At 69.1% G+C, this 89,841-nt stretch carries 69 protein-coding genes (1 of these 69 cut by a window edge); 33 read left to right on the forward strand and 36 right to left on the reverse strand.

Annotated features, from left to right (window positions below; genetic code table 11):
• Positions 1-294, forward strand: the 3' portion of a protein-coding gene (locus ACSVDD_RS24325; protein ID WP_448192000.1) for an SH3 domain-containing protein. 297 nt of this gene lie to the left of the window's left edge; only the last 294 of its 591 coding nucleotides appear in the window; its start codon lies beyond the left edge, outside the window; its stop codon occupies positions 292-294.
• 131 nt (positions 295-425) lie between these two features.
• Here ACSVDD_RS24325 and ACSVDD_RS24330 read toward each other — a convergent pair whose 3' ends face one another.
• The 4 genes from ACSVDD_RS24330 to ACSVDD_RS24345 form a co-directional block, all read right to left on the reverse strand.
• A complete protein-coding gene (locus ACSVDD_RS24330; protein ID WP_448192001.1) occupies positions 426-851 on the reverse strand; it encodes a PAS domain-containing protein in 426 nt (141 codons plus the stop codon).
• Positions 852-938: 87 nt separating this feature from the next.
• The gene (locus tag ACSVDD_RS24335) at positions 939-6,602 is read right to left on the reverse strand and encodes a beta strand repeat-containing protein (protein ID WP_448192002.1); all 5,664 of its coding nucleotides are present in this window, start codon (positions 6,600-6,602) and stop codon (positions 939-941) included.
• Positions 6,599-6,817 (reverse strand): hypothetical protein, encoded by a 219-nt coding sequence (locus tag ACSVDD_RS24340; protein WP_448192003.1) that lies wholly within the window; start codon positions 6,815-6,817, stop codon positions 6,599-6,601. Before ACSVDD_RS24340 ends, ACSVDD_RS24335 begins: the two co-directional genes overlap by 4 nt.
• 166 nt (positions 6,818-6,983) lie before the next feature.
• Positions 6,984-7,736, reverse strand: a complete 753-nt coding sequence (locus tag ACSVDD_RS24345) for a TSUP family transporter (protein ID WP_448192004.1) — start codon at positions 7,734-7,736, stop codon at positions 6,984-6,986.
• 121 nt (positions 7,737-7,857) lie between these two features.
• On the opposite strand from ACSVDD_RS24345, the gene ACSVDD_RS24350 reads away from it, so the two are divergent.
• A complete protein-coding gene (locus ACSVDD_RS24350; RefSeq protein WP_448192005.1) occupies positions 7,858-8,751 on the forward strand; it encodes a LysR substrate-binding domain-containing protein in 894 nt (297 codons plus the stop codon).
• On the opposite strand, the gene ACSVDD_RS24355 is transcribed toward ACSVDD_RS24350, so the two are convergent.
• The 5 genes from ACSVDD_RS24355 to ftsE all read right to left on the reverse strand — a co-directional run bounded on the left by ACSVDD_RS24355 (position 8,748) and on the right by ftsE (position 15,517).
• Complete coding sequence (locus ACSVDD_RS24355) at positions 8,748-12,212, reverse strand: ribonucleotide reductase barrel domain-containing protein (RefSeq protein WP_448192006.1); 3,465 nt, start codon at positions 12,210-12,212, stop codon at positions 8,748-8,750. The genes ACSVDD_RS24350 and ACSVDD_RS24355 overlap by 4 nt on opposite strands.
• A 245-nt stretch (positions 12,213-12,457) precedes the next feature.
• Positions 12,458-13,186 carry a lysophospholipid acyltransferase family protein gene (locus ACSVDD_RS24360; RefSeq protein WP_448192007.1) on the reverse strand — a complete coding sequence of 243 codons (729 nt, stop codon included), beginning with the start codon at positions 13,184-13,186 and terminating at the stop codon, positions 12,458-12,460.
• Positions 13,187-13,255: 69 nt separating this feature from the next.
• Positions 13,256-13,897 (reverse strand): YdcF family protein, encoded by a 642-nt coding sequence (locus ACSVDD_RS24365; protein ID WP_448192008.1) that lies wholly within the window; start codon positions 13,895-13,897, stop codon positions 13,256-13,258.
• Positions 13,894-14,829 carry a cell division protein FtsX gene (locus tag ACSVDD_RS24370; RefSeq protein ID WP_448192009.1) on the reverse strand — a complete coding sequence of 312 codons (936 nt, stop codon included), beginning with the start codon at positions 14,827-14,829 and terminating at the stop codon, positions 13,894-13,896. The genes ACSVDD_RS24365 and ACSVDD_RS24370 overlap by 4 nt, the downstream gene beginning before the upstream one ends.
• Positions 14,830-14,836: 7 nt before the next feature.
• Positions 14,837-15,517, reverse strand: a complete 681-nt coding sequence (gene ftsE, locus ACSVDD_RS24375) for a cell division ATP-binding protein FtsE (RefSeq protein ID WP_448192010.1) — start codon at positions 15,515-15,517, stop codon at positions 14,837-14,839.
• 153 nt (positions 15,518-15,670) lie between these two features.
• Here ftsE and ACSVDD_RS24380 point away from each other — a divergent pair, with 153 nt between their 5' ends.
• Complete coding sequence (locus ACSVDD_RS24380) at positions 15,671-16,327, forward strand: zinc-ribbon domain-containing protein (protein ID WP_448192011.1); 657 nt, start codon at positions 15,671-15,673, stop codon at positions 16,325-16,327.
• A gap of 201 nt (positions 16,328-16,528) precedes the next feature.
• On the opposite strand, the gene ACSVDD_RS24385 is transcribed toward ACSVDD_RS24380, so the two are convergent.
• From ACSVDD_RS24385 to ACSVDD_RS24395, 3 genes are all read right to left on the reverse strand, one after another.
• Entirely contained in the window at positions 16,529-17,629 is a 1,101-nt protein-coding gene (locus ACSVDD_RS24385) for a pyridoxal phosphate-dependent aminotransferase (protein ID WP_448192067.1), read from the reverse strand.
• Positions 17,630-17,882: 253 nt separating this feature from the next.
• On the reverse strand, positions 17,883-18,623 hold the full coding sequence (locus tag ACSVDD_RS24390) for a beta-ketoacyl-ACP reductase (protein WP_448192012.1): 741 nt from the start codon (positions 18,621-18,623) through the stop codon (positions 17,883-17,885).
• Positions 18,624-19,072: 449 nt separating this feature from the next.
• Positions 19,073-20,350: a gamma-glutamyltransferase gene (locus ACSVDD_RS24395; RefSeq protein ID WP_448192013.1), complete on the reverse strand. Its 1,278-nt coding sequence runs from the start codon at positions 20,348-20,350 to the stop codon at positions 19,073-19,075.
• Between the two features lie 91 nt (positions 20,351-20,441).
• Between ACSVDD_RS24395 and ACSVDD_RS24400 the strand changes: the two genes are divergently transcribed.
• The 4 genes from ACSVDD_RS24400 to ACSVDD_RS24415 all read left to right on the forward strand — a co-directional run bounded on the left by ACSVDD_RS24400 (position 20,442) and on the right by ACSVDD_RS24415 (position 23,434).
• Complete coding sequence (locus ACSVDD_RS24400; RefSeq protein ID WP_448192014.1) at positions 20,442-21,806, forward strand: M48 family metalloprotease; 1,365 nt, start codon at positions 20,442-20,444, stop codon at positions 21,804-21,806.
• Positions 21,807-21,812: 6 nt separating this feature from the next.
• A complete protein-coding gene (locus tag ACSVDD_RS24405; protein WP_448192015.1) occupies positions 21,813-21,995 on the forward strand; it encodes a hypothetical protein in 183 nt (60 codons plus the stop codon).
• Between the two features lie 90 nt (positions 21,996-22,085).
• Positions 22,086-22,829: a DsbA family protein gene (locus tag ACSVDD_RS24410; protein WP_448192016.1), complete on the forward strand. Its 744-nt coding sequence runs from the start codon at positions 22,086-22,088 to the stop codon at positions 22,827-22,829.
• Positions 22,826-23,434: an HAD family hydrolase gene (locus ACSVDD_RS24415; protein ID WP_448192017.1), complete on the forward strand. Its 609-nt coding sequence runs from the start codon at positions 22,826-22,828 to the stop codon at positions 23,432-23,434. Before ACSVDD_RS24410 ends, ACSVDD_RS24415 begins: the two co-directional genes overlap by 4 nt.
• Positions 23,435-23,507: 73 nt before the next feature.
• On the opposite strand, the gene ACSVDD_RS24420 is transcribed toward ACSVDD_RS24415, so the two are convergent.
• Positions 23,508-26,561, reverse strand: a complete 3,054-nt coding sequence (locus ACSVDD_RS24420) for an Rne/Rng family ribonuclease (protein ID WP_448192018.1) — start codon at positions 26,559-26,561, stop codon at positions 23,508-23,510.
• A 553-nt stretch (positions 26,562-27,114) separates the two neighbouring features.
• On the opposite strand from ACSVDD_RS24420, the gene ACSVDD_RS24425 reads away from it, so the two are divergent.
• From ACSVDD_RS24425 to cysE, 3 genes are all read left to right on the forward strand, one after another.
• Positions 27,115-28,458, forward strand: coding sequence for an N-acetylmuramoyl-L-alanine amidase (locus tag ACSVDD_RS24425; protein WP_448192019.1), 1,344 nt, complete (start codon positions 27,115-27,117; stop codon positions 28,456-28,458).
• Between the two features lie 185 nt (positions 28,459-28,643).
• A complete protein-coding gene (locus ACSVDD_RS24430; RefSeq protein ID WP_448192020.1) occupies positions 28,644-31,136 on the forward strand; it encodes a penicillin-binding protein 1A in 2,493 nt (830 codons plus the stop codon).
• A gap of 53 nt (positions 31,137-31,189) precedes the next feature.
• Positions 31,190-32,023, forward strand: coding sequence for a serine O-acetyltransferase (cysE, locus tag ACSVDD_RS24435; protein WP_448192021.1), 834 nt, complete (start codon positions 31,190-31,192; stop codon positions 32,021-32,023).
• Between the two features lie 6 nt (positions 32,024-32,029).
• Here cysE and ACSVDD_RS24440 read toward each other — a convergent pair whose 3' ends face one another.
• Positions 32,030-32,821 (reverse strand): crotonase/enoyl-CoA hydratase family protein, encoded by a 792-nt coding sequence (locus tag ACSVDD_RS24440; protein ID WP_448192022.1) that lies wholly within the window; start codon positions 32,819-32,821, stop codon positions 32,030-32,032.
• 216 nt (positions 32,822-33,037) lie between these two features.
• On the opposite strand from ACSVDD_RS24440, the gene ACSVDD_RS24445 reads away from it, so the two are divergent.
• From ACSVDD_RS24445 to ACSVDD_RS24460, 4 genes are all read left to right on the forward strand, one after another.
• The gene (locus ACSVDD_RS24445) at positions 33,038-34,135 is read left to right on the forward strand and encodes an ABC transporter substrate-binding protein (protein WP_448192023.1); all 1,098 of its coding nucleotides are present in this window, start codon (positions 33,038-33,040) and stop codon (positions 34,133-34,135) included.
• 16 nt (positions 34,136-34,151) lie between these two features.
• Positions 34,152-35,834 carry an ABC transporter permease gene (locus tag ACSVDD_RS24450; protein ID WP_448192024.1) on the forward strand — a complete coding sequence of 561 codons (1,683 nt, stop codon included), beginning with the start codon at positions 34,152-34,154 and terminating at the stop codon, positions 35,832-35,834.
• A complete protein-coding gene (locus ACSVDD_RS24455) occupies positions 35,827-36,900 on the forward strand; it encodes an ABC transporter ATP-binding protein (protein ID WP_448192025.1) in 1,074 nt (357 codons plus the stop codon). Before ACSVDD_RS24450 ends, ACSVDD_RS24455 begins: the two co-directional genes overlap by 8 nt.
• Positions 36,901-37,219: 319 nt before the next feature.
• Positions 37,220-38,215, forward strand: a complete 996-nt coding sequence (locus ACSVDD_RS24460) for a C-terminal binding protein (RefSeq protein WP_448192026.1) — start codon at positions 37,220-37,222, stop codon at positions 38,213-38,215.
• A gap of 39 nt (positions 38,216-38,254) precedes the next feature.
• On the opposite strand, the gene ACSVDD_RS24465 is transcribed toward ACSVDD_RS24460, so the two are convergent.
• The 11 genes from ACSVDD_RS24465 to ACSVDD_RS24515 all read right to left on the reverse strand — a co-directional run bounded on the left by ACSVDD_RS24465 (position 38,255) and on the right by ACSVDD_RS24515 (position 47,815).
• Complete coding sequence (locus tag ACSVDD_RS24465; protein ID WP_448192027.1) at positions 38,255-39,520, reverse strand: threonine synthase; 1,266 nt, start codon at positions 39,518-39,520, stop codon at positions 38,255-38,257.
• Positions 39,521-40,180, reverse strand: a complete 660-nt coding sequence (locus tag ACSVDD_RS24470; protein WP_448192028.1) for a fumarate hydratase C-terminal domain-containing protein — start codon at positions 40,178-40,180, stop codon at positions 39,521-39,523.
• Positions 40,177-41,109 carry a fumarate hydratase gene (locus ACSVDD_RS24475; RefSeq protein ID WP_448192029.1) on the reverse strand — a complete coding sequence of 311 codons (933 nt, stop codon included), beginning with the start codon at positions 41,107-41,109 and terminating at the stop codon, positions 40,177-40,179. Before ACSVDD_RS24475 ends, ACSVDD_RS24470 begins: the two co-directional genes overlap by 4 nt.
• A gap of 6 nt (positions 41,110-41,115) precedes the next feature.
• Positions 41,116-42,837: an L-aspartate oxidase gene (locus ACSVDD_RS24480; RefSeq protein ID WP_448192030.1), complete on the reverse strand. Its 1,722-nt coding sequence runs from the start codon at positions 42,835-42,837 to the stop codon at positions 41,116-41,118.
• On the reverse strand, positions 42,834-43,178 hold the full coding sequence (locus tag ACSVDD_RS24485; RefSeq protein ID WP_448192031.1) for a succinate dehydrogenase/fumarate reductase transmembrane subunit: 345 nt from the start codon (positions 43,176-43,178) through the stop codon (positions 42,834-42,836). Before ACSVDD_RS24485 ends, ACSVDD_RS24480 begins: the two co-directional genes overlap by 4 nt.
• On the reverse strand, positions 43,175-43,663 hold the full coding sequence (locus ACSVDD_RS24490) for a succinate dehydrogenase, hydrophobic membrane anchor protein (protein WP_448192032.1): 489 nt from the start codon (positions 43,661-43,663) through the stop codon (positions 43,175-43,177). Before ACSVDD_RS24490 ends, ACSVDD_RS24485 begins: the two co-directional genes overlap by 4 nt.
• A complete protein-coding gene (locus ACSVDD_RS24495; protein ID WP_448192033.1) occupies positions 43,663-44,367 on the reverse strand; it encodes a succinate dehydrogenase/fumarate reductase iron-sulfur subunit in 705 nt (234 codons plus the stop codon). Before ACSVDD_RS24495 ends, ACSVDD_RS24490 begins: the two co-directional genes overlap by 1 nt.
• Entirely contained in the window at positions 44,367-45,251 is an 885-nt protein-coding gene (locus ACSVDD_RS24500) for an ABC transporter permease (protein ID WP_448192034.1), read from the reverse strand. The genes ACSVDD_RS24495 and ACSVDD_RS24500 overlap by 1 nt, the downstream gene beginning before the upstream one ends.
• Positions 45,244-46,101, reverse strand: coding sequence for an ABC transporter ATP-binding protein (locus ACSVDD_RS24505; protein WP_448192035.1), 858 nt, complete (start codon positions 46,099-46,101; stop codon positions 45,244-45,246). Before ACSVDD_RS24505 ends, ACSVDD_RS24500 begins: the two co-directional genes overlap by 8 nt.
• 4 nt (positions 46,102-46,105) lie before the next feature.
• Complete coding sequence (locus ACSVDD_RS24510; RefSeq protein WP_448192036.1) at positions 46,106-47,119, reverse strand: ABC transporter substrate-binding protein; 1,014 nt, start codon at positions 47,117-47,119, stop codon at positions 46,106-46,108.
• A gap of 75 nt (positions 47,120-47,194) precedes the next feature.
• Positions 47,195-47,815, reverse strand: a complete 621-nt coding sequence (locus ACSVDD_RS24515) for a helix-turn-helix domain-containing protein (RefSeq protein ID WP_448192037.1) — start codon at positions 47,813-47,815, stop codon at positions 47,195-47,197.
• A 178-nt stretch (positions 47,816-47,993) separates the two neighbouring features.
• On the opposite strand from ACSVDD_RS24515, the gene ACSVDD_RS24520 reads away from it, so the two are divergent.
• The 3 genes from ACSVDD_RS24520 to ACSVDD_RS24530 are packed head-to-tail and all read left to right on the forward strand — an operon-like array spanning position 47,994 to position 52,474.
• Positions 47,994-50,807, forward strand: coding sequence for a molybdopterin oxidoreductase family protein (locus tag ACSVDD_RS24520; RefSeq protein ID WP_448192038.1), 2,814 nt, complete (start codon positions 47,994-47,996; stop codon positions 50,805-50,807).
• On the forward strand, positions 50,804-51,529 hold the full coding sequence (locus tag ACSVDD_RS24525; RefSeq protein WP_448192039.1) for a 4Fe-4S dicluster domain-containing protein: 726 nt from the start codon (positions 50,804-50,806) through the stop codon (positions 51,527-51,529). Before ACSVDD_RS24520 ends, ACSVDD_RS24525 begins: the two co-directional genes overlap by 4 nt.
• A gap of 3 nt (positions 51,530-51,532) precedes the next feature.
• Positions 51,533-52,474, forward strand: a complete 942-nt coding sequence (locus ACSVDD_RS24530) for a dimethyl sulfoxide reductase anchor subunit family protein (RefSeq protein WP_448192040.1) — start codon at positions 51,533-51,535, stop codon at positions 52,472-52,474.
• On the opposite strand, the gene egtB is transcribed toward ACSVDD_RS24530, so the two are convergent.
• The 3 genes from egtB to ACSVDD_RS24545 form a co-directional block, all read right to left on the reverse strand.
• A complete protein-coding gene (gene egtB, locus ACSVDD_RS24535) occupies positions 52,471-53,814 on the reverse strand; it encodes an ergothioneine biosynthesis protein EgtB (RefSeq protein ID WP_448192041.1) in 1,344 nt (447 codons plus the stop codon). The two genes, ACSVDD_RS24530 and egtB, sit on opposite strands and share 4 nt — an antisense overlap.
• A gap of 173 nt (positions 53,815-53,987) precedes the next feature.
• Positions 53,988-54,557, reverse strand: a complete 570-nt coding sequence (locus tag ACSVDD_RS24540) for a hypothetical protein (RefSeq protein WP_448192042.1) — start codon at positions 54,555-54,557, stop codon at positions 53,988-53,990.
• Between the two features lie 234 nt (positions 54,558-54,791).
• Positions 54,792-57,389, reverse strand: coding sequence for a glycosyltransferase (locus ACSVDD_RS24545; RefSeq protein ID WP_448192043.1), 2,598 nt, complete (start codon positions 57,387-57,389; stop codon positions 54,792-54,794).
• A gap of 349 nt (positions 57,390-57,738) precedes the next feature.
• Here ACSVDD_RS24545 and ACSVDD_RS24550 point away from each other — a divergent pair, with 349 nt between their 5' ends.
• Entirely contained in the window at positions 57,739-57,909 is a 171-nt protein-coding gene (locus ACSVDD_RS24550; RefSeq protein WP_448192044.1) for a hypothetical protein, read from the forward strand.
• A gap of 337 nt (positions 57,910-58,246) precedes the next feature.
• The gene (locus tag ACSVDD_RS24555; protein ID WP_448192045.1) at positions 58,247-58,660 is read left to right on the forward strand and encodes a hemerythrin domain-containing protein; all 414 of its coding nucleotides are present in this window, start codon (positions 58,247-58,249) and stop codon (positions 58,658-58,660) included.
• Between the two features lie 48 nt (positions 58,661-58,708).
• Here the strand turns inward: ACSVDD_RS24555 and typA are convergent, their stop codons facing one another.
• On the reverse strand, positions 58,709-60,541 hold the full coding sequence (gene typA / locus ACSVDD_RS24560) for a translational GTPase TypA (RefSeq protein ID WP_448192046.1): 1,833 nt from the start codon (positions 60,539-60,541) through the stop codon (positions 58,709-58,711).
• A gap of 284 nt (positions 60,542-60,825) precedes the next feature.
• On the opposite strand from typA, the gene ACSVDD_RS24565 reads away from it, so the two are divergent.
• Together ACSVDD_RS24565 and ACSVDD_RS24570 are read left to right on the forward strand one after the other, a co-directional pair.
• A complete protein-coding gene (locus ACSVDD_RS24565; RefSeq protein ID WP_448192047.1) occupies positions 60,826-62,670 on the forward strand; it encodes an autotransporter assembly complex protein TamA in 1,845 nt (614 codons plus the stop codon).
• A gap of 91 nt (positions 62,671-62,761) precedes the next feature.
• Entirely contained in the window at positions 62,762-67,183 is a 4,422-nt protein-coding gene (locus tag ACSVDD_RS24570) for a translocation/assembly module TamB domain-containing protein (RefSeq protein ID WP_448192048.1), read from the forward strand.
• Positions 67,184-67,394: 211 nt separating this feature from the next.
• On the opposite strand, the gene ACSVDD_RS24575 is transcribed toward ACSVDD_RS24570, so the two are convergent.
• From ACSVDD_RS24575 to ACSVDD_RS24585, 3 genes are all read right to left on the reverse strand, one after another.
• Positions 67,395-68,246, reverse strand: coding sequence for a class I SAM-dependent methyltransferase (locus tag ACSVDD_RS24575; RefSeq protein ID WP_448192049.1), 852 nt, complete (start codon positions 68,244-68,246; stop codon positions 67,395-67,397).
• A 2-nt stretch (positions 68,247-68,248) separates the two neighbouring features.
• Positions 68,249-68,560, reverse strand: a complete 312-nt coding sequence (locus ACSVDD_RS24580) for a hypothetical protein (RefSeq protein ID WP_448192050.1) — start codon at positions 68,558-68,560, stop codon at positions 68,249-68,251.
• A 184-nt stretch (positions 68,561-68,744) separates the two neighbouring features.
• Positions 68,745-69,080: a hypothetical protein gene (locus tag ACSVDD_RS24585; RefSeq protein WP_448192051.1), complete on the reverse strand. Its 336-nt coding sequence runs from the start codon at positions 69,078-69,080 to the stop codon at positions 68,745-68,747.
• A 386-nt stretch (positions 69,081-69,466) separates the two neighbouring features.
• On the opposite strand from ACSVDD_RS24585, the gene ACSVDD_RS24590 reads away from it, so the two are divergent.
• A complete protein-coding gene (locus tag ACSVDD_RS24590) occupies positions 69,467-70,315 on the forward strand; it encodes a protein phosphatase CheZ (RefSeq protein ID WP_448192052.1) in 849 nt (282 codons plus the stop codon).
• On the opposite strand, the gene ACSVDD_RS24595 is transcribed toward ACSVDD_RS24590, so the two are convergent.
• Complete coding sequence (locus tag ACSVDD_RS24595) at positions 70,285-71,253, reverse strand: lytic transglycosylase domain-containing protein (protein WP_448192053.1); 969 nt, start codon at positions 71,251-71,253, stop codon at positions 70,285-70,287. The genes ACSVDD_RS24590 and ACSVDD_RS24595 overlap by 31 nt on opposite strands.
• Before the next feature lie 632 nt (positions 71,254-71,885).
• Between ACSVDD_RS24595 and ACSVDD_RS24600 the strand changes: the two genes are divergently transcribed.
• Positions 71,886-72,575: an RNA polymerase sigma factor gene (locus ACSVDD_RS24600; protein WP_448192054.1), complete on the forward strand. Its 690-nt coding sequence runs from the start codon at positions 71,886-71,888 to the stop codon at positions 72,573-72,575.
• A 240-nt stretch (positions 72,576-72,815) separates the two neighbouring features.
• On the opposite strand, the gene ACSVDD_RS24605 is transcribed toward ACSVDD_RS24600, so the two are convergent.
• Positions 72,816-72,980, reverse strand: coding sequence for a DUF1328 domain-containing protein (locus ACSVDD_RS24605; protein ID WP_448192055.1), 165 nt, complete (start codon positions 72,978-72,980; stop codon positions 72,816-72,818).
• A gap of 268 nt (positions 72,981-73,248) precedes the next feature.
• Between ACSVDD_RS24605 and ACSVDD_RS24610 the strand changes: the two genes are divergently transcribed.
• Positions 73,249-73,857: a hypothetical protein gene (locus tag ACSVDD_RS24610; protein WP_448192056.1), complete on the forward strand. Its 609-nt coding sequence runs from the start codon at positions 73,249-73,251 to the stop codon at positions 73,855-73,857.
• A 10-nt stretch (positions 73,858-73,867) separates the two neighbouring features.
• Here ACSVDD_RS24610 and ACSVDD_RS24615 read toward each other — a convergent pair whose 3' ends face one another.
• A complete protein-coding gene (locus tag ACSVDD_RS24615; protein ID WP_448192057.1) occupies positions 73,868-75,937 on the reverse strand; it encodes a YjbH domain-containing protein in 2,070 nt (689 codons plus the stop codon).
• 78 nt (positions 75,938-76,015) lie between these two features.
• Positions 76,016-77,242, reverse strand: coding sequence for a pentapeptide repeat-containing protein (locus tag ACSVDD_RS24620; RefSeq protein ID WP_448192068.1), 1,227 nt, complete (start codon positions 77,240-77,242; stop codon positions 76,016-76,018).
• Positions 77,243-77,509: 267 nt separating this feature from the next.
• Between ACSVDD_RS24620 and ACSVDD_RS24625 the strand changes: the two genes are divergently transcribed.
• The 9 genes from ACSVDD_RS24625 to ACSVDD_RS24665 all read left to right on the forward strand — a co-directional run bounded on the left by ACSVDD_RS24625 (position 77,510) and on the right by ACSVDD_RS24665 (position 89,810).
• A complete protein-coding gene (locus tag ACSVDD_RS24625; RefSeq protein WP_448192058.1) occupies positions 77,510-79,198 on the forward strand; it encodes a L,D-transpeptidase family protein in 1,689 nt (562 codons plus the stop codon).
• A gap of 259 nt (positions 79,199-79,457) precedes the next feature.
• Positions 79,458-80,036 carry a peptidoglycan L,D-endopeptidase MepK gene (mepK, locus tag ACSVDD_RS24630; RefSeq protein ID WP_448192059.1) on the forward strand — a complete coding sequence of 193 codons (579 nt, stop codon included), beginning with the start codon at positions 79,458-79,460 and terminating at the stop codon, positions 80,034-80,036.
• A 412-nt stretch (positions 80,037-80,448) separates the two neighbouring features.
• The gene (locus ACSVDD_RS24635; RefSeq protein ID WP_448192060.1) at positions 80,449-81,597 is read left to right on the forward strand and encodes a tyrosine-type recombinase/integrase; all 1,149 of its coding nucleotides are present in this window, start codon (positions 80,449-80,451) and stop codon (positions 81,595-81,597) included.
• Positions 81,598-82,049: 452 nt separating this feature from the next.
• Positions 82,050-83,450 carry a (5-formylfuran-3-yl)methyl phosphate synthase gene (locus ACSVDD_RS24640; protein ID WP_448192061.1) on the forward strand — a complete coding sequence of 467 codons (1,401 nt, stop codon included), beginning with the start codon at positions 82,050-82,052 and terminating at the stop codon, positions 83,448-83,450.
• Positions 83,451-83,466: 16 nt separating this feature from the next.
• On the forward strand, positions 83,467-85,452 hold the full coding sequence (locus ACSVDD_RS24645; protein WP_448192062.1) for a carboxymuconolactone decarboxylase family protein: 1,986 nt from the start codon (positions 83,467-83,469) through the stop codon (positions 85,450-85,452).
• A gap of 58 nt (positions 85,453-85,510) precedes the next feature.
• Positions 85,511-86,917 (forward strand): YybH family protein, encoded by a 1,407-nt coding sequence (locus tag ACSVDD_RS24650; RefSeq protein ID WP_448192063.1) that lies wholly within the window; start codon positions 85,511-85,513, stop codon positions 86,915-86,917.
• Between the two features lie 78 nt (positions 86,918-86,995).
• Entirely contained in the window at positions 86,996-88,894 is a 1,899-nt protein-coding gene (locus ACSVDD_RS24655; protein ID WP_448192064.1) for a phospholipase D-like domain-containing protein, read from the forward strand.
• 34 nt (positions 88,895-88,928) lie between these two features.
• Entirely contained in the window at positions 88,929-89,288 is a 360-nt protein-coding gene (locus ACSVDD_RS24660; RefSeq protein ID WP_448192065.1) for a hypothetical protein, read from the forward strand.
• Positions 89,289-89,303: 15 nt separating this feature from the next.
• Positions 89,304-89,810 carry a hypothetical protein gene (locus ACSVDD_RS24665; protein ID WP_448192066.1) on the forward strand — a complete coding sequence of 169 codons (507 nt, stop codon included), beginning with the start codon at positions 89,304-89,306 and terminating at the stop codon, positions 89,808-89,810.
• Positions 89,811-89,841: the final 31 nt, after the last annotated feature.

Below are 89,841 nucleotides of genomic sequence, written 5' to 3' on the forward strand. Positions count from 1 at the left end.
GACCGGCTGGTCGGCCGCGTCAACGACGAGCTGGGCTACAAGTTCGCCGACCGCATCGAGCAGGGCGAGAACGGCCTGCTGCGGGTGACGCCGACCCAGGAGTGGCTGTTCAACACCAGCCGCGAGGCCAAGATCTACGCGGCCATGGCGCTGTACGAGATGTGGAAGAACCACAACAACGGCCGGCCGGTGAGCTTGGCGCTGGGGGCGCGGGGCCAGAACCCGATCTCCATCGAGGACGGATCCGACGGCCCGATCATGGACCTGCCGGCGTTGGTGGGCGGGTCGCGGTAGAGTAAGCCCTCTCCCGTCCCGGGAGAGGGTGGCGCCGTGAGGCACCGGGTGAGGGTGAGGATGCTTGGATTTACCCTCACCCTCCCGCTTCGCGGGCCCCTCCCTCTCCCGGGGCGGGAGAGGGAAATTAATCACAACCCCGCCACTTGGCGCCGCAGGGACTTCAGCTCGTCGAAGCGCTTGGTGACGTCGCGCAGGATGGCGGCCATGCCGAGCATGGCGCCGGCCTCGTCCTTCAGCGGCACGATGGTGAACTCCACCGAGATGCGCCGGCCGTCCTTGGTCAGCGCCGGCACCGACAGCAGGTCGCCGCTGCCGTAGCGGCTTTGCCCGCTCGCCATCACCGCGTCGTAGCCCTTCCAGTGCACGGCGCGCTGCTTTTCCGGGATGATCAGGTCCAGCGACTGACCGAGCGCTTCGGCCGCCGTAAAGCCGAAGACCCGCTCGGCCCCGGCGTTCCACAGGCGGATCGCCCCGTCGCGGTCGGAAAAGATGACCGCTTCGGCCTCACCCTCCAGCACCGCGAGGCCAAGGCGTTGCAGAATTTCAGGGTCCATGGTGCTCACCCGCGTTGTTTGCCGTGGGCAGCGATATGTCGCCCCTGAGGATCACCGTCAATTCAGACCTTTGGCCGCTGATCGCCGTTATGGCTGCTGCAAGGCGGTGGACCACGCGGTGATCTGGGCCGCCGACATCACCTGCACCTGCGATGCGGTGATGGCGTTAGCCTGGGATTTCGACATGGAGAGGATGTTCGTGGTCGTCAGGCCGGTGATCTGGTTGTTCGTCAGGCTGCCGATCTGCGACGTGGACAGCACGGTGACCTGGGTCGTCGTCAAGCCGGCGATGACGTCGCGGCTCAGCGCCGCCACCTGGGTGGTGCTCATCATCGCGATCTCGCCGTAGGGCAAGCCCGAGAACTGTGTCGACGTCAGCGCCCCGAGCTGAGCCCCGGACAGGGTCCCGAGCTGCGTCGTCGTCAGCGCGCCGATGTCGTCGGCGGTCAGTCCGGTCATGGCGCTGGTGGTCAGCGCTCCGATCTGGGTGGTCGCCAGCGAGGCGATCTGGGTGGTGGTCAGCGTGCCCACCTGGGTGGCGGTCAGACCGGAAATCTGGGCGGCCGACAGCGAGAGGGTGCCGCTGGCGCCGATCGATTCCACCTGCGTCATCGTCATCGCGCCGATCTGCGACGCCGACAGGGCGTCGGTCTGCGTGGTCGTCAGCGAGCTGATGTCGGTGGTGCTCAGCCCCGCCACGGCGGTGGCGCTCAAGGCGCCGACCTGGGTGGCCGACAGTTCGCCGATGTCGGTGGTGCTCAGCCCGGTCAACTGGGTGGAGGTCAGGCCGGCGACCTGCGTTGCGGACAGCGCGGCCACCTGGGTCGACGACAGGTTCGAAACGTTGGTGGCGGTCAGCCCGGACAAGGCGGCGGCGCTCAAGGCGCCGACCTGGGGGACGGACAGCGTGGCGACCTGCGTGGTCGCCAGCGCCCCGAGCTGGGTGGCCGTCAGGCCGGAGACCTGGGTGGTCGACAGCTGGCCGAGGTCGGTGGTGTCCAGCACCCCCACTTGCGTCGCCGTCAGCCCGCCGAGCTGGGCCGCCGTCAGGGCGCCGATCTGCGTGCTCGTCAGGGTGTCGATGTTGGCGGTGCTCAAGCCCGCCACGGCGCTGGCGCTCAGGGCGCCGACCTGGGTGGCCGACAGCTCGCCGATGTCGGTGGTGCTCAGCCCGGTCAGCTGGCTGGAGGTCAGGCCGGCGACCTGCGTCGTGGACAGCGCGGCGACCTGGGTCGACGACAGCTTCGAAACGGCCGCGGAGCCCAGCGCGCCGAGCTGGGACGAACTCAACGTGCCGAGCTGGGTGGATGACAGGACCGCGATCTGGGGCGCCGTCAGGGCGCCGGCCTGGGTCGTCGTCAGGCCGGTGATCTGGGTGGTCGTCAGACTGGAGATCTGCGTGGTGTTGAGCGCCCCCACCTGGGTGGCGGCCAGCGCCGAGACGTTGGTCGACGACAGCCCGCCGAGCTGTGTCGTGCTCAGCACCGCGATCTGCGTGGTGTTCAGCGCGCCGAGGCCCGTCGTCGACAGCGTCCCGATCTGGGTGGCGCTCAGCACCGACACCTGGGAGGTGCCCAGCTCGCCGACGTCGGTGGCGGTCAGCGCACCCAACTGGGTGGTGCCCACGCCGGCAAACTGCGTGGTGGTCAGCGCGCCGACTTGAGTGGCGTTCAGGGCCGAGAAGCCCGTCGTCGACAGCCCCCCGATCTGGGTGGAGGTCAGCACCGACAACTGCGTGGTGGTCAGCTCCCCGGCCTGGGTGGCGGTCAGCGCACCGACCTGGGTGGTCGTCAGACCGGCGATCTGCGTCGTCGACAAGGCATCGACCTGGGCGGTCGACAGCGCCGCCACCTGATTTGCGTCCAGGCCTTTGATCTGGGTGGTCGACAGCGTCTTGATGTCGGTGGTGTCCAGCACGCCGACCTGGGTCGTGGTCAGGGCGCCGACTTGGACGGCGGTCAAGCTGGTGAACTGGGTGGTCGACAGCGCGTCGATGCTGGTGGTGGTGAGCGCGCCCACCTGTGTCGTGGTCAGGGCGCCGACCTGGGTGGCCGACAGCTCGCCGATGTCGGTGGTGGTGAGCGCGCCGAGTTGTGTGGTGCTGAACCCCTTGACCTGGGCCGCCGACAGCACGGAAACCTGGGTGCTGGTCAGCCCGGACAGGTTGGTGGTGCTCAGCGCCCCGAGCTGGGTGGCGCTCAACGCGCCGAGCTGGGTGGTGGTCACGCCGCCGAACTGGGTGGTGGTCAGCGCTGCCACCTGGGTGGTGGTCAGGCCCTTGGCCTGGGTGGCCGACAGCCCGCCGATGTCGGTGGCGTTCAGCAGGCCCACCTGGGTGGTGGTGAGCGCGCCGATCTGCATCGCCGACAGGGCGGTCAACTGCGTCGTCGACAGGGTGTCCACCTGGGCGGTCGACAGCGCCGTCACCTGGGTGGTGGTCAGGCCCTTGAGCTGCGTCGTCGTCAGGCCGGTGACGTCGGTGGTGTCCAGCACGCCGACCTGGGTGGTGGTGAGCGCGCCGATCTGGGCGGCGGTCAAGCCGGCGAGCTGGGTGGCCGACAGCGAGTCGATGTCGGTGGTGGTGAGCGCGCCCAACTGAGTGGCGGTCAGCGCGCCGACCTGGGTGGCCGACAGCTCGCCGAGATCGGAGGTGCTCAGCGCGCTGATCTGGGTGGTGCTGAGCCCCTTGACCTGCGTCGCCGACAGCACGGAAACCTGGGTGGAGGTCAGTGCGAACAGGTTGGTGGTGCTCAGCGCCCCGAGCTGGGTGGCGCTGAGCGCGCCGAGCTGGGTGGTGGTCAGGCCGCCGAACTGCGTGGTGGTCAGTGCTCCCACCTGGGTGGTGGTCAGGCCCTTGGCCTGGGTGGCGGTCAACGCACCGATGTCGGTGGCGTCCAGCACGTCCAGTTGGGTCGTGGTCAGCGCGCCGATCTCGGCAGAGGTCAGGCCGGCCAACTGCGTTGTCGACAGGGTATCGACCTGGGCGGTCGACAGCGCCGCCACCTGGGTGGTGGTCAGGCCCTTGAGCTGTGTCGTCGTCAGGCCGGTGATGTCGGTGGTGTCCAGCACGCCGACCTGGGTGGTGGTGAGCGCGCCGATCTGGGCGGCGGTCAAGCCGGCAAGCTGGGTGGCCGACAGCGCGTCGATGCTGGTGGTGGTGAGCGCGCCCACCTGGGTGGCGGTCAGCGCGCCGACCTGGGTGGCCGACAGCTCGCCGAGATCGGAGGTGCTCAGCGCGCTGATCTGGGTGGTGCTGAGCCCCTTGACCTGCGTCGTCGACAGCACGGAAACCTGGGTGGAGGTCAGTGCGAACAGGTTGGTGGTGCTCAGCGCGCCGAACTGGGTGGCGCTCAGCGCGCCGAGCTGGGTGGTGGTCAGGCCGCCGAACTGCGTGGTGGTCAGCGCTCCCACCTGGGTGGTGGTCAGGCCCTTGGTCTGGGTGGCGGTCAACGCACCGATGTCGGTGGCGTCCAGCACATCCAGTTGGGTGGTGGTCAGCGCGCCGACCTGGGTCGAGGTCAGGCCGGCCAACTGCGTTGTCGACAGGGTGTCGATTTGGGCGGTCGACAGCGCCGCCACCCGGCTCGTACTCAAGCCCTGGAGTTGGGTGGTGGTCAGCGCGCCGATGTCGGTGGCGTCCAGCACGCCCAACTGGGTCGTGGTCAGCGCGCCGATCTGGGCGGCAGTCAAGCCGGTGAGCTGTGTGGTCGACAGCGCGTCGATGTCGGTGGTGGTGAGCGCGCCGACCTGGGTGGCGGTCAGCGCGCCGACCTGGGTGGCCGACAGTTCGCCGAGATCGGAGGTGCTCAGCGCGCTGATCTGGGTGGTGCTGAGCCCCTTGACCTGCGTCGCCGACAGCACGGAAACCTGGGTGGAGGTCAGCCCGGACAGGTTGGTGGTGCTCAGCGCGCCGAGTTGGGTGGCGCCCAGCGCGCCGAGCTGGGTGGTGGTCAGGCCGCCGAACTGGGTGGTGGTCAGCACTCCCACCTGGGTGGTGGTCAGGCCCTTGGTCTGGGTGGCGGTCAGCGCGCCGATGTCGGTGGCGTCCAGCACGTCCAGTTGGGTTGTGGTCAGCGCGCCGACCTGGGTCGAGGTCAGGCCGGCCAACTGCGTCGTCGACAGGCTGTCGATCTGAGCGGTCGACAGCGCCGCCACCCGGCTCGTGCCCAAGCCCTGGAGTTGGGTGGTGGTCAGCGCGCCGATGTCGGTGGCGTCCAGCACGCCCAACTGGGTGGTCGTCAGCGCGCCGATCTGCGCGCTTGACAGGGCGGTCAACTGCGTCGTGGACAGGGCATCGACCTGTGTGGTCGACAGCGCCGCCAGCTGCGTCGCTGCCAGGGCCTTGGTCTGGGTGGTGCTCAGCGCGCCGATGTCGGTGGCGTCCAGCACGCTCAATTGGGTGGTCGTCAGCGTGGTGACTTGGGCGGCGGTCAGGCCGGCGATCTGGGTGTTGGACAGCGCATCGACGCTGGTGGTGGTGAGCGCGCGGAGTTGGGTGGCGTACAGCGCGCCGAGTTGGGTGCTGGTCACGCCCTCCAGTTGGACCGTGGTCAGCGCTCCCACCTGGGTGGTGGTCAGGCCCCTGGCCTGGGTGGTGGTCAGCGCGCCGATGTCGGTGGCGTCCAGCACGCTCAATTGGGTGGTGGTCAGCGCGCCGATCTCGGTCGAGGTCAGGCCGGCCAACTGCGATGTCGACAGGGTGTCGATCTGGGTGGTCGACAGCGCCGCCACCCGGCTCGTGGTCAGGCCCTGGAGCTGGGTGGCGGTCAGCGCGCCGATGTCGGTGGCGTCCAGCACGCCCAACTGGGTGGTGGTCAGCGCGCCGATCTGCGCGCTCGACAGGGCGGTCAACTGCGTCGTGGACAGGGCATCGACCTGCGTGGTCGACAGCGCCGCCGTCAGGGTCGCCGTCAGGGCCTTGAGCTGGGTCGTCGTCAGCGCACCGATGTCGGTGGTGTCCAGCGCGCTCAACAGCGTCGTCGACATTCCGCTGATCTGGGTGGCGCTCAAGCCCGCCACCAGGGTGTCGGACAGCGAGTCCACGCTGGTGGTGCTGAGCGCGCTAAGCTGGCTGGCGCTCAGCGCGCTGAGCTGCGTGGTGGTTAGGCCGCTGAACTGGGTGGTGGTCAGCGCCGCCAGCTGGGTCGTCGTCAGGGCCCTGGTCTGGGTCGTTGTCAGCGCGCCGATGTCGGTGGCGTCCAGCACATCCAGTTGGGTGGTGGTCAGTGCGCCGATCTGCGTGGTCGTCAGGCCGGTGATCTGCGTCGTGGACAGCGCATCGAGCTGGGCGGTCGACAGCGCCGCTATCAGGGTTTTGCTCAGGCCCTTGAGCTGGGTGGTCGTGAACCCCGCCATGTCGGTGGTGTCCAGCACGTCCAGCTGGGTGGTCGTCAGCAAGCCGAGCTGGGTGGCCGTCAGGCCAGCCAGCTGCGTGGCGGAAAAGGCGTTGAGATCGGTCGTGCTGAAAGCCTGGAGCTGCGCTCCGTTCAGCACCGAGATCTGCGACGGGCTGAAGGTGATCTGAGTGTAGTCCAGGGCCTGGATCTGGGTCGACGTAAACCCTGTCATCTGGGTTTTCGTCAGCGCTCCGAGCTGCGCCGTCGACAGCACGCTGAGCTGTACCGTGGTGAGCCCGCTGATCCCCGCCGCCGTCAGGGACGCCATGTTCGTCGTCGACAGTGCCTGGATCGCCGTCGTCGAGAGCGCCGAAACTTGCAGCCGGGACAGGTACGAGATGGAATTGACTGTCATGGCGGCGTGACCCGGCTGGTGGCTGACGGCATCGCTGCCGCCTGGAGATCCCGGCGTGTCTGACCCACGATGCGCTCAGGCTTGTCGAGGTACCTCGTGCGGTATTTCACCACCTTGGCGACGACAATGCCAGCCTTCAGCTTGGCGGTGGCAACGATGTCGCGCATCCCGGAGGGACCGACCGCCCCAGGGGTTGAGGAACTGATCGTCGCCACGGCGGCTCTCCCTCGCCATTCTTCACGTGCACGATAGAAGTTGAATGGTTTAGGTTGTGTTAATTCGCTGGTGGCGGCGGCTTGGCGGCTGAATTCCGAAGCGTCCGAAACGTTTGGTGGTGAACGGTCGCGCCCGTGCATCTCGGGCGCTGGGGCCGTGATGGCGTTACTGCGCGATCAGCAGGAATACCCCCCGGCCGAGATACACGGACCCGGTCAGCACGACCAACCGTTGGCTCCAGGTGCGGAACTGGGCGTCGGTCATGCTGTCGAGCAGGCGGCGCGACAGGTTCGTGCCCAGGACCGCCATGGCGATGCACAGCAGCGTCGCCGGGATCTCCGCCGCTTCCGATGCCGATCCGGCAACCAGTGAGCCGAAATACACCGCTTTGAACAGGTGGCCGAAGACCTGCACGATGGCCTTGGTGGCGACGATGCTCTGGCGGGGCAGGCCGGACTTCACGAAGAACACGTCCAGCAGCGGCCCGGAGATGCCGGCGATCAGTTGCACTCCCATGCACAAGGCACCCGCCGCCACGCTGTGACCGCGCCGCGTCACGTTCGGCGACCAGTGGGCCGGGACCGCCAGCGCCATGTACGGCGACAGGCCCAGCACGATCAGCGACACCGCGTTGTCGGGCACGTAGCGGACCAGGGCAAAGACGGCGACCGCCACGGCTCCGCCAAGGAGATACTGAGCCACGATGCCCCACACCACGTGCCGGCGCCACAGCCACGCCCGCCAGCCGTTGGAGGTCATCTGCGTGATGCCGTGCAGCAGCATCGCCGAGGTCACCGGCAGCATCGTCAGCAGAATGCCCATCAGCACCATGCCGCCCGCCATGCTGAACAGGCCGGACAGGAACGAGGTCAGCAACACGGCCAAGCCCAGGCCCGCGGTCAGGGGTAACGTCAGCATCGCTCACCACTCAACTTTTCTTGAGGCTGTGCACCGACGGTGGCACGGCCGAGCTTGCGCGACAAACGGCATTGTCTGATGCTTAGCCTCAGGAAATGTTGGGCTTGGGGGAGCCGGCCGGATGCGGCGCCTGCCTTCACTGAATGCCCTGCGCGCGTTCGAAGCCGCGGCGCGGCATGGCAGCTTCACCGGGGCGGCCGGGGAACTGAACGTTTCCCAGGCCGCCATCAGCCGCATGGTCCGTCTTCTGGAGGAGCGGCTGGGCTTTCCCCTGTTCGAGCGCCGGGCCAACGCCTTGGCGCTGACCGACCGGGGGCGCGCGCTGCAACCGGGCCTGACCGGCGCGTTCGATGCGATGGCGCTCAGCATCGAGCAGGCCATCGCCCTGCGCGCCGGCCCGGTGCTGACCGTCGGCGTCGGCTCCACCTTCGCCGTACGGTGGCTCATTCCGCGGCTGTCGGGGTTCCACGCCGGCCATCCGGATGTGGAGGTCCGCATCGCCACCGGCGGGGCCGGCATGCCGATCCGCGAGGACTGGACCTGCGCGGTGCTGTTGGGGGACGGGCATTGGCCGGGTTATGAGGCGGAGCCGCTGTTCACCGCCGGCATGCTGCCGGTCTGCGCGCCCGCCCTGGCGCGGACGCTGCGCCGGCCGGAGGATCTGCTCACGGCGACGCTGCTGTCCGTCTCGCTCTGGTCGGACGACTGGCCGCACTGGTTCGCCGCGGCCGGATTGTCGCCGCCCGCGGCCAAGGGGCCGTCGTTCGGCAGCTACGCCATGGCCTTGCAGGCGGCGCTCGACGGGGTGGGGGTGACGCTGGGGGTGCAGCCCTACATCGTCGACGATGTGGCGGCGGGCCGGCTGGTCACGCCCTTCCCGTTCGCCGTGCCCATGGGGCGGGCGTGGTATCTGGTGTCACGCCCGGCCCGGCACGGCGATCCGGGCTTCGCCGCCTTCCGCACCTGGCTGCGCACGATCGCGGCGGCGGAATCGGACGCACACGGGAGCGGCTAGCCAGAGCATTTCGAATAGCCGCATTCCGTGCAGAGGTCGCAGCCCTCCTGCCGGATCAGGCTTGGCTGGCCGCATTTCGGGCACTGCGCGGCGCGCGGTGCGGCCGGTCCGTCAGGCAGCGGGTCGGGTTGCGGGCTGCCGGCCACCTTGCGCCGTGCGCCGGCGTCCATACCCTCGCGCTCTTCGGGCAGGAAGCCGGTCGCTTTCATGTGCTTCTCGATGACGTCGCCGATGGCCGCCAGCAGCGACGGCACGTAGCGCCCCTGCATCCAGGCGCCGCCGCGCGGGTCGAACACCGCCTTCAGTTCGTCCACCACGAAGCTGATGTCGCCGCCGCGCCGGAACACCGCCGAGATCATCCGGGTCAGCGCCACCGTCCAGGCGTAGTGCTCCATGTTCTTGGAGTTGATGAACACCTCGAACGGCCGGCGCCGGCCGCCCTCGATGATGTCGTTGATGGTGATGTACATGGCGTGGTCGCTGTCCGGCCAACGCACCTTGTAGGTCTCGCCGGGCAGCGATTCCGGCCGGTCCAGCGGCTTGGTCATGTAATGGACAACGGCACCGGCCTCGGCGCGTTCCGGGGTGGGCTCGGCCGGGGATTCGGGCGAGGGCAGGGCGGGGGCGGGCTTCGCCTCCTCCTTTCTCACCGCCAGCACGGCGCCGGTCACCGCGTTCGGGCGGTAGGTGGTGCAGGCCTTGCAACCCAGCGCGTAGGCCTGCCGGTAGACGTCCTTGAACGCTTCGAAGGGCAGATCCTCCGGGCAGTTGATCGTCTTGGAGATGGAACTGTCCACATGGCGCTGCGCCGCCGCCTGCATGACCACGTGTTCGCTCGGCGTCAGCGACTGCGCGTTCACGAACCAGTCCGGCAGCGGGGCGTCGTCGCCGAAGCGGGCGCGGAACAGCCGGTAGGCGTGGTCGCTGACCTCCTCCGTGCGCCGCGTGCCGTCGGGCATCAGCACCGAGCGCTCGTAGGTGTAGGAGAACACCGGCTCGATGCCCGAGGAGATGTTGTCGGCGAACAGCGAGATGGTGCCGGTCGGCGCGATGGAGGTGAGCAGCGCGTTGCGGATGCCGTTCTTTTCGATGAGGTCGCGCACGTCCGGATCGAGCGCCTGGACCATCGGCGCCGCGAGGTACCGGTCGCGGTCGTAGAGCGGGAAGGCACCTTTCTCCAGGGCCAGTTCGGCGGACGCCCGGTAGGCTTCGTTCTGCACCACCGACAGCCAGTGCTCGGTCAGTGCCACCGCCTGCTGGCCGCCGTAGCGCACCTTGCAGAGGATCAGCGCGTCGGCCAGCCCGGTGACGCCCAGGCCGATGCGGCGCTTGGCCTGCGCCTCGTGCTGCTGCGCGGGCAGCGGGAAGCGCGAGGCGTCCACCACGTTGTCCATCATGCGCACGGCGGTGTGCACCAGGGCTTTCAGCCGCGCGAGGTCGAGGTGCGCCGCGTCGCCGAACGGATCGCGCACAAGGCTCGCCAGGTTGATGGAGCCGAGCAGGCAGGCGCCGTAGGGGGGGAGGGGTTGTTCGCCGCAGTTGTGGACGTACAGCCCGTTGGCGTCGAACGCGTTAGCGCCGGGGATCTGCACGTCGTAGACCGGCTCGACGCCGTCCTCGACGATGTCCACGACCTCGGCCAGGAACCGCTCGCGGTTCAGCCGGCGCCGGTAACCGGACAGCGCGGCGTCCAGCCGCTGCCGTTTGTCGGTATCGGCGAAGCCGATGCGCGCGGCGAAGCGGGCGACGTTCGCGTTGGCGATGACCAGTTCATGGTCGGCGGAGCACGCGTACTCCCGGCTGCCGCCACGGCCATCGGGAAGCAGGCGCACGCCGGCCGGCCGGCGCTCGGCGTAGATACGGCTGACGATGCCCAGGCGCAGCAGCATGCGCTGGACCGCCTGCAGGCGGTCCAGGTCGCTCTGCGACAGGCGGACGCTGATGCCCTTCTCCTGGCTGCCCTGCACCGAGCCGTCGGCATCGAACAGGCCACGCAGGAATCCGCGGTAGAACGCCGAGGATGCCGTCTCGATGGCGTCCGTGACCGGCTTGGCGCCCGGCGACAGGCCGACATCGGCGGCGATCCGCTTCAGGGCGCCGAGCGCCCTCCGCTGCTCGCCGCGGCCGGCGATCTCGATCCAGCCAGCGAAGTCGGAGCGGTGCGGCAGGGTATGGGCCGCCTCCAGCGCCGCCTGCATGACTCCCGTCACGCCGGGGCGTTCGGGGCCGCCGTTGGCGACCATGGTGCCGGGCCAGACGGACAGCACGGCCTTGTCGGCCTTCAGCGTGCCGTCGCCGATCAGCAAGCCGATCAGGTAGCCCTCCGCCTCGCCATAGGCACCGGGCCATTCCGTGGCTGCCCCGTGGTCGTGCAGCAGGATGAGGTCGCCGGGCTTGAGGTCGACTGCCTTGGTCCACGCAGGGTCGATCTTATAACGCGTCTTGCTGGCGGCGGTGCGCACGGGGTGGTCGGCGGTGGTGCGCAGACTCAGGCCGTCCTTGGTGATGATGCGCAGCACCGGCCTGGTCCCGGTCGGGAAGAAGCCTTGCGCGCCCGAGGCGAAAGGCTTTCCGTTCACCAGCGCGGTGAACGGCCGCCCGACCAGATAGGCCACGCGGCGCGGTCCCTCCGTCGTGTGCACCCAGGTGTCGGCGGTGACGCAGGGATTGGTTGCGGAAATCTCCTCGACGTACTTCAGGTTGTTCAGCGCGTTGATGCGGTCGATGAAGATGACGCCCGGCTCGGCGTAGGCGTAGGTCGCCTGCATGATGCGGTCCCACAAATCGCGGGCGCGCACCTCGCGGTACACTGTGCCGCCGAAGACCAGCGGCCAGGGGCGGTCGGCGTCCACCGCCTCCATGAAGGCGTCGGTCACCAGAACCGACAGGTTGAACATGCGCAGACGGCCGGGCTCGCGCTTGGCCTCGATGAATGCCTCGATGTCCGGGTGGTCGCAACGCAGCGTCGCCATCATGGCACCGCGCCGGGTGCCGGCCGACATGATCGTGCGGCACATGGAGTCCCACACGTCCATGAACGACAGCGGGCCGGAGGCGTCGGCGCCGACACCGTGCACCGGGGCGCCCTTGGGGCGCAGCGTCGAGAAGTCGTAGCCGATGCCGCCGCCCTGCTGCATGGTCAGCGCCGCCTCGCGCAGATGCGCGAAGATGGCGCTCAGATCGTCGTCGATCGTGCCCATGACGAAGCAGTTGAACAGCGTCACCGAGCGGCCCGTGCCGGCCCCGGCGACGATGCGGCCGGCGGGCAGGAACTGGAAGCCGGACAGCGCTTCAGTGAACGCCGGCTCCCAGTGCGCCGGGTCCGATTCGCCGGCCGCCAACGCCTTGGCGATGCGTGCCCAGGTGTCCTCGATGGTTTTGTCCACAGCGTCGCCGGCCGGCGTCTTGAACCGGTACTTCATGTCCCAGATCTGCTGGGAAATGGCGGCGATGCCCGACATGGAACCCCCCGATGCAGTCGGGACTCCGCCCGACCGGCTGGGCGGTCAAGGGGAATTCCGAGGAATTCCAACCGCTTGAGCCAGCCTCAAGGAAGTGTAGGGGCGCCGGACCGTTCGGGCAAGCCACAGTCTGCCGTCATCCCGAACCGCCTATGGTGCTTCGGCAACGGACATCGGCGCTGCTGTCGCAGATCCATCTGTCCCCTTGACGGACAGCTTACCCACAATTTTATCCACAGAGTTACTCAGGACGAGGTGGAGGGCATGGCGTCCATGGATTCCGGGGGTCCCGGCCGCGGGCGCACGGTCGGCGGGCCGCCGGCAGCGGTCACGAGTCGGTCGGTGGCTTCCTCCAGCCGGCGCTCCAGCTCCTGCATGACCTGGGCGCGGGTCAGGCCGGGCGGGATGGCGGGCAGGATCTCCACCACGATGGTGCCCGGTCGCTTGATGAAGCTGCGCCGCGGCCAGTACAGCCCGGAATCGAGCGCCATCGGCACGATGGGCAGGTTCAGGTTCTCGTACAGCACGCCGACGCCGACGCGGTAGCTGCTGTAGGCGCCCGGCGCCACGCGCGTGCCCTGCGGGAAGATGACGATGGGCCGGCCCTCGTCGCGCACCGGCTTGGAGTTCTCGATCATCGAGGTGAGGGCGCGGCCGCGGGCGCCGCGGTCCACCGCGATCATGCGCGACTTCCTGGCGTACCAGCCCCAGGTGGGAATCCAGGTCAGCTCGCGCTTCAGGACCACCGCCGGATCGCCCACGAGGGCGTGCAGCTTCATGGTTTCCCACGCCGACTGGTGCTTGGCGGCGAGGATGTAGGAGCCCGAGGCCGGCAAATTCTCCCGGCCCCGCACCTCATAGTGCAGGTCCAGGATGGTGCGCTCCAGCCAGGCGACGGTGCGCAGGTACCAGCGCACCACGGCCATCATCTGGTTGCGCGGCAGCAGCAGCATCCACATCAGGCCCACGCTCATAAAAGCGGTCCAGACGATGAAGGCGACGTTGAAGAGGAGCGAGCGGAGGAAAATCATCGGGCGAAACTGTCAGGAATCGAGGGCTTTCTCAAGCTGGTAGCGCAGCAGCGCCACGAGATATTTGTCGTACTCGTTGACCAGCAGGTTGGCGGTGCCCGGCCACAGCCACCAGTCGGCGAGGTGGACGTTGGCCGGTGCCACCGCGTGCGGCACCACGGCGATGTCCGGCGCCGCGATGGCGAATTCCAGCAGGCTGCGCCGCATGTGGTAGTTGGCGGTGACCAGACGCAGCGAGCGATAGCCCTGCTCCTCCATCCAGTCGGCCGTCTCGAAGGCGTTGCCCACCGTGTCGGCGGCGGCGTAGCCCAGCACGACGCAGCACTCCACCCGGTCCGGCGACAGCTGCGACAGGCGCAACAGCTCCTTCACGTCGACGCTCTCGTAGACGCCGGAGACGAACAGCTTTTTCGCGACGCCGGCCTTCAGCAGCTCCAGCCCGGCGGACAGCCGGCCGCTGCCGCCGGTCAGCACGACGATGGCGTCGGTGGGCTGGAGCGCCTCCAGATTCCCGGCGGCCGGCGGCTCGCGCGGGATGCTGCGGATGAACCACACCAGCCCGCCCGCCCAAACGGCGCCGAGCAGAAGCGCCAGCAGCGCCAGACGCTTGAACGCCCGCGCGACGCCGCTCTGCTGCCGGAAAGCCCGATTCACGGCATGGTCTCCAGCGTGCGCAGCACGGTCCAGCGCGCGGTCAGCATCGCCAGTGCGCACGCCGTCAGCGGCACCAGCGCCAGCGCCGCCCACTGCCAGGGCGACAGCGAGGCGTCGGGCAGCAGGCTGGCCCGCAGGGACCCGGCGGCGCGGCTCACCCCGAACAAGGTGAGCGCCGCCAGCCCCAGCCCGCAGGCGCCGCCGCGCAGGCACAGGCCCAGCACGTGCGACTCGAACTGCCGCGCGACGTAGCGGTCGGGGGCGCCCATCAGGTGCAGCAACTCCACCACGTTGCGGTGGATGGCGAGGCCGGCGCGCACGGCGAACACCACCGACATCACCGCGGCGGCGCTGATCAGCAGGACGATGCCGATGGCGGCCATCTCCACCGACCCGGCGAAGGCGCGCAGGTCGGCCAGCCACGCGGCGTGATCGTCGATGGTGACGCCCGGCACGGTGCTGAGGTGCGCGGTCAGCCCGGCCACGTCCACCGGCCCGCCGGTCGTCACGTCGACCAGCGTCGGCACCGGCAGCAGCGGGTCCTTGGCGCCCTCGCGGCCGAGCCAGGGCTCCAGCAGGTGCGCGACCTGATCGGCGGAGAGCGCCGTGGCGCTGCGGATGCCCGGCGTGCCGCGCAGGACCGCCAGCACCTTCTCCAGCCGTTCGGCCACCGGCACGGCGCCGGGGCCGGACAGCGGAACGATCTGGACGGTGAGCCCGCCGGCCAGCCCGCTGTCCCAGCGCCGCGCCATGTCGGAAACCACCAGCGCGCCGGCCAGCGCCAGCGCCGCCAGATAGACCATGACCGCGGTGATCAGCAGCAGGAAGCGCGCCGTCGGATCGTGGGCGAGCGGCAGGTCGAAATGCCTGCGCTGCACGATGCGGGACAGGAAACGGGGCAGGGCGAGGGGAAGAGCGCGGGGCAGGGCCATTGCGTCCTCAGGCCCAGGTCGAGGCGGGCTGCTGGAGCACGTGCAGGCGCCCGTTCTCCAGGTGCAGCCGCGGGTGCTCGAAGCGGCGGATCAGCGCCTCGTTGTGGGTGGCGATGACGACGGTGGCACCCAGCTTGTGCATTTCCTCGAACAGATAGAGCAGGCGCATGCCGATGCCGTCGTCGACGTTGCCGGTGGGCTCGTCGGCCAGCAGCAGGCGCGGCCGGTTGATGACGGCGCGGGCGATGGCGACGCGCTGCTGCTGCCCGCCGGACAGCGTGGACGGCAGGGCGTCGAGGTGGTTGCCCAGACCGACCCACTTCAGAAGCTCGGTGCAGTGCTCCACCACCTCGCCCTCGGCGGCCCCGCCCATGCGCAGCGGCAGCGCCACGTTGTCCAGCGCCGAGAGGTGGTCGAGCAGAGCGAAATCCTGGAACACCACGCCGATCTGCCGGCGCAGCTCGGGCAGGTCCTCGCGCTTCAGGCGCGCGATGTCGCGGCCGAACACCGTGGTCAGACCGCGCGACGGGCGGTGCGCCAGGTACATCAGCTTGAGCAGCGACGACTTGCCGGCGCCGCTCGCCCCCGTCAGGAAGTGAAAGGAGCCGGGCGGCAACGTGAAGGAGATGTCGCGCAGCACCTCCGGACCGGTGCCGTAGCGCAGGCCGACGTTCTCGAAGCGAATCACGGTCCCATACCAAGCGGTTGCTCGCACCCGTCAGCGCGCACGATGCACCGGCGACAAGCCGGCGTCCAGCGCCGCGCCGAGGGGGCTTCCTTGCTTCATACCGCATGAGTCCATATAAGACTCCTGCTTTTTCCGTGACCGCGGCGCCCTCGAATGCTGATCCCCTGCCCGAACTGTTCCACGCGGTACACCGTCGCCGATTCGGCGATGCCGCCGCAGGGGCGCAAGGTGCGTTGCAGCAGTTGCGGGCACGTCTGGTACCAGCGCCCGGTTCCACCGGAAGATGGCGGCGACCTGGAGCGCACGCTGCTCACCAACGACCTGCCGCTGGCCAACCTTCGCCCGGCGCCGGAGCCGCGTCCGGCCAAGACGAAGCGCCCGCGCGGCTCGGCCAAGGCGTGGGCGGCGTTCGCGGTGGTGCTGGTGGCGATCCTCGCCGGGGGGTATTTCGCACGCACCCAGGTCGTGCGGCTGTGGCCGCCGGCGGCGCTGTTCTACGAGACGGTCGGCTTGGCCGTGGAGCCGCCGGGGGCGGGCTTGCAGTTGCAGAACGTCCGCTCCGAGCAGCGTCCCGACAACGGCGCCACCCTGCTGGTGGTCGAGGGGCAGATCATCAACGTTTCCGACGCGGTGCGGACGGTGCCCAAGGTGCGCGCGGTGTCGCTGGGCTTCGACCGCAAGCCGGTGCAGACCTGGACCATCGACCCGTCGTCCGGCCAGTTGCTGCCGGGCGAAATCGCCACCTTCCGCTCCACCCAGCGCGATCCCGGCGCGGTGGCGGAGGTGATGGTGACGTTCGAGGGTGGGTGAGGTTCTGTGATTCGTGTGGGGCGAGAGGTTACAGTGCGGGGGCAAGAATTTACACGGATTGCACGGATTTTCTTTTCTCCGTGCGCAGCAACGGCCTTCGGGATGGCTCGCGGTTTTGCGAGCATTAAAAAATCCGTGTAATCCTTGTTCAAATCCCCAAAATCCGTGTGAATTCTTGCCTTAGCACCATCAACTGAGGCTTCACCGCTTCCACGCGATCAGCCGCCGCGCCGCCTCGGCCATGGTTTCCTCCGCACCGGCAAAGCTGAAGCGCACGAAGCGCCGGCCGCGGGCCGGGTCGAAGTCAATGCCGGGCGTGGCGGCGACACCGGTCTCGGCCAGCATGCGCTTGCAGAACGCCTCGGAATCGTCGGTCATCGCCGACACGTCGGCGTAGACGTAGAACGCACCATCCGCCGGGGCCAGCTTGTCGAAACCAGCCTTCGGCAGCTCGCGCAGCAGCAGTTCGCGGTTGCGGGCGTAGCGGGCGACGTGGGCGTCCAGTTCCCCGGTGCAGTCGAAGGCGGCCACCGCGGCCAACTGCGACAAAGTCGGCGCCGAGATGAATAGGTTCTGCGCCAGACACTCCACCGAGCGCACCAGCGCCTCCGGCAGGACCATCCAGCCCAGGCGCCAGCCGGTCATCGAGAAGTACTTGGAGAAGCTGTTGACCACCAGCGCGTCGGGGCTGATGGCTGCGGCGGTCACCGCCTCCGTGCCGTAGGTCAGGCCGTGGTAGATCTCGTCCGACACCAGCCGCACGCCGTTGCGGCCGCACCAGCCCGCAAGCTCGGTCAGCTCCTGCCGGGTCAGCATGGTGCCGGTGGGGTTGGCGGGGCTGGCGACGATCAGGCCCTGCACCGGCTTGTCGAGCTTTTCCAGCATGGCGACGGTGGGCTGGAATCCGGTCTCCGGCCCGGCCTCGATCTCCACCGGCTCGACACCGATGGCGGTCAGCGCGTGGCGGTAGGCGGGGTAGCTGGGCGAGGCCATGGCGACCCGGTCGCCCGGATCGAACGCCGCCAGGAAGCCGAGCTGAAACGCCCCCGACGAGCCGACGGTGACGGCGATGCGCCCCGCCGGCACGTCCACGCCGTAGCGGTCGCGGTACCAGCGCGCGATGGCGGCGCGCAGCGGCGGGATGCCCAGCGCGTCGGTGTAGCCGAGCTTGTCGGCGGTCAGCGCCCGCTGCGCCGCCTCGATCACGCCTTTCGGAGCGCCGGTGGACGGCTGGCCCACTTCAAGGTGCAGCACGTCGAGCCCGGCACGCTCGCGCTCGAAGGCGGCGCGCATGACCTCCATGACGAAGAACGGCGGGATCTGGCCTCGTTTCGAGATTCCAACCACTGAACGTCACTCCCTGTGCGCCGGGAAGCCCTTGGGACGTAGGCGCGTCCGGCGCGTGCCTATGGATACCGCACCCACACCGCCGATTCCAGCGCCCGCGCCCGCCGGGTGGCTCGGAACGCCGCGACAACGAAAACGCCCGCCCCGCCGGCCGCATGGCTGCGGCGGCGGAACGGGCGTTCTTTACCCTTATCAACAGCGCAGCGGCTTATTGATAGTACAGGCCGCCGTTGACGTTCAGCGTCGTGCCGGTGATGTAGCCCGCCAGATCGGAGGCGAGGTACGACACGGCGGCGCCGATTTCTTCCGGCTTGCCCAGACGCTTCATCGGGACGGAGTCGACGATGCCCTGGCGGATGTCGTCGCGGATCGCCATGACCATGTCGGTGCCGATGTAGCCCGGCGCGATGGCGTTGACGGTGACGCCCTTGGTCGCCAACTCCGCGGCCAGCGCCTTGGTGAAGCCGATGACGCCCGCCTTGGCGGTCGAGTAGTTGGTCTGGCCGGCCTGACCCTTCACGCCGTTCACCGACGAGATGCTGATGACGCGGCCCCAGCCGCGCTCAGCCATCTTCGCCGACACCTGCTGGGTGACGTTGAACAGGCTGGTCAGGTTCGTGGCGATCACCGCGTCCCACTGAGCCTTTTCCATCTTCGGGAAGAACTTGTCGCGGGTGATGCCGGCGTTGTTCACCAGCACGTCGACCGGGCCCAGGTCGGCCTCGATCTTCGCCACCATCGCCTTGCAGCTCTCGAAATCGGAGACGTCGCCTTCGACCATGTAGAACTTGAAGCCGGCGGCTTCCTGCTGGGCCAGCCACTCCGCGGCCGGCGCATAATTGGGCAGGCAGTTGGCCGCAACGACGTAGCCGTCCTTGGCCAGCGCCTGGCAGATGGCGGTGCCGAGGCCGCCCATGGCTCCGGTGACAAGCGCGATCTTCTTAGACATCACAGTTGCTCCACTGATACTAGGACAAGGGCTTGGGGAAAGCGCCGAAGGTCGTACGCAACATGTTGAAACTGATGTGGGTCAGGGTTCCATCACCGCCGCGCCGTTCTTGCCGCCCGCTGAGGGCCGGTCCTCCGTAGTGCAAACATCATACTTCCGGATTATACCTAACACGATTGCACTGCAATATCGCATATGCACACCGTGAAGTTTCCGTTACCGCCAAGGCCGATCAATGCCCGGTTACGCGGCATCGCAGGACGCTGTGCAGGCCGGAAATGGCCCATTTCCAAGGAGGAGCGGCCGAGACCAATGGTGCTGTGGCAAATTGCGTCGCAGGGGGCCGCACCTGCGATGGCGTCATGAAGGGCACGGATTTCGGCCCCATGGCCGTCCCCGACGATCCGTCCGCCAGCAATCTGCTGGTCCTCAAGAGCAACTGATACCGCTTACTCCCGCGCCAGCAGCAGGTCGTAGGCGAAGCCGAGGCCGCGCGGGTCGGCCGCCGTCCGGCAGTCCTTCAGGCCGTTCTCCAGCGACACCTGGCAGTTGACCAGATCGACACGCCCCGGCGCGTCGCCGTGCGCCGCCAGGGCCGCGGGCGCCGAGCGGTCGTCGAGCAGCGCCGGCACGGCGGCGGTCAGCAGCGCCACCGGTCCGGCGGCCGGGCCGTCGCTGCCCGACGCGGTGCCGACCGCGCCGAACAGCGCGCGGCCGACGATGGTGTTGGCGACCAGCGCCGGCGCACCGAAGCCGGCGCGGTCGACGCCCGTCGCACCCAGCACGCCGGTTCCCGGCGCCACCCGGCCAGTGCCGAACAGGCCGCCCATGGTGAAGGCGCAGGCGACGGCGTTCTCGCGCTGGTCGATGGCGACCAGCCCGGCGCCCGGCGCCTCGTTGCCTGTCATGGCGCCCAGCGCCTGGGCCGCGCGGGCGGCGCGCTCGGCGGCCGGCGCCTTTTCGGCGGCAGCCCAGGCCTTGGCCAGGGCGGCACCCGACTCCGGCTCGGGCAGGTCGGCGAAGTGCAGCGCCTTGGTGCTGTCCAGGCGGACGGCCACGGTGTCGCGCCATTGTGGTTGCAGGGTGCGCAGGGACCCCGCGTCGACGCCCAGGCTTGCCGCCAGCGCCTGTGCGGTGCTGCCGGTGTAGAAGGCGTTCAGGCCGTTGCGGCGCACCAGCGACAGCACGCTGGCCAATTCGGGCTGGCTCAGCGCCGCGCCCTCGGCCGGCGCGCGGCCGGCGGGCAGGAAGATACGGCGCGCCTCGGGGTCGCTCAGGCGGGAGGCGCCGGCCTGGAGGTCCTGGGCGAGGGCGCGGCTGATGCCGGGGTTCTCGCGGGCCAGCACCTCGGCCTGCACCGCGATCTGCTCCCAGCGCAGCGTGCTGCCGCTCGTCGCGTGCATGGCGTAGATGGCGCGCAGCAGGCCGGGAGCCGCCGCGCCATTAAATCCAGAGCCGGCAGGGCCGGCGGCGCGGGGCAGGAAGTCCAGCGTGCGCACGCGCTTCGCCGCGGCGTCGAACACCACGCAGACGCCGCCGCCGGCCAGGCCGACTCGCGAGGGCAAGGTGGCGGTCATGGCCAGCGCCATGCCGGCGGCGGCGTCGGCGGCCGAGCCGCCCTGGGCCATGAGGTCGCGCCCGATGGCGGCGGCGCGCGGTTCTCCGGCGATGACGAAGGCCTGATCCGGGGCGTTCGACTTGAACTTGCTGTTGACGCAGCCGGGCAAGAGCGCTGCAACTATCGCAATCGCGCCCAAACGTCGCCAGATTTGGCGTGTAGAGGCATCCTTGCTGGTCCGTTCACCGGAGGTCGGAAAGGTGCGCAAGCCCAAAAGGCTGATATCGGTCGTTGCCATCGTGTCCATGCTGTCCGTGTCGTGGACGGTGCCCGCGGGCGCCCAGCGCCAGCCGGAGCTTCAACTGCTCAGCGACGCCGAGACGGAACATACCATCCGCGAGATGGCGCGGCCAATCTTCAGCGCGGCCGGGATCGACCCGAACGCCGTCAACGTCGTGCTGGTCAACGACCGCACGCTGAACGCCTTCGTGGCTGGCGGGCAGAACATCTTCCTGCACACCGGGCTGCTGCTGCAGACCGACGCCAACCAGATGCTGGGCGTCATCGCGCACGAGACCGGCCACATCGCCGGCGGCCACCTGATTCGCGGCACCGAGGCGATGGAGAACGCCTTCCTGTCGTCGCTGATCGGCATGGGGCTGGGCGTCATCGGCGGCATCGCGTCCAAGAACGCCGGGGCCGGCATGGCCGGCGTTTTGATGGGCCAGTCGATGGCGCAGAACAGCTACATGTCCTTTTCGCGCGCCCAGGAATCCGCGGCTGATCAGGCGGGCCTGTCCTACATGGAGCAGGCGCACCTCTCGGCCTCGGGGCTGCTGACCTTCCTGGAGAAGCTCAACGCCGACGATCCGGTGCTGAGCGACCGCGACGCCGCCTATACCCGCACCCACCCGCTGACGCGCGAGCGCATGGACGCCGTGCGCCAGCAGGTGCAGCACTCGCGCTGGAACGGCCGCGGCGTCTCCCCCGGCGAGGCGGAGCATTACGCGCGCATCCAGGCGAAGCTGTACGCCTATCTGGACCCGCTGGGCGCGCTGCGCCGCTACCACGCCGACGATTCCAGCGTGATCGCGCGCTATGGCCGGGCCTACGCCTATTTCCGGCGCGGCGAGGTGAAGCAGGCGCTGCCGCTGGCCGATGGGCTGATCCAGCAGGAGCCGCAGAACGCCTACTTCCACGAGATGAAGGGCGATCTGCTGTTGCAGAACGGCCGGGCGGTGGAGGCCGTGGGCCCGTACCGCAAGGCGGTGAGCCTCGCCCCCGACGCCAACCCGATCCGCGTGTCGCTGTCGCACGCGCTGCTGGAGCAGCACGACCCCAGGCAGGCCGACGAGGCGATCAAGAATTTGCAGATCGCCGCCAAGTCGCAGCAGGGCCAGTCCTCCTTCCTCTGGCGGCTGATGGCGCAGGCCTGGAGCATGAAGGACAACAACGGCATGGTCGCCTACGCCTCGGCCGAGGAGGCGTTCGCCCAGGGCGACCGGGCGCGCGCCGTCGCCATGGCCGAGCGCGCCGAGAAGCTGCTGCCGGCCGGCTCGCCGGGCTGGCTGCGCGCGCAGGACATCCGCAGCCAGGTCGGCGGCAAGGCCGCCGCCAAGCGCTGACACGCCATGAACGACGAGGAACGCCGTCGCATGATGGTCAACGCCGTGGTGGCCGTGGTGGTCGTGCTGCTGATCGGCGCCGGCGCGTGGATCGCCGACCGGCTGGCGCGGCAGGCCAAGCTGGAAGATTGCATGATGGCGCACCGCCGCAACTGCCGCGGCTTCGAAGTCCCCGATCAGGGCCGGTGATAGGCCGTTGAGCGGACGGCCCTGACGCTTGCCCAACGGCGGGTGCCGGGTCATGTTAGGGTTGAGCGTTTACCGGAGGTTCTTCGTCCCATGTTCAGCATCCGTCCCGCCTTCCTCGCCGCCACTGCGGTGGCGATGGCCGTCCTGTCGCCGGCCGCGCAGGCCCAGAGCGTCCCCGCCGAGCAGCGTCAGGCCATCGAACAGATCGTGCGGGACTATCTGCTCCAGCACCCGGAAGTCATCGTCGAGGCCATCGACGAGCTGCAAAGGCGCGAGCGCGCCGAAGAGGAGCGTAAGGCCAAGCAGGGGCTCGCCCAGAGCAAGGACAAGCTGTTCAACGACCCGGCGTCGCCGGTCGCCGGTAACCCGAAGGGCGACGTCACGCTGGTCGAGTTCTTCGACTACCAGTGCGGCTATTGCAAGTCGGTGCAGGCGGACGTGCAGCGCCTGATCAAGGACGACGGCAAGCTGCGCTTCGTCTTCAAGGAGCTGCCGATCCTCGGCCCGGCGTCGGTGACGGCGTCCAAGGCGGCGCTGGCGTCGCGCGCCCAGGGCAAGTACGAGGCGTACCACACCGTGCTGATGGCCAACCGCGGCCAGTTGGACGAAGCAACGATCCTCAAGCTGGCGTCGTCGGTCGGGCTCGACACCGAGCGGTTGAAGAAGGACATGGAGTCGCCCGAGGTGCAGCAGGTCATCGGCGCCAACATTGCCCTGGCCGAGCAGTTGGGCATCCGCGGCACGCCGGGATTCGTGGTGGGCGAGCGCATCGTGCCCGGCGCCATCAAGCTGGACGACATGAAGAAGCTGGTCGCCGAGGCCCGCAAGGGATGAGCGTCCACACGGTTGTCTTCGACATCGGCAACGTCCTGATCGAGTGGGACCCGCGGCACCTCTACCGCCAGTACTTCGACGACCAGGACGCGCTGATGGAGCACTTCCTGGACAACGTCTGCACGCCGGCCTGGAACCTGGAGCAGGACCGCGGCCGGCCGTGGGACGAGGCGGTGGCGGTGCTGGCGGCCGAATACCCGGAGTGTTCGGAGTTGATCCGCGCCTACCACGAGCGCTGGCAGGACATGGTGGTGGGGGAAATCCCCGGCTCGGCCGAGATCCTGACCGAGTTGAAGGAGCGCGGCGTGCCGCTCTACGCGCTCAGCAACTTCTCGCGCGAGAAGTACCTGGAAGCGCGGCAGCGCTTTGCGTCCTTCGACCTGTTCGACGGCGTGGTGGTGTCGGGCGAGGTCGGGCTGGTCAAGCCGGACCCGGCGATCTGGCGCTTGCTGCTGGAACGCTACGGCCTTGATCCCTCGGGGGTGCTGTACATTGACGATCTGGCCGGGAACGTCGCCGTCGCCGAGAGCCTGGGCATGACCACCCACCATTTCAGCGGTGCCGCAAAGCTGCGCGCCGATCTGGAGGGGCGGGGGCTATTGTAGGGGGACGGCCAAGGTTCACCCAAAAGAAAAGGCGCCTCGGTGAGGCGCCTTTTCTCGTTCATGGGCCTGTCCGTCAGGACATCAGCCGGTTCCACCAGCCGCCGCGCTTGGGCTTCTCCGGGGCGGCATCGGCCGCCGCGGTTTCAGCCGGCTTCGGCTCGGGGGCGGCTTCCGGCACCGCTTCGGGAGCGGCGACGGCAACCTCCTCAACGACCGGCGTGGCGGCCGGCTCGGCGACAGGCTCACTCAGCGCGACCGGCGCCGCTTCGGCGGGCTCGGCGGCCTTCTTGCGGGACGGGCGCTTCTTCGGCTTGACCTCCTCGACGACGGCGGGAGCCGCCGGCTCGGCAACCGGTTCCGCCGCCTTCTTGCGCGAGCGCGTCTTGCGCGCAGGCGCTTCCGGGGCGGCTTCGGCTGCCGGTGCTTCGACAGGCTCGGCCGCCTTTTTGCGCGAGGGGCGTTTCTTCGGCTTGGCCTCGACGGCGGTGTCCGCCGCCGCTTCCGGTGCCGCCGCGGCCGGGGCCTCGGCGACGACTTCCGCAACGGGAGCCTCTTCCGCCAGCGTCTCGGCCGGAGGCGGCTCCTCGCCGGTGAGGATCCAGTCGAAGTCGATGGGCTCCAGCGCCGGGGCCGGCGGCACCGGCTTCGGCGGCACGATGGCGCGCACGCGCGGCTTCGGCGCAGGGGCGGCCGGCGCGGGAGCCTCGGCGGCCGGGGCATCGTCGCCCTGGGCGCCGGCCTCGGCGTTTTCCGCACCCTCGGCCGTCTCCAGCTCGCGCTGGCGCGACCGGCGGCGGCCACCGCGCTTGCCGCGGCGGCGCTTCTTCCGGCTGTCGCCGTTCTCGCCACGCTCGCCGGCCTCGACACCCTCCTCGGCGTCATCGCCTTCAGCGTCGTCTTCGCCTTCGGCCTCCTCGTCCTCCTGATCGGAGGACTCGGCCTCGAGCGATGGGCCGGCGGCGTCCGGACGCTGCTCGGCCATGTCACGGTCGTTGCGGCCACGGCGGCGGCGGCGGCGGCGGCGGCGGCGCTCGCCGGCTTCGGCGGACTCGGCCGATTCCGCGGCGTCGGCCGGGCGTTCGGCGGCTTCCGCCTCGGTCTCGGCTTCGGTCTCCTCCGCCTCGTCCTCGACCTCGTCGTCGCGGTCCGCCTCGGCGGCGAGCACGCGGTCGGTCTCGGCCATGATGCGGTCGGCGCTGACCAGCGGACCGCCCTCTTCACCCGGCTGCTTGGCCTTGATGCGCTCAAGCCGCAGGTCGGGGGCGATCAGCGTGTCGTCGGCCAGCACCAGCACGCGGAAACCGTACTTGGTCTCGATGCGGGCGAGGTCCGTGCGCTTCTGGTTGAGGATGTACAGCGCGATCGAGGTCGGCACGGACACCGTGATCTCGGCGGAGCGCTTGCGGATGCCCTCCTCCTCGATGTGGCGCAGGACGTGCAGCGAGGCCGATTCGACCGAGCGCACGACGCCGGTGCCGGTGCAGTGCGGGCAACGCTCGAAGTTGGTCTCCAGCAGCGACGGGCGCAGGCGCTGGCGCGACAGTTCCAGGAGGCCGAACGGCGAGATGCGGCCGAGCTGGATGCGCGCCCGGTCGTTCTTCATCGCCTCCTTGACGCGGCGCTCGACCGACGCGTTGTTCTTCGCGTCCTCCATGTCGATGAAATCGATCACGATGAGGCCGGCGAGGTCGCGCAGGCGCAACTGGCGGGCCACCTCGTCGGCGGCCTCCAGGTTGGTCTTGTACGCCGTCTCCTCGATGTTGCGCTCGCGCGTCGACTTGCCCGAGTTGACGTCGATGGCGACCAGCGCCTCGGTCGGGTTGATGACGATGTAGCCGCCCGACTTCAGGTGCACCACCGGCGTATGGATGGCGTCGATTTGCGGTTCCACCTGATAGCGGTGGAACAGCGGGATCTCCTCCTCGCGGTAGGGCTGCACGCGCTTGGCGTGGCTCGGCATCAGCATCCGCATGAAGTCCTTGGCAGTGCGGTAGCCGGCGTCGCCCTCGACCCAGATCTCGTCGATGTCGTTGGAGTAGATGTCGCGGATCGAGCGCTTGATGAGGTTGGCTTCCTCATAGATCAGCGCCGGGGCGGTGGAGCTGAGCGTCTGCTCGCGGATGTCGTCCCACAGGCGCAGCAAATACTCGAGGTCGCGCTTGATTTCCGGCTTCGAACGCTCGAGGCCCGCCGTGCGCAGGATGACCGCCATGCCGTCCGGAATGTCCAGATCGGAGAGCATCTCCTTCAGGCGCTTGCGGTCGGCCGGGTTGGTGATCTTGCGGCTGATGCCGCCGCCGCGCCCGGTGTTGGGCATCAGCACGCAATAGCGGCCGGGCAGCGACAGGTACGTGGTCAGCGCCGCGCCCTTGTTGCCGCGCTCCTCCTTGGTGACCTGCACCAGCATGATCTGCCGGCGCTTGATCACTTCCTGGATCTTGTAGCTGCGCAGCGGGCGGGGGCGGCGGCGGTTCGCGTCCTCCACCTCGTCGCCGCCGACGACGTCGAAGTTCTCCGCGGTGGCCGCGGCTTCGGCGGGCTCGAGGCCGTTGCCGCCGTGGCCGTGCTCGGCGTGGTCGTTCTCGTCGGCAGCGTGCTCTTCGGCGTGTTCGCCGTTCGATTCCGCGCCGTTTCCGGGGGTGTACGTCTCGGCTTCGGTGTACGTGTACGCGCCGCCATTCTCCTCATCCGCCTCGCTCGGGGGCTCGATGGGGGAGGGCATGGGCGATACGTGCTCGACGTGCTCGATCGTCTCCGAGGGCTGGGCGGCTTCGGCCATGGCCCGGCGCCCGCGGCGCCCGCGCTCGCTGGCCTCGGCGTCGCGCTCGTCCTCACGGTAGCGGCGCTCCTCCTCGGCGATCAGCGCCTCACGGTCGGCGACCGGAATGCGGTAATAATCGGGATGGATTTCCGAGAAGGCCAGGAAGCCGTGGCGGTTGCCGCCGTACTCGACAAAGGCCGCTTGCAGGGACGGCTCGACGCGCGTCACCTTGGCAAGATAAATGTTGCCCTTGAGCTGTTTCCGGGTGGCGATTTCGAAGTCGAGTTCTTCGAGCCGGTTCCCGTTGACCACGACGACCCGGGTTTCCTCCGGATGCGTGGCGTCCACAAGCATTCGCTTGGCCATTCATTGTCCCCATGACGCAACCGGTGCACCCGCGCGACCAAACAGGCGCATCAGGCAGCGTCATCGCTGTGTGCGAAGCGTTCGGAGCCTACTCAACGGATCGTCGAACGGCGCTCGTGGGAGCAGCCAGGACGGGTCGAGCCCAGCATCCGGGCTCCAGCCTTTCGGCCGAAGCCAGCTTCAAGGTTTCTCCTCATTTACCGGTAAATCCGTCAGCGTCACGCACCGGAACGCGACCGAAAGCTATGCACGGCCGAACTCCCTCCGAGCGCGACGCCGCCGCTCCCGGAGAGGGAAACGGGCGGACCTCGGTATGTCGCACCTGACACCATAGACAAGCAAACTTGCTTGCACAACCGGCGAATTCGGCGACGCGTTCGGCCGGCGCACGCCGGCCGGCCGCAGGCGTACACCCCCCTTCCGGGGCTGCCCTGGCGCGAAAGTCACAGTCCCGAACAATTGAGCCGCCGTCTTACCATTGCCGTTGAAGGCGTTGATTCGCCTAAGCTATAGGTAGGCGGTGACTGGTCGGAGTCCGTTTCCGGTGGATGGTATGCGGCGAATACTCGCGCCGGTGGTCGCGTTGGGAATGCTGCTGGGAGCCGCGGTCGCGACCGGGCTGCCGGGCGGGGACGCCCTTGCCGGCCCGCCGATCCAGGTGGCCCAGACCACCGCGTCGCTGCCCGCCCCGCCGCCCCGGCCGGCGGTGGTCGACGCCCGGCTCGGCGTGCACCCCGACAAGACCCGTTTCGTCCTGGAAGTGAGCGACGCGGTCACCTTCCGCATCAGCGCCGCCGCCGAACCCTACCGCATCATCGTCGAACTGCCGGATCTGGTGTGGCCGGGCACCGGGGCGCCGGTTCCGGGCCAGGGGCTGGTGCGGCGTTACATCCGCACGCCCGGCGACTCCGGCGGGCTGCGTCTGGTGTTCGAGACCAACGGGCCGGCGCAGGTGCGCGAAGCCTTCATGCTGCCGCCGAAGGAAGGCCACCGCCCGCGCTTCGTCCTGGACCTCGCGCGCACCACGCCCGAGGCGTTCGCCAAAACGGCCCCGCCGGCCGCGGCCGCCGTGGCCAAGCCCGCGCCGGTGAGGCCGGAGCCGGCACCCGCCGCCGTTCCGCCGCCGCCACAGCCGGCGCGCGTCGTTCCGGCGGCGGTGCCCGCGGCTCCTCCCGCCCCGCCGCCGTCGCGCGGGCCGGAAAAGCCGCTGATCGTCCTCGATCCCGGCCATGGCGGCGAAGACCCCGGTGCGATCGGGGTGGGTGGGCTCCATGAGAAGGACATCACGCTGGCGGTGGCGCGCGAACTGCGCCGGCAACTGGAGGCGACCGGCCGCTACCGGGTGATGCTGACCCGCGACAAGGACGTGTTCATCCGCCTGCGCGAGCGCGTCGGCATGGCGCGCGACGTCGGCGCCGACCTGTTCGTCTCGCTGCACGCCGACAGCCACGGCACGGCGTCGCTGCGCGGCCTGTCGATCTACACGCTGTCCGACAAGGCCTCCGACCGCGAGGCGGAAATGCTGGCCGCCAAGGAGAACCGCGCCGACGCCATCGGCGGGCTCGACCTGTCGGCCGAGAGCGATCTGGTGGCGAGCATCCTCATCGATCTGGCGCAGCGCGACACCATGAACCACTCCAAGCGCTTCGCCAAAACGGTCCTGGAGACGGTGCGCGGGGACGTTCCGCTGCTGCCCAGCAAGCCGCACCGGCAGGCCGGCTTCGCCGTGCTGACCGCACCCGACGTGCCGTCGGTGCTGGTGGAAATGGGCTACCTGTCGAGCCCGCAGGACGCCGGCCAGCTCAACTCGCCGCAGCACCGCGAACGCCTGGCGCGCGGGGTGTCGCGGGCGGTCGATTCGTACTTCAAGTGGCTGAGCGGCCCGCAGAAACTGTGATAGAGCCGAGGGGCGCACCCGGCGCATGACCGCTACCCCTTTGGCGTAGGCGCCTTGCGGGTGTCACATTTTCCTGCCAATCGAACGTAGGAGTCGGCGCCTCCCGCCTCCGGGTGCTAGGATGCGCGCCTTCAGCCCGGATCCGTGCGGACCGGGCCTCGCCGTGTCGAACCGGGTTTGTGGATATGCGTCTTCTGCTGTCGCTTCTGATGGGTCTGCTCATGCTGGCGCTCGCCGGAGCGGGCGCCTTGGTGTGGGTGGTCGATTACTACAACCACGACCTGCCGGACTACACGAAGCTGGCCAATTACCAGCCGCCGGTGACCACCCGCGTGTACGCCGGCGACGGCCGCCTGCTGGCCGAGTTCGCGGCGGAAAAGCGCGTCTTCGTGCCGATAGACGCCATCCCCAAGCGCGTCAGCAGCGCCTTCCTGTCGGCCGAGGACAAGAGCTTCTACCAGCACAAGGGCATCGACCCGCTGGGCATCGTCCGCGCCGTGCTGACCAACGTGGAGAACATGGGCTCCGACCGCCGGCCGGTCGGCGCCTCGACCATCACGCAGCAGGTCGCCAAGAACATGCTGCTGTCCGGCGAAGTCTCATTCAACCGCAAGATCAAGGAAGCCATCCTGGCGGTGCGCATCGAACGCGCCTTTTCCAAGGATCGCATCCTCGAACTGTACCTGAACGAGATCTTCCTGGGGTTCCGGTCGTACGGCGTCGCCGCGGCGGCGCTCAATTACTTCAACAAGGGGCTGGACGAGCTGACCATCGCCGAGGCCGCCTACCTCGCGGCCTTGCCCAAGGCGCCCAGCAACTACCACCCCGAGCGCCAGAAGGACGCGGCCATCGCGCGGCGCAACTGGGTGATCGGCCGCATGGCCGAGGACGGCCACATCACGCCCGAGGAGGCCCGCGCCGCCCAGGCCGAGCCGCTGGCCATCCGCCGCCGCGACGAGACCGAATACGTCACCGCCGAATACTTCGCCGAGGAGGTCCGCCGCGAGCTGATCAAGCTTTATGGCGAGCACGCGCTGTACGAGGGCGGGCTGACCGTGCGCGCCTCCATGGACCCCAAACTGCAGGAAGTGGCGACCCGCGCCATGCGCCAGGGGATGATCGAGTACGACCGCCGGCACGGCTGGCGCGGCCCGGTCACCCGCATGGAAAGTTTCGACACCTGGGCCAAGAAGCTGGCCTCGATTCCCATGCCGCCGGGCGGCGAAGCGTGGCGGCTCGCCGTCGTGCTGAAGGACGACGACGCCACGGGGACGGAGATCGGCCTGAACGACGGCTCGCGCGGGCGCATCCCGCTGAGCGAGCTGAAGTGGGCGCGCGCCTGGAAGGAGGACGAACTGCTCGGCCCCGAAATCCGCCGGCCATCCGACGTGCTGAAGCTGGGCGACGTGGTGCTGGTCGAGGCGGTCGCCAAGGACGATCGCGGCAAGGACCTGCCGCCCGCCAGCTTCGGCCTGCGGCAGATCCCGGCGGTGCAGGGCGGCTTCATCGCGCTCGATCCGCACACCGGCCGCGTGCTCGCCATGGTCGGCGGCTTCTCGCCGCACATGAGCGCCTTCAACCGCGCCACCCAGGCGCTGCGGCAGCCGGGCTCGTCGTTCAAGCCGTTCGTCTACCTGACGGCGCTGGACAACGGGTTCACGCCGTCGTCGCTGGTGATGGACGCGCCGTTCGAATACGACCCCGGCGGCGGGCAGCCGATCTGGCGGCCGGAAAACTACAGCCACCAATTCTACGGCCCGACGCCGCTGCGCGTCGGCATCGAGAAGTCGCGCAACGTCATGACCGTGCGCCTCGCCAAGTACATCGGCATGGACAAGGTGAAGGCCACCGCCGAGAAGTTCGGCATCGTCGACAATTTCCAGCCGTTCCTGCCCAACTCCCTGGGGGCGGGCGAGACGACGGTGGTGCGCCTGACCACCGCCTACGCCATGCTCGACAACGGCGGGCGCCGGATCGTGCCGACCTTCATCGACCGGGTGCAGGACCGCACCGGCAAGACCATCTTCCGCCACGACAACCGCCCCTGCGACACCTGCCGCGACGTGGCGTGGGCGCCCAACCTGCCGGCGCCGTCGGTGCCCGACGCGCGCGAGCGCATCGCCGACCCGCGCACCGTCTACCAGATGGTGTCCATGCTGGAGGGCGTGGTGCAGCGCGGCACGGCTGCCAAGCTGGCGGCGCTGGGCAAACCTCTGGCCGGCAAGACCGGCACCACCAACGACAGCAACGACGCGTGGTTCATGGGCTTCTCGCCCGATCTCGCGGTCGGGACGTATCTCGGCTTCGACCAGCCGCGCTCGCTGGGGCCGAAGGAGACCGGCGGCTCGGCCGCGGTGCCGGTGTTCAAGGACTTCATGGAGGTGGCGCTGAAGGACCGGCCGTCCACGCCGTTCCGCGTGCCGCCCGGCGTGCGTCTGGTGCGCGTCAACCCGGAAACCGGTACGCTGGCCCAGCCGGGTGATCGCCGGGCGATCTGGGAGGCCTTCCTGCCCGGCACCGAACCCAACCCCGACGTGCCGCCCGCGGTGCTCGACGGATCGGGGCAGGCGGGGGGCATGGGGAGCGGCGGCTATGGCGGCAGCACCCCGTCCGCCAGCTTCGGCGCGCCGGTGGCGCCGCCCCCGGCGGGGACGCTGGGGTCGGGCGGGTTGTACTGAGGGGGCGCGCAGGCCTTGGATGGCCGCGAAGCGGGTTCAGGCGGGCAAGCGGAATGGATGGGCTGACCACGACGATATCCGAGGCGGAGGCCTGGGACCGGCTGCGCACCGAAGCGGCGGAGGTGGCGGCGCGCGAGGACATGTTGCGCGGCGTCATGGAGGCGGCGGTGCTCGCCCACGCCGGGCCGGGCGCCGCGCTGAGCGCGTGGCTGGCGCGCCGGCTGGCGGGGCCGGACCTCGGGCAGGAGCGTCTGGAGGAACTGGCGGGGGCGGCCATGCGGGCGGACCCGGCGATCCTCGACGCGGCGTTCGCCGACTTGGCGGCCATCGTCGCGCGCGACCCGGCGTCGGATGGCTGGCTGACGCCGTTCCTCTACTTCAAGGGCTTCCACGCGCTGCAATGGCACCGGGTGGCGCACTGGCTGTGGGGCGAGGGGCGGCAGCCGCTCGCGCACTTCCTGCAAAATCGGGTGTCGGAGGTCTTCGCGGTGGACATCCACCCGGCGGTGCCGGTCGGGCGCGGCGTGTTCATCGATCACGGGACGGGGGTGGTTGTCGGCGAGACCGCGGTGATCGGCGACGACGTTTCGATCCTCCAGAACGTCACGCTCGGCGGCACCGGCAAGGAGCACGGCGACCGCCACCCCAAGGTGCGCGACGGCGTGCTGCTGTCGGCCGGCGCCAAGGTGCTGGGCAACATCGAGATCGGCCGCCGCGCCAAGGTGGGTGCAGGCAGCGTGGTCCTGAAGGACGTTCCGCCCTGCGCCACGGTGGCCGGCGTGCCGGCGCGCATCGTCGGCTGGTGCTCGGGCATGGTGCCGGGCATCGACATGGACCAGAGCCTGGGCGACGCGGCCGAGTACCAGGACGTCGGCAGCAACATATGAAAGGCGCTACCGCCCGGTGAAGGCGGGGCGGCGCTTTTCCAGGAACGCGTCGATACCCTCGCGGATGTCGGCGGTCGGCACCATGCGGGCGAACTGGCTGGCCTCGATGGCCAAACCCTCGTCGATGGACACGTTGAGGCCGCGGGTGACGGCGGCCAGAGTGGCGCTCACCGCCAGCGGCGACTTCTCGATGATGCGCTGCGCCAGCGCCCGCGCCTCGGGCAGCAGGCGGTCGTGCGGCACCACCCGGTTGACCAGCCCGATGGCCGCCGCCTGTTGCGCCGGGATGGAGTCGCCGGTCAGCAGCATCTCCAGTCCGCGCTTGCGGCCGACCAGCCGGGGCAGGCGCTGGGTGCCGCCGAAGGGCGGCGGGAAGCCCAGCATGATCTCCGGCTTGGCGAAGCGGGCCTGTTCGCTGGCGACGGCCAGCGGCACCGCTTCCGTCACCTCGCAGCCGCCGCCGTAGGCGAGGCCGTTGACCGCGGCGATGATCGGCTTGGGGAAGGTCTCCAGGCGCGCGGTCATCCGCTGGCCACGACGGACGAACTCGCGCAGGGCTTCCTCGGGACCGGCTTTGACGACCGGCGCGAAGTCCGCGATGTCGGCGCCCGCCGAGAACGCCCGGTCGCCGGCTCCGGTGAGGATGACGGCGCGGATCTGCACGTCACGCTCCAGCGTGTCGAGCAGCGCCATCAGCGCATCGATCACCGCGAAGCTGATCGCGTTGAGCTTGTCCGGCCGGTTGAGGGTGAGCAGGGCGATGCCCTCGCTGGCCTCGCACAAAACGACTTGCGGCATTGGTTGACTCTCCGGTGATCGTGTTCATCCGGGCCGATGCTAGAGCGGCGCGGGCGGAGCCGGCGAACGGGCTTTTCTGCGCGTCGGGTGAGCCGCATTCATGTGGCGGCCGCTCCGTGTCGGCGCTGGTCAAGTCCGCGGTTGCGTGCCACCTTTGTCGTTCAAGGGAAAACCCGGCCAACGAACCCGGCCAACGAGAAAAATGGGGAGGGAGACATGCGCAAGAGCCTGATCGTCGCCGCGGTCGCCGGCCTGACCGCGCTGACCGTGCCGGTCCTGGCGCAGGATCTGCCGGCGGGCTATCCGGCCGGCTACAAGGACACGCTTGCCGCCGCCGACAAGGAGGGCAAGGTGGTCGTCTACTCGTCCACCGACGCGGCGCAGGTGCGCCCGCTGCTGGATGACTTCAAGGTGATCCACCCCGGCATCACCGTCGAATACAACGACCTCAATTCGACCGAGCTGTACAACCGCTTCATCTCGGAAGCGGCGGCCAACGCCGGAACCGGGGACGTGCTGTGGTCATCGGCCATGGACTTGCAGATCAAGCTGGTCAACGACGGTTACGCCCAGGCCTACCAGACGCCGGAACTGGCAGCGCTGCCGGAATGGTCGGTGTGGAAGAACGAGGCGTTCGGCACGACGTTCGAGCCGGTCATCATCATCTACAACAAGCGTCTGGTGCCCGAGGCCGACGTGCCGAAGACCCACGCCGATCTGGCGAAGCTGCTCCAGACCAAGACGGCGGAGTACAAGGGCAAGGTCACCGCCTACGACCCCGAGCGTTCGGGTGTCGGGTACCTGTTCGTGACGCAGGACGCCGCCGTCTCGCCGGAAGCCCGCGACCTGTTCCGCGCCTTCGGGAAGACGAGCATCAAGCTCTACACCTCGGCCGGCGCCATGCTGGAGCGGGTGGCCTCGGGCGAGCACCTGATCGGCTACAACATCTTCGGTTCCTACGCGCTGGCGCGCGCCAAGAAGGACCCGAACATCGGCATCGTCTACCCGCAGGACTACACGCTGGTGATGTCGCGCGTCGCCTTCGTCCCCAAGGGGGCGAAGAATCCCAACGCCGCCAAGGTCTTCCTCGACTACCTGCTGTCCAAGCGCGGCCAGACGCTGATCGCCAACCAGGCCGAGCTGTTCTCGATCCGCGCCGACGTGGAGGGCGAGGCGACCGCCAAGGCGGTGAACGCCAAGCTCGGCGACAAGGTGAAGCCGATCCGCGTCGGGCCGGAGCTGCTGACCACCCTGGATCAGGTCAAGCGTCTGACCTTCATCAAGCAATGGCAACAGGCCATGCAGGGCAAGTGACAGGACGCGCCCAACTATGGCCCCGACCATGCGCACGTCCTGGCCCCGCGTTTCGGTGATCCTGGTGACCGCCCTGGTGGTGCTCGCACCCCTGGGGCTGGTCTTTTACCAGAGCTTTCTCGACAACCCGTTCTTCACGCCGAAGGTGCAGTTCACCTTGTCGGCGTACGACTACGTCCTCAACGACGAGGACTTCCATGCGGCGTTCCTCAACTCGCTGATGATAGCCACCGGCATGACCGCCATCGCCGTGCCGCTGGGCGGGGTGCTGGCGTTCCTCGTCGTGCGCACCGATCTGCCGGGGCGGCGCTGGCTGGAGCCGCTGCTGTTGCTGCCGGTCTTCCTGTCGCCGGTGGTGCTGGCCTTTGGCTATGTGGTGGCGGCGGGGCCGGTGGGGTTCCTGTCGCTGCCGGCGGAGGAGTGGTTCGGCTTTGTGCCGTGGAACATCTACTCGGTCACCGGGCTGGTGCTGGTGGCCGGGCTGACGCACGTGCCGCACGTCTACCTGTACGCCTCATCGGCGTTGCGCGGCGTGTCGTCGGACATGGAGGAAGCGGCGCGCATCAGCGGCGCCGGGCCGTGGCGGGTGGCGCTCGACGTCAGCCTGCCCATGGTGATGCCAGCGCTGCTGTATTCCGGCGTCCTGGTGTTCTTCCTCGGCTTCGAGCTGTTCGGGCTGCCGCTGGTGCTGGGCGACCCGCAGGGCATTCTGGTGATGTCCACCTACCTCTACAAGCTGACCAATCTGCTGGGCACGCCGTCGTACCAGCTCATGGCCGTGGTGGTGGTGGCGCTGGTGCTCGTCACCTTCCCGCTAGTGATGCTGCAACGCGGCCTGCTGCGGCAGGCCGGCAAGTACGTCACCATGAAGGGCAAGGGGGCGCGGCAGACGCCGCTCAGGCTGGGCGGCTGGAAGTGGCTGGCGCTGGGCATCCTGGCGCTGTGGCTGATCGCCACGGTGGTGATTCCGCTGGCCGGCATCGGGTTGCGCTCGGTGGTCAGTTCGTGGGGGCGCGGGGTGACGCTGATGGACCAGCTGACGCTCGCCCACTACCGCGATCTGTGGGAGTACCCGAACCTCGTGCGCGGCATCCTCAACACGCTGGGGGTCGGCATCATCGGCGGGGCGGTGTCGGTGGGCTGCTATACGGCCATTGCGCTGGCGGCGCACCGCTGGCCGTCACTGTGGGTGCGGGTGCTGGATTTCCTGGTGCTGGTGCCGCGCGCCATGCCGGGGCTGATGGCCGGCCTCGCCATCCTGTGGATCTTCCTGTTCGTGCCGGGGCTGGGGGTGCTGAAAAGCACCATGGTCAGCGTGTGGATCGCCTACACGGTGGTATGGCTGGCCTACGGCATGCGGCTCATCACCACGGCGCTGCTGCAAGTGGCGCCGGAGCTGGAGGAGGGCGCGCGGGTGGTCGGCGCCGGGCCGTACCGGGTCAACCGGGACATCACCGTTCCGCTGATCCGCTTCGGCATGCTGGGAAGCTGGCTGCTGATCTTCATGATCTTCGTGCGCGAGTACTCCACCGGCATCTACCTGCTGGGGCCGGGGACGGAGGTGATCGGCTCGCTGCTCGTGTCCCTGTGGGGGACGGGGGATATCGACCTGATCTCCGCGCTGTCCGTCATCAACGTCGCGATGGTCGGGGCGGGCCTGCTGGCCGCCCTGCGTCTGGGAGTGCGCCTGCATGGCTGAGCTGAACGTCGAGGCCCTGCGCTTGCGCCTGGGCGGGGTCGAGATCCTGAAGGGCGTCTCCATGAGCCTGGAGCGCGGGCAGGTGGTGGCGTTGCTGGGGCCGTCCGGCAGCGGCAAGACCACGCTGCTGCGCGCGGTGGCCGGGCTGGAGCAGCCCTTCTCCGGGCGCATCGCGCTGGGCGGCAAGCCGGTGTTCGACGCCGACGCCCGCGTCGACCTGCCGGCGGAGAAGCGCAACCTCGGGCTGGTCTTCCAGTCCTACGCGCTGTGGCCGCACCGCACCGTGTTCGACAACGTCGCCTATGGCCTGAAGCTGCGCGGGGTGGGGCGCGACGAGATGCGCGGGCGGGTCGAGGAGGTGCTGAGCCAGATCGGCCTCGGCCAGCACGCCGGGCGCTTCCCGCACCAGCTCTCGGGCGGGCAGCAGCAGCGCGTGGCGCTGGCGCGCGCGCTGGTCTACAGCCCGCCGGTGATCCTTCTGGACGAGCCGCTGTCCAACCTCGACGCCAAGCTGCGCGAGGAGGCGCGGGCGTGGCTGCGCGAACTGATCGTCACGCTCAGGCTGTCGGCGCTGTGCGTCACCCACGATCAGGTCGAGGCGATGGCCATCGCCGACCGCATCCTGCTGCTGAACGCCGGCAGGGTGGAGCAGGAAGGCTCGCCGCAGGAGATGTACGGGGCGCCCAGGACCTTGTTCGCCGCGGAGTTCATGGGCGCCAACAACCGCCTGGACGGCACGCTGGCCGAGCGGCGCGAGGGCGGCTGGGCGGGCTTGGCGGTGGAGGGGCGGAGCGAGGGTGAGCCGCTGCTGTGGGGCCGCCTGCAAGGTGACGGCGCGCCGGGAGGTGCTGCGACGGGGATCGTGCGGCTGGAGTGCGTGCGGGCGGCCGATGGTCCCGGCGAGAACCGGCTGGCGGCGGATCTGGTGACGTCGATGTATCTGGGCGAGCGCTGGGAGTACCTGTTCCACCGCGGAACGCAGAAGGTGCGCGCCTACGGCGACCGCGCGCTAGCGCCCGGCCGGCATTGGCTGGAGTTCCCGGCCGACCGGGTGTGGGTCTTCTGAGGCGGTCGCGGGGCGCAGCGGGCGCCAGGGCATGGTGAGGCCGGACTGCTCGGCGCAGGCGTAATGCCAGGGATGGCCCTCGCGGTCGCCGGCCCAGTGCGCTTGGCCGCGCAGGACGGGCAGGCCGCAGCAGCGGCAGACCAAACGGGCGGCGGGGGCAATGGATCGATCGGGCAGGGGCTCAGGCATGGCGGCCTCGCGGGTGCAGGAAGCACGCGATGGATACCACCATTGGCCGATAGTGGAAACCATTTGCGGTTAATACCGATAAAATGTCACCAATCTGCCGGGCAAACTGGCCGGACGGGGAGGAGGATGCATGGCGCGCTGGACCGTCGGTGTGACCGACCACATGATGCCGCCGCTCGATCTGGAGGCGGAGGCGCTGGGGGCCGATGTGGAGATCGATTTCCTCGACGTCCGGCGCGAGGAGGATCTGGACCCGGCCCGGCTGGCACGCCTCGACGCGCTGCTGGTGTGGAGCGTGCCGGTCACCGCGCGCAGCATCCGGCATCTGACGCGTTGTGGGGCGGTGGTGCGGTTCGGCGTCGGGTACGACAAGGTGGATGTGTCAGCGCTGACGGCGGCCGGCATTCCCTTCGCCAACAATCCCGACTACGGCACCGAGGAGGTGGCCGACCACGCGCTGGCGCTGATCCTGTCGCTGCAACGCCGGCTGTGGGAGCACGATGCTCGCTCGCGCGGCTACACGATGCGCTGGCAGACCAACACGCTGTCGCCGCTGCTGCGCTCGTCGGTAGCGACGGTGGGGGTGGTGGGCGTGGGGCGGATCGGCACGGCGGTGGTCAACCGGCTGAAACCGTTCGGGTATCGGGTGCTGGGGTACGATCCCCACCAGCCCGCCGGGCACGAGAAGGCGGTCGGCTACGCCCGCGTGCGGCACCTGGACGAGTTGCTGGGGCAGGCGGACATCGTGACGCTGCACTGCCCGTTGACGGCGCAGACGCGCGGGATGATCGACGCGGCGCGGCTGGAGCGGTTCCGGGCCGGCGCCATTCTGGTGAACACGGCGCGGGGCGAGCTGCTGGACGGGTTGGACGGAGTCGAGGCGGCGTTGCGGAGCGGGCGCTTGGCGGCGGCGGGGCTGGATGTGCTGCCGACGGAGCCGCCGGGGGCGCATCCGCTGCTCGACGCGTGGCGGGCACGGGAGGGCTGGCTGGCCGGGCGGCTGGTGATTACGCCGCACAACGCTTTTCACTCCGACGCGGCTGGCGTGGAGATGCGGCGGAACGCTGCGGAGACGGTGCGGCTGTTCCTGGAGGAGGGGGTGTTGCGGAATAGGGTTGTGGGGTAGGCGCGAGCGTTGGGCCAACGGCCCAACGCTCGCGCAGCCTTACAACGCCGCAAAGTCGATGGGCTTGGTCCGGTCCAGCGTCCGGTGCACCGGCGGCAGCGGGTATTTCAGCCCCGTCGCGCAGTTGAACAGCACCGCGCGCTCATCCTTGCCGACCCGCCCGTCCGCCAGCGCCTGCTTGTACGCCGCGTAGGTCGCCGCGCCCTCCGGGCAGAGCAGGAAGCCTTCCTCGCGCGCCGCCTCGTTCAGCGCGGCCTGGATGGCGTCGTCCGGCACCGCGATGGCGAAGCCGCCGCTCTCGCGCACCGCGCGCAGGATCAGGAAGTCGCCCACCGCCTGCGGCACGCGGATGCCCGACGCGATGGTGTGCGCGTCCTCCCAGCGCGGCGCGTGCTCCTCGCCGGCTTCCCAGGCGCGCACCATCGGCGCGCAGCCGGCGGCCTGCACCGCCACCATGCGCGGGCGCTTCGATCCGATGAAGCCGATGGCCTCCAGCTCGGCGAAGGCCTTCCACATGCCGATCAGGCCGGTACCGCCGCCGGTGGGGTAGAAGATCACGTCCGGCACCTCCCAGCCGAGCTGCTCGGCCAGTTCCAGCCCCATGGTCTTCTTGCCCTCGATACGGTAGGGCTCCTTGAGGGTGGAGGTGTCGAACCAGCCGGTCTCGGCCTTGCCCTGGCCGACGATCTTGCCGCAATCGTCGATCAGGCCGTTCACCCGGTACACCGTGGCGCCCTGGAGTTCGATCTCGGAGACGTTCACCTCCGGCGTGTCCTCCGGGCAGAAGATGGTGGTCGTGATGCCGCACCGGCTGGCGTAGGCGGCCAGCGCCGCCCCGGCGTTGCCGTTGGTCGGCATCGCCATGCGCGTAATGCCCAGCGCCTTCGCCATGGACACCGCCATCACCAGCCCGCGCGCCTTGAACGACCCGGTCGGCAGCCGGCCCTCGTCCTTGACCAGCAGCTCGGACGCCCCGAGCTTCGCGGCCAGCTTGGGCAGGGGTACCAGCGGCGTCACCGCCTCGCCGAGGCTGACGATGTCGGCCACACGGCGCACCGGCAGCAACTCGCGGTAACGCCAGAGGTCCTGCGGGCGCTCCGCCAGAGCGTCCTTGGTCAGCGCCTTGCGCACACCGTCGAGGTCGTAGCGCACCAGCAGCGGCTTGCCCGCCGTGGACAGGTTGTGCACCCGGTCGGCCTCGTAGCGTTCGCCGGTGTAGGAGCACTCCAGGTGCGTGACGAAGGTCGGGCGCTCGGTGGTCAGGTTGGCGTCGAAGCGCACGGTGGGGTCTCCTGGGTTGGTCATTCAAATCACCTCGTCGTCGCGCGAGGTCGTCTCGCCGTAGCGGCGCAGGGCCGGCTGTTTCAGGCCCTCGTAGAGCGCTTCCAGGTTGGCGTTGACCTGTTTGCCCATGCGCTCGAACAGGCTGTTGCCCTGGAGGTCGCTCTCCACCAGGAAGGGGCCGAAGCGTTCCACCTCCAGCACCCACATGGCCTGGGCGATGCCCAGTTCCTTCAGCCAATGCACCTCGCGCACGCGCTTGATGCCGCGGCCCAGCAGCGCGCCGGTGCCGTAGCCGACCGTGGTCAGGTACACCGCGCCGTGCGGCACGAAGTGGGTGCGGTAGTCGGCCTCGCTCATGCCGCCCTTGCCGATGATGAGCTTGGCTTGCGACACGTCGAGCCAGCGCTGGAGCCAGTGCGAGAAACGGAAGCTGGCGGTCGCCGTGACGGCGCCCATGGTGACGGTGCCGTCCTCGGCGACCGACGCGGCGGGGGAGCAGTGGAAGTTGACGTTGGAGACGCTCGCCAGATCGACGGGCGGGGCGTGCCCCTCGTCGAGGATGCGTTTGTAGAGGCCCTCGCGGCCGGTGTAGAGCACGCCGTCGAGGTACACGACAGTGCCGACTTCCAGGTCCTTGAGGTCCTGCGCGCGGACCGGAACGGTGAGGCGGACTTCCTTCATTCCACGCCCTCCCGGCGGTGGTGGGGGGTGAACCAGCGCGGGTCGGTGCGGTGCTCGACCGAGCCGTCGGCGTGGATGCGCGCCACCGCGCGGCGCGACGACAGACAGAAGCTGTGCACGCTCATGGGCATGCCGCCGGTGTGCGTGTAGGCGATCTCGACATGGCAATCGACGACCATCGACTTGCCGACGAAGCCCATCGGACCCATGCCGATGCTGTTGCCGAGGTCCTTCAACTCCTGTTCCAGCGCCGCCACCTGCGGGTCGGGGTGGCGGTCGCCGACCGTGCGCAGGCACGCCGCCTGCTTGCCGATCACCATGCAGGTGTCCTTGGACCCGCCCAGCCCGATGCCGACGATGGCCGGCTGGCAGGCGAGGCCGCGGCGGCCGAACTGCACCATCACGTCGAGGAAGAAGCGCTTGATCCCGTCGATGCCGTCGCCGGGGAACAGCATGCGGTAGTCGGTGCCGAACAGCCCGCCCTTGTGCACGGTGGTGATGTCGATCCAGTCGGCGTCCGGCTCGAAGCTGTATTCGATCTCCGGGGCGAGGATGCCGACGTTGTTGTTGTGGTCCTTGCGCGACAGCGGGTGCACGCGGTTGGGGCGCAGCGGGATGGCGTGCGTCGCCGTGGCGGTGGCGCGGCGGAGTGCCCGTTCCAGGGCGACGAAGCCGCCCTCGACGCGCGCCTCGTTGCCGGCCTTGACGTAGTAGCGCGGCAGGCCGGTATCGGCGCACATGGCGCGGCGGTCCTGCTCGGCGACGTCCCAGTTCTCCACCATGGCCTGGAGGACGAAGCGACTCAGTTCGTCCTCTTCGCGCTCCATCATGCCCCGGATGCCCTGGCGGTAGTCTGAGGGAATCTCGATGGCGGCGCGGCGCATGAGCTGTAGGGCGGTGTCCTCCACCACGGAAATCGGAATGGACATGGCGGTTCAGTCCTTGATCAGCGTCTCGCCCGGACGCACGCGGGTGAAGGGCACGGGCCTGGTGGTCACGGCGATGCGGTCGCCGTCCAGGCGGACGTAGGTGTTCTCGGTGGCGTTCAGGTCGCCGGTTTCCGGGAAGTCGGCGCGGAAGTGGGCGCCGCGCGAGTCCTCTCGGGCCGTTGCCGCGGCGCTGATGGCGCGGCTCACCAGGATCTGGTTGTGCAGGTTCAACCAGTCGTGCCACGTGAGATTGAACGTGCGGGAGCTGTCGGCGAGGCCGGTGGCGTCCAGTTCGGCGGTGAGGTCGTCCAGCGCTTGCGCTGCGCGGGTCAGTCCCTCGGCGTCGCGGACGATGCCGACGTCGTCCCACATCAGGCGGTAGAGGCGTTCGCGCAGGCCGTTGAGGTCGCCGGCCGGCTTGGCGAAGGGGCGCAGCGTGCGGTCCAGCGCGGCGTCCAGCACGGCGTGGTCGGGCTCGGCGAGCACGCCCTCGCGCGGCACCCAATGGGCCATGGTGTCGCCGGCGATGCCGCCGAACACCGTGGAGTTCGCCACCCCGTTGCCGCCCAGCCGGTTGGCGCCGTGCACGCCGCCGGTGTCCTCGCCGGCCGCGAACAGGGCGGGCAGGTCGGTGGAGGTGTCCGTGCGGAACGGCACGCCGCCCATCATGTAGTGCGCGGTCGGCACCACCTCGACCAGCCCGCCGACGAGGTCGAAGCCGACGTCGCGGCAGCGGTCCACCATGCCCTTGAACTCGCGGCGGACCATGGCGGCGTCCAGGTGCCGCATGGTGATGTAGAGGCCGCCGTTGGGGCCGGTCCTGCCGTGGCGCATCTCCTCGAACATGCCGCGGCTGACGATGTCTCGGGTGGCGCGCTCGCCGCGCGGGTCGTGCTTGTGCATGAAGCGGTTGCCGTCGCCGTCCAGCAAATGGCCTCCGGCGCCGCGCAGGCCCTCCTCGATGATGGTGCCGGTGATGCGGGTCTCCGGGCCGGCGACGAGTCCGGTGGGGTGGAACTGCACCATCTCCAGATCGCGCAGGGCCAAGCCGGCGCGCAGGGCCATCGCCATGCCGTCGCAGGTCTTATCGCCGGACGGCGTGTGGTAGAGGTACATGGACGGCCCGCCGCCGGTCGCCAGCAGCACCGCCTTGGCGCGGACCAGCCGGAAGGCGCCGGTGCGCATGTCCACCATCAGCACCCCGGCGAGGCGGGTTCCGTCCTTGGAGGGGATCAGTTCGAGGGCGCGGTGCTCCTCCAGCCGGGCGATGCCGCGTGCCCAGACCTGCTCGGCCAAGCGGTTGATGATCTCGATGCCGGTCAGCGAGCCCTTGTGCACCGTGCGGTCGAAGGTCTGGCCGGCGAAGGCCTTCTGGTGCAGCGTGCCGTCCGGGTTGCGGTCGAAGAAGCAGCCGAGGTCGTTTTCCAGCTCGTGGATGCGCTCGACCGCCTTGACCACCAGGGTCCAGGCGAGGTCCTGATCGTTCAGCCACTTGCCGCCCTCGACCGTGTCCATGAAGTGGCGCTCGAGGCTGTCCCTGGGGTCGAGCGCCACGTTGTAGCCGCCCTGCACCATGCGGGTGCAGCCGCACTTGCCCAGCAGGCCCTTGACGGCGACGGTGATGCGCAGGTCGGGGGTGGCCTTGTGGGCGTGCAGAGCCGCGAACAGCCCGGCGCCGCCGGAGCCGAGGATCAGGATGTCGGTATCCAGGCGCTCCAAGGTCGTCATGGGCGGGCCATCAGCAGATAGAGCAGGGCGGTGGCGAACCCGGCGCCGAAGGCGAGCGCGATGCGGGTCTTCTGGGTGTCGCTCCAGGGCAGGAACTCCAGGGCGAGCAGGCGCAGGCCGCCGGCCATGTGGAGGGCGAGCAGGCCGACCAGACCGGCCTCGGCCAATTTGACCAGCGGGCGCTCGGTCCAGGCGAGAAAGCCGTTCAGGGAGGCTTCCTCGACGGCGAGCGCCAGCACCAGGAAATGCGCCGGCAGGAACAGCGCCAGCGCGAGGCCAGACAGGCGGTGCGCCAGGAAGGCCCACCAGGCCGGGTGGTTGCGGTGCGCGGCGGCCCTCATGTCAGCACCAGCACGGCGCGGAAGCCCAGGATGAGCGCCAGCGCGGCGAACAGCAGAGCCGCGGCGTCGGCGAGGCGGGGGTGCCGGGTCCACTCCCGCAGGACGGTGCGCAGGCCGATGGCTCCGTGCACGGCGACCGCCAGCACGAACAGGCCGTAGATGCCGCCCCACAGGACGCTGCCCTTGGTGCGGCCGAGGATCTCAGCGGCGCTCAAGCCCCCGCGGACGGCGTAGAGGATGACGCCGAGGTGCAGCACCACCAGCGGGGCGAGCACCATGGCGCTGAGGCGTTGGGCGAAGAACAGGCGCAGTTCCAGGCGGCGCCTTTTTCCCTCTCCCGCCCCGGGAGAGGGAGGGGCCCACGCGGAGCGTGGGAGGGTGAGGGTAGCGCGAGGATCCTTGGATTTACCCTCACCCGGCCGCTTCGCGGCCACCCTCTCCCGGGGCGGGAGAGGGTTCTGGGCCGGGCAGTCGTCCAACCCCATCACAGCTCCCCCTTCAGCACCGCGCGGACGACCGCGCGCTTCAGGCCGGCAATCGCCGCTGTGGGGTTCAGGTGGTTGGGGCAGTGCTGCGCACAGCTTCCCTGGCTGTGGCAGGCGTGGCAGCCGGCGTCGTCGGCCACCGCTGCCAAGTGCCCCATGCGGTCGCCGTCGCGCACGTCGTTGACCAGCGTCCAGGCGCGGTTCAGCGCCGCTGGGCCGAGATAGTCGGGGTTGGCCGCCACCACGTCGCACGCGGAGTAACAAACCCCGCAGCCGATGCACTCGATGCCGGCGCTGGCCGCCCGGCGCTCCGGGCTTTCCGGGTCGACGCGGGCGAACTCCGGCGATCCCGGCGACGAGGGGACGAACCGCCCGCCGGCCTGCTGGCCCTTGTCGAAGAAGCCGGCCATGTCCACGGCCAGATCCTTGATGACGGGCATGTTGCGCAACGGGCGGATCTCCAGCCGGCCGCCCTTGGCGACCTTGGAGACGTGCGTGCGGCAAGTCCAGCGCGGCACACCGTTCACCGTCATGGCGCACGAGCCGCACATCCCCACCCGGCAGGCGAAGCGGTAGGACAGCGTCGGGTCCAGCCGGCGCTGGATGTAGGTCACCACGTCCAGCACCGTCTGGCTCTCCAGGAACGGCACGCGGAAGGTCTCGAACCGCTCACCGCGCCAGACGTCTACCATCAGGTCTGCCATCAGCGCACCATGCCCCACTTGCGGACGGTCTGCGCCTCGATCCAGCGGAAGGCGACGTTCTCGACGATCAGGCCGATGAGGATGACGGTGATCAGGCCGGCGAACACCTTGTCGATGTACAGCTCGTTGCGGTTCTGGAAGATGAACCAGCCCAGGCCGCCCTTGCCCGACGACACGCCGAACACCAGCTCGGCGGCAATGAGGGTGCGCCACGCGAACGCCCAGCCCACCTTCAAGCCGGTGAGGATCGATGGGAACGCCGCCGGGATGAGGATCTGCACCACATAGCGCAGCCCCCCAAGCCCGTAGTTCCGCCCGGCCATGCGCAGCGTGTCCGACACGGAGGTGAATCCCGCGTGGGTGTTGAGCGCCACCGGCCACAGCACCGCGTGCACCAGCACGAAGGTCAGGCTCGCCCCGCCGAGCCCGAACCACAGCATGGCAATGGGCAGCAGCGCGATGGCCGGCAGCGGGTTGAACATGGCGGTCAACGTCGAGAGGAAATCGTCGCCGATGCGCGTGGTGACCGCCAGCGTGGTCAGCACCACCGCCAGCGCGATGCCGATCGCATAGCCCTTCAGCAGCGTGGCGATGGACAGCCACGCCATGGACAGCAGGTTCTCGCGCGCCACCGCCTCCCAGAACGCCGTCATGGTGGCGGTGAAGGTCGGGAACATCAGCGGGTTGTCCTGCCACGTCGCCGCCGCCTGCCACAGCAGGGCGACCAGGATCAGCACCGCCAGCCGGCGCAACGCGGTGACGTTGGCGATGCGCTCCCACGGCGACAGCGGCCGGGCGACATCGCCGATCACCCCGGCGTCGGTGACGATGCGCTCGTACTCGGGGCGGACCCGCGGTTCGCGGCGCAGCGCGGCGTCAGTCATGGCGGGGCGCTCCGTTCTCCTCGACGCGGTCGGCGAACAGCATGGTGTGGATGCGGGTCGCGCACTCCTGGAACGCCGGGCTGCCGACCGCGAGGTGGTCGTAGCCGTGGCAGTTCAGCTCCGCCTTCGCTTGGCCGGGGTGCGGCGACAGCACCAGGATGCGGGTGCCGACCACCAGCGCTTCCTCGATGGAGTGGGTGACGAACAGCACCGTGAAGCGAACGTCGTCCCACAGTTGCAGCAGTTCCTCCTGCATCTTGCGCCGGGTCAGCGCGTCGAGGGCGGCGAACGGCTCGTCCATCAACAGGATGTCCGGCTCCATCGCCATGGCCCGCGCGATGGCGACGCGCTGCTTCATGCCGCCGGAGAGCATGTGCGGGTAGGCGTCGGCGAACTTGCTCAGGTTGACCTTGGCGATGCAGTCCAGCGCCTTGTCCTCGGCCTCGCGCCGGGTCGCCTTGCCGCTGGCGAGCAGCGGGAACATGACGTTCTGCTTCACCGTCTTCCACGGCGGCAGCTGGTCGAACTCCTGGAACACCATCATGCGCTCCGGCCCCGGCCCGGTGACCGCGCGGCCGTTGAGGCGGATCGTCCCTTCGACCGGCGGCAGGAAGCCGCCCACCGCCTTCAGGAGCGAGGACTTGCCGCAGCCCGACGGCCCCAGCAGCACGAAGCGCTCCGCGGGGAAGACCTGGAAATCGACGCGGTAGGTGGCGGTGACGAGGTGCTGGCGGGTCTTGTACTGCAAGGTGACGCAGGAGACGTCGAGCAGCGCGCGGGGCGGGGCGGGGAAGGTGACCGGAGTCGCCATCCCCGTTTCGGTGGTCATGCTGCGGCCGAGGATGCGCATGCGCTCAGCTCCCGGCCTCGTTGTGCACGTCGTCGAAGAAATAATCCTTCCAGGAGGCGGGCTTGTTCTTGATGGCGCCGACCTTCTGCATGAAGTCGGCGTACTTGCCCATGTTCTTCGGCGCCACGCCGAACTGGATGTCGGGGTCGTTCAGGATCTTCTCGACGAAGTCCTTGCTCAAATCGCCCTTGTTGATCGCCAGATAGGCTTGCGCGGCGGCGGCGTGGTCCTTGGTGATGAGGGCCATGGCCTCGCGCAGTGCGGCGAGGAAGGCGGCGTAGGTCTTGGGATTCTTGGTGCGGAAGGACTCCTTGGCCCAGATCAGGTTGAAGGTGTGCGGCCCGCCCAGCACGTCGTACGAGCTGAACACCTTGTGGATCTTCGGGTTCTCCAACTGCTGGTACTGGTAGGGCGGGCTGGACAGATGGGCAGTGATCTCGGACGCGCCGGACAGCAGCGCCGCCGTGGCGTCGGGGTGCGGCAGCGACACGGTGAACTTGTCCAGCACGTCGAACTTGCCGTCGCCGAAGGCCTGCTCGGCCGCCATTTGCAGCGTGCGGGCCTGCACCGACACCTTCACCGCCGGCAGGGCGATCTTGTCCTTGTCGGTGAAGTCCTTGATCGACCTGACGTTCGGGTTGTTGGTGGTGAGGAACAGCGGCATGGCGTTCAGGGCGCCGATGGCCTTGACGTTGGCCGAGCCCTTGGTGCGGTCCCAGATCGTCAGCAGCGGGCCGACGCCGCCCGAGGCCATGTCGATGCTGTCCGACAGCAGCGCGTCGTTCATCGCCGGCCCGCCGGAGAGCTGCGCCCACTCGACCTTGATGTCGATGCCCTGGGCCTTGCCCTGCTTCTCGATGAGCTGCTGGTGCCGCATGACGTGCAGCGGCAGATAGCCGATGCCGAACTGCTCGGCGATGCGCAGCGTTCCCTCCGCCGCCGCCGGGCCGGAGAGCGCCACGCCGGCCATGGCGAGCGCCGCGAGCGTGCGGCGGACGAGGGTCCCGATACCGTGCATGGCGTTATCCTCCCGTGTACCGATAATTAGCGTACCAATCAATTGCGGCCGTTGAAACCATCCGAAGGGAAGGGGTCAGGTGATGTAGGTCATCACCAGGTACAGAACCGCCTCGCCGTCACCGGTGTTGCGGTAGGCGTGCGGAACGTCGGCGTCGAACAGGATGGAATCGCCCGCGTCCAGCCGGTGCGTGCCGTCGCCGGTGACGATCTCCACGGCGCCGTGGGCAACCAAGATGTTCTCGGTGGTGCCGACGGTGTGGGCGTCGGCGTCCTCGCCAGCACCGGGAGCGAGGCGCAGCTCGTAGAACTCCACCTGCCGTTCGCCTTCGAACGGGAACAGCGCGCGCGTGGTGAAGCTCCCGTCACCGGAGGTGAGCACTTTGGATTCAGCCCGGCGGATCACCGTGGTGCCGCCGCTGCCGCCGGTGCTGAGCAGGCTGGAGAACGGCACGTCCAGCGCCTTAGCGATTTTCCACAGCGTCTCGATGCTCGGCTGGCCGCCGCCGGACTCGATGGCGTCCAGCGTCGCCCGGTCGCTGCCGGACAGCGACGCCAGCCGGTCAAGCGACAGCCCCTGGCGCAGGCGGAAGCTGCGGACGTTCGCCGCGACGGCTGTCGCCAGATGGTCGGACACCCCATGTTGCAGGGAGAAGGCGTCCGGTCGAGAGGCGGTCGTGCTGGTGCCCAAGGTCATGGCTCATCTCCCTTGTCCGGTAGTATGTTTTGCGTCCGCTAATCACGCTAGCAACGGCGTAGTATGAAATATACAGCAAAATATTTTCGGTAAATCCTGAGATTGACCGGTGGTGCTGTCAGGGCCTATAATTGCCTAGTTATGAAGTAGAGAAAAAAGACCGAGCCAGGGAGGAAGGGTGTCCGGCGCATCGAACCCCGAGCTGTCGCCGCCCGTCAGCGACGTGGTCAAGCACACCACCTGCTACATGTGCGCCTGCCGGTGCGGCATCCGCGTGCACCTGAAGGACGGCCGTGTCCGCTACATCGAGGGCAATCCCGACCACCCCGTCAACAAGGGTGTGATCTGCGGCAAGGGTGCCGCCGGCATCATGAACCACACCTCGCCGGCACGCCTGCGCAAGCCGCTGAAGCGCGTCGGCCCACGCGGCACCGCGGATTTCGTTGAAATCGAGTGGGACGAGGCGCTGGAGATCGCCACGGGGTGGCTGGGCGCCATCCGGCACAGCGACCCGAAAAAGCTCGCCTTCTTCACCGGGCGCGACCAGAGCCAGTCCTTGACCGGCTGGTGGGCGGCGCAGTTCGGCACGCCCAACTTCGCGGCGCATGGGGGATTCTGCTCGGTCAACATGGCGGCGGCCGGGCTGTACACGGTGGGCGGCTCGTTCTGGGAGTTCGGCGAGCCGGACTGGGAACGCACCAAGTACTTGCTGATGTTCGGCATCGCCGAGGATCACGATTCCAACCCCATCAAGACCGGCTTGGGCAAGCTGAAGGCGCGCGGCGCCAAGGTGGTGTCGGTCAACCCGGTGCGCACCGGCTATTCCGCCATCGCCGACGAGTGGATCGGCATCCGGCCGGGCACCGACGGGCTGCTGGTGATGGCGCTGATTCACGAGCTGCTGCACGCCGACCGCATCGACCTCGACCACCTCGTGCGCTACACCAACGCGCCGTGGCTGGTGATCCGGGACCCGGGGGCGGCGGACGACGGGCTGTTCGCCCGCGACGCCTACGGCAACCCGCTGTGCCGCGATCAGGGGAAGGGCGTGCTGGTGGACGCCACGCTGCCGGGCATCGCACCGGCCGTGGTGGGCGCGGTGGAATTGCCCGATGGGCGCACGGCGGTCCCGGTGTTCCAGTTGCTGGCCGAGCGCTACATGGACCCGGCCTACAGCCCCGACGCGGTGGCCGAGCGCTGCGGTGTGCCGGCCGCGACCATCCGCCGACTGGCCGCCGAGCTGGCCGACGTGGCGTTCGAGCAGGCCATCGAGCTGGACATTCCCTGGACCGACTGGGCCGGGCGGCGGCACCCGACGACCAAAGGCCGGCCGGTGGCGATGCACGCCATGCGTGGCATCTCCGCCCACACCAACGGCTTCCACACCTGCCGCGCCATCCATGTGCTGCAACTGCTGCTGGGGGCGGTCGATTGCCCCGGCGCCTTCCGCATCCGCCCGCCGTTCCCCAAGCCGATCCCGCCGGGGCTGAAGCCCGCCGGCCGCGGAGTGGCACCCGGCAAGCCGCTGGCCGGCATGCCGCTGGGTTTCCCCGCCGGGCCGGAGGATCTGCTGCTGGAGGACGACGGCACGCCGATCCGCATCGACAAGGCCTATTCGTGGGAGGCGCCGCTGGCCGCCCATGGGGCCATGCACATGGTGATCGCCAACGCCTGGAAGGGCGACCCGTACCCCATCGACACGCTGTTCCTGTACATGGCGAACATGAGCTGGAACTCGTCGATGAACACGGCCCGCACCATGGAGATGCTGACCGATCGGGATGAGAGCGGCGAATACCGCATCCCGCGCATCATCTATTCCGACGCCTTCTTCTCGGAGATGGTGGCCTATTCCGACCTCGTGCTGCCGGACACCACGTATCTGGAGCGCTGGGACTGCATCTCGCTGCTCGACCGGCCGATCTGCTCGGCCGAGGGGCCGGCCGACGCCATCCGCCAGCCGGTGGTGCAGCCCGACCGCGACGTGCGGGCGTTCCAGAGCGTGCTGCTGGATCTCGGCGCGCGGCTCGGCCTGCCGGGCATGGTGAGCGAGGATGGGGCGCCGAAGTACAAGGATTATGCCGACTACATCGTCCACCACGAGCGCTCGCCGGGCATCGGGCCGCTGGCGGGGTGGCGCGGGCCGGCGGGGGACTGCGTCGGACGCGGGCGGGTCAACCCGGACCAGCTCAAGGCCTATGTGGCGAACGGCGGCTTCTGGGCGCACGAGCTGGAACCGGGGCAGCAGTTCTACAAGTACGCCAACCGCGACTATCTGGACTTCGCCGTGCACATGGGCTTCATCGCCGAGGCCAAGCCCATGGTCATGCAGATCTGGTCCGAGCCGTTGCAGAAGTTCCGCCTCGCGGCCCTTGGGCACGGGGCGGTGCAGCCGCCGGACGATCTGCGCGTACGGGTGCGCGACGCGTTCGACCCGCTGCCCATCTGGTACCCGCCGTTCGAGGGCGAGATGGTGGACGAGGCGGATTTCCCGCTGCACGCGCTGACCCAGCGGCCGATGATCATGTATCATTCCTGGCACTCGCAGAACGCGTGGCTGCGGCAGATCGTCGGCAAGAACCATCTGTACGTGAACACCGGCACCGGCCGGCGGCTCGGGCTGGAGGACGGCGACTGGGTGCGCGTCACCAGCCACAACGGGACGATCATCGTGCCGGTCAAACTGATGGACGGCGTCAACCCCGACACGGTGTGGACCTGGAACGCCATCGGCAAGCGGTCGGGCGCCTGGAACCTCGCCCTCGACGCGCCAGAGGTGGCGCAGGGCTTCCTGCTCAACCACCTGATTTCAGAGCGGCTGCCGGGGGCCGAGCTGTCCAACTCCGACCCGATCACCGGTCAGGCGGCGTGGTTCGATCTGCGTGTCCGCATCGAGAAGGTGGCGGCGGCGGAACGGTCCGAGCCGCAGTTCGCCAGCATTGCCCGCGCTCCCGGTTTGCCTGAACCGCCGACCGTGCGGGGGCGCCTATGACCAGCCTGCCGGAGAACCGAGGGCCGAAGCGGCTGGCGCTCGCCATCGACCTGGACACGTGCGTGGGCTGCCACGCCTGCGTGACGAGCTGCAAGGAATGGAACGCCGGCGGCAACCCGGCGCCGCTGGGCGACGTCAACGCCTATCAGGCCGGCCAGCGCGGCGCCTGGGCCAACCGCGTCTTCAGCTACGAGGCGGGGGAGGGCGAGGCCGGGCGCACCGTGCATTTCCCCAAGAACTGCCTGCATTGCGAAACGCCGGACTGCGTCACCGTCTGCCCTACGGGCGCATCGTTCAAGCGCGCCGAGGACGGCATCGTTCTGGTGGACTACGACAAGTGCATCGGCTGCAAGCTGTGCGCCTGGGCCTGCCCGTACGGTGCGCGCGAGTTGGACGAAGTCGATGGCACCATGAAGAAATGCACGCTGTGCATCGACCGCATCTACAATGAGAACCTGCGGGAGGAGGAGCGTTTGCCCGCCTGCGTCATGGCCTGCCCGACCAAGGCCCGCCACTTCGGCGACTACAACGACCCGAATTCGGCGGTGTCGAAGCTCAGCGCCGAGCGCGGCGGCTTCCGGGTGATGGAAAGCCTCGGCCAGCAGCCGACCGGCACCTACCTGCCGCCGCGACCGGGCAAGCGGAGCGAGGGCACTGCATTGGCGAAGGTGGACCATGGCGGGAGCTTCCTGCGCTGGGTCGACCGCATGCTGACGCGCTGACCCATGCATCCGGCATATTCCGTCATTTTCTTTACGACAGCCTCCGGCGCCGGCTACGGCCTGCTGGCGTTGCTCGGCCTGTTCGGTGCCGCCGGGTTTCTGCCGGCGGGGGCGGGGTTCACCGTGCTGGCGCTTGGCGTGGCACTGGCGCTGATCGCCGGCGGCTTGCTGTCCTCAACCCTCCACCTGACGCACCCCGAGCGGGCGTGGCGGGCGGTCAGCCAGTGGCGCTCGTCATGGCTGGCGCGCGAGGGCGTGCTGGCGCTCGCCACCTTCGTGCCGGCGGGGCTGTTCGGGCTGTCGGTGCTGCTTGGGGCGCCGCGCGGCGTGGTGGCCGTGCTCGGCGTGCTGAGCGCGGTGCTGGCGCTGGCGACGGTCTGGGCGACGTCGATGATCTACGCCAGCCTGCGTGCCGTCCGGCAGTGGAACAGCCGCTGGGTGCCGCCGGTCTATCTGACGCTGGCGCTGATGACCGGGGCGCTTTTGCTGGCCGCGCTCGGGGGGCTGTGGGGTGGCGGTTGGCCAGGTATCGGCTGGATCGCGGCGGCGTTGACGGCGGTCGGCTGGCTGGTCAAGACGGCGTACTGGCGCGAGATCGGTGCCGGGCGGGCGGCCAACGATCTGGGCAGCGCCACCGGCCTGGACCGGCTCGGCCCGGTCCACCTGCTCGAGAAACCGCACACGGAAGAGAACTTCCTCATGCGCGAACTGGGCTACCAAATGGCCCGCACGCACGTCGCCAAGCTGCGCCGCATCGCGCACCTGACGCTGTTCGCCCTGCCGCTGCTGCTGTGCTTTGCCGGCCTGTGGGCGCCGCCGGTCCTGGCGGGCATAGCGGCGGTCGCCGCAGTGCTGAGCGCGGGCGTCGGGGTGCTGACCGAACGTTGGCTGTTCTTCGCCGAGGCCCGCCATACGGCCATGCTGTATTACGGGTACGCGGCCTAGGCGTCCTCCGCCAGCCGGATGCCGGTGAAGGCGGTGCGGGTGGTCGGGCGCAGAAAGTGGCGCGTGGTCGGCGTGGCGTAGGCGAACGGTGTCACGCAACTGCCGCCGCGCACCACCATGCGGTTCGCCATGAACCGTCCGCTCAGCGGCTCGTCGCTGCTTTCCGCGTGGCTGTAGCCGGGGTAGGGCATGAAGGCGCTGCGCGTCCACTCCCACACGTCGCCGAACAGTTGCCACGGCCCTTCGGTGCCGAGGCACACGCCGGGGCGCGGGTGGCGGTGGCCGTTGCCCAGCAGGTTGCCGCGGCACTCCCGGCAGGCGGCCAGCGCCTCCCACTCGGATTCGTCGGGCAGGCGCTTGCCGGCCCAGCGGGCGAAGGCGTCGGCCTCGTACCAGCTCACGTGGCAGACCGGCTCGGTGGGGTCGAGCGGGCGCATGCCGTACAGCGTGAAGATCTGCCAGCCGCCTTCCTTCCACTCCCAGTACAGCGGCGCCTGCCAGTCCTCGGCGCGAGCGGCCTCCCAGCCGTCGCCCAGCCACCATTTGGGCTTGGCGTAGCCGCCGTCCTGCATGAAGTCGAGGTATTCGCCGCAGGTGACCGGCCGCCCGGCGAGCGTGAACGGGCGTAGCATGACGGTGTGGCGCGGCCGCTCGTGGTCGAAGCCGGGCGAGGGATCGTCGCGGCCGATCTCCACCAGCCCGCCGCCGTGACCGATCCAGGTCTGCTCCAGCGGCGGGGAGGGCGGCAGCGTCGCCGCCGGCTCGTAGGGCGGGCGCAGCGGGTTGCTCCAGAACGCGTGCTTGATGTCGGACAGCAGGCGCTCCTGGTGCCGGCGCTCGTGCACGATGCCGAGATGGATGCGGTCGGAGGCTTCCGCCAGCCGGTCCGCCCCGACCTGGTCGATGAGGTGCAGGATGGCGCCGTTCACGTGGTCGCGGTAGCGCATGATTTCGGGCGCCGTCGGGCGCGACAGCAGCCGCAGCGTCGGCGCCGCCAGATGCCGGCCGAAGCGGTCGTCGATGGCGGTGAACAACTGCCGGAACGCGGGGTCGAACATGCGGTAGCCGGACGCGCAGGTTTCCAGCACGAAGGTCTCGAAGAACCACGTGGTGTGTGCGAGGTGCCACTTGGCCGGTGCGCCGTCGGGCAGCGACTGGACCATCAAATCCTCGACGCCCAGCGGCGCCACCAACTCCGCCGTGCGTTGGCGGGCCTTGTGGAAGCGGGTGGCAAGCGAGCGGCGGAGCGCGCCGGGGGTGCCCTCGGCGGCAGCGGGGGCTGAGGCAGGAGCGATGGCGGCGACAGGGGCGGCGGCAGAGGCGTGCTGCTTTGCGGGCATGGGGGGGACCTCATCGCGGGACGGGCGGCGCGCGGCCCGGACGGCCATCGCGCAAGTGCATCGTCATTGTTCCTTGACGGGCATTGTGCCGTAGGTGCGAGGGCGGCGGGCCGGCGCATGCGGGGTAGGGGGTTCCGTTGGATCGCCGCGGCTGTGACAACCGCGAAAGGGCGTCACACGTCGAGCACCATGGTCGGCCGCACGGTGCCGCTCATCCGCAGCAGCATGTGCAGATAGACCGCCAGCTTGCGCGCCCGCTCGGTGTGCTGGGCGAGGCAGACGCGCAATTGCTCAGCGAGGATGCGGTTCTCTTCGGCCTCGGTCAGCGTCAGGTGCGGGTGCGCCGGGGCCGCGGCGTGGACGATGTGGTCGGGGTCGACGGACACCGCCGTCTGCGGGTCGGACAGCAGTTGCTCGGCCGCGTTCTCCTCGTCGTGCTCCGGCGGCGGGGTCTCAGCCGGTGGCGGCGGCGGCGGCGCGGCGGCGATATGGTTGCGGAGGTTTTCCTTGACCCGCGTCCGCTGCCGCACGCTCAGGCTGTCGATCTGGTCGACCTCGTCGAACAGCATCTCGTAGACGCGGCGCCGCCGGGGGTTGGGCGGTTCCTTGCGGCGGCGGTCGGAGGCTTCCTTCTGGTCCTGCTGCTCGCGCCGGGGCCGCCGGTCCGTGGCCGACCCCGACCGTTCCACCTGTTTGGCGGGGCGGACAGTGAGGTCGGAGGGGCCGATCGATCCCTCGGCCATGGCGGCACACCCTTGGCTGCGCGGCCAGGGAGGCCGCACCTGTCAAGGCTACGCCCTTGAACGGCCGAGTCAAGGGAGCCGAAATGCCGGGGTGGATACGCGAAAGAGCGCCGCAAATTGTCACGGCGGGGTGGTCCTGCCCAACGTGAGCATTCCCTTTCAAAGCGCCCAAAAAAGAACCGGGCTCCGCGGGGCGGAGCCCGGTTCCATGAACCGGTTCTTGAGCGTGCCCGCTCAGTCGGCCGCTTCGACGACCGGCTGCGGGCGGCGGTGGCCGAAGTGGAACTCCCGGAAGACGTTGATCAGCGAGGTGATCAGCGCCGCCAGATAGGGCAGGGACTGCACCACCAGAAGACCGGACCACATGAAGGCGTCGCGGTTCTCGTGGCCGAACACCAGCACGATGGCCAGCGCCGCACCCCACAATGCCACCAGAAGCGCGATCTCCTCCTGCGCCATCAGGAAGACGGCCATCAGCGCCGGCTGGTCCTCGCACTTGGGCGTGCGGACGAACGGACGGCCCGAGGTGAACATGCCCAGCCACATGGCGCGGCCTACGGTGTGCGTCAGCGCCATGCCGGCCACCGCCGCGCCGACCTTGTCCCAGAAGCCGCACTTCACCCGCGCCTCGTAGAGCCACAGGCTGGCCGCCACCTTGAAGGCGAAGACGCTCAGCGTCGGGATCATGAAGGCGTTGGGCGGGAACTCGAAGTACTTCGGGAACAGCAGCAGCCCCAGCGACCAGACGATGCCGGCGAGGCCGAACACCATGTGCGCGGCGTCGGCGAACCACGGCAGCCAGCCGGTGATGAAGTGGTACTTCTGCCCGGCGGTCAGCCGCGTCGCCTTCGGCGCCAGCTCGCGCCAGTGATGCTTGAGGATCTGCACCGCGCCGTAGGCCCAGCGGAAACGCTGAGTCTTGTAGGCCGAGAAGCTGTCCGGCACGAGGCCCTTGCCGAAGCTCTCCGGCATGTAGACCGCCTCGTAGCCGTGCTCGAACAGGCGCAGGCCGAGGTCGGCGTCCTCGGTGATGCACCACTCGCCCCAGCGGCCCGTACCCTCCAGCGCGGTCTTGCGGATGATGGTCATGGTGCCGTGCTGGATGATCGCGTTGCGCTCGTTGCGCTGGATCATGCCGATGTGGAAGAAGCCGGCGTATTCCCAGTTGATCATCCGCTGGAACAGGTTCTGGTCCCAGTCGCGATAGTCCTGCGGCGACTGCACGAAGCCGACCTCCGGCCGGTCGAAGTGCGGGATGGTCGCCTTCAGCCAGTCCGGGTGCACCTGATAGTCGCTGTCGATGACGGCGACGTGCTGCGCGTCCTCGGCGGTCACGGTCAGGCCGAAGTTCAAGGCGCCGGCCTTGTAGCCCGGCCAGTTGTCCAGATGGAAGAAGCGGAACCGCGGGCCGAGCTGGCGGCAATACTGCTCGACCGGCTTCCACACCTCGGGGTCCTTGGTGTTGTTGTCGAGCAGCAGCACCTCGAAGTTCGGGTAGTCGAGGCGGGCCAGCGCGTCCAGCGTCTGGATGACCATGTGCGGCGGCTCGTTGTAGCACGGCACGTGGATCGACACCTTGGGCGCCGTCGGCAGGGGGGCTGCGGAGCAGGGGTGGAACTTGCGCTTGAAGCGGTCCTGCCAGACCACCTCGGTCAGCTCCAGCCCGTCGATCAGCATGACGCACAGCAGCACGAGCTGGCAGAAGATCAGGAAGCCCCAGGCGACCTCGGTCGTGGTGGCGAGGCCGGCGGCGGACGCGGCGCTCACGGTGAACACCAGCACCGAGCCCACCGCCTGGATCAGCCCGCCGTAGAACAGCAGCCCGCCGACCTTCAGGTCGCGGCGCCGGCCCAGGAAGAACACCAGCGGCAGGAAGGCGACGGCGACCGACATGGCGCACATCTGCGGCCAGTTCTTGACCTCCTGCACCTCGCCGATCATCGGGAACTTCGGCGCGCGCCACGCGTCCCACAGACCCCAGGAGGTGCCGGCGGTGCCTTCGATCTCGCGCTTCCAGGGCTGGTCGAACGCCTCCATGATGAAGTAGTCGAGGCGATTCTGCGCCGCGATGTTCAGGAAGGTGCGGATGAACTTCGCCTGATTGACTTGGCTCGCCTCGGCGCCGCGGCGCCACGGGCCATCGGCCGGCCAGCCGATTTCCGAGATGAGGATGTGCTTGTTCGGGTACTTGGTCTTCAGCTCGTTGTACCGGAACATGGCGTAGTTGACGGCGTCGTCGATCGGCACGCCTTCCCAGTACGGCAGCAGGTGCACGGCCAGGAAGTCCACCGCCTCGACCAGTTCGGGGTGTTGCAGCCAGACGTGCCACGGCTCGGCGGTGGAGACCGGGACGTTGACCTTCTTCTTGACGCGCTTGACGTACTCGATGGCCTGCGGGATCGAGATGTCGGTGCGCAGGATCGCCTCGTTGCCGACCAGGACGCGGCGCACGTTGGAATTGTCGCGTGCCAGCTTGATCAGGTTGTTGATTTCCGGCTCGTCGATCTCCGGCTTGCCCTGCACCCAGGCGCCGGCCGTCACCGGCAGGCCGTGCTTGTTGGCGAGAGCGGCGACCTGCTCCGACCCGTCGGTGGTCGAGTAGGTGCGGATGCCCTTCACGGCGCTTTCCAGCGCCACGAGATCCTTCTCGATGTCCTCCGCGCTGGCGCGGTCACCCTTGGTGGGGCTCTTGTTCGGGTGGAAGGGGGTGTAGCTGACGCCGTTGATGGCGCCGCCCCAGGACCGCTCCGCCACGGGCCGGTTCCACAGCGCCCAGGCCCCGAAATTTCCGAGGATCACCAGGATCAGGACAGCAATCGCTCTCTTGCGCATCGGTTTCGTTCGTTCCCCGCACCTATCCGTCCGGCACAGCTCGGTTGTCCCGGTCGCACGTCCAGTGCCATCCGAAGCCACCGCAACGATACGGACAAAATTTGGACCGCAATCGATCGGCTTCAGACCGAACCCGGCACGTCAATGGTTGCTGATCGCCCCGCAAAGCCCCAGGCCCGCGCTTCTTCGACCGATCCTCTCGGGAAACGGTCCTGTATTTTATACACTTTCCGGCCCGGCGCAACCATCGCCACCGTGTGCGCGGCGCCGGTCAGACCACTCCGTTTTGAATGGATTGCGATGCCGGCTGTTGAAGGGGCAGTCTACCACAAAACACGAGGACGCCGCCATGGCCCGGAAACGTGACAAGGACGCGCCGTCGGAGACCGCACAGCGCATCGAGGACGAATTGGTCGACAAGACCGGCAAGGCCGCCGGCGACACCGAAAAGCCCGTGCAGGAGAAGTTCGACGAACTGGGCGAGCGGCCGGAGGTCAAGCGCTCGGGCGGGCGCGAATAGAACGGCTCGGCCCATCCGAGGGTGAGGGGGCTGGCATTGCGGGCGTGTCCGGTCCCCCCGGAAACCCCCTCACCCAGCGGTCGCGGATGAAACACTATGAAACACTATGAAACACTTTTCGGGGGTGTTTCATCCGCTCGGTATCGCGCGGACGTGCCTCGCTAACGAAGACTTCAATCCTATAGAGAGCGGCTGGCAAGAGCAAGCGCGTCGAGTTCCCACCTTCCTCCTATCCAAAAGGGGTGCGCGATTCTGCCGCCTGTGCGGCGGGTTGTCGGTGCTGATACGCTGATGATCCGCCCACAAGACAAAATCAATCCTCGGGAGGAGGCGGCACATGAAGACGGTCCACACCTATCGCCGGCAGCACGGCGAGATCCAAGCGGCCATCGGTGCTCTGTCCGAGTTGCTGCGCGCCCAGGACGCGGTCAGCCGCACCTTCGACATCCGCGTCGTGCTGAACGACCTGTCGTCCAAGGTGAACGACCACCTGACCCATGAGAACCGGGTGCTCTATCCGAAGCTGCTGGAGCACGGCGACGCCCGCGTGCGCGCCGCCGCAAGCGAACTGTGGGACGAGATGAACGGCCTGCACGCGGTCTGCGACCACTATTTCGCGGCGTGGTCGAACGTGACGTCGATCGCCATGCGCTTCCACACCTTCCGTTCCGAGACGAGCCACGTCATGGCCCGCCTTCAGGAACGCATGAAGCGTGAGGACGAGGCGCTCGGCCCGATGCTGGAGCAATGAAAAAGCCCCCTTCCCCGTGAGGGGAAGGGGGCTTTGACACGGTGTGGCTCAACCCTCGGCGGAGGCGCGCTGATGGCGCTTGCGCTCGTTCGGGTCCAGGTAGCGCTTGCGCAGACGCACCGACTTGGGCGTGACCTCGACCAGCTCTTCATCGCTGATGTAGGACAGCGCCCGCTCCAGCGTCATCTGGATCGGCGGCGTCAGGCGCACCGCTTCGTCCTTGCTGGTCGTGCGGATGTTGGTGAGCTGCTTGCCCTTGATGACGTTGACCTCGAGGTCGTTGCCGCGGGTGTGCTCACCGATGATCATGCCCTGATAGACCGGAACGCCCGGATCGATCAGCATCGGACCGCGGTCCTCCAGGTTCCACAGCGCGTAGGCGACCGAGGTGCCGTCGGAGTTCGAGATCAGAACGCCGGTGCGGCGCGCCGCAATCGGGCCCTTGTACGGGGCGTAGCCGTGGAACAGGCGGTTCATGATGCCGGTGCCGCGGGTGTCCGTCAGGAACTCGCCGATGTAGCCGATCAGGCCGCGCGAGGGCGCGTGGAACACCAGGCGGGTCTTGCCGCCGCCGGACGGGCGCATCTCGATCAGGTCGGCCTTGCGCTCCGCCAGCTTGTTGACGACGGCGCCCGAGAACTCCTCGTCCACGTCGATGACGACTTCCTCGATCGGCTCCAGGCGCTGACCGTTCAGCGGGTCGGTCTGGAACAGCACGCGCGGCCGGCTGATCGACAGCTCATAGCCTTCGCGGCGCATGGTCTCGATCAGGATGCCGAGCTGGAGTTCGCCGCGGCCCGCCACCTCGAAGGCGTCGCCGCCGTCGGTGTCGCGCACCTGCAGCGCCACGTTGCCCTCCGCCTCGCGGAACAGGCGGTCGCGGATCATGCGGCTGGTGACCTTGTCGCCCTCGCGCCCGGCCAGCGGGCTGTCGTTGACCGAGAAGGTCATCGCCAGGGTCGGCGGATCGATGGGCTGGGCTTCCAGCGCCTCGGTGACGGACAGGTCGCAGATGGTGTCAGCGACGGTGGTCTGCGACAGGCCGGCCAGCGCGACGATGTCGCCGGCGTGCGCCTCGTCGACCGGAACGCGCTCCAGGCCGCGGAAGGACAGCACCTTGGAGATGCGGCCCTGCTCGATCACCTTGCCGTCGCGCGACAGCGCCTTGACCGACATGTTCGGCTTCACCGTGCCCGACTGGATGCGCCCGGTCAGGATGCGGCCGAGGTACGGGTTCGCCTCCAGCGTGGTGGCGAGCATGGTGAACGGCTCGTTCTCACCACCGATCTGGTGCGGCGGCGGCACGTGGTCCCGGATCAGCTCGAACAGCGGGGTCAGGCTCTCGCGCGGGCCGTTCTCCAGGTCCGTGGTCGCCCAGCCGTTGCGGCCCGAGGCGAACAGGGTCGGGAAGTCGAGCTGCTCGTCGGTGGCGTCCAGCGAGGAGAACAGGTCGAACACCTCGTCGTGCACTTCGTGCGCGCGGGCGTCGGCGCGGTCCACCTTGTTGACGACGACCATCGGGCGCAGGCCGAGGCGCAGCGCCTTGCCCAGCACGAACTTGGTTTGCGGCAGCGGCCCTTCGGCCGCGTCGCACAGCAGCACCACGCCATCGACCATGGAGAGGATGCGCTCCACCTCGCCGCCGAAATCGGCGTGGCCGGGGGTGTCCACGATGTTGATGCGCAGGTCGTTCCACAGGACCGAGGTGCACTTGGCCAGGATGGTGATGCCGCGCTCGCGCTCCAGATCGTTGGAGTCCATGGCGCGCTCGGCCACCTGCTGGTTCTCGCGGAAGGTGCCCGACTGCTTGAGCAACTGATCGACCAGGGTGGTCTTGCCATGGTCGACGTGGGCGATGATCGCGACGTTACGGAGAGTCATGCGTGTATCGTACTCGAATCGGCCGGCGCCCTTCGTTGCGGGCGGTATGCCCAAAACAAAACGGCCCGCCAAGAAATCCTGGTGGGCGCCGCCGGGTGGGGTGTCTTTGCGCTGCAATATAATGATTCCAGGGCACGGAGCAAGAGCCGATGCGTAACCTTCGCATGACACTGTTATGACGTCGGCCTATGGCTGAGGCTTGGTTCCGCGGCTCAGGCTGGGCGCCGGCCTTGAAAGTTCGGCTCCGGCTGCGGATTTTCTGGCTGCCACGACCCGCTCGGACGATGACCCGCGCCCGCCATTCCGCCGCTCCCCTGCTCCTCGCGCTGGCGCTCCTGCTGGCGCCGGTCGGCGCGCGCGCGCAGGATGAGGAACCGGCGCCGAAGGTCCCCTATGAGGTCGAGCTGACCGGGGTGGAGGATTCCGGGCTGTCCAGTCTGCTGCGCGAGTCGTCCTCGCTGTTTGGGCTGAAGGACGATCCGCCGCCCTCGGTCATCGGGCTGGAGCGGCGCGCCGACGCCGACCGCGACCGGCTGGAGACGGCGCTGCGCTCCGCCGGCTACTACGACGCCCGGCTGGAGATCCGCGTCGATCCCGACACCACGCCGGCCAAGGTGACCGTCGCGGTCGAGCCCGGAACGGCTTATGTTTTCAAGACCATCGTGGCGCGGACCGAGAGCGGCGGGCCGCCGCCGGGTGCGCCGATCGACCCGGACGACCTCGGCCTCAAGCCGGGCCAGACCGCCCGCGCGCCGCAGGTGGTGGACGCCCAGTCCAAGCTGGTGTCGACGCTGGCCGGGCGCGGCTACGCCTTCGCCAAGGTGACCGACCGGCGCGCCGTGGTGGATCATTCCGACCACAGCATGGACGTCACCTTCACCGTCGATCCGGGGCCGCTCACCCGCTTCGGCGCCACCCGTGTCGAGGGGCTGGAGGATCTGGACGAGAGCATCGTGCAGGGTCGCCTGCCCTGGAAGCCCGGCGAGCGCTACGAGCCGGCGCTGGTCGAGCGGGCGCGGACGGACATTGCCAAGCTGAACGTCTTCGACACGGTGCGCGTGCAGCTCGCCGAGCAGCCGGGGCCGGACGGCGTGACGCCGGTCACCGTCACTGTGGACGAACGCAAACGGCATTTCGTCGGCGCCGGGGTCGTCTATTCCACCACCGAGGGCTTCGGCGGCAACGTCTATTGGGGCCACCGCAATCTGTTCGGCGGTGCGGAGCAGTTGCGCCTGAGCCTGGAGGTCGGGCGCCTGTCCGGCGAAACCAGCAGCGTGAAGGGGCTGGACCTGCCGGACCTGCGGTTCGGCGTCAACTTCCGCAAACCGGATTTCCTGGTGCCCCGGCAGTCGCTGCTGCTGGACTTCTCGGTGGTGGCGGACAATCCGCCGGCTTACGAGCGCGTCGCCGGCATCTTCACCGCCGCGCTGGAGCGCGAGATCACCGATGAGCTGAAGGTCTCCTCCGGCGTCACGTCGGAGCGCGGGCGCGTGCGCACCACCGAGCGCACCTATGAGGTGGCGCTGCTCGGCGTGCCGCTGGGCGCCACGTACGACGGCTCGGACAATCTGCTGAACCCTGCGCGCGGCTTCCGCCTGGGCGCCACGGTGACGCCCTGGTTTCCGGCGGCCAGCAATGAATCGCGGCAGCGCTTCCTGGCAACCACCCTGAACGGCTCGGCCTATTACGATTTTGCCGGTGACGGCCGGTATGTGGGCGCGGCGCGGCTGGGGCTGGGCAGCATCGTCGGCGCCGGGCTGGCCGACATCCCGCCGGACCGCCGGTTCTACGCGGGCGGCGGCGGCTCGGTGCGCGGCTACGGCTTCCAAAAGGCGGGGCCGCGCAACCCCGCCGGTGACCCGATCGGCGGCCGCTCGCTGGTCGAGGCGGGCGTGGAACTGCGCATCAAGGTGACCGACACCATCGGCGTGGTGCCGTTCGTCGATGCCGGCACGGTCAGTGACCGGAGTTTCCCCGACACGCGCGAGCCGCTGCGCGTCGGCGCCGGGCTGGGATTGCGTTACTACACCGACTTCGGCCCGTTGCGGGTGGATGTCGGCGTCCCGCTGAACCCCGAGCACGGCGATTCACGCTGGCAACTGTATCTCAGCCTGGGGCAGGCGTTCTGAGGCGGCATTTTTTTGTCATTTCCGCCAAGGTCGAAATGCGGGCCTCCTTTTGCGTGTTCACGGTGGTGGGCCTGACGGCGAGGATCGGGGTTTGGCGTTGAAGGTTCTGCGCATCGCACTTCTGGGGCTTGCCGGTCTGCTTCTGCTGATCGCCGTTGCCGCCGTGGCCGGCTTTGGGTGGTTGCAGACGGATGCCGGGCGGCGCTGGCTGGTCGCCACCATCGAAGGGGCGGCCTCGGGGCCGGATGCGACGCTGAGGCTGGGCACGCTCAGCGGCCGCGTGCCGTTCGACCTGACGCTGTCCGAAATCCGCATGGCCGACCGCGAGGGTGTCTGGCTGACCTTGCGCGACGCTCACCTCGCGCTGAATCCCATGGCGTTGCCGGCGCGGCGCGTCGAGATCAAGGAACTCTCCGCCGCCCAGGTGGTGGTGGAGCGCCCCCCGGCGGCCTCCGCCGAACCGCAGCCGAAGAGTTCGGCGCAGCCGGCGCTGCCCAAGCTGCCGGTCACTGTGGCGCTCGACCGCCTCGCGGTTGGCGAACTGCGCTTGGGCGAGGCGCTGCTGGGCGAAGCGGCGGTGCTGTCGGTGAACGGCTCGGCCCGGCTGGCCGCCGGGGGCGACGGGCTGGACACCACGCTGGAGGTGGCGCGCATCGACGACCGGCCTGGCCGCGCGGCGCTGACGCTCGGCTTCGATCCGGACGACCAGCGCTTGGGCTTGGATCTGAAGGCGTCGGAGCCGGCCGGCGGCGTCATCGCCCGCATGCTGAACATCCCCGGCCTGCCGCCGGTCGAGGCGACGCTGGACGGCCAGGGCACGCTGGCCGACTGGAAGGGGCGGCTGACCGCCACCGGCGGCGATGTGGTCAACCTGACCGCCGACGCCACGGTGAAGGCCGATCCCGTCGGGCATCTGGTGACTCTGGCGGCCGGCGGCGACGTGGCGCGCCTGCTGCCGGCCCCCGCCGCCGACCTCGTCGGCCCGCGGCCGGCGGTGAACGCCGAGGTGCTGGTCGGCAACGACCGCGGCCTGACGCTGCGCCCGCTCACCGCGACCGTCGCCGCCGGCACGCTGCGCCTGACCGGCACGGTTCGGCCGGATGACCAGCGCGTCGCCCTCCAAGCCGAGGTGACCGCCGGGCCGGATTCGGCGCTGCACGCGCTGGCTCCGGTGCGCTGGCGGGATGCGCGGGTCATTCTCAACGCGGACGGTACGGCGGTGGATCTGCCGTTCTCGGTGAGCGCAGTGGTCAGCGATGTGGCGGCGGATGATCCCAAGCTGGCCTCCGTCACCGGGCCGGAGGTGCGGCTCGACGCCAAAGGCGCCGTGCATCCCGATGGCGGGCAGGTCCGGCTCGACGGCCTGACGCTGGCGAGCGCAGCCGGCACGCTGGCGGCGAACGGCACCGCTGCCGGCTGGGGGCAGACGGCGGACGCGGTGCTGCGCCTCGCGCTGGACGATCTGGCGACGCTTTCCGAGCTTGCCGGGCGGCCGCTCGCCGGAGCGGCGGTGCTGGAGGGGCCGGTTTCCGTGCGCGATGGAGCGGTGCAGGCCGATTTGGGCGGCCGGGTGGCGGGGCTGAACACCGGCACGCCGGCCGACGCTCTGCTCAGCGACGATGCGCGGCTGACGCTGAAGGCGGCGGCCGAAAAGGACGGCGGCGTGCGGTTGAACGAACTGCGCGTCGAGGGCGCCAACGCCACGCTGGCCGGCAAAGCCGCGCTGGCCAACGGCCGGCTGGAGGCCGACGCCACTCTGGACCTGCCGCGGCTGGAGCCGCTGGGCGCGGCGCTGGAAAAGCCCATGCAGGGCGGCGCGGCGCTGGACCTCACGGCGCGCGGGCCGCTCGATGGGCTGGAGGCGCGAGCGCGCCTGACCGGGCGCGGGCTGGTGCTGGACGGCCGGCGGTTGGGCGACACGGAGCTGACCGCCACCGCTGCGGGGTTGCCCGGCGCGCCGCACGGCAGCGTGCAGGCGCGCGCCCAGCTTGCCGGGGTCGGGCTGGCGCTGGACGGCAGTTACGCGCTCGACGGCAACATGGTGAAGCTCAGCGATCTGGCGCTGACCGGCGGGCCGAACCGGGTGGGCGGCGCCGTCAGCGTGGCGCTCGACACCACGACGGCGACCGGGCGGCTGGAGGGGAACCTGCCCGCCTTGAAAGCGCTGTCGGAACTGGCCGGCATGGGCCTGGACGGGGCCGCCGGCTTCGCGCTGGCCCTTGACGGCAAGGGCGGCCGGCAGGCGGCGACGCTCACCGCCGATGCCCGCGGCCTGCGGGTGGATGGGGCGGACGGGCCGCTGGTTGCCGCACAGACGCTGACCGTCTCCGCCGACGTGGCCGACGCGCTGGGCGCCGCCACCGGCAAGGCGCGCGCCGAGATGCAGGGCGGCACGCTGGCCGGGACGCCGGTCGCCAGCCTCACCGCCAGCGCCGATGGGGCGCTCGCCAAGGCGCGCTTCCAGGTGGCGGGTACAGGCGGGGGAGGGCGCGAACCCGGCACGCTCGATCTTGCCGGCACCTTTGCGCAGGACGGTGCCGTCCGCCGCATCCGGCTGGAGCGGCTCCAGGCCAGCGCTGCCGGCGAGAGCCTGCGTCTGGCCCAGCCGGCGTCCATCGACCTCGCCGACCGGCGCTATGAGGTCACCGGGCTGCAACTGCTCAGCGGCAACGCGCGGCTGACGGCCGACGCGGCGCTGGCCGGGGACCGGCTGAAGGGCTCGGTGCGGGTGGAGCAGCTGCCGCTGACGCTGGCGCGCCTGTTCGCTCCAACCTTGCAATTGGACGGCGTGCTGAACGCCACCGCCGACCTGTCCGGCACGGCGCGCAGCCCGCACGCGGACCTGTCCGTGCGCGTCGCCGGCCTGCGTGCGGCCGCCACCCGGCAGGCCGGCGTGCCGGGCCTGGACGCCACGCTGGACGCGGAGTGGCGCGGAGAGCGGCTGACCGCCAACGGCGCCGTGGTGTCGCGCGGCGGCGATGGCCGCCTGAACCTCAGCGCCGCGCTGCCGCTGGTGCTGAACCCCGAGACGCTGGTGCCCGCCGTGCCCGCGCGCGGCAAGCTGGACGCCACAGCGACCGGGACGGTTCAGCTCAGCCTCGTCAACGACTTGCTGGCGGCGTCGGGCGACCGGGCGGCGGGGACGCTGGTGCTGGACGTGCGGGCCGACGGCACGGTGTCCGCACCGCAGCTCGGCGGCACGGTGACGCTGGCCAAGGGGCGCTACGAGAACCGCGCGTCGGGCGCCGTCATCACCGACATCGCGGCGCGCGTGGTGGGCAGCGGCGACGTTTTCACCGTCCAATCCTTCACCGGCCGCACGCCGGGCGGCGGCACGCTGGAGGCGGAGGGCGTCATTCGCCCGTCGCCTGGGGAGACGCGCCAGCTCGACGTGCGGCTGCGGGCGCGCAACGCCCGGCTGATGCAGATCGACATGGTGAAATCACGCCTTGGCGCCGACCTGACGCTGGGCGGTACCTTCGCCAACGCAGCGCTGGCCGGGACGGTCAGCATCGAGGAGGCGGACGTGCAGATCCCCGACCGCATGCCGCCCAGCGTGGTCGACCTGAAGGTGGTCGAGGTCGGGCGCGGCGCGCCCACGGTCAACACGGCGACGGCCGGCAGCTCGCTGGTTCCCCAACCCCCAACCAAACTCCAAGCCAAATCCCCAGGCAAACCCCAAGCCAAACCCGGCCGCAAGCCGGGCCCGCGCGCCACATCGGCCGCGCTGCCGGCCGAACCGCCGCCGTCGCAAACCGTCGAACCCGCCGGGCCGACCATCGGACTGGACCTCACCATCACCGGCGACAACCGCATCTTCGTGCGCGGGCGCGGCCTCAGCGCCGAGTTCGGCGGGAAGCTCTCGGTGACCGGGACGGCGGACCGGCCATCGATCACCGGACGCTTCACCATGCAGAAGGGCACGCTGGACCTGCTGGGCAAGAGCTTCACGTTCAAGCACGGTTACATCGACTTCGACGGCGTCTGGCCGGTGGACCCGCGCCTCGACCTGCTGGCCGAGGCCACCGCCAACCAGGTGACCGCCCAGGTGCAGATCACCGGGACCGCCAAGCAGCCGAAGCTGGAGCTGACTTCGCCCCAGGGCCTGCCGCAGGACGAGGTGCTGGCGCGCGTGCTGTTCGGCAAGTCGGCCGGCTCGCTGAGCGCGGTGGAGGCGGTGCAGCTCGCACAGAGCGCCGCGACGCTGGCCGGCTTCGGCGGCGGCTCCGGCCTGCTGGACAAAGTGCGGCGCACGCTGGGCATCGACCGGCTGGAGTTCTCGGGCGGCGAGAACGGCAAGGGCGGTGCCGTTCAGGCCGGGCGCTACGTCACCGACCGCGTCTATGTCGGCGTCGAGCAGAGTGTCGGTGCCGGCAGCACCAACGGCACCGGCGGCGCCAATCAGAGCCGCGCCAAGGTCGAGGTCGACATCACCAAGAACCTCAAGGTCGAGGCCGGGGTCGGCGTCAGCTCGGACACCCGCCTCGGGCTGAAGTTCGAGTGGGATTATTAGGGTCGCGGCTCGGCGGTGGCGGATGAAACACTGTGAAACGCTATGAAACGCGATTCCGGTGAGCGTTGCATCCGTTCGGCGTCGGATGAAACGCTATGAAACGCATTTTTGCCGAGCGTCTCATCCGTTCGCCATCGTGCGGACGCGCCTCGCTAGCGAAGACTTTGATCCTAGCAAAAAATCCCAGGCAAGAGCAAGCGCGCGAAAGCTTTCAGGCCACGCCCACGGCGATCCGCACGTGGGCGGGCAGCAGAACCGTGTCGCCCTGCGCCAGCGCGTCGAAGCGGCGGACGATGTCCGCCTCCAACGCGGCACGCTCGTCCACGGCCAAGCCGGCGAACCGGGCGCCGAACAGCATCTCCAGCGTCGCGCGCCAGAAGGGCTGGCCGCGCGGTGCCTTGCGGACGGGGGTGAGCGCCGTCTCCCGGGCTTCGGCGAAGCCGGCGCCGGCTAGCGCCGCGGCGAGGCTGCCCGCCTCGGCGTAACGGAACAGCGGCCCGATGCCGTGCACCGGGTCGGGGCCGAGGCGGTCTTCCACGGCGCCGCCGACCGCCGCGAACAGCGCGTTGTCGGCGCGCGGCCCCCAGACCATGAAGGCGGCCCGCCCGCCGGGCTTCAGCACGCGGCGCACCTCGGCCAGCGCGCCCGACGCGTCGGGCACGAACATGATGCCGAAGCGGCAGGTGACCGCGTCGAAAGCCGCGGCTCCGAAGGGCAGGGCGGTCATGTCCGCGGCCGCGAAGGCCGGGCGCGGGGTGACGATGGCGGCGCGGCGCACTGCGCCGGTCAGCATGGCCGGCACCAGATCGCTGCCGACGACCAGCCCCGCCGGTCCGACACGGCGCGCGGCGCTCAAGGCCGGCTCGCCGGCCCCGGAGGCGAGGTCGAGGACGATGGCGTCCGGCTGCACGCCGGCCGCGTCGAGCAAGGGCTGGTTCAGCTTGTCGGCCAGTTCGGCCATAGGGTCGGCCCAACGGTCCCACAGCGCGGCGCTGGCGGACCAGCGGGCGCGCTCGGCGTCGGCGTCTGGGGCGGCGTCGGGGGCGGTGTCGAGAAGGGGCATGGTCAATGCAGCAGTCTGGCGGAGCCGTGGGGGTCGCGCAACGTGTCGCCGTCGGCGAGGCGTTCGCCCAGCGCCGCCATCTCTTCGGACAGGCGGCGGTTGGCGTCGCTCAGGGTCTGGATACGGATCTGCGCCGCCTGCTGCTCGGCGGTGAGCGCGGTGACGCTCTCGGCCAAGCGCTTCACCTGCTGCGCCTGACGGAGCGTGCCTTCGTTGAGGCTGCGCCGGATCGAGCCGACCGCCACCAGCACGACCACGCTGATGGTCACGCCGGCAACGATGGATACGATGGCGAGCGCCGTGACCCAGTCCATGGCCTTTGCCGTCCATCCGATGTTACGGATCGTGGACGAGCATCGGCCCAATCGGCGGCCGGGTCAACAAGGGAGCTGAGTTAGGAAGGGAGCTTTGTTTAAGAGCCGCGACGGCGGCTCCGCGCCCTCATGGGCGCGAAGGCAAGGGGCCGGATGGCCCCGCCCGCCGTGTGAGGGGAAAATATCAGGCGATCCCTTCGGCAGTGCGCGGCTCCATCGCCACCTTCATCTCGTTGAGATGATCGGCGAAGGCGCGGATGACCGGCATGATGCGCGCGGTCTGATCGGGCGTGACGTGCGCGTCGGTCTTCAGCACGATGGTCGGCGCCTCGCTCATCAGGCGCTTGGCGCGCATCGGGCCGACCTTGTCGTCCAGGAACATGGACAGGCCCATCAGGATGCCCAGCGTCACGTCGTCGGGCTGCTTGGGGAGGGCGAGCACGTCGTGCAGCTCCTTCAGGAGCGTGTAGGCGACGATGGACGTGCGTTCGATGGTATCGACGTCGGCGGCCATAGGCATCTGGCGGGTCCCTCGAACAAGAAGGGTTGAACTGTTCTGCCAAGACCTTAATGCGCTTTTCGTAACCAAAGCATTAACCATCAGCTTGACCATACGGCGACCGCGAGTCGCTTTGTCCGGGTTGCCGGGCCGGCGCCGGTTCGGCTTGAAAAGCGTGGGGGGCGTTGATGGCGGCGGCGGCGCGCGGCGTGTGTGCGGGGCTGGACGGCGCGGTCGTCCTCGTCGGTGAGACTGGCCGCCGGGCATGAAATTTGGTGGTAGCGGGACGATATTTTTGCCGGCCCGATCTTCTGTTCGCCGTGCGCCAAGGTTGTGTTGGCGATCATTTCCGGCAAATACTCCAAACCCACACATGTCGTCGGGGAATTGCGGGAGGAGACGTTGGAATGGCCGGTAGCGTGAAGATCCGCGAAGAGGATTACCGCCAGATCGAGGCGTTCATCGCCGGCACGCCACAAGGCCGCGCCTTTCTGGAGGAGCACGCCCGGCGCGCCCGCAGCATGGGTATCGACGAGGTGCAGGCGATGGTCGGCCAACTGCGCGACGCCTGGATGGAGCACGACGCGACGTCCAGCGCGGTGCGCCACATCGCCGTGCTGCGCCACGAGCTGCTGGACATGAGCGCCTCCATCGTCCAGGCGCGGCGCGAGATCGCCGCAATCCGCCCGAAGGAGGACGGCAATGACCGCATCGCCACCGCCGCCAATGAGTTGGACGCCATCGTCATGTCCACCGAGCGCGCCTCCATCGAGATCCTCGGCGCGGCCGAGCGCATCATGGAGGTGGTGCCGGACCTGCGCGCGGCCGGTCCCGCTGCGGCCTGCGACCTGATCGAACACGAGGTGATGAGCATCTTCACCGCCTGCTCGTTCCAGGATCTGACCGGGCAGCGGACGACCAAGGTGGTCAACGCGTTGCGCTACATCGAGCAGCGCATCATGGCGATCATGGACATCTGGGGCGTGGCGGGCGTGGAGGGCGTCAATCCCGCCGACCTGCCGGCTGAACCGGTGGACGCGCGCCCGGACGCGCACCTGCTGAACGGCCCATCGGCGGACGGCGTCGACCAGGACGAGGTGGACCGCCTGCTGAACGGGTCCGCCGTATCGGGTCCCGCACCGCCGGCTCCGGCACCGGCCCCCGCACCGGCTCCGGCCAAGCCGGTGATCGTGTTGGACGAGGCGGAGCCGCCGGCGCCGCTCGATCAGTCCTCCATCGACGCACTTTTCGGTTGAGCCGGGGGCTTGTCGGCGACGGTGACGGCTTCCCGGCGCCTGGGTTTCTCCATGGTCTGCGAGGCCGCCTTCCTGGGCTGGGAATAGCTGAGTTCGGCCACCATCTCGCGTGAGCCGGGGATGCCCGAGGGATCGACGATGCTGCGGTCGAAGGGGTGGCGCCGGACGGCGTAGACCGAACGGATCTTGACCACGTAGTCCTGCGTCTCGCGGTAGGGCGGCACGCCCTTGTACTGCACCACCGCGCCCTCGCCGGCGTTGTAGCCGGCCAGCGCCAGCGTCACGTCGCCCTCGAAGAAGGCGAGCAGCCAGCGCAGGTACTTCATGCCGCCGCGGATGTTGTCCTCGGGCGCGAAGGCGTTGCGAACGCCGAAGCGCTCTGCCGTTTCAGGGATCAGCTGCATCAGGCCCATGGCGTTCTTGTTGGACACCACGTCGGCGCGGAAGGCGGATTCCACGGAGATGACCGCCAGGACCAGCGCCGGATCGAGCCCGTACGCCGGCGCCATCTTGTGCACCAGCGCCTTGATGTGCTCCGGCGGCGGCGTCGGTACGGCGTAGTAGCGGGTCTGCGGCGGCTCGCAGCGGTCGGGGGTCTTGGCGCCGGTGGAGGCGGCCTTGCGCAGCCACGCCTGCCCGAGGTCCTCGTCCTGGAAGCCGGCGGTACCCTTCAGGATCAGGCGGCCGGCGCGCTTTGCGGCGTCGGCGTGGCCCTGCCGGGCGGCCTTGCAGTAGAGGTAGAGGGCGCGGCGGCCGTCGCGCGACACGCCGTTCGCCTCCTCGTAGCGGGCGCCCAGCTCGAACTGTGCTCGCGCGCTGCCTTTGGCGGATAACGCTTCCAGCGCCCGAATGGTGCGGTCGATCATCGCGGCCTGCGCGGTGACGGGAAGCGCCATCGCCGCTCCGGCGAGCAGCAATCCAAACACGGTGTGTCTCATAATTCTGACCTGCGGGTTGGGCCGGTCAGGGCTGGCGGGGCACCCCGAGCGGACTATGGGTGTATGCGAGAAGAGTGCGTGCCTAGTCCCAATGTCCGGATGTTGCGAATTCCGGAGCTTCTGTATGGTCACCTTCAGGCGGGTTCGAGCAGACGAAAGAAAAAAAGAAGCGATTAGGGGAAGAACGCGCGGCAGAAGCAGTGGCATAGAACCATTGACAGCTGCGACGGGGAGGAATGGGTACCACGCACGATCGTCTGTCTCTTGAATTGTCATCCCGCACTCTCTTGCACGGACCGGATGAGGGAACTCGTCCGGTCCTTTTGTTTTGGGTGGCCCCGCGGCCCCCTCGCGCCGATCCACAGGCGAATACGCTGCTCCTAAGTAAAGGTTCCGGCTACACCCCCAAGAGGGGGTAGGGTTAAGCGGCAATCTCACAAAATTGAACCTTTACCTAGCCTTTTTCCCAACTGGCGGTGGTCCGGCGTGGTCATTACGTACTGACATGGCAGCGGTTGTCTTGAGGGCATCTGGCGTTAACTCAGGTGTCGTGCGCCAAGAGCGTCAGGATGATTAATCCGTCTGTTCAGGAACGGATGGAAAGCCACAGACCAGGAGGCAGCGTCTTAGCGATGGCGAATACTGTGGCGCGTACCGTGCGCTCGTCGGCGCTCGATCCGTCGTCCGCCGTGCCGGTGGCGCCGGGGGCTGAAGACGACAGCGTCGATCCGACCGCGGTCGGGCCGGGTGGGGACGCGTTTGCGGGCGAAGACGGGGCCGAGGATGGCGCCGAGGCGCCGGCCCGGCCGCCGGGGCCGCCGGACCCGGCGATCATCGCGCAGATCGAGAGCGAGATCCCGCGCCTGCGCCGTTTCGCGCGCGCCATGGTGCGGGACGCGACGCTGGCCGACGATCTCGTTCAGGAATGCCTGGAACGGGCGCTGAGCCGCCTGCATCTGTGGCGGCCGGGCAGCAACCTGCGCGCATGGCTCTTCACCATCCTGCGCAACCTGCACATCAACGGCATCCGCCGCCGTCAGGCGGTGGTGGACATCGACGGCGAGGGGCAGGCGGCCATTGGTGCGGCCAGCGGCGCGCAGATCGTGCGCCTGGAGTTGCGCGACCTGCGCCGGGCGCTAGGCATGCTGCCCAACGAGCAGCGTGAGGTGGTGCTGCTGATCGGGCTGGAGGGGATATCCTACGGCGAGGCCGCGGATATCCTGGGGATATCCATCGGCACCGTGAAGTCCCGCCTCTCCCGCGGCCGCCGCGCGCTCCGCCTCCTCATGGAAGGCCGCACCCCCAGCGACGATGAGGATTGAAGCCGGAAGACGAACAGGGCCGCGACTGCGGCCCCGCGCACACGTGTGCGCGAAGCCAAGGCCGCGGATGCGGCCGCCCGGCGTTTGAGGGCAAATAAAAAGGCAACGCCCTTTGGGCGTTGCCGAGTTGCGAGGCTAACATCGAGAGGCTTTGGGGTACTCACTCGCGCGTCCGGCCGAGGCCGGGCGCGGGCGCCCGTCGCGGGGAACCGGTCACCCGAAGTGGGCGGCCGGATGGGCCTAGCGGCGCCTGACCAGACCCAAAATCAAACTCGCTGCGAACAGGACGATGAACAGGAAGAACAGAATCTGTGCGATGCCCGACGACGCCGACGCGACACCGCCGAACCCCAAAGCGCCGGCCACCAGAGCGATGACGAAGAACACCAGAGCCCAGTACAGCATCTCGTCCTCCTTGCGCCGTACCTCGCCGCGACCGGGCGGTCCCCGGCGGCGGCGTGTCATGTCAACAACAATGGCGACGGGCTAAGGTTCCCGTCCGGTGGACGGCACCCACCGGCGACGCGCGCCGGGGTTGCCGCAGCGCCCCTCGGACGCGGCTTTCGGCTTACCGACGCCGCGTCCGCAACGCGATGCTCTCCTCGTTGTTTACCGCGCAGGCCGCACCGTTTCCGGTTCGGCCGGACCTTGACGCATGGGGAGGACGAGACCGATGAAACGCACGCTTTTGCTTGCCGCGGCCACCGTGGCGCTGATGGCGGCGCCGGTGCGGGCGCAGATGCCCATGGGCACCGGCTCCGACGCCGGCGAATCCTGGGGCACGCCGCACCGGAGCAGCGAATCCGGGTTGCCGACCGAAAGCCCGCAGGTCGAAAGCCTGAATCGTGGCGACACCCGCGTCTACAGCGGCAGTTCTTCGGGAACCCGCAGTTCCACCACCACGGGCACGGTGATCGACAACACCACCAGCAGCCAGGGCGGCCGCGTGACGACGCAGAGCGGCCAGCCGATGCCGCGCAGCCAGACCCGCACGACGACCGACACCTACGGCAGTGGCAGCACCGGCAACGCGGCGGCCGGCACGGCCAGCGGCTCGGTCATGAGCCGTGACGACATCAGCGCGCGGCGCGGGCGTGGACAGAACGATCTGGAACTGTCGCAGACCTCGCTGCTCAACGAGTTCAGCGCCCAGGGCTATACCGCCGTGCGCGACTTCCGCAAGAACGGCCAGAACTACGTGGCCAACGTCCAGGACCCGCAGGGCTACTGGACGACCGTCGAACTCGACCCGCGCACCCGCGCGATCACGCCAGTGCGCTGATCGGGGTTCGCTAATCCAGCAGGTGGGACCAGGTGCCGGCAAGGCGGCCGAAGCCGGCCGGCACCAGCGTCTCGTACAGCGGCAGCGGCGTGCGCAGCCGTTGCCCGGCGTCGCGGCCGAGCGTGCGCGTCGCCACTTCCACCGCCCCGCCATCGGGCAGCCAGCCCGCCGCACCCAGCGGCACCACCAGCGTGAAGCCCTGGTCGAGCCGCCCGCCGAAGCGGCTCTGGCCGCCGTCCGGCCCCTCCGTCCAGGTCATGTGGGCGGCCAGCCGCACGCCGTTGTCGAAGCGGTGCCCCAGTTCCACCGTGCCGCCCCAATCGCCGCCCAGGTAGCGGCCCAGACGCAGCACCGCCGTCCGCGCCGCACCCGGCGATTCCAGGTAGAGGCTGGCGTGCCCGGTGGTCCGGCCGCTCAGCCCGTCCACGCGCAGCGCCTCCCACGCCGGGCGCTTCCACACCCGGTTGAGGTCCGCTCCGACCGCCCAGCGCGCGGTGAGCGGGTGGTACAGCAGCTCGGCCCCGAACCCGCCGAACATCTCCTCGAAATGCCCGGCCGACAGTCGCGCGTGCCAGTCCGGCGCCGGGCTGCCGAGCCACGAGGCGTGCAGATGCTCGATGCCGGCGCGGCGTTGCGCGTAGAGCGCCACGTCGCTGCGCACCGGCTCCATCGCCGGCAGCGCCTGGGTGTCGAGCATGTCCAGGCTGCTCGACAGGTTCACCCGCACGCCGCCGCCCAGCACCACGCCGCGCGCCGGCCGGTAGGACAGCGCGAAGTCGGTGTAGGTGCGGCTGACGTAGGGAACGCCCTGCTCGAAGAGGCTCTGCTCCAGCGTCGGGCGGACGGCGAGGCTCCAGCGGGTCCGTCCCGGCGGGGCGGGGCCGGCGGTCGCGGCGGGGTCGAAGCGGGCGGTGCGCAGGATCTCCTCGGCGCTGCCGCGGCGGCGCAGCGCGCGTTCCAGTTCTCGGCGCTGGAGGGTTACGGCCACGCCGTCCAGCCCCTCGGCGCCGGTGACGATGGTCAGCGCCTCGACCTCCGCCGGGGCGCCGTCGGCCAGCACGCGCGCCGCCCGGCCGACCGTGCGGGCGAGGACGGCGTCGTCCGGCTCGATCCAGAGGGTGACGCGTTCCCGCGTAACCACGGCGCCGCGGGGCGTTAGCCCGGCGGCTCGCGCGTCGCCGACGATCTCTTCCACCTCGGCCGGCCGGCCTTCGGGGCGCGGGCCGACGCGGGGCGGCGGCAATGGCGGCTCGGTCGGGACCTCCTTGAGCGCCAGCGCCACCGCGACGCGCAGCATGGCGCGGCGTCCCTGTTCCACCCCGGCGCCGAGTTCCAGCCATGGCAGCGGACGGTAGGACAGGCCGGCGTTCACTGGCATCCCGCGCACGAAGAGGGGATCGTCCTGCCGCTCGGCGCGCATGCCGTCGCCGGAGTGTTCCAGCTTCAGGCTGAGGCCCTCGATCGGGGTGTGCCACTCCAGGCCGCCGAACGGCGCCACCGTGCGGCCGGTGAACCACGCGCGCGGCCCGCGGCTGAGCGGGTTGTTCGGGTCGCGGTCGCGGGAGAAACGCCCGCCGAGCGGGTTGGCGAACCCGCCGCCCCCGGCGAAGCGGCCCCAGCCCAGGCCGAGGCTGGCGTCGACGTTCCAGAACCGGCGCGACAGCACCAGATACTCCCCGGCGAAGCGGCCCTTGCCCGGCAGGTCGAAGCCCGACCCGGTGACGTCGCGCCCGCCGATGGCGACCTCCGGCCACCATTCCCCCTCGCGCAGCAGGCGCAGCTTCACGTCCAGGCCGGGATCGCTGAGTCCCCACCAGTTCGGGTACATCGTGTCGCGCGCCGTGACCTCCAGGCCCGGCAACAGCTGCGCCCCGGCGAACACGTGGCGGTGCAGGTCGCCGATCAGCGAGACGCCGCCGGTGACGGTGCCTTCCGGCATCATGCGCGCGGTGGGGGTGAGCAGCAGGCCGGTGCCGCCCCAATCTGATAATGATGGGCCGGACAGTGACGGCGCCAGCCCGTCGCCGAGCGCCGGGCCGGCCGCGAGCAGGAGCGCCACGCTCAAGGCAAGACGGTTCACGCGATGGTCGTGGGGGAATGGTGGATTTCCCCTACGCTTCACGCAAAGCGCATACGAATGCAACCGGAAACGTGGCGCTTAGCGCCGCCGCACACCCGTGCCGGCGAGTTGAGTGCGCAGCAGCTTGGCGCCGGCGAGGTCGGCGCCCTCCAGATCGGCGCCCTCCAGGTTGGCGTCGCTCAGGTTCGCCTGGACCAGACAGGTGCCGGTCAGGAAAGCGCGCGCCAGATTGGCGCCCATCAGGTTGGCCGCCCATGAGCGGCCGGTGGGACGGCCGCTGGGGTCCTTGATCTCGGCCGGGCCGAGGTGCACGGCGGTGAGGTCGCAGCCCTCCAGCCGCGCGTAGCTGAGGTTGGCGCCCGCCAGATCGGCGCCGATCAGGTTGGCGCCCTCCAGGTTGGCGCCCGAGAGGTCGGTCATCATCAAACGCGCCCCGGCCAGCGAAGCGCCCAGCAGGTTGGCGCCGCGCAGGCTGGCGGCGCTGAGATTGACGCCGCGCAGGTCGGCGCGGCTGAGGTCGGCGCCGTCCAGTTCCGCCCGCTCGCCGCGCAGGCCGCCGGTGTCGATCCAGCGCTCGTGGTCGAAGATGGCGCGCTGGATCTCCGAGCCCATGGAGTCGATCGGCCGCGCCATCTGCGCGCCGGCCAACTCCGCCTGGCTGAAATCCACGTCGACCAGACGGGTGCCCACCAGATCGGCGTTGCGGAACACAGCGCCAGTCAGCGTCGCCCCCGTCAGGTTGGCGCCGTTGAGGCGCGCGTTGGTCAGGTTGGTGTTCACCAGAATGGCACAGCTGAGGTCGGCGTTTTGCAGGATGCTGTCAGTGAGGTCGGCCTCGGTCAGCACCGCCTTGCGCAGGACGGCGCCGGTCATGTCGGTGCACACGCCCTGCGCGCTGCGGGCGGTGGCCGGGGCGGCGCGCTCCAGCACGGCCATGCGCAGTTCCGCCTGCGCGGCGTCGCGCTCGGACCGCGAGGATTTGCTGGCATGGGTCGAGCCGGCCGACAGGTCGGCGCCGCGCAGGTTCGCCTCGGTGAAGTCGGTGCCCCGCAGCCGGGCGCCGCGCAGGTCGGTCTGCGACAGGTTGGCGCGGGTGATGTCGGCCTCGTACAGGTCGACACAGAAAAGGTCGGCACCGGCGAGGTTGGTGGCGTGCAGCCGGCACTTGGCGAGGCGCGCGCCGATCAGCCGCGCCGCGCGCAGGTCGCGGTTCGTCAGGTCGACCCCTTCCAGGTCGGCCAGCGCCAGATTGGCGCGCACGCCGCCGGGTTGTCCCGTGACCCAGCGGACGTGCCGCTCCAACACCTCAGCGAGGCGGTCGGGCCTGAGGGGAGAACCGGGAGGGGGGAGTACTACGGTCTGCGTCGACACTTAGGCACGCCGCAACGCATGGTTTCGCTGCCGACATTGTGCATGCACAGTTCTTACCGAAGCCTAAACGGAACAGTCATTCGTATACGTGAGATCGAAACCAGAATGTTGCGTTAATATCACGGCCTGCGGCATTTGAGAAACACCTTCTGGACAAGGCCAAGTTTCATGGATTATCGATCCGCCAACCCAGAGGCACCGATGACACGTTTCGCGCGACTGCTGCTCGTCCTCTTCCTGGTGCCGGCTGGTGTCGCGAGCGCTGCGGCGCAGGAGAGTACCGAGAGCGCCGGGTTCGACGCCGCCATCGCCAAGCGTCTGGCGCAGGACAGCCGCATCGTCGCCGGTCGCCCGGTGGACCTCACCCCGATTCGCCGCCTGTACGCCCAGCGCGGGTTTCAGCCCGTGTGGCTGGACGAGGCCGGCGCGCCGAAAGCGTCGGTCGGCGGCGTGCTCGCCGTGCTGCGCGCGGCGGATGCCGAGGGATTGACGGTTGCCGACTACCACCCCGACGCCATCGCGGCGGCCCTGGACCCCGGTGCGCCGGCCGGGGCACCAGAGGATCGCGCGGCGCTCGACCTTCTGCTGACCGACGCGGTGATGAAGTACGGCACGCACCTGCACGGCGGCCGTATGGCGCCCAAGGCGATCAGCCCAGACTTCGCCGAGGTCAAGCCGAAGGCGCTCGATACGGCGGATCTCGTCCAACGCGTCGGTGAGTCCGCCGAGCCGCGCACCGTGCTGGCGGCGCTGGCGCCGGTCCGGGCTGAGTACGCCGCGCTGAAAGAGGCGTTGACGCGTTACCGCGCGCTGGAGGCGGCCGGCGGCTGGCCGGCGGTGCCGGCGCTTCAGGTGACGAAGCTGGAGCCGGGCCGGCGCGACCCGGTGGTGAAGGCGTTGCGCAAGCGCCTCGCCGTGACCGGTGAGTTCGACGCGACGCTGCCGGAGCCGAAAGCGGGGCAGGCGGATGTCTACGACCCGGCGTTGCGCGCGGCGGTGGAACGCTTCCAGGCCCGCCATGGCTTGACCGTGGACGGGGTGATCGGCGCCTCGACGGTCGCCGCGCTCAACGTCACCGCCGGCGCTCGCGTCGGTCAGATCCTCGCCAGCCTGGAGCGTCTGCGCTGGATGCCCGACGATTTCGGGCCGCGCCATGTGGTGGTCAACGTGCCGGACTACACGCTGAAGGCGGTGGACCACGGCGCCGTGGTGCAGGAGATGCGCGTCATCGTCGGCACCAAGGTGCGCCGCACGCCGGTCTTCTCCAGCGTCATCGGCTCGATCATCCTCAACCCGACCTGGACCATGCCGGTCAAGCTGGCCCGCGAGGACTATCTGCCGAAGGTGCTGAAGGACCCCGGCTATCTGGAGAGCCACAACATCTCGGTCTTCGCCGGCTGGTCGCCGAACGCCGAGCGGCTGGACAGCCGGCAGATCGACTGGCAGCGGATGGGAAGCAACATCGCCAAGCTGCGCCTGCGCCAGGACCCCGGCCCGCAGAACGCGCTGGGGCAGGTGAAGTTCAACATTCCCAACGGTTACGACGTTTACCTGCACGACACGCCCAATCGCGAGAAGTTCGACAAGAATGCGCGGTCCTTCTCGTCGGGCTGCGTGCGCGTCGGCAAGCCGCTGGAACTGGCCGACTTCGTGCTGGCCGGCAACCCGGAATGGCCGGTGGAGCGCCGCCAGCAGCAGCTCGCCACGGGCGAGACCAAGACGGTGGTGCTGAAGCAGCCGGTCGCCGTGCACCTGCTCTACCAGACCGCCTGGGTGGACGCCTCGGGCGTCGTGCAGTTCCGCGAGGATATCTACGGTCGCGACACCGAGATGCTGGAGGCTTTCGCCCGCCGCAGCGGCGGCCCGCAACGCATCGCCGAGGCGCGCTGAAGGGCCGGTGCGGCAAACCGCCGCTCGTTACGACTCCCGATTCGCTCCCGATTCGCGCCGTTTCCCGGCGCGGAGCCGCGTCTTGGCGTCTTTTGTGTTGCAGGAACGAAACACGAAAGGTCGCGGGAAAGCGAGCGTTAACGGAGCCGTTAACCTTTGGTCGCTTGACAAAAAGAGGTAGCGACCGCCTAAAGAGGCCGAACCTTCGGAGTAAATGCCCCGCTGAGGCGTATGGGCTTTGGTAGTTGAAGGAGGCCAAATGGCGGACGAGGGCGACCTCTCCAAACCGGCATTGAGCGTCGGACGACGGGAGTTCCTGCGACTGGGGTTCGCCGCGACGGCGGCCGCGACGGTTCTGCAACCCGCTGAATCCCTGGCTCTGGTGAAGGCGCCGCCGCGACGGCTGGCCTTCGTCAACATGCACACGGGCGAACAGGTCAAGGCCGCGTACTGGGCGCAGGGCCGCTACCTGCGCGAGGGCATGCGCGAGATCAACCGGCTGATGCGCGACCACCACAACGGCGCCGTCCACGCCATGGACCCGCGCCTGCTGGACGTGCTGTTCCATTTGCAGAACCGCGTCGGCACCCGTGGGCCGATCCAGATCGTGTCCGCCTACCGCTCGCCGCAGACCAACGCGATGCTGCAAGAGGCCGACCCGGACGGCGTGGCGACGCACAGCTATCACATGGAAGGCAAGGCGGTGGACATCCGCATCCCCGGCCTGCCGTTGCGCACCCTGCACCGCGCCGCGTTGAGCCTGCGGGCCGGCGGCGTCGGCTATTATCCCAGCAGCAACTTCGTCCACGTCGACGTCGGTCCGCTGCGCCGCTGGTAAGGGCGGCGGGCATCCCGAATGTTGAGTCCGGCATAAAGAGTAAAAATCCGGCATAAACGGTGTTCTGGGTCCCCCGGGGCAATGTGGCGCTGAATCTAAATAGGATTCGGCGCCTCTTCGTTCCTAGGATCTTCCTCCGTTTGCTGGAAAATTAGTCTTGCTGGCCAGGGAGTCAATCCCTCCTGGCGGATGCGGCCGCGTTGGCATTCTCTCACTTTTTGTCGAATTCTTTTCTGAAGTGCTGGGGCTTCGGGCTGCCGCAACGCGAGCGGTCGCGGCGTGGCATGCCCATGGGGAGGTTGCCGATTGCCCCATCGACCGGACTCGCGATTCCGTCCGACAAGCGCGGTTGTCGGACTTGAAAAAAGCGAGGACATCACGGTATCATCTCCTAAAAGGAGAAGTCGCCCCGATGCCCCCTCCGCCCGCTGCCGCCGACCGCGCCGCCGACCTCGTCCGCTCCGTCGCCGTGACCACGGCTTCCGACGGCGACGGCGCGGTCATCCGCTCCAACCTCCTCGACGACCTCGTGCTGCCCGGCGTGCACACGCCCGCGCAGATCGTCGAGATCGAGCGCCTCGCCAAGGCCGCCGCGCGCACCGTCGCCGCCCGCTACAGCGCCAACACCGCCCGCGCCTACCGCGCCGCCTGGGCCGGCTACCGGGACTGGGCGGACAGCCTCGGTTTCCCGCCGCTCGACGCCGACCCGCGGGTCGTCGGCATGTACCTCGCCAAGGCCTCGGAAACCCGCGCGCTGCCCACTCTCAAGGTCCATCTGTCCGCCATCCTGCTCGCCCACCGCCTCGCCGGCCGCTCGCTCGACGCCAAGCACCCCTTCATCGCCGACCAGCTCGCCGGTGTCGCCGCCCTGCAGGCGCGGCGCAAGGTCAAGCAGGCGGCGCCGATTCTGCCCGACCTGCTGCGCCGTCTCGTGACCGCCCAACCGGACAGCGCCGCCGGCCGGCGCAACGCCCTGCTGCTGCTGCTCGGCTTCGGCGCCGCGACCCGGCGGAGCGAACTGGTCGGGCTAGATATGGGGGACGTCGTCGTCGTGCCGGGCCGGGGGCTCGAGGTGACGATCCGCGGCGGTAAGACCAAGCGCGGCCGCACCGCGGCGATCTGGGCCGCCGACGACCCGGCGGTCTGCCCGGTAGAGGCGCTGCGCCGCTGGCGCGCCGTCTACGTCACCAGCGACGCCGACGCACCGCTGTTCGTGGCGATCAACAAGGGCGGGGCGTTCGGCGGCCGGCTCTCCGACCGCACCGTGGCGCGGGTGATCCAGGCCACCGCCGAGGCCATCGGCGAGACCGACGAGGCCCTGATCCGCTGGAGCCAGGGACCGGAGACGGCGCGGCACCTAAGCAGCCGGTTCTCCGCCCACTCGTTGCGCTGCGGCTTCGCCACCGCCGCCGCTGAGGACGCGGCGAGTTTGAAGAAGATCATGGAGCAGACCGGCCATCGCAGCACCGACGTCGCGCTGCGCTACATCCGTCACGCCGACCGCTGGCGCGACAACCCCACCGAGCGCCTGTTCCGCCACAAAAAGCCCGACGCGGGCTGATCGCCGCACGGTGCGTGATGTGCCCTCGCCCGAGCGCCCATATATAATACAGCGCAAACATACTATAGTATGTAATCCTTCCAATTAAGAATAGCAAAAATGCTTTCGTGGCTATTTGAATTCCACCAAAGCTACCTTGCTGTGTGATTGTTATCACGAGTAACCTTGTTACGTTCTGGCAATGGTGGCGAACGTATTCGCGGTCCATACGCAAAATGAACTAGGTGCATGCCCCATGCCTGATACTAATCAGGCAGAATTGATGGTGATATGGGGGTGAAGGGGATTACGCAAACGAAATAAAACGGCCTTTGCCTCGTTTCGCAGCGAATCCATTCTTTGATCTGACCTGTTTACCGTACCTGCAGTGCCAGGCGCGCGTCCAGCGGCGCGCACCGTTGAGGCGCGATGCCCAGCGCGCCCACCACTTTCCGATCATGGCGGAGGCAGAGATGAGTTCCCTTGTCCGCGTCGCCCACAACCGGAAGCTCTTGGTGAGCGTGTTCAACGCGCAGGAGGCCCGGGAGGCGGTTCTGGGCGGCGGCCGCATCATCGACAGCGAGGATCCCAAGAGCGCGCTTGGCAACATCAGCCCGCGCAACATCATGGACATCAGCGACGCCGTGCTCGACTTCAAACGCGGGCTCGACGTGCAGCTGAGCACGAACATCGGCGAGGACCAACTCCTGTTCCGCCGTTCCCAGACGGGACAGGCGATCGAGAAATCGCGCTACGAGATCGCGGGCAAGGCGGCGCAGGCGGCTATCGGCGTCGCGCTGTCGATGGGAACGAGGGTCCATCCCGTGAACCTCGTTAAGGTCGGGGTCGACGGGATGGAGGTCGAAAAGGTCGCCGAGGTGCTGCAGGAGGTGGTCCTGACGTTGCGCCGGACGGAACCGCTCAGCCATACCCAAGTAATGTCGGTGTTGTTCGCGCAGGACCTCGACCTGTGGAACGAACGCAAGCGGAGCGATGCTGTCCGCCGCGTGCTGGTGGAGTTGCGCGAGTTCAATCCGAGCTCCCCGGACGACCCGGATTCGTTCGATATCTCGCCCTACGCTATCGGCACGCTGCGCGACCAGCGCACGGGCGAGCCGCTCTTCACTGATCCGGGGCAGGTCTCGCTCGCGAGCCTCATCCATAGGGGCGCGCTGCCGCCCGGCTCCGACAGCACGCACATCCGGGTCAACGAGCTGTTCGAGCATCGCCGCTACTTCCCGCGCGTGGCTGCGGGCGCGAACCGCACGACTCGCTCCGTCATCAAGGCGATGGTGGACGTCACCGCGGAGAGCGGGGCGAACGCCATCATGATCGACACGTCCATCCTGTCCAAGGTGTCGAACGTCTGTCTCGTCGACACGGCGGGCGAGGGCATGGTCGACATCAACGGCCTGCTGGAGCGCGACGGGCTCGGCCAGCGGGGCATCCTGAGCCTGGAGGACCTGCGCTTCTTCGTCGACTACTGCCACTACCGCGGCGTGGCCGCGAACGTCGCGGGTTCCATCGAGAGCTACCAAGCGCAGCAGCTCTGGGTCCTCGTTCCGGAACTCGACCAGGCTTCGACCCGCGGCGCCGCGTCCGCCGTCGACCACGATCCGTCGAACCATCGCACCTACGCCGACACGCGCCAGCATCGCGTCATCAGGCGCACCCTGGTGCGCGGGCTGGCGCCCCCGGAACACGGCGGGGTGCTCAACCTGCCGGAGGGCCTGCGCGAGATCGATGGGGCGGCGGCGCGGGCCCGGGATCTCATGGCGCTCGTGCGCGACGGCCGCCGGGAACTCGGATTGCCCGACCTGGAGGCGTTCTGGGTCGACCGGTACGGCGCGCAGACCCGGATCGAGCGCGGCTGAGGAAGGAGGACCGACCATGCTTGCACCCGCGAGACCGTCCGGCGGGCAGGAGGCCCGCGACTGCTCCATCCCGCTGAAGGACGCCGACTTCGGACTCGGCAACGTCAATTGGACGAAGGGCCTGCAGGCCATGTCCGATTGGATCTGGAGCGCCAACCTCACCCCGACGGCCTTCCCGAACAATCTCGGCCGCTACCTCCTGCAGATCCCCGCGATCTTCGAGCAGCAGCTCGCCTTCTCGACGACCCTCATCTTCGACGAGCCCTCCTTCCGCAACGGCGTCCAGGTCTCCGGCTTCATCGAGCGGCCGGTCCGCGAGCTGGCCATCAACCTGATCGGGCAACGGCGCCGCGCGCGGTACACGATGACACATCACGCGGTGCTCGGGACGCTGACGGCGCGCCGGCACGGCTTCGCCGATCGGGACTTCGCCGCCAAGCTCATGCTCCTGACCGAACACGTCCGCCACCCGGACCGCTTCAGCCCCGTCGAGCGGGGAGTCCTGCGCTTCACCGACACCTTCGCCACCGACCCCAAGTCCTGGTCCGACGCGGAGTGCGACGAACTCAAAGCGGCGCTGCGGGAGGACAACAGGCGTCGCCATGCCGGGGAAGGGGCGTGGATGGCGCGCCTCGAGGCGGCGCGCGCCGCCTGGCGCGGCGCCGTCGGCGCCGGCTCCGGCAGCCCGGAGCGAGCGGCCGCCGCCGCCGCCGCCGCGGCGAGCTGCGAGCTGTCCGACGCGGCCAACGAGCGGATGGTGAACGCCCAGCTCGTCGAGCTCGCGTTCCTGTGCCTGCAGTTCGTGGCACTCACCGACGTCTTTTCCGGCTTGGCCATTCCGGACGAGGACTTCTTCCCCGGCGTGATGGACTCGGTCCTGGCCCCCGATCTGATCGAGCGCCTGGAGCAGATCGCGGCTGATGCGGGCGGCAGCGACGCCGCGTTCACGCCACCCGAGGTCGTCCTTCCCCTGGATCGGATCGAGACCGGCGCGTTCGTCGTCGCGCCGGCCCCGCTGAAGGGGGCGCGGGTGCCGCTCGTCTCCTACGAGAAGGATAAGGACCAGGCGACGCGCGACAAGGGCGTGGCCGTCGGCGGCGTCCAGACCGGCGTGTGGGGATGGTCCTTCGGCCAGTATTACCCGGGCGGCCTCGTCTACCTCCTGATGCACCATCCGGAACTCGCCCGCTTCGAACCGCCCTACTCGCTGCCCCTGCTGTTCAACGAGGACGAATGGCGCAACGGGACGCAGACTGGCGGCTTCGTCGGCCGACGGCTGAAGGAGTTGGCGTATCTCCGGATCTACGTGACCACGCGGGCCCGCTACGGCCTCGAGCACCACACGATGTTCCTCTTCAACGCCTACAAGGACGAATACGGCGTCGGCCGTCCGCCGAACCCGCCGATGGACGAGGACGCGAAGAAGGCGGCGCTGGAGAAGGCGCTGCGGCACGCCGAGAACGTCGTGCTCTACGTGCAGGATCCCGACCGGGCCCCCGCGGGGACGTTCTCCGACCTCGACAAGGCCCTCATCGACTGGGTCGAACGCCTGATCGTCCGTCCACGCAGCGCGCAAGGGGCCGAAGGCCCTCTGCGCGCCGAGCTCGATGCCGAGAACCGGCAGGAGGTGCGAGCCGGCGTGCGCCGCCTTGACCTCGAACCCGGGATCGGCGAGGCCGCCGCCTACGCGCGGCTCCTCGACCACCAGATCGCCGAACTCGCCATGCTCGCCGGACACATGGACGGCCTGGGCCGCGCCATGACGATGCTGCGCCTCGAATCCGAGGAGGAGACGTCGACGACCGACGAGAAGTCGACAACCGGCGGCTACATGACCAAACGGCCCAGCCTGTTCCAAACGTACGACTACGTCGGCGTCACGGCGAAGGCGCGGACCGCGAACGAGCTGCGGCTGAACCCGGCTCTGCTGAAGAAGCTTCAAAGCGAGGCCGCGCCGGAGCCGGTATCAGGGGAAGAGGCGGCGCGGACCGGGGAGTTCTGAACCGGCCGCGGCGGACCCGCCGCATACGCATCGTTGGTCCATGGAGCGGGAGGAAGCCATGAACGACGCCGAAGCCAGCCAGCAGGTGCGCGTCATCGACGACATGTATGCCGGAGCCCTCAAGAGCTTCCAGGCTGGGGATCTCGACGGCGTGCTCGGCCATTGGCATGAGGACGGGGTCTACCTCTGGCCGGCCGTGCCGCCGGCCATCGGCAAACAGCAGATCCGGGCGGCCTATGAGGGCTTCTTCGCGGCGTGGACCGCGGCGGAGACCTACCACAAGCACGAGATCGAGGTCCTGGGCGACCTCGCGTACCGTCGGTTCTCCACCGAACTCACGCTCACGCCGAAGCCGAACGGCCCGCAGTCCAGGAACGGCAGCGTCCGCATGCGGCTCAACGGGATCCACGTGTACAAGCGCGCCGAGGATGGCTCCTGGCTGTTCAAGGTGGTGATCGCCAACGACGCGCCGATCGACGGCGCGCCGGCCGCTCATCCGGCGCCGGCCGCAGGTTCGGGCGCAACGGCGACGGCGCAGGACGAGGGCGCGCGGACCGGAGAGCCAGTGCCGGGATTCCCGATGCGCTACACGTGGCAGACCGGGCCGTGGGAAGCGATCTTCGACAAGCAGATCGACCTCATCCGGAGCGACATGCGGCGCGCGAAAGCTGAGGACAAGCTGATCGTCTATCTCAGCTGCCCGATCAGCCCACGCGGCGGCGGCCACGCGGGCACGAACGTGGACGTCGCCAAGCATGTGGAACGCGCGCTGCTCGATCGCTGGGGAGAGGCGTTCTGGATCCTGAACCCCGCCCAGTACCAGCTCGAATCGAAGGCGGGCACCGGCCTCATCAATCGGCACGCGAAGGAACTCGGCATCGATCTCGCCGAGCTGCTGGCCACGTCGCGGCCGCATGGCGGGGACTACATGCGGATGTGGACGAGCGTCCTCGTGGGGAATGGCGAACGGGTCGGCAACCGGCGCATCGCGAACCCCGGACTCCTGAACAGCGGCCAGTATTTCGACGCCTTCTACTTCATCGGGCCGCGGGACGTGCAATCGTTCTTCCTGGGCGAAGGGAAGACGCTGACGGCGGGCATCCAAGCGTATTTCGCACGGAAAGACGCCAACGATCCCGATGTCCGCGACGATTTCAGCGTGCCTGGGATTACGTGGGGCGGCGCGGCGGCGGGAACGGGCGAAGCGCGCGACGAATGGGAGCGCCGGCGCATCGAATTCCTGCGCTACTACAGCGTTCGGGCGAGCGTGAACTACAGCCTTGGCTCGCACGACGAATGGCTGATCTTTCGGCTGCTGAACCAGCGCCGTCGCGAGGCCAGCCGGGACCCCGGGCGATTCATGGCCGATGGCGACGTCGGCGAGCAGATCGCTGGCTTCTTCGACGGTGGGCAGATCGACCCGGCATCGTCGCAGGCCGGGGTCTCGCGGGGCTACTCTCTCTGAAGCCGGAACTGGCCGCGGCGGCGACGCCCGCGCGGACCGCCGCGGCGCGGACCGGCCAACCCACCGATGGAGGCGACCATGGGCCGGGTGACCGCGGCCAAGGCTTACTGCAACGACGAGGTCGCGCTGATCGCGTGGCTGGTGGACGCCAGGATCGACGGGTGCCTCGGCTTCGAGATCACCCGCGTCTACGTGGACGAGAACGGCCGGGACGCCGTCCGCGCGGATGGCTCGCCGGACCGGATCAGGACGGCGTCCTTCGTGCCCTTCAAAGGACAGCGCAATCCACGCTGGTTGCCGCAGGACAGCGGCGTCTGGCCGGTCCAGAAGCTGACGTGGCGGGACCTGACGCTCCGCAGGCGCCGAAATGCGTTGGCGTTGCGTTCGGCTGGGGTCCACGTCCGCTACGAGATCCGGCCGGTCGGCGATGCCGGGCCCGGACTGGCCCTGGTGCCGCAAGCCACGCCGGCGGACGCCGGCGGGCAGGCGGCCTACGAGGGGCGACCGCGGCCGCTCGCCTATTTGGACGAGCCGGCGACCAGCAACGTCATCCACGTCACCGACCGCCTGGAACCGTTCAGCGCCGCCTTCACCAACGGCATCCTATCGGCGCAATGGCTGAGCAACGTCCTCCTGAAGGACGGCCGCATCGAGAAGGGCGAGCTCGAACACATGCTGCGCGAACCCGGGGACCCTCACCGGGAATACCTCGCCGGCTCCGTCCTACCGCTCCTGCGCGCTTTCCTGGAGCGCCCCGGACGCTTCCGCCTCGCTCTCTATGAATTGGAGGATAGGGAGCTCCTCTCGCTGCTCCTGGACCACAAGGACCAGCTGGAACTCATCCTCTCGAACACGGGAAAGGACAAGGATGACTTCTGGGACGTCCGCAATGATCCGGCCCGCAAGGCACTCCGGGCCGCCGGCGTGAGGATGCAGGACCGGATGTTCAACAACAGCGCGTGCATCGGCCACAACAAGTTCGTGGTGAATCTCGACGCCGAGGGCAAGCCGCGGGCCGTGCTGACCGGCAGCACGAACTGGACCTGGGGCGGCCTCGCCGCGCAGACCAACAACGCCCTGGTGATCGAGGATGCGGACGTCGCGGAGGCATTCGACGATTACTGGCAACGCCTCCATGCCGATGCGCTGCCCGTCCCGAACCCCCTATCGACCGAGATGCCCGGCAACGTCCAGGGCGCCGAACTTCGGGGCCGCAACCGAACGCCCTTTGCGAAGGGGATCGGGACGAGCGGAAAGTTCACGCTGTGGTTCTCGCCGAACATGCCGCAGCGCAGGAAGGGCGAAGCTGTTCCGCCGGACCTGAGCCACGTCTACCGGCTCATCCGGCGCGCCCGGAAGGCGATCTTCTTCCTTGCCTTCTACCCGGGGCAGAGCGGCAAGGACTGCATCGTCGGGGAGGCGTTGGACATCGGATTGAAGGACAGCGAACTGCTGGTCATCGGCGCGGTATCCGACCCGAAGGCGATGCCGAACTACGATCCGCAGCGGAACGGCGGATCGGGCAATCCACCGACCTTCGTCCAAGACAACCTCTCGATCGTCCGGGCCTCACGCATCGAGGACAGCGGCATCGCCGGCGACTTCAAGCTGGAAAAGCCCCCGCCGGGGCACGCCATCATCCACGACAAGATCCTGGTCGTCGACCCGCTGTCGGACGACTGCGCCGTGGTGCTCGGCAGCCACAATCTGGGGTACAAGGCGTCCTACGCCAACGACGAGAACATGGTCATCGTGGAAGGGCACCGCGCCCTTGCCGAAGCCTACATGGTCCACGTGCTCGACGTGTTCGAACACTATCGCTTCCGCGCCTACGCCATGGAACTGGCTGCGGAAGGAAAGACGGTGCGGGCCGGCTTTCTCCAGACGACCGATCGATGGCAGGACGGCTACGCCTCAGGAACGAAGGCCGCGCTCGCGCGCTATCTCGCCGATCCTTCGCGGCAGGGCCGTCGCTGAGCATTCCTCCGTCGAACAGCCGCATGAGGTCCCCATGTCGATCACGCTGACGAAGAGCAACGTCCTGCATCTCATCGCCGACGCGCTCGAGGACATGCCGGAGGTCGTCGAGCTACCGATGCAAAGCAAAGAGGATGCTGTCCAATTCGTGGACAAATTGATCAAGGACACCGCCAAGGCGGTTCGCAGCAATTTCAAACCCCAAGGCGTAGCGTTCAACCATCAAGCGGGAACGGTTTTCCTTCCCGGGTCGAACATCTTGGAGATTTGCAATCTTGCGCACAACGGCGAAGCCGTGCCGCAGCGCCATGCCGTACAATGCCCCGGATGCAGCAACTGGTACTGCAAGAAGCATAAGATGATCAAGTGCCCGAACTGTGGTCACAATCTCTAGAAGAACGACACCGCCATGGGTGAAGGCAGCGGGTACACGGACCAACCAAACAAGCAGCAAGCCATCGAGACCACGATCCCGGTTCTCTGCACGGTCATCATGGGCTTCATGGGGGCGATCATGGTCGCCGCCGCGCTCAATGAAACGACGGCGTTGGATAACTGCATGACGCAGATGTTTCGCCCATTCGGCGGCTGGACCGTTCCGTTCCAAGGACGCGTTTGGGCCATGGCCACCGCCCTAATGTGCGGCGCGTTCCTGCTCATGTCCATGACGGAGTGCGTGAAGTCGCAATGCAGCAACTTCCGGAATTCGCCTGACATCGACTTTCAACACAGTCGCATTGCCTTGCTTGCCGAACATTGGGAGCGCGCCAGGCTGAAGCACGCCCGCAATGCGATCGTCTTCTACAACATCGGCATCGGCCTGAGGCCCGACAGTTTCATGATGCCTTCCTCTTTGACGGGCTGGTCCGTCGAACCAACGCCCGGAGTTCCGGAATGTGCTCGTCGTCGAGCATGACCTGCCATGGCAGCCCCTTGGTGAGCTGGCG

The sequence above is a fragment of the Azospirillum terrae genome (assembly GCF_053470425.1).

What these genes read in the sequence shown, in the direction of transcription:
- ACSVDD_RS24515 (WP_448192037.1), bottom strand. Translation starts at nt 47,815, where the DNA reads ATGACCTTGGGCACCAGCACGACCGCCTCTCGACCGGACGCCTTCTCC.
- ACSVDD_RS24640 (WP_448192061.1), top strand. Translation starts at nt 82,050, where the DNA reads ATGAGTTCCCTTGTCCGCGTCGCCCACAACCGGAAGCTCTTGGTGAGC.
- ACSVDD_RS24415 (WP_448192017.1), top strand. Translation starts at nt 22,826, where the DNA reads ATGAGCGTCCACACGGTTGTCTTCGACATCGGCAACGTCCTGATCGAG.
- ACSVDD_RS24585 (WP_448192051.1), bottom strand. Translation starts at nt 69,080, where the DNA reads ATGCCTATGGCCGCCGACGTCGATACCATCGAACGCACGTCCATCGTC.
- ACSVDD_RS24465 (WP_448192027.1), bottom strand. Translation starts at nt 39,520, where the DNA reads ATGACCAACCCAGGAGACCCCACCGTGCGCTTCGACGCCAACCTGACC.
- ACSVDD_RS24410 (WP_448192016.1), top strand. Translation starts at nt 22,086, where the DNA reads ATGTTCAGCATCCGTCCCGCCTTCCTCGCCGCCACTGCGGTGGCGATG.
- ACSVDD_RS24345 (WP_448192004.1), bottom strand. Translation starts at nt 7,736, where the DNA reads ATGCTGACGTTACCCCTGACCGCGGGCCTGGGCTTGGCCGTGTTGCTG.
- ACSVDD_RS24460 (WP_448192026.1), top strand. Translation starts at nt 37,220, where the DNA reads ATGGCGCGCTGGACCGTCGGTGTGACCGACCACATGATGCCGCCGCTC.
- ACSVDD_RS24645 (WP_448192062.1), top strand. Translation starts at nt 83,467, where the DNA reads ATGCTTGCACCCGCGAGACCGTCCGGCGGGCAGGAGGCCCGCGACTGC.
- ACSVDD_RS24510 (WP_448192036.1), bottom strand. Translation starts at nt 47,119, where the DNA reads ATGCACGGTATCGGGACCCTCGTCCGCCGCACGCTCGCGGCGCTCGCC.
- ACSVDD_RS24655 (WP_448192064.1), top strand. Translation starts at nt 86,996, where the DNA reads ATGGGCCGGGTGACCGCGGCCAAGGCTTACTGCAACGACGAGGTCGCG.
- ACSVDD_RS24650 (WP_448192063.1), top strand. Translation starts at nt 85,511, where the DNA reads ATGAACGACGCCGAAGCCAGCCAGCAGGTGCGCGTCATCGACGACATG.
- ACSVDD_RS24355 (WP_448192006.1), bottom strand. Translation starts at nt 12,212, where the DNA reads ATGTCGGGCATCGCCGCCATTTCCCAGCAGATCTGGGACATGAAGTAC.
- mepK (WP_448192059.1), top strand. Translation starts at nt 79,458, where the DNA reads ATGGCGGACGAGGGCGACCTCTCCAAACCGGCATTGAGCGTCGGACGA.
- ACSVDD_RS24555 (WP_448192045.1), top strand. Translation starts at nt 58,247, where the DNA reads ATGAAGACGGTCCACACCTATCGCCGGCAGCACGGCGAGATCCAAGCG.
- ACSVDD_RS24495 (WP_448192033.1), bottom strand. Translation starts at nt 44,367, where the DNA reads ATGGCAGACCTGATGGTAGACGTCTGGCGCGGTGAGCGGTTCGAGACC.
- ACSVDD_RS24380 (WP_448192011.1), top strand. Translation starts at nt 15,671, where the DNA reads ATGCTGATCCCCTGCCCGAACTGTTCCACGCGGTACACCGTCGCCGAT.
- ACSVDD_RS24350 (WP_448192005.1), top strand. Translation starts at nt 7,858, where the DNA reads ATGCGGCGCCTGCCTTCACTGAATGCCCTGCGCGCGTTCGAAGCCGCG.
- ACSVDD_RS24485 (WP_448192031.1), bottom strand. Translation starts at nt 43,178, where the DNA reads ATGAGGGCCGCCGCGCACCGCAACCACCCGGCCTGGTGGGCCTTCCTG.
- ACSVDD_RS24455 (WP_448192025.1), top strand. Translation starts at nt 35,827, where the DNA reads ATGGCTGAGCTGAACGTCGAGGCCCTGCGCTTGCGCCTGGGCGGGGTC.
- ACSVDD_RS24625 (WP_448192058.1), top strand. Translation starts at nt 77,510, where the DNA reads ATGACACGTTTCGCGCGACTGCTGCTCGTCCTCTTCCTGGTGCCGGCT.
- ACSVDD_RS24475 (WP_448192029.1), bottom strand. Translation starts at nt 41,109, where the DNA reads ATGTCCATTCCGATTTCCGTGGTGGAGGACACCGCCCTACAGCTCATG.
- ACSVDD_RS24600 (WP_448192054.1), top strand. Translation starts at nt 71,886, where the DNA reads ATGGCGAATACTGTGGCGCGTACCGTGCGCTCGTCGGCGCTCGATCCG.
- egtB (WP_448192041.1), bottom strand. Translation starts at nt 53,814, where the DNA reads ATGCCCGCAAAGCAGCACGCCTCTGCCGCCGCCCCTGTCGCCGCCATC.
- ACSVDD_RS24590 (WP_448192052.1), top strand. Translation starts at nt 69,467, where the DNA reads ATGGCCGGTAGCGTGAAGATCCGCGAAGAGGATTACCGCCAGATCGAG.
- ACSVDD_RS24480 (WP_448192030.1), bottom strand. Translation starts at nt 42,837, where the DNA reads ATGACGACCTTGGAGCGCCTGGATACCGACATCCTGATCCTCGGCTCC.
- ACSVDD_RS24545 (WP_448192043.1), bottom strand. Translation starts at nt 57,389, where the DNA reads ATGCGCAAGAGAGCGATTGCTGTCCTGATCCTGGTGATCCTCGGAAAT.
- ACSVDD_RS24540 (WP_448192042.1), bottom strand. Translation starts at nt 54,557, where the DNA reads ATGGCCGAGGGATCGATCGGCCCCTCCGACCTCACTGTCCGCCCCGCC.
- typA (WP_448192046.1), bottom strand. Translation starts at nt 60,541, where the DNA reads ATGACTCTCCGTAACGTCGCGATCATCGCCCACGTCGACCATGGCAAG.
- ACSVDD_RS24430 (WP_448192020.1), top strand. Translation starts at nt 28,644, where the DNA reads ATGCGTCTTCTGCTGTCGCTTCTGATGGGTCTGCTCATGCTGGCGCTC.
- ACSVDD_RS24440 (WP_448192022.1), bottom strand. Translation starts at nt 32,821, where the DNA reads ATGCCGCAAGTCGTTTTGTGCGAGGCCAGCGAGGGCATCGCCCTGCTC.
- ACSVDD_RS24525 (WP_448192039.1), top strand. Translation starts at nt 50,804, where the DNA reads ATGACCAGCCTGCCGGAGAACCGAGGGCCGAAGCGGCTGGCGCTCGCC.
- ACSVDD_RS24425 (WP_448192019.1), top strand. Translation starts at nt 27,115, where the DNA reads ATGCGGCGAATACTCGCGCCGGTGGTCGCGTTGGGAATGCTGCTGGGA.
- ACSVDD_RS24605 (WP_448192055.1), bottom strand. Translation starts at nt 72,980, where the DNA reads ATGCTGTACTGGGCTCTGGTGTTCTTCGTCATCGCTCTGGTGGCCGGC.
- ACSVDD_RS24450 (WP_448192024.1), top strand. Translation starts at nt 34,152, where the DNA reads ATGGCCCCGACCATGCGCACGTCCTGGCCCCGCGTTTCGGTGATCCTG.
- ACSVDD_RS24360 (WP_448192007.1), bottom strand. Translation starts at nt 13,186, where the DNA reads ATGAGCGTGGGCCTGATGTGGATGCTGCTGCTGCCGCGCAACCAGATG.
- ACSVDD_RS24530 (WP_448192040.1), top strand. Translation starts at nt 51,533, where the DNA reads ATGCATCCGGCATATTCCGTCATTTTCTTTACGACAGCCTCCGGCGCC.
- ACSVDD_RS24405 (WP_448192015.1), top strand. Translation starts at nt 21,813, where the DNA reads ATGAACGACGAGGAACGCCGTCGCATGATGGTCAACGCCGTGGTGGCC.
- ACSVDD_RS24550 (WP_448192044.1), top strand. Translation starts at nt 57,739, where the DNA reads ATGGCCCGGAAACGTGACAAGGACGCGCCGTCGGAGACCGCACAGCGC.
- ACSVDD_RS24330 (WP_448192001.1), bottom strand. Translation starts at nt 851, where the DNA reads ATGGACCCTGAAATTCTGCAACGCCTTGGCCTCGCGGTGCTGGAGGGT.
- ACSVDD_RS24490 (WP_448192032.1), bottom strand. Translation starts at nt 43,663, where the DNA reads ATGGGGTTGGACGACTGCCCGGCCCAGAACCCTCTCCCGCCCCGGGAG.
- ACSVDD_RS24500 (WP_448192034.1), bottom strand. Translation starts at nt 45,251, where the DNA reads ATGACTGACGCCGCGCTGCGCCGCGAACCGCGGGTCCGCCCCGAGTAC.
- ACSVDD_RS24385 (WP_448192067.1), bottom strand. Translation starts at nt 17,629, where the DNA reads ATGGAGGTCATGCGCGCCGCCTTCGAGCGCGAGCGTGCCGGGCTCGAC.
- cysE (WP_448192021.1), top strand. Translation starts at nt 31,190, where the DNA reads ATGGATGGGCTGACCACGACGATATCCGAGGCGGAGGCCTGGGACCGG.
- ACSVDD_RS24445 (WP_448192023.1), top strand. Translation starts at nt 33,038, where the DNA reads ATGCGCAAGAGCCTGATCGTCGCCGCGGTCGCCGGCCTGACCGCGCTG.
- ACSVDD_RS24635 (WP_448192060.1), top strand. Translation starts at nt 80,449, where the DNA reads ATGCCCCCTCCGCCCGCTGCCGCCGACCGCGCCGCCGACCTCGTCCGC.
- ACSVDD_RS24575 (WP_448192049.1), bottom strand. Translation starts at nt 68,246, where the DNA reads ATGCCCCTTCTCGACACCGCCCCCGACGCCGCCCCAGACGCCGACGCC.
- ACSVDD_RS24505 (WP_448192035.1), bottom strand. Translation starts at nt 46,101, where the DNA reads ATGCGCATCCTCGGCCGCAGCATGACCACCGAAACGGGGATGGCGACT.
- ACSVDD_RS24370 (WP_448192009.1), bottom strand. Translation starts at nt 14,829, where the DNA reads ATGGCCCTGCCCCGCGCTCTTCCCCTCGCCCTGCCCCGTTTCCTGTCC.
- ACSVDD_RS24565 (WP_448192047.1), top strand. Translation starts at nt 60,826, where the DNA reads ATGACCCGCGCCCGCCATTCCGCCGCTCCCCTGCTCCTCGCGCTGGCG.
- ACSVDD_RS24580 (WP_448192050.1), bottom strand. Translation starts at nt 68,560, where the DNA reads ATGGACTGGGTCACGGCGCTCGCCATCGTATCCATCGTTGCCGGCGTG.
- ACSVDD_RS24595 (WP_448192053.1), bottom strand. Translation starts at nt 71,253, where the DNA reads ATGAGACACACCGTGTTTGGATTGCTGCTCGCCGGAGCGGCGATGGCG.
- ACSVDD_RS24660 (WP_448192065.1), top strand. Translation starts at nt 88,929, where the DNA reads ATGTCGATCACGCTGACGAAGAGCAACGTCCTGCATCTCATCGCCGAC.
- ACSVDD_RS24470 (WP_448192028.1), bottom strand. Translation starts at nt 40,180, where the DNA reads ATGAAGGAAGTCCGCCTCACCGTTCCGGTCCGCGCGCAGGACCTCAAG.
- ACSVDD_RS24390 (WP_448192012.1), bottom strand. Translation starts at nt 18,623, where the DNA reads ATGTCTAAGAAGATCGCGCTTGTCACCGGAGCCATGGGCGGCCTCGGC.
- ACSVDD_RS24665 (WP_448192066.1), top strand. Translation starts at nt 89,304, where the DNA reads ATGGGTGAAGGCAGCGGGTACACGGACCAACCAAACAAGCAGCAAGCC.
- ACSVDD_RS24420 (WP_448192018.1), bottom strand. Translation starts at nt 26,561, where the DNA reads ATGGCCAAGCGAATGCTTGTGGACGCCACGCATCCGGAGGAAACCCGG.
- ACSVDD_RS24610 (WP_448192056.1), top strand. Translation starts at nt 73,249, where the DNA reads ATGAAACGCACGCTTTTGCTTGCCGCGGCCACCGTGGCGCTGATGGCG.
- ACSVDD_RS24335 (WP_448192002.1), bottom strand. Translation starts at nt 6,602, where the DNA reads ATGACAGTCAATTCCATCTCGTACCTGTCCCGGCTGCAAGTTTCGGCG.